Annotated in this window: 100 protein-coding genes, 1 tRNA gene and 1 pseudogene (2 of these 102 running past the window's edge); 71 read left to right on the top strand and 31 right to left on the bottom strand. The window is 73.2% G+C overall.

Annotated elements, in window-relative coordinates; all coding sequences use genetic code 11:
• On the bottom strand, positions 1-253 hold the 5' portion of the coding sequence (locus ACVUH9_RS02290; protein ID WP_475753532.1) for a hypothetical protein. Its footprint begins 1,862 nt before the window's first position; only the first 253 of its 2,115 coding nucleotides appear in the window; its start codon is at positions 251-253; the stop codon falls past the left edge of the window.
• 77 nt (positions 254-330) lie between these two features.
• Between ACVUH9_RS02290 and hisIE the strand changes: the two genes are divergently transcribed.
• The 11 genes from hisIE to ACVUH9_RS02235 all read left to right on the top strand — a co-directional run bounded on the left by hisIE (position 331) and on the right by ACVUH9_RS02235 (position 11,299).
• Positions 331-987 carry a bifunctional phosphoribosyl-AMP cyclohydrolase/phosphoribosyl-ATP diphosphatase HisIE gene (hisIE, locus tag ACVUH9_RS02285; protein ID WP_475753984.1) on the top strand — a complete coding sequence of 219 codons (657 nt, stop codon included), beginning with the start codon at positions 331-333 and terminating at the stop codon, positions 985-987.
• The gene (gene trpE / locus ACVUH9_RS02280; RefSeq protein WP_475753530.1) at positions 971-2,512 is read left to right on the top strand and encodes an anthranilate synthase component I; all 1,542 of its coding nucleotides are present in this window, start codon (positions 971-973) and stop codon (positions 2,510-2,512) included. The genes hisIE and trpE overlap by 17 nt, the downstream gene beginning before the upstream one ends.
• Positions 2,513-2,546: 34 nt before the next feature.
• Positions 2,547-3,125: an anthranilate synthase component II gene (locus ACVUH9_RS02275; protein WP_475753528.1), complete on the top strand. Its 579-nt coding sequence runs from the start codon at positions 2,547-2,549 to the stop codon at positions 3,123-3,125.
• Between the two features lie 193 nt (positions 3,126-3,318).
• Complete coding sequence (gene trpD, locus ACVUH9_RS02270) at positions 3,319-4,374, top strand: anthranilate phosphoribosyltransferase (protein ID WP_475753526.1); 1,056 nt, start codon at positions 3,319-3,321, stop codon at positions 4,372-4,374.
• Complete coding sequence (gene trpC / locus ACVUH9_RS02265; protein ID WP_475753524.1) at positions 4,371-5,159, top strand: indole-3-glycerol phosphate synthase TrpC; 789 nt, start codon at positions 4,371-4,373, stop codon at positions 5,157-5,159. The genes trpD and trpC overlap by 4 nt, the downstream gene beginning before the upstream one ends.
• A gap of 143 nt (positions 5,160-5,302) precedes the next feature.
• Positions 5,303-6,544 carry a S1C family serine protease gene (locus ACVUH9_RS02260; RefSeq protein WP_475753522.1) on the top strand — a complete coding sequence of 414 codons (1,242 nt, stop codon included), beginning with the start codon at positions 5,303-5,305 and terminating at the stop codon, positions 6,542-6,544.
• A gap of 175 nt (positions 6,545-6,719) precedes the next feature.
• Complete coding sequence (locus ACVUH9_RS02255) at positions 6,720-7,703, top strand: phosphoribosylanthranilate isomerase (protein WP_475753520.1); 984 nt, start codon at positions 6,720-6,722, stop codon at positions 7,701-7,703.
• Entirely contained in the window at positions 7,700-9,016 is a 1,317-nt protein-coding gene (gene trpB, locus ACVUH9_RS02250) for a tryptophan synthase subunit beta (RefSeq protein ID WP_475753518.1), read from the top strand. The genes ACVUH9_RS02255 and trpB overlap by 4 nt, the downstream gene beginning before the upstream one ends.
• The gene (trpA, locus tag ACVUH9_RS02245) at positions 9,013-9,864 is read left to right on the top strand and encodes a tryptophan synthase subunit alpha (RefSeq protein ID WP_475753516.1); all 852 of its coding nucleotides are present in this window, start codon (positions 9,013-9,015) and stop codon (positions 9,862-9,864) included. Before trpB ends, trpA begins: the two co-directional genes overlap by 4 nt.
• Before the next feature lie 71 nt (positions 9,865-9,935).
• A complete protein-coding gene (locus tag ACVUH9_RS02240) occupies positions 9,936-10,112 on the top strand; it encodes a hypothetical protein (protein WP_475753514.1) in 177 nt (58 codons plus the stop codon).
• Between the two features lie 5 nt (positions 10,113-10,117).
• Positions 10,118-11,299 carry a hypothetical protein gene (locus ACVUH9_RS02235; RefSeq protein ID WP_475753512.1) on the top strand — a complete coding sequence of 394 codons (1,182 nt, stop codon included), beginning with the start codon at positions 10,118-10,120 and terminating at the stop codon, positions 11,297-11,299.
• A gap of 111 nt (positions 11,300-11,410) precedes the next feature.
• Here the strand turns inward: ACVUH9_RS02235 and ACVUH9_RS02230 are convergent, their stop codons facing one another.
• Positions 11,411-12,316 carry a TIGR01777 family oxidoreductase gene (locus tag ACVUH9_RS02230; RefSeq protein WP_475753510.1) on the bottom strand — a complete coding sequence of 302 codons (906 nt, stop codon included), beginning with the start codon at positions 12,314-12,316 and terminating at the stop codon, positions 11,411-11,413.
• 203 nt (positions 12,317-12,519) lie between these two features.
• Positions 12,520-13,932 (bottom strand): NAD-dependent malic enzyme, encoded by a 1,413-nt coding sequence (locus tag ACVUH9_RS02225; RefSeq protein ID WP_475753508.1) that lies wholly within the window; start codon positions 13,930-13,932, stop codon positions 12,520-12,522.
• A gap of 383 nt (positions 13,933-14,315) precedes the next feature.
• Here ACVUH9_RS02225 and polA point away from each other — a divergent pair, with 383 nt between their 5' ends.
• The 8 genes from polA (at position 14,316) to ACVUH9_RS02185 (ending at position 29,137) form a co-directional block, all read left to right on the top strand.
• The gene (gene polA, locus ACVUH9_RS02220) at positions 14,316-17,129 is read left to right on the top strand and encodes a DNA polymerase I (RefSeq protein WP_475753506.1); all 2,814 of its coding nucleotides are present in this window, start codon (positions 14,316-14,318) and stop codon (positions 17,127-17,129) included.
• A gap of 1,210 nt (positions 17,130-18,339) precedes the next feature.
• Positions 18,340-22,398 (top strand): FG-GAP-like repeat-containing protein, encoded by a 4,059-nt coding sequence (locus ACVUH9_RS02215; RefSeq protein WP_475753505.1) that lies wholly within the window; start codon positions 18,340-18,342, stop codon positions 22,396-22,398.
• Complete coding sequence (locus tag ACVUH9_RS02210) at positions 22,395-23,666, top strand: hypothetical protein (RefSeq protein WP_475753503.1); 1,272 nt, start codon at positions 22,395-22,397, stop codon at positions 23,664-23,666. Before ACVUH9_RS02215 ends, ACVUH9_RS02210 begins: the two co-directional genes overlap by 4 nt.
• Positions 23,667-23,828: 162 nt before the next feature.
• Entirely contained in the window at positions 23,829-24,641 is an 813-nt protein-coding gene (locus ACVUH9_RS02205; RefSeq protein WP_475753501.1) for a siderophore-interacting protein, read from the top strand.
• Between the two features lie 211 nt (positions 24,642-24,852).
• Positions 24,853-25,977: a FecCD family ABC transporter permease gene (locus tag ACVUH9_RS02200; RefSeq protein ID WP_475753500.1), complete on the top strand. Its 1,125-nt coding sequence runs from the start codon at positions 24,853-24,855 to the stop codon at positions 25,975-25,977.
• Positions 25,974-27,065, top strand: coding sequence for a FecCD family ABC transporter permease (locus ACVUH9_RS02195; protein ID WP_475753498.1), 1,092 nt, complete (start codon positions 25,974-25,976; stop codon positions 27,063-27,065). The genes ACVUH9_RS02200 and ACVUH9_RS02195 overlap by 4 nt, the downstream gene beginning before the upstream one ends.
• Positions 27,062-27,910 (top strand): ABC transporter ATP-binding protein, encoded by an 849-nt coding sequence (locus tag ACVUH9_RS02190; RefSeq protein ID WP_475753496.1) that lies wholly within the window; start codon positions 27,062-27,064, stop codon positions 27,908-27,910. The genes ACVUH9_RS02195 and ACVUH9_RS02190 overlap by 4 nt, the downstream gene beginning before the upstream one ends.
• A gap of 177 nt (positions 27,911-28,087) precedes the next feature.
• A complete protein-coding gene (locus ACVUH9_RS02185) occupies positions 28,088-29,137 on the top strand; it encodes an iron-siderophore ABC transporter substrate-binding protein (RefSeq protein WP_475753494.1) in 1,050 nt (349 codons plus the stop codon).
• A gap of 33 nt (positions 29,138-29,170) precedes the next feature.
• Here the strand turns inward: ACVUH9_RS02185 and ACVUH9_RS02180 are convergent, their stop codons facing one another.
• The gene (locus tag ACVUH9_RS02180) at positions 29,171-30,361 is read right to left on the bottom strand and encodes a coiled-coil domain-containing protein (RefSeq protein WP_475753493.1); all 1,191 of its coding nucleotides are present in this window, start codon (positions 30,359-30,361) and stop codon (positions 29,171-29,173) included.
• Between the two features lie 187 nt (positions 30,362-30,548).
• Here ACVUH9_RS02180 and purT point away from each other — a divergent pair, with 187 nt between their 5' ends.
• Positions 30,549-31,805 (top strand): formate-dependent phosphoribosylglycinamide formyltransferase, encoded by a 1,257-nt coding sequence (purT, locus tag ACVUH9_RS02175; protein WP_475753491.1) that lies wholly within the window; start codon positions 30,549-30,551, stop codon positions 31,803-31,805.
• Positions 31,806-31,956: 151 nt separating this feature from the next.
• A complete protein-coding gene (locus ACVUH9_RS02170) occupies positions 31,957-32,154 on the top strand; it encodes a hypothetical protein (RefSeq protein ID WP_475753489.1) in 198 nt (65 codons plus the stop codon).
• Positions 32,155-32,243: 89 nt separating this feature from the next.
• On the opposite strand, the gene ACVUH9_RS02165 is transcribed toward ACVUH9_RS02170, so the two are convergent.
• The 4 genes from ACVUH9_RS02165 to ACVUH9_RS02150 are packed head-to-tail and all read right to left on the bottom strand — an operon-like array spanning position 32,244 to position 34,976.
• Positions 32,244-32,471 (bottom strand): (4Fe-4S)-binding protein, encoded by a 228-nt coding sequence (locus ACVUH9_RS02165; protein ID WP_475753487.1) that lies wholly within the window; start codon positions 32,469-32,471, stop codon positions 32,244-32,246.
• A complete protein-coding gene (locus ACVUH9_RS02160) occupies positions 32,468-32,773 on the bottom strand; it encodes a GNAT family N-acetyltransferase (RefSeq protein WP_475753485.1) in 306 nt (101 codons plus the stop codon). Before ACVUH9_RS02160 ends, ACVUH9_RS02165 begins: the two co-directional genes overlap by 4 nt.
• Before the next feature lie 45 nt (positions 32,774-32,818).
• Positions 32,819-34,069: an NAD(P)/FAD-dependent oxidoreductase gene (locus tag ACVUH9_RS02155; protein WP_475753483.1), complete on the bottom strand. Its 1,251-nt coding sequence runs from the start codon at positions 34,067-34,069 to the stop codon at positions 32,819-32,821.
• 25 nt (positions 34,070-34,094) lie between these two features.
• Positions 34,095-34,976, bottom strand: a complete 882-nt coding sequence (locus tag ACVUH9_RS02150) for an ATP-grasp domain-containing protein (RefSeq protein WP_475753481.1) — start codon at positions 34,974-34,976, stop codon at positions 34,095-34,097.
• Between the two features lie 146 nt (positions 34,977-35,122).
• Here ACVUH9_RS02150 and rpsA point away from each other — a divergent pair, with 146 nt between their 5' ends.
• The 4 genes from rpsA to ACVUH9_RS02130 all read left to right on the top strand — a co-directional run bounded on the left by rpsA (position 35,123) and on the right by ACVUH9_RS02130 (position 38,879).
• Entirely contained in the window at positions 35,123-36,631 is a 1,509-nt protein-coding gene (gene rpsA, locus ACVUH9_RS02145) for a 30S ribosomal protein S1 (RefSeq protein ID WP_475753479.1), read from the top strand.
• Positions 36,632-36,814: 183 nt separating this feature from the next.
• Positions 36,815-37,414, top strand: coding sequence for a dephospho-CoA kinase (gene coaE, locus ACVUH9_RS02140; protein WP_475753477.1), 600 nt, complete (start codon positions 36,815-36,817; stop codon positions 37,412-37,414).
• Positions 37,411-38,136 (top strand): lytic transglycosylase domain-containing protein, encoded by a 726-nt coding sequence (locus ACVUH9_RS02135; protein ID WP_475753475.1) that lies wholly within the window; start codon positions 37,411-37,413, stop codon positions 38,134-38,136. Before coaE ends, ACVUH9_RS02135 begins: the two co-directional genes overlap by 4 nt.
• Positions 38,133-38,879: a GNAT family N-acetyltransferase gene (locus ACVUH9_RS02130; protein ID WP_475753473.1), complete on the top strand. Its 747-nt coding sequence runs from the start codon at positions 38,133-38,135 to the stop codon at positions 38,877-38,879. The genes ACVUH9_RS02135 and ACVUH9_RS02130 overlap by 4 nt, the downstream gene beginning before the upstream one ends.
• Positions 38,880-38,892: 13 nt before the next feature.
• On the opposite strand, the gene ACVUH9_RS02125 is transcribed toward ACVUH9_RS02130, so the two are convergent.
• The 7 genes from ACVUH9_RS02125 to ACVUH9_RS02095 all read right to left on the bottom strand — a co-directional run bounded on the left by ACVUH9_RS02125 (position 38,893) and on the right by ACVUH9_RS02095 (position 45,783).
• Positions 38,893-39,543 (bottom strand): response regulator, encoded by a 651-nt coding sequence (locus tag ACVUH9_RS02125; protein WP_475753471.1) that lies wholly within the window; start codon positions 39,541-39,543, stop codon positions 38,893-38,895.
• Positions 39,540-40,880 (bottom strand): sensor histidine kinase, encoded by a 1,341-nt coding sequence (locus tag ACVUH9_RS02120; protein WP_475753469.1) that lies wholly within the window; start codon positions 40,878-40,880, stop codon positions 39,540-39,542. Before ACVUH9_RS02120 ends, ACVUH9_RS02125 begins: the two co-directional genes overlap by 4 nt.
• Before the next feature lie 14 nt (positions 40,881-40,894).
• Positions 40,895-41,683: an ABC transporter permease gene (locus ACVUH9_RS02115; protein ID WP_475753467.1), complete on the bottom strand. Its 789-nt coding sequence runs from the start codon at positions 41,681-41,683 to the stop codon at positions 40,895-40,897.
• A 62-nt stretch (positions 41,684-41,745) separates the two neighbouring features.
• Complete coding sequence (locus tag ACVUH9_RS02110; protein ID WP_475753465.1) at positions 41,746-42,687, bottom strand: ABC transporter ATP-binding protein; 942 nt, start codon at positions 42,685-42,687, stop codon at positions 41,746-41,748.
• Between the two features lie 279 nt (positions 42,688-42,966).
• Positions 42,967-43,410: a DUF7144 family membrane protein gene (locus ACVUH9_RS02105; protein ID WP_475753463.1), complete on the bottom strand. Its 444-nt coding sequence runs from the start codon at positions 43,408-43,410 to the stop codon at positions 42,967-42,969.
• Positions 43,411-43,555: 145 nt separating this feature from the next.
• The gene (locus ACVUH9_RS02100; protein ID WP_475753462.1) at positions 43,556-44,305 is read right to left on the bottom strand and encodes a class I SAM-dependent methyltransferase; all 750 of its coding nucleotides are present in this window, start codon (positions 44,303-44,305) and stop codon (positions 43,556-43,558) included.
• 47 nt (positions 44,306-44,352) lie between these two features.
• Positions 44,353-45,783, bottom strand: coding sequence for a choice-of-anchor Q domain-containing protein (locus ACVUH9_RS02095; protein ID WP_475753460.1), 1,431 nt, complete (start codon positions 45,781-45,783; stop codon positions 44,353-44,355).
• Between the two features lie 155 nt (positions 45,784-45,938).
• Between ACVUH9_RS02095 and ACVUH9_RS02090 the strand changes: the two genes are divergently transcribed.
• The 10 genes from ACVUH9_RS02090 (at position 45,939) to ACVUH9_RS02045 (ending at position 58,404) form a co-directional block, all read left to right on the top strand.
• Positions 45,939-48,857, top strand: a complete 2,919-nt coding sequence (locus ACVUH9_RS02090; RefSeq protein ID WP_475753458.1) for an ATP-binding protein — start codon at positions 45,939-45,941, stop codon at positions 48,855-48,857.
• Between the two features lie 82 nt (positions 48,858-48,939).
• Complete coding sequence (gene uvrB / locus ACVUH9_RS02085) at positions 48,940-50,946, top strand: excinuclease ABC subunit UvrB (protein WP_475753456.1); 2,007 nt, start codon at positions 48,940-48,942, stop codon at positions 50,944-50,946.
• 105 nt (positions 50,947-51,051) lie between these two features.
• On the top strand, positions 51,052-51,291 hold the full coding sequence (locus ACVUH9_RS02080; RefSeq protein WP_475753454.1) for a hypothetical protein: 240 nt from the start codon (positions 51,052-51,054) through the stop codon (positions 51,289-51,291).
• Between the two features lie 155 nt (positions 51,292-51,446).
• Complete coding sequence (locus ACVUH9_RS02075) at positions 51,447-52,139, top strand: type 1 glutamine amidotransferase domain-containing protein (protein WP_475753453.1); 693 nt, start codon at positions 51,447-51,449, stop codon at positions 52,137-52,139.
• Between the two features lie 76 nt (positions 52,140-52,215).
• Complete coding sequence (locus tag ACVUH9_RS02070; protein ID WP_475753451.1) at positions 52,216-53,409, top strand: pyridoxal phosphate-dependent aminotransferase; 1,194 nt, start codon at positions 52,216-52,218, stop codon at positions 53,407-53,409.
• Positions 53,410-53,518: 109 nt separating this feature from the next.
• Entirely contained in the window at positions 53,519-54,919 is a 1,401-nt protein-coding gene (locus tag ACVUH9_RS02065) for a hypothetical protein (protein ID WP_475753449.1), read from the top strand.
• A gap of 42 nt (positions 54,920-54,961) precedes the next feature.
• A complete protein-coding gene (locus ACVUH9_RS02060) occupies positions 54,962-55,828 on the top strand; it encodes an HhH-GPD family protein (protein WP_475753447.1) in 867 nt (288 codons plus the stop codon).
• A gap of 159 nt (positions 55,829-55,987) precedes the next feature.
• A complete protein-coding gene (locus ACVUH9_RS02055; protein ID WP_475753445.1) occupies positions 55,988-56,920 on the top strand; it encodes a DivIVA domain-containing protein in 933 nt (310 codons plus the stop codon).
• A gap of 51 nt (positions 56,921-56,971) precedes the next feature.
• Positions 56,972-57,460 carry a nuclear transport factor 2 family protein gene (locus ACVUH9_RS02050; RefSeq protein ID WP_475753444.1) on the top strand — a complete coding sequence of 163 codons (489 nt, stop codon included), beginning with the start codon at positions 56,972-56,974 and terminating at the stop codon, positions 57,458-57,460.
• 71 nt (positions 57,461-57,531) lie between these two features.
• A complete protein-coding gene (locus tag ACVUH9_RS02045) occupies positions 57,532-58,404 on the top strand; it encodes a COG4705 family protein (RefSeq protein ID WP_475753442.1) in 873 nt (290 codons plus the stop codon).
• A gap of 348 nt (positions 58,405-58,752) precedes the next feature.
• On the opposite strand, the gene ACVUH9_RS02040 is transcribed toward ACVUH9_RS02045, so the two are convergent.
• On the bottom strand, positions 58,753-59,055 hold the full coding sequence (locus tag ACVUH9_RS02040) for a hypothetical protein (RefSeq protein ID WP_475753440.1): 303 nt from the start codon (positions 59,053-59,055) through the stop codon (positions 58,753-58,755).
• Positions 59,056-59,188: 133 nt separating this feature from the next.
• Between ACVUH9_RS02040 and ACVUH9_RS02035 the strand changes: the two genes are divergently transcribed.
• The 3 genes from ACVUH9_RS02035 to ACVUH9_RS02025 all read left to right on the top strand — a co-directional run bounded on the left by ACVUH9_RS02035 (position 59,189) and on the right by ACVUH9_RS02025 (position 60,889).
• The gene (locus tag ACVUH9_RS02035) at positions 59,189-59,593 is read left to right on the top strand and encodes a DUF4259 domain-containing protein (protein WP_475753439.1); all 405 of its coding nucleotides are present in this window, start codon (positions 59,189-59,191) and stop codon (positions 59,591-59,593) included.
• A 34-nt stretch (positions 59,594-59,627) separates the two neighbouring features.
• Entirely contained in the window at positions 59,628-60,008 is a 381-nt protein-coding gene (locus ACVUH9_RS02030; RefSeq protein ID WP_475753437.1) for an FKBP-type peptidyl-prolyl cis-trans isomerase, read from the top strand.
• 422 nt (positions 60,009-60,430) lie between these two features.
• Positions 60,431-60,889 (top strand): PucR family transcriptional regulator, encoded by a 459-nt coding sequence (locus tag ACVUH9_RS02025; protein WP_475753435.1) that lies wholly within the window; start codon positions 60,431-60,433, stop codon positions 60,887-60,889.
• Between the two features lie 121 nt (positions 60,890-61,010).
• Here the strand turns inward: ACVUH9_RS02025 and ACVUH9_RS02020 are convergent, their stop codons facing one another.
• Positions 61,011-62,774 carry a choice-of-anchor P family protein gene (locus tag ACVUH9_RS02020; protein ID WP_475753433.1) on the bottom strand — a complete coding sequence of 588 codons (1,764 nt, stop codon included), beginning with the start codon at positions 62,772-62,774 and terminating at the stop codon, positions 61,011-61,013.
• Positions 62,775-63,033: 259 nt separating this feature from the next.
• On the opposite strand from ACVUH9_RS02020, the gene uvrA reads away from it, so the two are divergent.
• From uvrA to ACVUH9_RS01990, 6 genes are all read left to right on the top strand, one after another.
• Positions 63,034-66,075, top strand: a complete 3,042-nt coding sequence (gene uvrA / locus ACVUH9_RS02015; RefSeq protein WP_475753432.1) for an excinuclease ABC subunit UvrA — start codon at positions 63,034-63,036, stop codon at positions 66,073-66,075.
• A gap of 10 nt (positions 66,076-66,085) precedes the next feature.
• Complete coding sequence (locus ACVUH9_RS02010) at positions 66,086-66,901, top strand: DUF6597 domain-containing transcriptional factor (protein WP_475753430.1); 816 nt, start codon at positions 66,086-66,088, stop codon at positions 66,899-66,901.
• Entirely contained in the window at positions 66,898-67,815 is a 918-nt protein-coding gene (locus tag ACVUH9_RS02005; RefSeq protein ID WP_475753428.1) for a hypothetical protein, read from the top strand. Before ACVUH9_RS02010 ends, ACVUH9_RS02005 begins: the two co-directional genes overlap by 4 nt.
• A gap of 23 nt (positions 67,816-67,838) precedes the next feature.
• The gene (locus ACVUH9_RS02000; RefSeq protein WP_475753427.1) at positions 67,839-68,999 is read left to right on the top strand and encodes a magnesium and cobalt transport protein CorA; all 1,161 of its coding nucleotides are present in this window, start codon (positions 67,839-67,841) and stop codon (positions 68,997-68,999) included.
• A gap of 98 nt (positions 69,000-69,097) precedes the next feature.
• Positions 69,098-69,577, top strand: coding sequence for an SRPBCC family protein (locus ACVUH9_RS01995; RefSeq protein WP_475753425.1), 480 nt, complete (start codon positions 69,098-69,100; stop codon positions 69,575-69,577).
• A 24-nt stretch (positions 69,578-69,601) separates the two neighbouring features.
• Entirely contained in the window at positions 69,602-70,237 is a 636-nt protein-coding gene (locus ACVUH9_RS01990; RefSeq protein ID WP_475753423.1) for an acyltransferase, read from the top strand.
• 51 nt (positions 70,238-70,288) lie between these two features.
• On the opposite strand, the gene ACVUH9_RS01985 is transcribed toward ACVUH9_RS01990, so the two are convergent.
• A complete protein-coding gene (locus ACVUH9_RS01985; protein WP_475753421.1) occupies positions 70,289-70,951 on the bottom strand; it encodes a response regulator transcription factor in 663 nt (220 codons plus the stop codon).
• Positions 70,952-71,157: 206 nt separating this feature from the next.
• Here ACVUH9_RS01985 and ACVUH9_RS01980 point away from each other — a divergent pair, with 206 nt between their 5' ends.
• Both ACVUH9_RS01980 and ACVUH9_RS01975 read left to right on the top strand, forming a co-directional pair.
• Positions 71,158-71,856: a universal stress protein gene (locus ACVUH9_RS01980; RefSeq protein WP_475753419.1), complete on the top strand. Its 699-nt coding sequence runs from the start codon at positions 71,158-71,160 to the stop codon at positions 71,854-71,856.
• 94 nt (positions 71,857-71,950) lie between these two features.
• Positions 71,951-73,681, top strand: coding sequence for a sensor histidine kinase (locus ACVUH9_RS01975; protein ID WP_475753417.1), 1,731 nt, complete (start codon positions 71,951-71,953; stop codon positions 73,679-73,681).
• Here ACVUH9_RS01975 and ACVUH9_RS01970 read toward each other — a convergent pair.
• Together ACVUH9_RS01970 and ACVUH9_RS01965 are read right to left on the bottom strand one after the other, a co-directional pair.
• The gene (locus tag ACVUH9_RS01970) at positions 73,648-74,769 is read right to left on the bottom strand and encodes an FAD-dependent oxidoreductase (RefSeq protein ID WP_475753415.1); all 1,122 of its coding nucleotides are present in this window, start codon (positions 74,767-74,769) and stop codon (positions 73,648-73,650) included. The two genes, ACVUH9_RS01975 and ACVUH9_RS01970, sit on opposite strands and share 34 nt — an antisense overlap.
• On the bottom strand, positions 74,766-75,998 hold the full coding sequence (locus tag ACVUH9_RS01965) for an FAD-dependent oxidoreductase (RefSeq protein WP_475753413.1): 1,233 nt from the start codon (positions 75,996-75,998) through the stop codon (positions 74,766-74,768). Before ACVUH9_RS01965 ends, ACVUH9_RS01970 begins: the two co-directional genes overlap by 4 nt.
• A 173-nt stretch (positions 75,999-76,171) precedes the next feature.
• On the opposite strand from ACVUH9_RS01965, the gene ACVUH9_RS01960 reads away from it, so the two are divergent.
• Positions 76,172-77,086: a universal stress protein gene (locus tag ACVUH9_RS01960; RefSeq protein ID WP_475753411.1), complete on the top strand. Its 915-nt coding sequence runs from the start codon at positions 76,172-76,174 to the stop codon at positions 77,084-77,086.
• A 60-nt stretch (positions 77,087-77,146) separates the two neighbouring features.
• On the opposite strand, the gene ACVUH9_RS01955 is transcribed toward ACVUH9_RS01960, so the two are convergent.
• The gene (locus ACVUH9_RS01955; protein ID WP_475753409.1) at positions 77,147-78,160 is read right to left on the bottom strand and encodes a LysM peptidoglycan-binding domain-containing protein; all 1,014 of its coding nucleotides are present in this window, start codon (positions 78,158-78,160) and stop codon (positions 77,147-77,149) included.
• Positions 78,161-78,358: 198 nt separating this feature from the next.
• Between ACVUH9_RS01955 and ACVUH9_RS01950 the strand changes: the two genes are divergently transcribed.
• Complete coding sequence (locus ACVUH9_RS01950; protein ID WP_475753407.1) at positions 78,359-79,435, top strand: AI-2E family transporter; 1,077 nt, start codon at positions 78,359-78,361, stop codon at positions 79,433-79,435.
• Between the two features lie 106 nt (positions 79,436-79,541).
• Here the strand turns inward: ACVUH9_RS01950 and panB are convergent, their stop codons facing one another.
• The 4 genes from panB to ACVUH9_RS01930 are packed head-to-tail and all read right to left on the bottom strand — an operon-like array spanning position 79,542 to position 82,654.
• The gene (panB, locus tag ACVUH9_RS01945; RefSeq protein WP_475753405.1) at positions 79,542-80,450 is read right to left on the bottom strand and encodes a 3-methyl-2-oxobutanoate hydroxymethyltransferase; all 909 of its coding nucleotides are present in this window, start codon (positions 80,448-80,450) and stop codon (positions 79,542-79,544) included.
• Between the two features lie 46 nt (positions 80,451-80,496).
• Positions 80,497-80,937 carry an aspartate 1-decarboxylase gene (gene panD / locus ACVUH9_RS01940; protein WP_475753403.1) on the bottom strand — a complete coding sequence of 147 codons (441 nt, stop codon included), beginning with the start codon at positions 80,935-80,937 and terminating at the stop codon, positions 80,497-80,499.
• Between the two features lie 5 nt (positions 80,938-80,942).
• On the bottom strand, positions 80,943-81,860 hold the full coding sequence (panC, locus tag ACVUH9_RS01935) for a pantoate--beta-alanine ligase (protein ID WP_475753402.1): 918 nt from the start codon (positions 81,858-81,860) through the stop codon (positions 80,943-80,945).
• Complete coding sequence (locus ACVUH9_RS01930) at positions 81,857-82,654, bottom strand: DUF2520 domain-containing protein (RefSeq protein WP_475753400.1); 798 nt, start codon at positions 82,652-82,654, stop codon at positions 81,857-81,859. Before ACVUH9_RS01930 ends, panC begins: the two co-directional genes overlap by 4 nt.
• Before the next feature lie 199 nt (positions 82,655-82,853).
• On the opposite strand from ACVUH9_RS01930, the gene ACVUH9_RS01925 reads away from it, so the two are divergent.
• Together ACVUH9_RS01925 and ACVUH9_RS01920 are read left to right on the top strand one after the other, a co-directional pair.
• Positions 82,854-83,612 (top strand): uracil-DNA glycosylase, encoded by a 759-nt coding sequence (locus tag ACVUH9_RS01925; protein ID WP_475753398.1) that lies wholly within the window; start codon positions 82,854-82,856, stop codon positions 83,610-83,612.
• Positions 83,613-83,627: 15 nt separating this feature from the next.
• Entirely contained in the window at positions 83,628-84,539 is a 912-nt protein-coding gene (locus ACVUH9_RS01920; protein WP_475753396.1) for a hypothetical protein, read from the top strand.
• Here ACVUH9_RS01920 and ACVUH9_RS01915 read toward each other — a convergent pair.
• Positions 84,517-85,914, bottom strand: a complete 1,398-nt coding sequence (locus ACVUH9_RS01915; protein WP_475753394.1) for a lipopolysaccharide biosynthesis protein — start codon at positions 85,912-85,914, stop codon at positions 84,517-84,519. The genes ACVUH9_RS01920 and ACVUH9_RS01915 overlap by 23 nt on opposite strands.
• Before the next feature lie 36 nt (positions 85,915-85,950).
• On the opposite strand from ACVUH9_RS01915, the gene tsaE reads away from it, so the two are divergent.
• From tsaE to ACVUH9_RS01840, 15 genes are all read left to right on the top strand, one after another.
• Complete coding sequence (gene tsaE / locus ACVUH9_RS01910; RefSeq protein ID WP_475753393.1) at positions 85,951-86,427, top strand: tRNA (adenosine(37)-N6)-threonylcarbamoyltransferase complex ATPase subunit type 1 TsaE; 477 nt, start codon at positions 85,951-85,953, stop codon at positions 86,425-86,427.
• Positions 86,424-87,173 (top strand): tRNA (adenosine(37)-N6)-threonylcarbamoyltransferase complex dimerization subunit type 1 TsaB, encoded by a 750-nt coding sequence (gene tsaB, locus ACVUH9_RS01905; protein WP_475753391.1) that lies wholly within the window; start codon positions 86,424-86,426, stop codon positions 87,171-87,173. The genes tsaE and tsaB overlap by 4 nt, the downstream gene beginning before the upstream one ends.
• Positions 87,170-87,880: a ribosomal protein S18-alanine N-acetyltransferase gene (rimI, locus tag ACVUH9_RS01900; protein WP_475753389.1), complete on the top strand. Its 711-nt coding sequence runs from the start codon at positions 87,170-87,172 to the stop codon at positions 87,878-87,880. The genes tsaB and rimI overlap by 4 nt, the downstream gene beginning before the upstream one ends.
• Positions 87,877-88,878 (top strand): tRNA (adenosine(37)-N6)-threonylcarbamoyltransferase complex transferase subunit TsaD, encoded by a 1,002-nt coding sequence (gene tsaD, locus ACVUH9_RS01895; protein ID WP_475753387.1) that lies wholly within the window; start codon positions 87,877-87,879, stop codon positions 88,876-88,878. The genes rimI and tsaD overlap by 4 nt, the downstream gene beginning before the upstream one ends.
• Before the next feature lie 180 nt (positions 88,879-89,058).
• On the top strand, positions 89,059-90,105 hold the full coding sequence (locus ACVUH9_RS01890) for a redox-sensing transcriptional repressor Rex (protein ID WP_475753385.1): 1,047 nt from the start codon (positions 89,059-89,061) through the stop codon (positions 90,103-90,105).
• A gap of 38 nt (positions 90,106-90,143) precedes the next feature.
• On the top strand, positions 90,144-91,331 hold the full coding sequence (locus ACVUH9_RS01885; protein ID WP_475753383.1) for a carboxylate-amine ligase: 1,188 nt from the start codon (positions 90,144-90,146) through the stop codon (positions 91,329-91,331).
• Complete coding sequence (locus ACVUH9_RS01880; protein WP_475753382.1) at positions 91,328-91,792, top strand: hypothetical protein; 465 nt, start codon at positions 91,328-91,330, stop codon at positions 91,790-91,792. The genes ACVUH9_RS01885 and ACVUH9_RS01880 overlap by 4 nt, the downstream gene beginning before the upstream one ends.
• 146 nt (positions 91,793-91,938) lie before the next feature.
• Entirely contained in the window at positions 91,939-93,861 is a 1,923-nt protein-coding gene (locus ACVUH9_RS01875; protein WP_475753380.1) for an APC family permease, read from the top strand.
• Positions 93,858-94,094 carry a hypothetical protein gene (locus ACVUH9_RS01870; RefSeq protein WP_475753378.1) on the top strand — a complete coding sequence of 79 codons (237 nt, stop codon included), beginning with the start codon at positions 93,858-93,860 and terminating at the stop codon, positions 94,092-94,094. Before ACVUH9_RS01875 ends, ACVUH9_RS01870 begins: the two co-directional genes overlap by 4 nt.
• Complete coding sequence (locus ACVUH9_RS01865) at positions 94,087-96,150, top strand: APC family permease (RefSeq protein WP_475753377.1); 2,064 nt, start codon at positions 94,087-94,089, stop codon at positions 96,148-96,150. Before ACVUH9_RS01870 ends, ACVUH9_RS01865 begins: the two co-directional genes overlap by 8 nt.
• A 40-nt stretch (positions 96,151-96,190) precedes the next feature.
• Positions 96,191-96,970, top strand: coding sequence for a class I SAM-dependent methyltransferase (locus tag ACVUH9_RS01860; RefSeq protein WP_475753375.1), 780 nt, complete (start codon positions 96,191-96,193; stop codon positions 96,968-96,970).
• 97 nt (positions 96,971-97,067) lie between these two features.
• The gene (locus ACVUH9_RS01855; protein WP_475753373.1) at positions 97,068-97,493 is read left to right on the top strand and encodes an NAD-binding protein; all 426 of its coding nucleotides are present in this window, start codon (positions 97,068-97,070) and stop codon (positions 97,491-97,493) included.
• Positions 97,493-98,155: a potassium channel family protein gene (locus ACVUH9_RS01850; RefSeq protein WP_475753371.1), complete on the top strand. Its 663-nt coding sequence runs from the start codon at positions 97,493-97,495 to the stop codon at positions 98,153-98,155. The genes ACVUH9_RS01855 and ACVUH9_RS01850 overlap by 1 nt, the downstream gene beginning before the upstream one ends.
• A gap of 120 nt (positions 98,156-98,275) precedes the next feature.
• Positions 98,276-98,347 (top strand) — tRNA-Gln (locus ACVUH9_RS01845).
• A gap of 156 nt (positions 98,348-98,503) precedes the next feature.
• Complete coding sequence (locus tag ACVUH9_RS01840) at positions 98,504-99,964, top strand: NAD(P)/FAD-dependent oxidoreductase (RefSeq protein ID WP_475753369.1); 1,461 nt, start codon at positions 98,504-98,506, stop codon at positions 99,962-99,964.
• Positions 99,965-100,001: 37 nt separating this feature from the next.
• Here the strand turns inward: ACVUH9_RS01840 and ACVUH9_RS01835 are convergent, their stop codons facing one another.
• From ACVUH9_RS01835 to ACVUH9_RS01825, 3 genes are all read right to left on the bottom strand, one after another.
• Complete coding sequence (locus tag ACVUH9_RS01835; protein WP_475753367.1) at positions 100,002-101,036, bottom strand: glucosaminidase domain-containing protein; 1,035 nt, start codon at positions 101,034-101,036, stop codon at positions 100,002-100,004.
• Between the two features lie 130 nt (positions 101,037-101,166).
• Positions 101,167-103,017 (bottom strand): ABC transporter ATP-binding protein, encoded by a 1,851-nt coding sequence (locus tag ACVUH9_RS01830; RefSeq protein ID WP_475753365.1) that lies wholly within the window; start codon positions 103,015-103,017, stop codon positions 101,167-101,169.
• Entirely contained in the window at positions 103,014-104,870 is a 1,857-nt protein-coding gene (locus tag ACVUH9_RS01825) for an ABC transporter ATP-binding protein (RefSeq protein WP_475753363.1), read from the bottom strand. Before ACVUH9_RS01825 ends, ACVUH9_RS01830 begins: the two co-directional genes overlap by 4 nt.
• Before the next feature lie 451 nt (positions 104,871-105,321).
• On the opposite strand from ACVUH9_RS01825, the gene ACVUH9_RS01820 reads away from it, so the two are divergent.
• The 3 genes from ACVUH9_RS01820 (at position 105,322) to ACVUH9_RS01810 (ending at position 108,519) form a co-directional block, all read left to right on the top strand.
• Entirely contained in the window at positions 105,322-105,519 is a 198-nt protein-coding gene (locus ACVUH9_RS01820) for a hypothetical protein (protein WP_475753361.1), read from the top strand.
• Positions 105,520-105,680: 161 nt separating this feature from the next.
• Entirely contained in the window at positions 105,681-107,348 is a 1,668-nt protein-coding gene (locus tag ACVUH9_RS01815; protein ID WP_475753359.1) for an MFS transporter, read from the top strand.
• 187 nt (positions 107,349-107,535) lie between these two features.
• A complete protein-coding gene (locus ACVUH9_RS01810; RefSeq protein ID WP_475753358.1) occupies positions 107,536-108,519 on the top strand; it encodes a glutathione S-transferase family protein in 984 nt (327 codons plus the stop codon).
• A 113-nt stretch (positions 108,520-108,632) separates the two neighbouring features.
• On the opposite strand, the gene ACVUH9_RS01805 is transcribed toward ACVUH9_RS01810, so the two are convergent.
• Complete coding sequence (locus ACVUH9_RS01805; protein WP_475753356.1) at positions 108,633-109,445, bottom strand: class I SAM-dependent DNA methyltransferase; 813 nt, start codon at positions 109,443-109,445, stop codon at positions 108,633-108,635.
• A gap of 553 nt (positions 109,446-109,998) precedes the next feature.
• Here ACVUH9_RS01805 and ACVUH9_RS01800 point away from each other — a divergent pair.
• From ACVUH9_RS01800 to ACVUH9_RS01790, 3 genes are read left to right on the top strand one after another with little or no spacing between them, the layout of a single operon-like run.
• Entirely contained in the window at positions 109,999-112,260 is a 2,262-nt protein-coding gene (locus tag ACVUH9_RS01800; protein ID WP_475753354.1) for an MMPL family transporter, read from the top strand.
• Positions 112,250-113,443, top strand: a complete 1,194-nt coding sequence (locus ACVUH9_RS01795; protein ID WP_475753352.1) for a sensor histidine kinase — start codon at positions 112,250-112,252, stop codon at positions 113,441-113,443. Before ACVUH9_RS01800 ends, ACVUH9_RS01795 begins: the two co-directional genes overlap by 11 nt.
• Positions 113,431-114,087: a response regulator transcription factor gene (locus tag ACVUH9_RS01790; RefSeq protein WP_475753350.1), complete on the top strand. Its 657-nt coding sequence runs from the start codon at positions 113,431-113,433 to the stop codon at positions 114,085-114,087. Before ACVUH9_RS01795 ends, ACVUH9_RS01790 begins: the two co-directional genes overlap by 13 nt.
• A 94-nt stretch (positions 114,088-114,181) precedes the next feature.
• Here ACVUH9_RS01790 and ACVUH9_RS01785 read toward each other — a convergent pair.
• A pseudogene (locus ACVUH9_RS01785) lies at positions 114,182-114,620 on the bottom strand (SDR family NAD(P)-dependent oxidoreductase); it runs 325 nt beyond the window's last position.

Raw genomic sequence — 114,620 nt, 5'->3', positions numbered from 1 at the left:
CGGCGTCCGGCACCGCCCAGGCGCTGTCGGCCGGGGTCCGGGCGAGCACGCGATCGCCGGAGCGTCCGGCGGCCTCGAAGCGGGGGTCGCGGGGGACGGCGTCGGGATCGCCGGTCGGATCGCCGTCCTCTGGTGCCGACGAGATGGTCACGGCCGGGGTTCGGTCCGCGTCCGAGCTGGTGCCGCAGCCGGTCAGGAGCAGCGCGGCGAGCGCCAGGACGGCCGCCCGCCGCCAAGCGTTCGGGGCGACCATTTCACTCATGCTAGGTGGCGGATCGCCCTCCGCGCGTCGCCACTGTCAGAATCGCCCCCGTGCACACGCTGCCGGACCTGACTGACACCGTGCGCTTCGACGACGCCGGCCTCGTGCCGGTCGTGATCCAGGACTGGAGCACCGGCGAGGTGCTGACCCTGGCCTACGCCAACGACGAGGCGCTGCGACGGACCCGAGAGACCGGCGAGCTGCATCTGTGGTCGCGCTCCCGCGACGAGTTGTGGCACAAGGGGGCGACCTCGGGCAACGTCCAGCGGGTCCGTGCGCTGCGGATCGACTGCGACCAGGACGCCGTGCTGGCGCTGGTCGAGCCGGCCGGTCCCGCCTGCCACACCGGCGCCCGCAGCTGCTTCCACGCGCCCGGCGCGCCGGAGGGGCCGGCGGCCGACGAGTGGGTCGCCGACGAGGTGGCCGGCTTCGCCGCCCAGCTGGCGCCGCACGAGGTCCTGCCCGACCTCGACCGGGTGCTGGCCGCCCGCCGCGCCGACGCGCCCGAGGGCTCCTACACCGCGCAGCTGCTGAACGACCGCGCGTTCGCCGGGGCCAAGGTCGAGGAGGAGGCGGAGGAGGTCTTCCGCGCCGCCCGCGAGGAGACCGACGACCGGGTCGACAACGAGGCCGCCGATGTCCTCTACCACCTGCTCGCCCTGCTCCGGGGCCGCGACAGGACCGTCTTCGACGTGCTCGAGGTGCTCCGTGCCCGCCGCCGCTGATCCAGCCACCGCAGTCGCGCGGGCGGCTGCCCTCGGCCTGCGGATCACGCCGACCCTCGACGAGGTCCGGGCGCTCGCGGCCGACCACGACGTGGTGCCGGTCACCGCCCGCACGCTCGACGACTGCGAGACGCCGGTCTCGGCCTACCTCAAGCTGCGGGCCGCGCACCCGGGCGAGTCCTCGTTCCTGCTCGAGAGCGCCGACCAGGGCCGGGTCGGGCGCTACTCGTTCCTCGGGGTCCGTCCGCGCCGGACGATCGTCTGGCGGCTCGGGGACGCCGGCGACCCGTACGCGATCGCGCGCGACGCGATCGGCCGGCAGCGGGTCGCCCAGGTCGGCGACCTGCCGCCGTTCGTCGGCGGCGCCGTCGGGGTCTTCGCCTACGACCTGGTGCGAACCGTCGAGCCGCTGGCCGAGCCGAACCCGGACGTGCTCGGGACGCCGGAGCTCGCGCTTCAGGTGACCGACGCGATGGTCGTCTTCGACCACCTCCAGCACACGGTCACGCTGCTGAGCCCGGTCCACGCGCGCCCGCTCGGGGCCGGGGCCGAGGTCGTGCCCGACCCGGAGGCGCTCGAGGCCGGCTACGCCGAGGCGGTCCTGCGGATCGTCGAGCTGCGCGAGGCGCTCCAGGCGCCGCTGCCGCCCGGCCGCTCCGCCGAGGCCGGTGAGCGTCCGCCGGCGGAGTGGCAGTCGAACCACACCCGCGCCGAGTTCGAGGCGACGGTCGCCCGGATCATCGAGTACGTGCGGGCCGGCGACGCCTTCCAGGTCGTGCCGTCGCAGCGGTGGACCGCCGAGCTCGACGTCGATCCGTTCAGCGTCTACCGCGGGCTGCGGGTCGTCAACCCGTCGCCGTACATGTACTACCTGGACTTCGGCGACTGGCAGGTCGTGGGCGCCAGCCCCGAGCCGCTGGTCACCGTCCGCGGCGACCAGATCTCGATGCGCCCGATCGCCGGGACCCGCCCGCGCGGCGCGAGCCCGGCCGAGGACGCCGAGCTGGCCGAGTCGATGCTGGCCGACGAGAAGGAGCGGGCCGAGCACGTGATGCTCGTCGACCTCTCGCGCAACGACCTCGGTCGGGTCTGCGAGTACGGGACCGTCAGCGTCGACGAGCTGATGGTGGTGGAGACGTACTCCCACGTGCTCCACATCGTCAGTGCCGTCTCCGGCACGCTGCGGCCCGAGGTCGCGGCGACCGACGCGCTGCGCTCGGTGCTGCCGGCAGGCACGCTCTCCGGGGCCCCGAAGGTCCGCGCGATGCAGATCATCGACGAGCTGGAGCCGGTCAAGCGCGGCGGCTACGGCGGCGCGGTCGGCTACCTGTCGTGGTCCGGTGACCTCGACAGCTGCATCCACATCCGGACCGCCGTCTTCAAGGACGGCAAGGCCCACGTGCAGGCCGGCGGTGGGACCGTCGCCGACGCCCTGCCGGCGTACGAGTACGAGGAGTCGGTCAACAAGTCGCGCGCGATTCGACGCGCGGTCGAGGTCGCGCTCGAGCAGCAGGAGTGGGCATGAGCACTGACCGTCCCGCCGCCACCGGAGCCCGCGCATGACCGCCGTCCTCGTCATCGACAACTACGACTCGTTCACCTACAACCTCGTCCAGGAGCTGGGCGAGCTGGGGGCGACGGTCGAGGTCGTCCGCCACGACCACGCGACCGTCGACGAGCTGCTGGCAACCCGTCCCGACCGGGTCGTGGTCTCGCCGGGGCCCTGCACCCCGGACGACGCCGGGATCTCGCTGGAGGCGGTCCGTCGCTTCCCGGAGGCCGGGATCCCGCTGCTCGGGGTCTGCCTCGGCCACCAGGCGCTCGGGCAGGCGTTCGGGGCGAAGGTCGTCCGCCACGAGCCGGTCCACGGCAAGACCTGCGACATCACCCACGACGGTCGCTCGATCTACCGCGGGCTCGAGGACGAGGTCCTGGTCGGCCGCTACCACTCGCTGGTGGTCGACGAGGCGAGTCTGCCCGACTGCTTCGCGGTGACCGCCCGGGGCGGCGGCGTGATCCAGGGGATCCGCCACCGCGAGCTGCCCGCCGAGGGCGTCCAGTTCCACCCCGAGTCGGTCCTGACGCCGAAGGGGATGGCGATGCTCGACCGGTTCCTCCAGCAGGGCGTTGCCCGATAGGTCGGGAGCGATGCTCGACCAGCTCCTCCAGCAAAGCGCTGCCCGATAGCCCGTGAGTGATGGATCGTGGATGCCCAGGGCCGTCGGCCGGGCCGACGCAGTACTGGTCTACGCGTCGGCCCGGCCGGCGGACCTGGGCGCCGCGAGGCGCGCTCACGGGCTATCGGGCGATCCTCTAACCTAGTCCGACTGTATGCCGCACCCGGTGCTCACGCCCGCGATCGAACGGGTCGCGTCCGGAGGCGACCTCGATCTCGAGGAAGCCCAACGGGTCCTCGACGAGATCATGGCCGGCAACGCCTCGCACGTCGAGATCGCTGGCTTCCTGATCGCGCTCCGCACGAAGGGCGAGACCGCCGACGAGATCGCCGGTCTGGCCGCGGCGATGCGCTCCCACGCGACGAAGGTCACGACCGCCCGCGAGGGGCTCGTCGACATCGTCGGGACCGGGGGCGGAGCGCTGACGTTCAACGTCTCGACGACCGCCGCCTTCGTGATCGCGGGCGCGGGCTGCGCGATCGCCAAGCACGGCAACCGCTCGGCGACCTCGAAGTCCGGCGCCGCCGATCTGCTGGAGGCGCTTGGCGCCGCGATCGAGTTGCGGCCGGAGTCGGTCGGGACGGTGATCGACGAGCTCGGCTTCGGGTTCCTGTTCGCCCCGCGTCACCACGCCGCGACCCGCTTCGTGATCCCGGTCCGCAAGGAGCTGGCCGTGCGGACGGTCTTCAACATCCTCGGGCCGCTGACCAGCCCCGCCGGTGCCCCGCGCCAGGTGATCGGGGTCGGCTACCCCGACGTGATCGACCGGATGGCCGACGCGGTCCACCGGCTCGGCACCGAGCGCGCGCTGCTGGTCCGCAGCGACGACGGCCTCGACGAGATCTCGATCGCCGCACCGACGACGGTCTACGACGTGACCGCCGACGGCGTCCGCTCCTACAAGGTCACGCCCGAGGAGCTGGGCGTCCGCTCCTACCCGCTCGACGCCGTCACGGGCTCGAGCCCGGCCGACAACGCCGCGGTCACCCGTGGGGTGCTCGCCGGCGACGAGAGCAGCGAGCGCGCCCGCGCCGCGCTCGAGCTGGTGGTGGCCAACGCGGGCGCCGGGATCCTCGTCGGCGGCGCCGCCGAGACGCTGGCCGAGGGGGTCGAACGCGCCCGTGAGGCGATCGCCTCCGGTGCCGCGAGCGACGTGCTGGACCGATTCGTGATGCGCACCAACGAGCTGGCCGGGGCGACACCGGCATGAGCGTCCTCGACGACATCGTCGACCGCACCCGCGAGGAGGTGCGCCGCCGCCGCCGGGATCTCCCGGAGGATCAGCTGCGGGCGCGCCTGCCTGCACGCGGGCAGGATCGACCGTTCGCCGAGGCCCTGGCCTCGCGGCCCGGCGTCTCGGTGATCGCCGAGCACAAGCGCCGGGGGCCGGCGACGCCGGCCCTGCTGCGCGAGGGGGCGGAAGTGGCCGACGTGGTCAGCGCCTACGAGCGCGCGGGGGCGACCGCCCTGAGCGTGCTGACGGACGGCCCGTTCTTCGGTGGCGACCTCGGCGATCTCGCTGCGGCCCGCGCCGCGAGCGCGCTGCCGATCCTGCGCAAGGACTTCATCGTCCACCCGTACCAGGTGGTCGAGACCGCCGTCTCGGGGGCCGACGCGATGCTGTTGATCGTGGCCGTACTCGAGGACGACGAGTTGGCACGGCTCTACCGCGACGCCCACGAGCTCGACCTCGACGTGCTGGTCGAGGTCCACGACGAGGACGAGCTGGAGCGCGCGCTCGAGGTCGTCGACGCCGACGTGATCGGGATCAACAACCGCAACCTGCGCGACCTCTCGATCGACCTCGACACGACCTTCGAGCTGCTGAGCCAGGTCCCGGCCGGCAAGATCGTGGTCTCCGAGTCGGGGATCTCGCAGCGCGCCCAGCTGGAGGAGTTCGAGCGGGTCGGCGTCGACGCCGTGCTCGTCGGCTCGCACCTGATGCGCCAGCCGGACATCGAGAGCGCCTGCCGGGAGCTGACCGGCGGCGTCTAGGCCGCCGCGGCGGTAGCCGGCGGCCCGTGGGGGACCGGCGCGGTCGCGCGGACAGCGCGACCGCGGCGACCGTCGGCTGAAGCCTGAAGAGGCTCGTACCGGTGCTTGACCTGCCCTTAGGGGTGGGCCTGCATACTCGCCGAATGAGCAAGCTCGCTACGCCCGCGGTCGTTGGAGTGTCGGCCGTCCTGGGTGCCGGACTGGCCCTCGGGGTCGGGGCCCTCGGCGTCGGAGGAGGCGGTGGCACGACGACCACCGTCCTTCGCCAGGCGCCGCTGGCGACCGCCGCCACCGAGCAGGGGACGACGAACGCACCGACCGCCCGCGAGATCTACGAACGCGACGCGCCGGGCGTGGTCCTGGTGCAGGCCCAGGTCAACCAGTCCAACTCCTCCGCCAGCCCGTTCGGGATGCCCCAGCAGCAGCAGGGTGAGTCGACGGGCTCCGGCTTCGTGATCGACGACGACGGCACGATCCTCACCAACGAGCACGTCGTCGACGGCGCGACCAAGGTCCGCGTCTCGTTCAGCAACAACAAGACGGCCGACGCCAAGATCGTCGGCCAGGACAAGAACACCGACGTGGCGGTCCTCAAGGTCGATCCGAAGGACCTGAACCTGCGGCCGCTCGAGCTGGGGTCCGCGAAGGACCTCCAGGTCGGCGACCCGGTCCTGGCGATCGGCAACCCGTACGGGCTCGACCGCACGCTCACGACCGGCGTGGTCTCGGCCAAGCAGCGCAAGCTGACGGCCCCCAACGGCTGGACGATCGACAACGTGATCCAGACCGACGCGTCGATCAACCCCGGCAACTCCGGCGGGCCGCTGCTCGACGGGGCCGGGCGGGTCGTCGGCATCAACAGCCAGATCGCGACCTCCGGCAGCGGCTCGACGGGCAGCGTCGGGATCGGCTTCGCCGTCCCGATCGACACCGTCAAGCAGATCCTCCCCGACCTGAAGAAGAACGGCCGGGCCAGCTTCGCCTACCTCGGGGTCTCCTCGATCGACGTCCCCGAGGCGGGGCAGCTGCCGGCTGAGCTGAAGGCGCCGAGCGAGGAGGGCGCCTGGGTCCAGACGGTCACGCCCGGTTCGCCGGCCGAGAAGGCCGGGATCGTCGGCGGGCGGGTCACGCTCAACTCGGCGGACGGGCCGATCCGGATCGGTGGCGACCTGATCACCAAGGTCGACGGGCAGGCCGTCACCAGCGCCGCCGACGTCAGCGCCCAGATCGCCAAGCACAAGGCCGGCGACAAGATCAAGGTCGAGGTGCTCCGCGGCAAGGACCGCAAGACCCTCGAGGTCACGCTCGGCAACCGCCCGGACAGCGCCCAGGCGGCCGACGGCCAGAGCGACCAGCAGCAGAGCGACCCCTTCCAGGCGCCGTAGGTCGGCGTCGCACCGAGGCCGGGCGACGGGAGGTCGCCCGCGCCCCGGTGCACGGGAGACGGCCCCGCGCGACCGCGGGCACCGACCGCGGTCCCGGGACCGCGCCGGACCGGCGAGCGGACCCGGACCCCGGCCCGCCCTGCGTCCTTCGGCGACGGGGCCTAGGATGGAGGACGTGGACGACCAGCAGGCCAGCCCCGATCTGACCGCCGACGAGCTGGTCACGGCGCCCGTCACGGCGGCCGCCGACGAGCCCGCGGGAGCACCCTCCGAGGAGACGCCGCCGGCCGCGGTCACGCCGCCGGATCGGCCCCGTCCGGTCGCCCAGGGCCGCCCGATCCGGGTGCCCACCGCGCCCGCGCCGGCCCCGCGCACCCGGGTCAAGATCTGCGGGATCACCAAGCTGCAGGACGCCGAGCAGGCCGCCGACGAGGGTGCCTGGGCGATCGGCCTGATCTTCTGGCGCGGCAGCAAGCGTCGTTGCCGCTACGAGCAGGCCCAGGCGATCGGCGCGACGCTCAAGCGCCGGGTCGAGATCTGCGGCGTGTTCGTCAACGCGACCCTCGACGAGATCGATCGGACGGTCGACGCCTGCGGGCTGACGATGGTCCAGCTGCACGGCGACGAGGGCCCGTCCTACTGCGCCGAGGTCAGCCGGCGGACCGGCGCGAAGGTGATCAAGGCGGCCCGGGTCCGGACGGCCCCGGACGTGATCGCGCTGCGTCCGTACCACACCGACTTCCACCTGCTCGACACCTTCGTCGAGGGCACCCCCGGTGGGACCGGGGCGACCTTCGACTGGTCGCTGGCGCGGGTCAAGCGCTCGGCCCCGGGCGACCGTCCGCCGCCGCTGATCCTGTCCGGCGGCCTCGACCCCGACAACGTCGCCGACGCGATCCTCGCGACCCGCCCGTGGGCCGTCGACGTGGCCAGCGGAACCGAGGCCTCCCCGGGGATCAAGGACCCGAAGCTGGTCTCGGCGTTCATCAAGAACGCCCACAAGGCCGAGCGCTACGTCGACAGCAACCCGGTCGTCCCGACGCCCGCGCCGGACGCCGCTCCGGCCCCGGACGGGCCGGCCGCCGACGGGTCGACGCCCGACGCCGACCCCCCGTCCTCCTCGTCCGACTCCACCCCGACACCCTCCAACCGCCCATGACGCCCACGCCCTCTCCCGAGGTCGGCCTCGAGCACCGCTACGGCCCCTACGGCGGCCGCTACGTGCCCGAGACGCTGATCCCCGCCCTCGATGAGCTCGAGGCGGCGTGGACGTTCCTGCGCACCGACCCGGCCTTCCAGGCGGAGCTCCAGCAGCTGTCGGCGGACTACTCCGGCCGACCGACGCCGCTCTACCTGGCCCGCCGGATCAGCGAGCAGGTCGGGCGCCAGGTCTACCTCAAGCGCGAGGACCTGCTGCACTCGGGCGCACACAAGATCAACAACGCGCTCGGCCAGTGCCTGATCGCCCGCTACATGGGCAAGAAGCGCGTGATCGCCGAGACCGGCGCCGGTCAGCACGGCGTCGCGACCGCGACCGCCGCGGCCCTGCTCAACCTCGACTGCACCGTCTACATGGGCACCGAGGACATGCGCCGCCAGCGGCCCAACGTCCAGCGGATGCGGCTGCTGGGCGCGACCGTCTCCCCGGTCGAGTCCGGCCGCCGGACGCTCAAGGAGGCGACCTCCGAGGCGATCCGCGCGTGGGTCGCCGAGGTCGGCGACACCCACTACGTGCTCGGCACGGCGGGCGGCCCGGCGCCGTACCCGGCGCTCGTTCGCGACCTCCAGCGGGTGATCGGCGACGAGGCCCGCCAGCAGATCCTCTCCGTGGCCGGGCGCCTGCCCGACCGCGCGGTCGCCTGCGTCGGCGGCGGCAGCAACGCGATCGGGCTCTTCGCCGGCTTCCTCGACGATCCGTCGGTGGCGCTGCTCGGGGTCGAGGCCGGGGGCCACGGGCTCGACAGCGGCCAGCACGGCGCGGTCCTGACCACCGGTCTGCCCGGCGGGATCCTGCACGGCGCGATGTCGCCGGTGATGCAGGACGAGAACGGCCAGATCCTCGAGGCGCACTCGGTCTCGGCCGGCCTCGACTATCCCGGCGTCGGTCCGCAGCACGCGTGGCTGCGGGACAGCGGCCGGGCGACCTACGTCGCGGTCGAGGACGACGACGCGGTCCGTGCCTTCCGCGAGCTCTCGCGGCTGGAGGGGATCATCCCCGCGCTGGAGAGCAGCCACGCGCTCCATCACGTGCTCCATGTCCCGGCGCCCGAGATCGAGATCGAGGTCGTCTGCCTCTCCGGCCGCGGCGACAAGGACCTGGCCCACGCGCTCGAGCAGCTCGAGCGGCTCGACGGCGACCAGGCCCTCGCCGTGACCCCGCGGCACCCGCGGGGCGGCGAGTCGCCGACGGCAGGACGTGAGACGGCTCCCGGCGCCGGAGTCGCCGCCGCGGACAAGCAGGAGGACCGATGAGCACCGAGTCGACGACGGAGAGCGGCGCCGCGCACCCGCTGCGCGGTGGCGTGGGGGAGGCACGGATCGCCAAGGCGTTCGCCGCACGAGCCGAGAACCCCGACCACCCCACCGCGCTGATGCCGTACCTGATGGGCGGCTACCCGAACGTCGAGACCTCGCTGCGGCTCGCGCAGGCCTACGTCGACGGCGGTGCCGATCTCGTCGAGCTGGGCGTCCCGTACAGCGACCCGCTCGCCGACGGCAACGTGATCCATGCGGCGGGCACCGCGGCGCTCGACGTCGGCGTGACCGTCGACGACGTGCTGCGGATCGGGGAGCGGCTGGCCGCCGACGTGCCGGTCGTGCTGATGGTCTACGCCAACCTCGTCCTGCGCCCGGGCTACGCGACCTTCGTCGGTCGCCTGCGCGACGCCGGGATCAGCGGCCTGATCGTCCCCGACCTCCCGATCGGCGAGGAGTCGGCCGAGGTCGTCGAGGCCTGCGACGCGGCCGGGGTCGCGTTCGTGCCGCTGATCGCGCCGACCACCTCCGACGCGCGCGCGGCCGAGGTCGCGGCCGAGGCCCGCGGCTTCCTCTACGCGGTCTCGGTCACCGGCACCACCGGCGAGCGGGCGACGCTGGCCGACAAGTTCTCCGAGGTCGTGACCCGGGCCAAGGCCCACGCGACGGTCCCGGTCGGGCTCGGGTTCGGGATCGCGACCGGCGAGCACGCGGCCCAGGCGGCCGCAGCCGGAGCCGACGGCGTGATCGTCGGCAGCCGCCTGGTGCGGGCCGCGGGCGAGCCGGATCCGGTCGCCGCGGTCGCCGCGGTGATGGCCGATCTGTCCGCCGGGCTGGGGCGTTAGGACCCCAGCCGGACCGGCCCGCGGTGTCGCGACCGCGGGCCGCCGACGTTCGCGGTAGATTTCCAGGCCGTATGGGCCTCATCTACTCGATCACCTTTGCCGTGCTGGTCTGGCTGGCGCTCTGGGCGCTGGGCTGGAAGTCGATCGACGCCACTCTCGTCGCCGCTGGCATCGTCCTCGTTGCCACGGCGATCACGCGCGTCCTGTCCTACCTGCCCGGTCGCGGCGGGCCCGGCTCCGCCTCCTGACCTTCGTGCCGCGTGCGGCCCGCCGCGTCGCCTGTGGCCTCGCGCTGACCGCGGTCGCCGCCGGGGCCGCCGGCTGCGGCGGTGACGCGACCGGCGAGCAGTCGTACGACACCAAGGTCGCCGTCTACCTCGGCGTGCCGTTGCGTGGCCCGTGGGGCCCGCGAGGGATCGCGATCGGTCGCGGGGCCGAGCTCGGCCTGGCCGACTCCGGGGGTGGCGCGGGCACGTTCAGCGTGCGCCTGACCGAGCGTGACGTCACCGACGACGACGGGGACGGCGTCAGCGCCAAGGGCGCAGCACGTGAGGCGGGCACCGCCCTCCGCGATCTCGGCACGATCGGCGTGATCGGCGGGCTCGATCCGACCAGCTCGCGCGAGCTGCTGCTGCTGGCCAACCAGACCGGGGCCGGCTACGTCTCCGCCAGCGGCGACCAGATCGACGCCTCGGCGGCCGATCTCGCCCCGCGCGGGCGGCGGATGTCGGTCGACCTGGCCGCACCGGACTCGGCGATCGCCGGGGCCCTGGCCGGCCGCGCCCGCGCCGCCGGCTGCCGCCGGACCGTGCTGGTCGACGTGCCCGACGCGGGTGTCGGGGCGCCGCACGACAGCACCGGCCTACGCCCGGCGAAGACGCTGCGTGCCGCGAGCTACGACAGCACCAAGCTCCAGCAGGACTTCGCTCGCGCGCTGGGCGACGGAACCGACTGCGTCGTGATCGAGGGCAATCCGTCCGGCGGCGACCCGGTCACGCTGCTGGGTCCGGTCGTCGACCGCCTGAAGGGCAAGACGCTGCTGCTGACCCGCGGCGCCGCCTCCCAGGCCGCGGCCGACCTGGCCCTGGCCCACGGCCTCCGCGCCGAGGCGATCGTGGACGACCCGGTTCCGGGCGCGTCCGCCGAGGGGCGTCGGATCGACGCCCTCTACCGCAAGGTCTACGGCACCCCGGCACCGATCGGAGCGATCCCCGGCTGGCGCGCGATCAAGCTCCAGGTGCGGGCGGTGGCGGACGCCGGAGCGGCCGGCAGTCGCCGCGATGCGGTCTCCAAGGCGCTGGTCGCGGCCCCGGTCCCCGGGCCGCCCGGCGTCGGCCGTCAGCGTCCCAACGGCTCGGTCACCAACACCTCGGTCAGCCTCGCGCGGCCCCAGGCCTACGGCTGGCGCGCCGTCCGGGCGCTCGACGGCCGCTGAGGCCACCCGACGCGGCCGAGGGGCCGTCGTCGTCCGACCACGCAGCCGGCACGTCGGCGGTGGTCGCTCGGGCGCGGGCTCCGGCCCACGGGTCGGGACCGCAGCGGGCGCTCAGCCGAGCAGGTCGGTGAGCGCGCCGTCCAGCTCGGGATGGGCGAACCCGTAGCCGAGCTGCTCGGCGCGGGCCGGGAGCATCCGTGAGCTGTCGAGGACGACCGCGGCCCGCTCGCCGAGCAGCAGCCGCAGCGCGAAGGCGGGGGCGGGCGCCAGCACCGGGCGGTGGATCGCGCGGCCGACCGCCTTCGAGAACTGCTTGTTCGTGACCGGGTTCGGGGCGGAGGCGTTGATCGGTCCGGCGTAGGCCGGGTCGTCGAGCGCGGCGAGCATCAGGCCGACCTCGTCGTCGACGTGGATCCAGGGGACGTACTGGCGGCCGTTGCCGAGCCAGCCGCCGAGTCCCAACCGGAACGGTCGCAGCATCACGGGCAGCGCACCGCCGTCGGCCGCGAGGACCATCCCGGTGCGGATCGTCGTCACCCGCAGGCCGTGCTTCTCGGCGGCGTGGGCCGCCGTCTCCCACCGTTGCGAGAGCGTGCCGAGGAAGTCGTCGGCCGGGGCCTGGTCCTCGGTGACCGGGCGATCGTCGGTGTCCCCGTAGTAGCCGGAGGCCGAGCCGCTGACCAGGGTCGAGGGCCGGTCGGTGGTCGACGCGAGTCCCCGGACGAGGTGGGCGGTGGTGTGGACCCGCGAGTCCTCGATCCGCTGCTTCGACGACGTCGTCCAGCGCTGGAAGACCGGCGACCCGGCCAGGTTGACGACGGCGTCGCGGCCGTCGAGCGCCGCGACCGGCGGCGGCCCGGAGGCGGGATCCCAGGCGAAGGCCTCGACCTCGCCGAGCTGCGCGCGGGCGTGCTCGGCGTTCCGCGAGAGCACGGTGACGCGGTCGCCTCGCTGCTGCAGGCGCTGGACCAGCCGCGATCCGACCAACCCGGTCGCTCCGGTGACGGTGACGTGCATCGACGGTCTCCTCCTGCTCGGGTACGGGACTGGGGCCAGCCTACGCCCCGACCCGGGCGACCGATCAGCGGGTTGGACCGTGGCCCGGCGAGCGGGGACGGTCGTGCTGCGTCTCCGTGCCCGTTCCCCGCCCGCGGTGGCGCGGGCGGGGAACGGGCAGCGGCCCTCGATGATCGATTCCGCGACGGCGCGGAATCGATCATCTAGGCCGAGGCGTCCGCCAGGGCGACGGCGGCGACCGCTGCGGCGACCGCGGGGGCGACGTCGCGGTCGAAGACCGACGGGATGATGTGGTCCTCGCGCAGGTCCTCGTCGGCGACGAGGTCGGCGATCGCGTGGGCCGCGGCGATCTTCATGCCCTCGGTGATCTGCTTGGCGCGGGCGTCGAAGGCGCCGCGGAAGATCCCCGGGAAGGCCAGCACGTTGTTGATCTGGTTCGGGTAGTCCGAACGGCCCGTGGCGATGATCCGTGCGTACGGGGCGGCCTCCTCGGGGGAGACCTCCGGGTTCGGGTTGGCCATCGCGAAGACCATCGCGTCCTTGTTCATCGCCGCCAGCTTCTCGGCGGGGAAGATCCGCGCGCCGGAGAGGCCGATGAAGAGGTCGCGACCGGCGAGGTGGTCGCCGGGGTGACCCGTCAGGTGCTCGGGGTTGGACATCTCGGCGTACCAGCGCTTGACGCTGTTCATCGAGCCGTCGACGTAGTCCGGCCGCTTGGTCGAGACGACGCCCTTCGAGTCGGCGCCGATCACGTTGGTGACGCCCGCCGACAGCAGGATCTTGGTGACCGCGATGCCGGCGGCGCCGAGGCCGGTGACCATCACCGACACGTCCTCGAGCTTGCGGCCCGTGATCTTGCAGGCGTTGATCAGCGCGGCGAGCGTGACGATCGCGGTGCCGTGCTGGTCGTCGTGGAAGACGGGGATGTCGAGCTCGGCCTTCAGTCGGTCCTCGATCTCGAAGCAGCGCGGCGCGGAGATGTCCTCGAGGTTGATCCCGCCGAAGGTCGGCGCGATCGCCTTGCAGATCGCGACGATCTCGTCGGGGTCCTTGGTGTTGAGCGCGATCGGGAAGGCGTCGACGTCGGCGAACTCCTTGAAGAGCACCGCCTTGCCCTCCATCACCGGCATCGAGGCCTCGGGCCCGATGTCCCCGAGCCCGAGCACGGCCGTGCCGTCGGTGACGACCGCGACGGTGTTCTTGCGGATCGTCAGGTCGTGCGAGAGCGAGACGTCCTCGGCGATCGCCTCGCAGACGCGGGCGACGCCCGGCGTGTAGGCCATCGCGAGGTCGTCGCGGGTCTTCAGCGGGTGCTTGGGGGTGACCTCGATCTTGCCGCCCTCGTGGACCTGGAAGGTCCGGTCGGTGACGGCGAGGACCTTGGCCCCGGCCCGCTGCGCGATCGCGGTCGTGATCGTGTCCCACACGTCCTGGTTGCCCGCAGAGACGGTGATGTCGCGCACGAGCGTGTCGCCCGATACCGATACCAGCGCTACGTCCCCGATCACGCCGCCGGCGTGGCCGATGGCCGAGGCGACCTCGCCGAGCGCGCCCGGCTTGTGGTCGATCTCGACGCGAATGACGATCGAGTACTGCGCTGACGGTGTGCCGTTCACGAGGCGGAACCGTACTACCACAACCCCTGCTCGAACGGCGCGACCTTGTATGCAAGTAGACAATCAATGAGGGGCTGGAGTTGGCGGTGGACAGCCATTGACTCCGAACGCGCCAAGCGCCGCGCGGATGGCGTCGAGGCGCGCGCCCCGGAGGCCGCGATCGCCGTTTGGAAACGGCTTTGACGGGTCGTCGTGGGTGCTGCCGGTCGCTCGCTCGCCCAAACGACCGGCAGGGCGACGACGGTCGCGGGACGGCCGGCGGCCGGCGCTCCCGGACCGCTCGCTCGGCGTCCGTCGGCCACCGAGCGGGACCACGCGGCCGGCGATTCCCGGCGCGGCCGGCCGGCGAGGGCCGACGCCGGCCGGCGGGCTATCGTGGCCTCGTGGCCGACCGTGCTCCCGACCTCCTCCTGATCGACGGCAACTCGCTGGCGTACCGCGCCTTCTTCGCGCTGCCGGAGTCGATCGCGACCTCGACCGGGGAGCCGACCAACGCGATCTTCGGCTTCGCTTCGATGCTCGTGAAGCTGGTCGAGACCCTCGGGCACGTGCCGACCGCCGTCGCCTGGGACGCCGGGCTCTCCGGTCGCGGCGAGCTGTACCCGGCCTACAAGGCCCAGCGGGAGAAGAAGCCCGACCTGTTGCGCGCCCAGTGGCCGCAGCTCGCCCCGATCACGGCCAGCTTCGGCTACGCCAACGTCTCGGTGCCCGGCTGCGAGGCCGACGACGTGATCGGCACGCTCGCCCGCAAGGCCCGCGAGAAGGGCCTGCGAACGGTGATCGTGACCGGCGACCGCGACATCTTCCAGCTGATCGATCCGGAGGGCCTGGTCGGCGTGATGGCGACCGGTCGCGGGATCACCGAGACCAAGACCTACGACTACCAGGCGGTCGTCGACCGCTACGGCCTGCCGCCGGAGCTGATCCCCGACTTCTACGGGCTCAAGGGCGACACCTCGGACAACATCCCCGGCGTCCCCGGGATCGGCGACAAGACCGGCGCCCAGCTGCTCCAGCAGTTCGGCGACCTCGAAGGCGTCCTGTCCTCGATCGACCAGGTCTCCGGCGCCAAGCGCAAGGAGAACCTGACCAACCACGCGGAGAACGCCCGGATCTCGCGCGAGCTGGCGCGGATCCAGACCGACCTCGACATCGAGCTCGACCTCGACGCGCTGCTCGCCACCAAGCCGGACCCGCAGGCGCTGCGCGAGTCGTTCATGCGCTTCGAGCTGCGGGACCCGTGGCGGCGGCTGGAGCCGCTGCTGGAGACCGACGGCCGCGCGACGGCCGAGTCGGTCGGCAACGGCAGCGCGCCGGTCGAGGTCCCGGTGCGGGAGGTCGGCCTCGGTGAGCTGGCCGCGGCGCTCGCTGCCGCCGACGGCGAGGGCGTCGACGCCAGTCCCGAGCCGGCCGCCGCCTCGATCGAGGACGCGATCTCGGCCGAGCAGGGGACGGCCTCCGACGCCGACTCGCGGCTCCCGGTCGCGCTCGCGGTCGTCGAGCCGGCCGAGCTGGTCCAGCAGGAGTCGGGGCAGCTGTTCGATCCCGACGCCGAGGCGAGCGAGGGCGGCGACGCGGACGGGGCGGACGCCGTCGAGCGGCCGCCGCTGCGGTTCGCCGTCGCCCGGCTCGACGCCGAGTCGCAGCCGATCGAGGTGCTGGTCGGGGGTTGCGACAGCTCGAGCGAGGTGCTCGTCGCGCTCGGCGGCCGGCCGTTGGTCAGCCACGACGTCAAGGCGCTCGCGACCGGCGGCGCCCCGCCGACCCGGCTGCGGCCCGACGTGCCGCTGCGCCCACTCCACGACACGCTGCTGGCCGCCTACCTGCTCGAGCCGCAGCGTCGGGCCTACCCACTCGACGAGCTGACCGACGAGGCCGGGATCACGGTCACGGTCGAGGATCCCGCCGGGGCGGTCGCGGCCCGGATCGCGCTGCTCGCCGTCCACCAGCGCGGCGTGCTGGAGGGCGCGGGGCTGACCGACCTGCTGCAGGAGGTCGAGCTGCCGCTGGTCGACGTCCTGCGCGAGATGGAGCGCGAGGGCGTGCGGCTCTCGGTGCCGCGCCTGAACGAGGTCGGCGGCGAGGTCCGCTCCGAGATCGCGACCCTCGAGCAGGAGATCCACGCCGACGCCGGGCGCGCGTTCACGATCGGCTCGCCGAAGCAGCTGGGGGAGGTCCTCTTCGAGGAGCTCGGCCTGACCAAGAAGCGCAAGGGCAAGACCGGCTACTCGACCGACGCCCGGGTCCTCCAGCAGATCCGCGACGAGCACCCGATCGTGCCGCGGATCGAGCGTTGGCGCGAGCTCTCGACGCTGACCAAGACCTACCTCGACGTGCTCCCGAAGCTGGCCGAGAAGGACCCCGAGAGCCGGATCCACACGACCTTCCAGCAGACCGTCGCCCAGACCGGGCGGCTCTCGTCGACCGATCCGAACCTCCAGAACGTGCCGGTCCGGACCCCGCTCGGACGCCGGATCCGCGGCTGCTTCGAGGCCGCCGACGAGCTCGTCCTGCTCTCCTGCGACTACAGCCAGGTCGAGCTGCGGATCCTCGCCTACTACGCGGAGGAGGAGACCCTCCGCAAGGCCTTCCGCGAGGACCGCGACGTCCACACCGCGACGGCGATGTCGGTCTTCGGGGTCGGTGAGGACGAGCTCGATCCCGGGCAGCGCTCGAAGGCCAAGATGGTCAACTACGGGATCGCCTACGGCCTGACCGACTACGGCCTCGCCGAGCGGCTCGACATCCCGCGCGAGGAGGCGAAGGAGATGATCGAGGCCTACTTCGCCGAGTTCACCGGGGTCAAGGCGTTCATCGACCGCACGATCGAGGAGGCCAAGGAGGCCGGCCAGGTCCGCACGATGTTCGGCCGCCGCCGCCTGATCCCCGAGCTGAAGGCCCGCAACCCGCAGATGCGCGCGCTCGGCGAGCGCTACGCGGTCAACACGATCATCCAGGGCACGGCCGCCGACATCATGAAGCTGGCGATGATCGGCGTCCGCAAGGCGCTCGACGAGGCCGGAGTCCGTTCCCGCGCCGTGCTCACGATCCACGATGAACTGCTGATCGAGGGCCCGGAGTCGGAGATGGCCACGGTCAAGCCGATGGTCGAGCAGGCGATGGTCGCCCCGTGGGTCCACGACCCGCCGCTGCGGGTCGAGGGCGGCATCGGCCGGACCTGGATCGACGCGAAGTAGGGGGAGGGGGACGGGCAGTCCGTCCCCCGCTCGATGGGTCGATCGGCGGAGGCGACGCACGGCGGTCGCTCCGGCACGACGGCACGTAGCAGGTAGGGACCGCCGCCGCTCGTCAAACGTTCGTCTGGGTTTTGGACGGGTGTTCAGCGAAGTGCACGCGTACCGACTAGGTTCGGCGGGCGTCGGGCGTGCGGCGCGCGCTGTGTCCCGTGTGTCGTGTGTGGAGGAAGCGCCTGTGCGTCGTACCCCTGTCCTGGCTGTCTCGATGGCTGCTGCCGTCATATCGGTCGGAAGCGTCGTCGCCACGGCGGCCGGACCGTCGCCCGAGTCGGCGGCGAGCCTGAGCCCGTCCGCCCTGTCGTTGCCTTCGCTGCTCGGCCCGAACGGCGACCGACCAACGAGGAGCTCGGAACGGGTCCTGCGGGCGTCGGCACGCGCCCACGGCGGACGTCGATCGGTCGCCGAGGTCCGGCGCCTGGTGCGGGGCCTCGCCCCCTCGCTGGCCGGCGTCGGCTCGATCGTGCCGGAGCCGTCGACGGTGGAACGCATCCTCGGGCCGACCGCGGTGCAGCTGAAGCAGGTCGACGGGAAGCCCGGCGGGGCGCTGGTCTCCAGCATGCCGATCGCGGTAGAGGTCCCGGCCGTCGACGGTGCCGAAGGCGCGGGAGCGCCGACGCCGGCGGCCGACGCGAACGGGACGGCACCACGCACGTGGGAGCTGGCTGACCTGGGATTGCGAGCGTCGGACGGGCGGTTGGCGGTCGAGCGCGCTCCGGTCGAGATCTCGCTGCCGGAGACGGCGGCCGGATCGATCCGGGTCGGCGACCTGCGGATGCGGTTGGCGCCGGCGGGGAGCACGGCCGCCGGAACGGTCGTTGGCGAGTCGGTGACCTACCCGGGAGTCGCGGCCGATACGGATCTGGTGGTCCGGTCGCTGCCGATCGGGGTCGACGTCGGCTGGCTGCTGCGAAGCCCGGTGGCGTCGAAGACGTTGCGGGTGCCGTTGGACCTGGCCGGGGGCCGTTCGGCGGTGACCGTCGACGAGACCGGTGCGGCAACGGTCCGCGACGGGGCTGGGAGCACGGTCGCAACCGTCTCGGCGACGAAGGCGATCGACGCCGGCGGTCAGCCGGTGCCGGTGAAGGTGACCGCTGACGCCGACGGGCTGGTGATCGCGGTCGACCACCAGGCGGGCGTGACCCAGTACCCGGTGATCGTCGATCCGGTCTTCGCAACCGATTGGGACCAGGCTTCGACCGACTTCGCGGGCTGGCGGGAGGCGAAGAGCGCGGTAGCGGCTCCGTTCTCGTTCCAGAAGCTGCCGACGCCGGGCCCGACGTTGTTCTCGGGCATCACCGTCTTCGCCGACCGGCAGGTCTCGCCGGCCGGGACCTGGGGTGCCTGGGCGCGTCCTGCGCCCGGAGACCAGAGCGTCGGGACGCTGGCGGCTTCCGGGCGCCGGGTCTCGTCGGAGCATGCGTACTGGACCAGCATGTCGGTGACGGGGGCGGACTACTTCTCCAGCCACGTGCTGAACCAGACGCCGCCGACGGGCCGGTTCGCGTTCGCGTCTCCGCAGGGCTGGGGCGACTGGTCGAGCCTCCCGCAGGAGTACGACCGGGTCGTGAAGCCGAGCGGTCCGGTCGAGAACGCCAAGCCGGGCCCGTGGACGTTCACCAGCGAGCAGATCGGCACCAGCGGCACGCTGCGGGCCAAGACCAACGTGCCGGGCAACGTCTTCGTCTCGGGGTTGCTGTCGAGCGGTGACGCCGCGCCGGCGACGAAGCCGGCGAGCGATCCGACGACGACCGTCTCGTCGTTGAACATCGGGGCGATCCAGCTGACGGCGATGGACAGCACCTATCCGACCATTGAGGTCCCGACGCCCGCCGACGAAGAGTGGGTGAACGAGAACGACGCCGTGCAGGCGCGGGTGACCGACCGCGGGACCGGGGTGGCGTCGATTCAGCTGCGCGACACCAACGGCACGCAACTGTACCCGGGCGAAGGAGCGGGTGAGGGCGCCTTGGCGGGGCCGTCGTGCCCGGCGTCCGGCGACGTGCTGTGCCGGTTCGAGGCGGGGCAGATGTTCCCCGTGAGCAGCCTCAGCGAGGGGCGCCGGATGTACACGGTGCTGGCCCAGGACGGCGGCGGGCGCACGGCGTCGAAGGCGCTGGTCTTCGGGATCGACATGTCGGACCCGGAGGTCCTGCTGTCGGGTGACCTCTACGACCAGCGCACCAGCGAGATCCCGGCGGGCACGCTCCGGTCGCTGACCGTCGACGCGACCGACGGCGATCCCGAGAACACCCGGATGGTGAACCGCCGCTCCGGCGTCGGGCGGATCGAGATCTACGTCGATGACGAGCTGGTCAAGGAGGAGGAGCAGACCGACTCCTTCGCCAACGCGCCGCTGTCGACGACCTGGACCCCGGACGCCGACACCTTCGCCGCGGGCGACTACACGGTGCGCGTGGTGACGGCCGACCGTGCCGGGCACGAGGACGAGCAGCAGTTCGTGGTGCACGCGCCCTGCTGCACCGTCCCGCTCGGAGAAGCCACCGTCGTCGACGGCGGTCGCCTCTACCGGCTTGGCGACGTCGATGGTGATCAGAAGAGCGATGTGGTGCTGGTGGCCCCGGCGTCCGGGGCGATTGGGGTACGTACGGGCAAGGGCGACGGGACGTTCGATCCCGAGGTCCCGTGGGGTACCTTCGGCGCGGCGGTCGGGCAGATCGCGGTGGGCGACCTCGACGGTGATCGTCGCGATGATGTCGTCGCGCAGACCACGGCCGGTGGGCTGCTCACGCGCCTCTCGACCGACACGGGGTCGGTCGCGCCGCCGGAGGCCGGGTCAGGCGCCCTCGAGACCTCCTGGCCGCTGGGGCGTTCACTCGAGGTCGCGAACGTCAACGGGGACGAGTCCGACGACGTCTGGGGTGTCGACGCTTCCGGCGGCCAGCTGTGGTTGGCCTCCGGCACGGACGTTGGCCCGTTGCCGGCCGAGGCGCAGATCGCGATCCCGACGACCCGAAAGGTGTCGATGGCCGATCTCGACGGCGACGGCGCGGACGACTTGGTGACCTACGAGCCGAGTGACGGCACCGTGCGGTTCCGGACCTATGAGACGGACGGATTCAGCGCGACCTCGACGTGGGGAACGGGACCGACCGGTGGCGACGTGACGGCCGGTGACGTCAACGCGGACGGGCTCGACGACGTGCTGTTCCGGCTCCCGGGAGGTACGGTGCCGGACGGCATCGTCGTCCGTCAAAGTTCTGCTTCTGGAGGGTTCATCGCTGGCCAGCGGGCGCTCGGCACCCTCGCTTCGTCGTACGACCTGGCCGCCCGCGACATCAACGCTGACGGACGTGCGGACGTTGTCGGCACGCGCCTTGACCCTGCCGGGCTGGTGATTCGCTCGGTCGGTTCGGTCATCCCGGATCCGGAGGAGGCCGACCCGCGTCCGATCGATCCTGACGGGACGGCCGGAGCGCTGGAGCGGCGGCTGCCGTCGAAGCCGGTCGCGATGGCTCAGGCTGACACCGAGTTGTTGTGGCGTCAGAACATCGGGTTCAGCGACGGGGAAGCCCGCTCCTCGTTCGACAATCCAGCGCTGGCCGCTGCGGCGCGGACGCGTGTCCGTCAGCAGCTCGACCAGCTCCGGTACCTCGGCATCACGCGTCTGCGGGTGTTCGTCTGGTGGGGCATGGTCGATCGGTTGGCTCCAGGAACGACCCCGGCCGTCGTGCCCGACGAGCCGCACTTCGGGCAGGTCGCAGGGATGGACGGGCTCGCCCCGTACACCTCGGACGATGCGTTCGCGGACGTATCGCTGGCGACGCCGCTGCGCGTCAAGAACCGTTGGGCGTGGTACGTCTGGGACGAGCTGATCAAGCAGGCATCGGATGCGGGCTTGAAGGTCCACCTGACGCTGTCCGGGGGAAACCGGGCAACGACGACGGAGTGCTCGCGTTACATGCCCGACGCGATGTTCAACCTGAGTCCCCGCGGTTGTCGTGGATCGGGCGTGGCCCCTCCGGGCCTGCCGGTGCCGGCACCTGACGCGGACGTCTACCGGCCGACCGGGCGCGACCCGAATCCGACCGCCTTCGGGCATTTCGTTGCCGAAGCCGTGAAGCACTTCCGCTCGATCCCGGGTGGCGAGAGCGTCGAGTCGATCGGCCTGTGGAACGAGCCGAACCTCCAGCCGGGGAAGGGAATATCGCCGGGTGGGTTCCTGACCGTTGCCAACGACAGCGGCTTGCGGATCAAGCCGACCAAGGACAAGGAGTACTACACCGATTCCGCCGGGAAGGCCATGCCGAACCAGAACCGCAGTACTGCGGCGCTGTACGGCAAGCTCTACGCCGCCGGCTACCAGGGACTTCGGCAGGCGGGCGCGGCGAGCGTGGTCACGGCGGCGTTCGGGGAACTCTCGTCGGGACGGTCGTATTACCACAGGGTGGCGGGCGACGGCACCGGCAAGGAAGGTCAGATCACGCCGTCGACGTGGACGGACAAGGCGCTGGCGTCCGCCAAGACGGAGTGGGCGGTGCGCGACCTGCCAGGCAAGGTGCCGATCGTTCCCCGGTTCGCAGTGCACCCCTACCAGCACAGCCACGAGCCGTGGGTGAAGGACAGCAAGTACACGTTCGGCGTCGCCGGCCTTTCCCGTTCGGTCAACTCGTCGACGGGGCGAGGCGTCAAGCGGACGTTGAACGACGCGGCAAGCGCGGGCAGCATCTCGACCACCAGTCGCGAGAGCGGGGGTAGTGTTCCCCAGATCTGGGCGACTGAGTTCGGGTACTGGAACGCGGCCCCATCGCCGAAGCAGGATGGGAGGGCGCACACGGAGAACGAGCGCCGGAAATGGTTGCGCTACACGGGCAGCGGCAAACCCGGTGAAGGGGGCGCATTGCAGAGGCTCTACAAGGACGGGGGGGTCGGTCGGGTGAACTTCTACGGTGCGTTCGAGCAGGTCCCGAAGGCGCTCAACGCGCCGACCGAGGACTACGGGTACATCGGCAGCGCGCCGCAGGAGGCGTTCCCGCCGCGCGACTTCGTGTATCCGCTGAGCGAGCTGGGCAATCTGCAAGGCAGCCGGCCATACCAGAAGCAGGGCAGCAAGATCACGGCTGCTCCGGCGCGGCGCCAGGTCGCGTGTCTGCTCCGTGGATTCTTCGCGAGCGAGGGCGTAGCGATGCCCAAGTCGCAGTACGAGCCGGTGACGGCCCCCGATCCCAACAGGGTGAAGCGCTGCTCGTGATGCGGCTCGAACGGCAGGTGGGGGCGCTGGTGGCGGCGCTGCTCCTCGGGGCAGTGCTAGCGGCCAGCGCGACGGCATCGTCCGCTGTCCGGGGAACGGCACTCGCGATGCCGCCTTCGCAGGCCGTGCCGCCGGTCGTCTCCGGCGGCCGGATCTGGTGGGCGGAGCAGCCGAGTTCTCCGGATCTGCAGCTGGTTCTACATTCGCGCCCGCTGCGTTCCAGCGGCCCCGACGCGTCGGTGTCGCTCGCGGTGCCGCCGATCGTGTCGCCCTCGATCGAAGGCGGCCCGTCGGTGACTTCGCTGGCCGTCGCGGGTCGAATGGCGTTCGTCGTCGTGAATCAGCGGGTCGACGATGCCCAGGGGTATCGGATGGTGAGCCAGCTCTTCACCTTCGAGGTGGCTACCGGGCGGATGCTCCGCGCCGGTCCGCTGGACGACAGCGAAGACGTCCGTCGGCTCAACCCGGGTGCCTTGCTCGTCACCTACGTTCGCTCTCCGGGGAGTCGGTTCGTCATGGGCCGTCTCACTGACCCGCTGACCGGAGCATCCTTCCCGGGGACCTATCGGACCAGTCCCGGCCTGGCCCAGTTCGCCGGCCCGTACACGGTCTCCACGGAGTACGACGAGCGAACGTCCGAGCTCATCCGGGCGACCGTCACCGACTACCGGACCGGGTCGATCCGGTACCGCGTCTCAGGGACCCGTCTGCGGCAGTTGGCCGGTGGCAACGCGGTCGCCGTACGCGTGGGGACGTTGCAGCCGGATGGCTCGCTGGGCATCATCGCCGAACGTGCCGACGGGGCCGGGCCGCTGCAGAACGGCGCGTCTGCGGTCTACGTTGATGCGCGCGGGCGGGTGCATCGCGCGTCTCGGCGGTTGCAGTCAGCACAGACGGTCGTGACGCTGCCGGCTGGGGATCGGGTCGTGGTCGCCAGTGATGGCGGGGCCATCGGCCGCGGGGCGACCCGTCGCAGGCTGTGCATGGGGACTTGGATCGTCAACAGCGACGGCTCGCGCGGAACGTCGTTGGCGACCGAACGCGGCGCGGGACGGCTGCGGGTGGCCGGCGCCGCTTCGTTCTGGGACGGGCGGACCGGGATCTGGCTGTACAAGACGCACGGCCGTGACGCGGAGCGGCGCTACGTGGTGCGGCAACTCGGCGGGGTTGCCTTGGGACGAGCCGGCCGGCCCTCGTGTGAACGGGGCCTGCGGGATCCGGTACGTGCCGCGCCGTTCTCGCTCGCCGAGCTGGAGCCAGGCCTGTAGCGGTGCGGGCGGGCCGGACCGCACGACCTCGACTTCGGGCAACCTAATACCGTCCCGGGTGGGCTCGTTGCCGCGGTGATCGAGATCGCCTCCGCCGACGAGCCGCTGCCGGCGGCCGCCGACAGGCCGCCGGCCCGCCCTCCGATCCCCCAGGAGACCCCGATGCCCCCGACGCTCAGTCCCGCCGCCATCCGCGCCCGTGACCGCCCGGCCCCGTTGGTGGTCGGGGTCGGCGAGGTGGTCGAGGTCGAGGACCTGACCCCGGGCATGGTCCGGATCGTCCTCGCGGGGCCGGCGCTCGCCGACTTCCCCGACGAGGAGCCGGGGGAGATCATCACCCTGATCCTGCCCGACGAGGCGAGCGGCGAGGTCCTCCTGCCCGTCGACGGCTGGCGGTTCGGGCCCGACGTGGAGGCACCGCACTGGCGGAACTACACCGTCCGAGTGTTCGATCGCTCCGGCCCGACGATGACCGTCGACCTGGTCCGCCACGGTGACCACGGGCGCTTCTCGGCCTGGGCCGAGCGGGTCGAGGTCGGCCAGCGGCTCGGCTTCGCCGGGCCGCGGATCCACTTCTTCTCCGAGCCCGACGCCGACTGGACGCTGCTGGCGGGCGACGAGACCGCGCTGCCGTCGATCGCGGCGACCCTCGAGCAGCTGCCGTCCGGCCACCCGACGTTCGTCTTCGTCGAGATCGCCGACGCCGCCGAGCAGCAGGAGCTCCGGACCGAGGCCGACGTGCTGATCCAGTGGGTCCACCGCGACGGCGACCCGGCCGGACGCAGCCGCCGGCTCGAGGACGCGGTGCGGGCCGCGGCGCTGCCCGGCGGGCGGGGCAAGGTCTGGGTCGCGGGGGAGTCGCTGGCCGTCCGCGGCATCCGCGAGCACCTCCGCGACGAGCGCGGCCTGGAGATCGGCCGTCAGCAGGCGATCGGCTACTGGAAGCACCGCGAGACCCCGGCGGACGTCGACTGAGGGGCGCTCCGGGGGCGAGGGCTCGGCGGGGTGGTGGTGTCCGTCGGGGGTCGCGGCCTGGCCCATGGCGGCGAGAGCCGGAGGCTGGTGCGGGTGCCGACGACCCGCTGAAGCCCGAGTCCCGCAGTCGGTGTTAGGGTGCCCAATGTCGCGGGGTCGGGTATTCGCCCGGCCGCCGCGTTCTCCGTTCGACGTCGTCCCCCGACTCCCCGTGCGAGCTCCGTTCTCCAACGCCCGGCCCTCCGTCGCGACCGTCGTCGCGGGGTCGGCGACGACCGTCCCAGCCGCGTCTCACCTGGCCGAGGGCGACGCCGCCGCCGGGCCACCGGTCCGGGTGCGCTCGACCTCGCTGCGGGCGCTCGGGCTGCTCGGGGCGCTGGCGGTGCTGGCGCTGGTCGTCCTGCTCAGCATCAGCGTCGGCGCGAAGCCGATCCCGCTCGACCGGGTCTGGGACCTGGTCCTGCACCCGGACGGCTCCGACGACGCGATCGTCGTCCACGACCTGCGGATCCCGCGGACGCTGCTCGGGTTGCTCGTCGGGGCCGCGCTCGGGATGGGCGGGGCGCTGATGCAGGCGCTGACCCGCAACCCGCTCGCCGACCCGGGGCTGCTCGGCGTCAACGCCGGGGCCGCGGCGGCGATCGTGATCGCGATGGCGGTGCTGAAGACGACCAGCCTGATGACCTACGTCTGGTTCGCGTTCCTGGGGGCCGGGCTGGCCGCGGTCGTCGTCTACGGGCTCGGCTCACGCGGGCGCAGCGGCGCGACGCCGGTGCGGATGGCGCTGGCGGGAACCGCGGTCAGCTTCGCGCTGTACGCCTTCGTCCGCGGGATGACGCTGCTCAACCCGCAGATCTTCGACCAGTACCGGTACTGGTCGGTCGGCGCGCTCGCCGGCCACGACAACGCCCTGACCGCGCAGATCGCGCCATTCATCCTCGTCGGGCTGGTGCTGGCGCTGCTGCTGGCCCGACCGCTCAACGCGCTCGCGCTCGGCGAGGAGGCCGGGCGGGCGTTGGGGGCGAACCTCGGCCGCACCCGCATCGCGGGAGCGGTCGCGGTGACGCTGCTCTGCGGCGCGGCGACCGCCGCGATCGGCCCGATCGCCTTCGTCGGCCTGACGGTGCCGCACGTCGCCCGCGCGATCACCGGTCCCGACCAGCGCTGGGTCCTGCCGTACTCGATGGTGCTGGCGCCGATCCTGCTGCTCGGTGCCGACGTGATCGGCCGCGTGGTCAACCGTCCGGGCGAGATCGAGGTCGGGATCGTGACCGCGCTGATCGGCGCGCCCGTCTTCATCGCCCTCGTCCGCCGTCGCCGGATCGCCCAGCTGTGAGCGTCGTGCTCGAGTCCCCGCCGGTCGTCGGCGGTCCGCCGCCCGGCCTCGGGCGGGTCGTCCGGATCCCGCTGATCGGCGCCTCGCTGCGGGTCGAGTCGCGCACGATCGGGGTCTCGGTCGTCCTGCTCGTGCTGGCGTTCGTGCTGCTGGTGCTCGCGGTCGGGACCGGCGAGTACTCGATCCCTCCGGGGCAGGTGCTCTCGACGCTGCTCGGCGGGGGAGACCAAGGCACGACGTTCGTGATCGAGACGCTGCGGCTGCCGCGGGCGGTCACCGGCCTGCTGGTCGGGGCCGCGCTCGGGGCGGCCGGGGCGATCTTCCAGAGCATCACCCGCAACCCGCTCGGCAGCCCCGACATCATCGGCTTCACCTCCGGGGCCTCGGCCGGCGCCGTGTTCCAGATCCTGGTCCTCGGGGGCGGGGCGTTCGCGACCGCCGCCGGCTCGGTCGTCGGCGGGCTCGTGACCGCGATCGCCGTCTACCTGCTGGCGTTCCGCGGGGGACAGGGCGTCCAGGGCTACCGGCTGGTGCTGATCGGGATCGGGCTCAGCGCGATGCTCGTCGCCCTGACCGACTACCTGATGACCCGCGCCCGGCTGGAGGAGGCGGTGACGGCGACGGTCTGGATCACCGGCAGCCTCAACGGCCGCGGCTGGGAGCACGTGCGGCCGATGCTGGTCGCGCTGATCGTGCTGCTGCCGCTGGTCGCGCTGCTCGGCCGGCAGCTGCGGATGATGGAGATGGGCGACGACGCGGCCAAGGCGCTCGGCGTCGGGGTCGAGCGCTCGCGGCTGGCGCTGCTGGTCGTCGGCGTCGGCCTGACCGCCGTGGCGACCGCGTCGGCCGGACCGGTGACGTTCGTCGCCCTGGCCGCGCCGCAGGTCGCCCGCCGGCTGACCCGGGCGACCGGCCCCGGGGTCGGGGCGGCGGCGCTGATGGGCAGCGTGCTGCTGCTCGCCAGCGACCTGGCCGCCCAACGGCTGTTCCCCGGCAGTCAGCTGCCCGTCGGTGTGATGACCGGCGTGGTCGGCGGCGTGTACCTGATCTGGCTCCTGTACCACGAGTGGCGAAGCGGACGGACATGACGAGCAACGACGCACGCCTGCACGGCGACGGCCTGACCCTCTCCTACGACGAGCGGACGGTCTCCGAGGGACTCGACGTGCGGATCCCGGACGGGTCGTTCACCGTGATCGTCGGGCCGAACGCCTGCGGCAAGTCGACGCTGCTGCGGGCGCTCGCGCGGATGCTGAAGCCGAAGCAGGGCTCGGTCCTGCTCGACGGCGAGGAGATCACCTCGCTGCCCTCCAAGCAGGTCGCCCGCCGGCTCGGCCTGCTGCCGCAGAGCTCGATCGCACCCGACGCGATCACCGTCGCCGACCTGGTCGCGCGGGGCCGCTACCCGCACCAGGGGCTGCTGCGACAGTGGTCGCGGACCGACGAGCTGGTCGTGACCGCGGCGATGACGTCGACCGGGGTCCTCGACCTCGCCGGGCGGGCGGTCGACGAGCTCTCGGGCGGGCAGCGGCAGCGGGTCTGGCTGGCGATGGCGCTGGCCCAGGAGACGCCGATCCTGCTGCTCGACGAGCCGACGACGTTCCTCGACATCGCCCACCAGGTCGAGGTCCTCGACCTCTGCGCCGACCTGCACGAGCAGCGGGGCAGCACGCTGGTGGCGGTCCTCCACGACCTCAACCACGCCTGCCGCTACGCGACCCACCTGATCGCGATGCGCGACGGCGCGATCGTCGCCGAGGGCGATCCGAGCGCGATCGTCGACGCGGCGATGGTCGAGCGGGTCTTCGGGCTGCGCTGCCGGGTGATCCCCGATCCGGAGACCGGCACCCCGTTGGTCGTGCCGGCGGCGAGCCAGCGGAGGGGGCGGTCGGCCGCCCCGGCGACGACCGCCGCCTCGCTGACCGTGGGCTGAGCGGGGCTGACCGCCCACCGGCCGCGGGAGCTGGCCCGTCCGAGGTGGGAGTCCGGGCCGTCGGGAGCGGGACGCGGCCGCCGGCGATCTTGTTAGGGTGGCCGAACGTCGGTGTGTGCCGGGTCTCCGCGACCCCTCCCGCCGGTTCCCCCCGTACTTCCCCCAAGGAGTCTCCTCGTGGTCGCCCTCCCCCCACGCCTCGTTCGCGTGCTCGTCAGCCTGATCGCCCTGGCCGGCGTCAGCCTCGTGCTCTCCGCCTGCGGCTCGAGCGACGACGGTGGCACGACCACCGACGCCGCCACGCCCACGGCCGAGGCGGGCGCCTTCCCGGTCGAGATGACCGGCGCGTTCGGCACGGCGACGATCGAGGCTGCCCCGAAGCGGGTGGTCACGCTCGGGTGGAGCGACCAGGACGTCACGCTCGCGCTCGGGGTCAAGCCGGTCGGCGTCTACGACATCGGCAAGGACTTCCCGCAGGGCGTCGGGCCGTGGGGCGCGCAGCAGATCGGTGACAGCACGCCGGTCAAGCTGAGCCTCGCAGACGGGATCCCGTTCGAGAAGATCGCCGCGCTGCGGCCGGACGCGATCATCGCGGTCCAGTCCGGGGTGACCCAGGCCGACTACGACAAGCTCAGCAGGATCGCGCCGACCGTGACCTTCCTGAAGGGGCGCGGCATCTACGTGACGCCGTGGCCGGAGCAGACCGAGCTGATCGGGAAGGCACTGGGGCAGGAGGCGCAGGCGAAGCAGCTGGTCGAGCAGACCAAGGCGGCGCTGGCGCAGGCGAAGGCCGACCACCCCGAGCTGCAGGGCAAGACGTTCTCCTACACCGCGCGCCAGGACGGCGGGACCGTCGGCGTCTACCTGCCGAGCGACCTCCGCCTGAAGTTCCTCGAGGACGTCGGGATGAAGCTCTCCGACGGGCAGATCGCGGCGACCAGGAAGGTCAACAACGGGGTCTACGCGAGCATCAGCTACGAGCGGCTGTCGCTGCTCGACGCCGACGTGCTCGTCTCCTGGTTCAACAGCCCGGCCGACCGCGAGACGTTCACCAGCCGGGCCGGCTTCCGCGACCTCGACGTCGTCCAGCGCGGAGGCTTCGTGCCGCTCGACCTGATCCAGGCCCAGGCCCAGGGCGCACCGACCGTCCTGAGCATCCCGTGGGCGATCGAGAAGGTCCTGCCGCTGGTGCAGGACGGCGTCGCCGGCAAGGGCCCCAAGCAGTAGGCCTGAGTAGCCGACACGCCGCGGGCCGCCCGCCTAGAAGCCGGCGGGGTGGCGGGCGACGAAGCCCGCGCTGCTGCGGGACTCGCTGCTCCAGCGGGTGCCGCCGCCGCGGAGCGCGGAGGTGTCGTAGCGCCGGCCGTCGACGACCATGTAGGCGTGGCCGGCGTTGGCGTAGACGGTGATCCGCTTGCCCGGACCCGCCTCGCCCCAGCTCATGAACCCGCCCGAGGTGAGCGAGCCCGAGACGAGCCCGGCGGCGGCCAGCGCGTAGCTGATCGAGCCGGAGCAGTCGTAGCCGCCGGACGAGCCGCCGTGGCCGCCGCCGTAGACGTACGGGGTCGAGGCGATCTCGTTGGCCGCCGACACGACCTTCGCGATCGCCGCGTCGGACGCGCCGCCGCCGCCCGATGACGACGGAGCGGGGGAGGACGAGCCACCGCCGCTGGCGACGGTCCGCGGCGCGGCCTGGGCGGCCGTGGCGGCCGAGCGCGCGGCGCGGGCGGCGGCGGCCTGCTGCCGCTCGATCCGGGCGATCCGCGAGCGGACCTGGCTGAGCTGGGCGCTGGTCCCGGCCCGCTTGCGCAGCTGCGCCTCGCGCTTGCGCAGGATCGCGTTGCGGACGACGTCGGCCTTGTCGCGGTCGGAGGCGGCCTGCGAGGCCAGCGTCCGGTACCGCTTCCGGGCCTGCTCGAGGTCGGTCGTCTGGGTCGCGACGTCCCGCCGGGCGTCGCGGGTCGCGTCGAGGATCCTGCCGTTGTGGTGGCTGATCCGCTTGTAGAAGTCGACCCGCTCCAGCAGGTCGTTGAACCCGCGCGAGGTGAGGACGACGGAGACGATGTCGGGCTTTCCGGCCTCGTAGGCGTTGACCAGGTTCTCGGAGAGGACGTCGTTGGCGACCTCGGCCCGCTTCTCCAGCTTGGCCAGCCGGACGCGCGAGCGAACGAGGTCGTTCTGGGTCGTCGTCAGCTGCTGCTGCCGGGTCCGGGCCCGCTCGTCGAGGTCGGTGAGCCGCTGCGAGGCCTGGGCGAGCCCGGCGTTGGTGGAGGCGATCAGGGCCGACTCGGCGGCGACCTTCTGGCGCAGCGACTGGGCGGCGGCTCGATCGGCGGCGACGTCGGCGGTGCCCTGCGCCGGCGCACCGGCTCCGACGGCGATCGCGGCGACACCGGTGCTGGTGACCGCAAGGGCGCGCAGGGTAGGACGTCGGCGGGAGATCGGCGGCATGGAACCTCGTGTCGGGGTGCGCGAACGGCGCGGCTCGGACCGGGCGGCAGGTCGGCGGCGAGCATGGCCACTCGACCGGAACGGACGAGAGGACGCGGCCGACGCTAGCGCCGGTTCGGGCCCGGATCCAGCTTGGAGGGGGTGCTGCAAGCGGTCTTGCAGCGAGCGCTGGCATCATCCGGCCGCGATGCACGAGCTCACGTCCGGCCTCCCGCTCACGTTCGGCACCCCGGGGGCGCCGAACGCCGTCCGCCTGGTCCTGCTGGGCAGCGGCGAGCTCGGCCGCGAGGTCGCGATCGAGGCGATCCGCCTCGGCTGCGAGGTCGTCGCCGTCGACCGCTACGACGGCGCCCCGGCGATGCAGGTCGCCCACCGCCGCCACGTCGTGACGATGACCGACCCCGAGGCGCTGCGGGCGGTCCTCCAGGCGGAGCGGGAGCGTCCCCACGCCCGGCTGCTGGTGGTGCCGGAGATCGAGGCGATCGCGACCGCCGTGCTCGAGGAGCTGGAGGCGGACGGGCTGCACGTCGTGCCGACCGCCCGCGCGGCGCGCCTGACGATGGACCGCGAGGGCATCCGCCGGCTGGCGGCCGAGCAGCTCGGCCTGCCGACCTCGCCCTACCGGTTCTGCGCCAGCGCGGAGGAGCTGCGGGCGGCGGTCGACGCCCTCGGTCCCCAGGCCGACGGCTCGTTCGTGCCCTGCGTGGTCAAGCCGGTGATGTCGTCCAGCGGCAAGGGCCAGTCGGTGGTGCGCTCGCCGGAGGACGCCGATCGGGCCTGGGCCTACGCCCAGGAGTCCGGGCGGACGGGGGCCTCCGACGTGATCTGCGAGGGCTTCGTCGCCTTCGACTACGAGATCACGCTGCTGACGGTCCGGCACGCGGGCGGGACCTCGTTCTGCGCGCCGATCGGGCACACCCAGGAGGACGGCGACTACCGCGAGTCGTGGCAGCCGCAGCCGATGAGCGACCTGGCGGCGGAGCGAGCCGAGGCGATCGCCCGGACGCTGACCGACAGCCTCGGCGGCTACGGGCTGTTCGGCGTCGAGCTGTTCGTGCGCGGCGACGACGTCCTCTTCAGCGAGGTCTCGCCGCGTCCGCACGACACCGGGATGGTCACGATGGCGAGCCAGACCCTCAGCGAGTTCGCGCTGCACGTGCGGGCGATCCTTGGCCTGCCCGTCCCGTCGGAGGACGGCCGGGTGCCGCTGGCGTCGCCGGCGGCGAGCGCGGTGGTGCTGGGGGAGAGCGAGCGCGATGCCCCGGTCTTCACCGGGCTGGCGGCAGCGCTGGCCGTCGATCCGTCGGTCGAGCTGCGGCTGTTCGGGAAGCCGGACGAGCGGCCGGGGCGTCGGCTCGGGGTGGCCCTGGCGCGCGGCGCCGACGTCGACGAGGCCCGTCGGCGGGCGCTGGCCGCGGCGTCCGCGGTGACCGTCGGCGGCTGAGCACCCGCCGCGGCGTGCGGGACCCGGGACTCCGCGGCCGAGCGGGCACCCGGGGACCCCTGGTTCACCGGATGGTGTTGCCAACGCGGGGTGCGGCTGGTAGAAGCCGGGTAGAGGGATCCACCACCCTGCACATGGAGGCATCATCCGGATGGCCAACCACCTGACGCCCGAAGAGCTCGCCGACGAACTCGGGGTCGAGCGCACCGAGGTCCTCGTCAACTGCGTCCGCTACGGGGTGCCCGTATACCACGGGCGCGTCGACCGTTCGCTCTACGATGTCGCGGTCGAGGACCAGCGCCGGCGCCAGCCGCCGGCCCCGCCGAGTCCCAGGGAACGGCTGCACTGAACGACGAGCCGGGCCGGAAGCGGCAGGCCGGCGACCGCTCGCCGGCCGGCCGGCCGGTCGGTCGTCGGAGCGGGCCCGGGAAACGAGGCTCAGGCGGGCGGCGAGGACGTCCGCTCGAACCCGAGCGCACCGCTCGGGCAGCGGGCGATCGTCGCCTCGAGCTCGTCGATCGAGGCGTTCTCCGGCTGGATCCACGGGCGACGGCTGGTGTCGAAGACGGCCGGCAGGCCGCGCACGCAGTTCCCGGAGTGCGCGCAGATCGCGGCGTCGAAGCTGACCGCGGCGCCGTCGCGCACGTAGCGCTTGGCCGGACTCACGCGAACGCCCCGCGGATCCGCTCGTCGAGCTGCGGGACGTACTCCGGGTGGCGGTGGACGTAGGCGGCCACGAACGGGCAGATCGGCACGATCCACAGGTTCCGCTCGCGGGCGTCGTCGAGCGCGTAGGCGACCAGCTGCTTGCCGATGCCCTGGCCCTCGAAGGCGGGGTCGATCTCGGTGTGGGTGAAGATGATCCGGTCGCCGCGGACGAGCTGGTACTCGGCGAAGCCCGCGAGCTGGTCGTCGCTGCGGACTTCGTAGCGGGTTGCTTCCGGATGGTCACGTACGTCGATCGCCATGCCTGCTCCTGATCGTGCCCGCCCACGCGGTCGGGCGGGATCGGCTCATGCTTGCAGACGCTCGCCGGGGGCCGGCGCGGCCGGGGGATCGGTGGCCGGCGGCGTGCCGCCGTCGTCCGGGGACGACGCGTCGGCCGACGGCAACGCGCGCGCCGCGGTTGGATCGGGCGCCGGCGCGGTGAAGACGCGGAGGTAGCTGTCCCAGGCGCGCCGGCTGACCGACCACGGGGTGACGGCCGCGAGCGCCGCGGTCAGGCTCCGACGGTGGGGGACGAGCCGGCCCGCGAGCCGCTGGAGCCGCAGCAGCCAGCGGTAGGCGGACGACTTCTGGGCCGACGTCGCGGCGTAGCGACGGAGCGCCTGGTCACGCGTCTGGCGGCGCTCGTGGACGAACCGCAGCTCGCGTCCGAGCACGGTCCCGAAGTGGAAGGCGGGCCGGATCCCCTCCGCGGTCAACGGCAGGCAGTGCCCGGCGCTGTCGCCGACGAAGAAGATCCCGTCCCCGGTCGCCGGCCGCAGCTTGTGGGGGATCCAGTTGCCCTGGAAGCGGACCGGATCCCAGTCGAGGTCGGCCGCCAGCCGCAGGGTCGGATCCTTGACGTGGTGCTTGGGGTCGAACGAGCCGACGCCGACGCGGACCTCGCCGTCGGCGGGGAAGACCCACGAGTAGCCGTCGGGCACGTAGCGCGGGTTCAGGAACAGCTCGAGCTCGTCGGAGCTGCCCTCGGGATGGATCTCGAGCCCGCGCGAGAGGTACGCCTCGGGCGGCTGGATCGTCTGCTCCGTGGTCGGCCCGAGCACCCGCCGCCAGCCGAGCGCGTCGACGACCAGGGGCGCGCGGACCTCGCCGCGGTCGGTCCGGATCCGGATGATCCCGTCGGCGTCGCGGTCATCCGGCAGCCGGCGCTCGACGGTCGCCGTCTCGAACCGGAAGTCGCCCTGCTCGGCGAGGATCCGGCAGAGCATCCGGTAGTCGAAGGTGCAGAACGGCTGCGGCAGCGCGAACGAGTGCCGGCCGGTCGCGGTCCGCACGATGATCCGACGGAAGCGCTGGCGAACCGCGGCCTCGAGCCCGAGCGCCTCGATCCACGGCAGCGGTGCGGCGCAGGCCGAGGTCGCACGCTCGCCGATCTCGTAGCGGTCGATCACGACGACGTCGGGGCGCTGCCCGGCGGGGGCACGGGCCAGCTCGCGGGCGACGGTCAGCCCGGCGAAGCTCGCGCCGCAGATCAGGACGTCGCAGTCGATGTCGATCGGGGTCCGGTCGGGACCGCGCTTGGTGGCTCGAACGGGCATCCAGCGAGCGATCGTAGCGAGACGCTCAGCGGGCGCCCGCGCGTGCGCGGATCGCGTCGACGAACGTTCGGGTGGCCGTCTCGGCATGGTCGAGGAAGAGGTACGGCTCGGTCAGCTCCAGTTCGAGCAGCAGCGGGCGGCCGTCGTCACCACCGACCAGGTCGACCCGCGCGTAGAGCGGCACGGAGCCGAATCGCTCGGCGACGAAGGCGATCGCGCGCTCGGCAATCGCCCGCTCGTCGGGGCTCGGCAGGTAGGGGCGGATCTCCGGCAGGTGGGCGTTGTCGATGATCGGCGCGGCGCCGGGCTCGAGGATCCGACCCTTCTCGATCGCGTGCGAGAAGCGGCCGTCGAAGAGCAGCAGCGCGCTCTCGCCGCGCTGGTCGACGGAGGCCACGAACGGCTGGACCATCGCGGTCCGGCCGGAGCCGTGGATCCGCGCCAGCAGGGCGTCGCGTCGCTCGTCCTCGCCGGGGGCGAAGCGCGACGTGTCGCGAGCGCCGGCGGAGACGGTCGGCTTGACCACCAGCTCACCGGCCCGCAGCGGATCGTCGGCGGCGAGTGCCTCGCCCGGAGCCAGCAACCGTGTCTCGACCGTCGGCAGCCCGGCGGTCGCGAGCTCGTCGAGGTAGCGCTTGTCGGCGTTCCACGCGAGCACGTCGGCCGGGTTGGCGAGGCGGGGGACCGTTCCGGCCCAGGCGAGGAACTCGTCGAGGCGCTCGGAGTAGTCCCAGACCGAGCGCGCGACCACCAGGTCGAACGCGTCCCAGTCGACGGCCGGGTCGTCCCAGACGGCCCACGAGGCACCGAGCTCGGCGGCGAGCCGGTGCTCGTCCATGCCCTCCGGGAACGCGGCGGAGGTGGCCAGCGCGATGCGCGTGGGGCGAGCGTCGGAGGGGGCGTTCATGGGACGATCACGGCGGTCGACAGCACGTCTTCGATCGTAGTCGGGGACGAACGGCTCGGCCGAGCGGTCGCGACGCTCGCCCGACTCCGGAACGGACGGGCAGGAACGCGTCGCGTGCGGGTGAATCGCGCTACTCTTCACGGTTCATGTCAACCACCGAGATCCCCGCGGCAACCGTGGTTGAAGGCTCTGACGGCCTTCTCCTCGAAGTCGACGGGAACATTGTCCCCAACTACGACGCTACCTTCCCTGGTTTTGGGGAAGGCGACGTCATCACCGGACGTGTCGTCCGTATCGATCCCGACGAGGTCTGGGTCGATGTCGGATACAAGTCTGAAGGCGTGATTCCGCAGCAAGAGCTGTCGATTCGCAGGAACGCAGACCCGTTCGACGAAGTCGAACTCGGCGAGGACGTTGAAGTCCTCGTCATGATCAAGGAAGACGACGAAGGTCGTCTGAAGGTTTCGCGCAAGCAGGCTCGCTACGAGCGGGCGTGGAAGCGCATCGAGGCAGCACAGGAGACCGGCGAGCCGGTCGAGGGCACGGTCATCGAGGTCGTCAAGGGCGGCCTCATCATCGACCTCGGCGTTCGTGGCTTCCTGCCGGCGTCGCTCGTCGACATCCGTCGCGTGCCGAACCTCGACGAGTACCTGCACACGATCATCGAGTGCAAGGTCATCGAGCTCAACCGCCAGCGGAACAACGTGGTGCTGTCGCGCCGCGCGGTCCTGGAGGAAGAGCGCAAGGAGCAGCGCCAGGCGATCCTGGACGTCCTGCAGCCCGGCGTGGTCGTCGAGGGTCAGATCTCGAACATCGTCGACTTCGGCGCGTTCGTGGACCTCAACGGCATCGACGGCCTCATCCACATCAGCGAGCTGTCGTGGACGCACGTCAACCACCCGACCGAGGTCGTCTCGATCGGCGACACCGTGCAGGTGAAGGTCCTCGACATCGACCGCGATCGTCAGCGGATCTCGCTGGGTCTCAAGCAGACCCAGGAAGACCCGTGGCAGCGCGTCGTCGACACGTACAACGTCGGCGATGAGCTCGAAGGCACCGTCACGAAGGTCGTCACCTTCGGTGCGTTCGTCGAGATCATGGAGGGCGTCGAGGGTCTGGTCCACATCTCCGAGCTCGCGGCGCACCACGTCGAGAGCCCGCGCGAGGTCGTGCACCCGGGCGACGACGTCAAGGTCAAGATCCTCGAGATCGACGACGACCGCCGCCGGCTGTCGCTCTCGGTCAAGCGGGTCGAGGGTCAGGTCCTGCCGCGTCGCGAGGCGTCGGCGGACAGCGAGGACGAGCTCGCCCACACGTCGGGCGGGAACGACGACGAGCTGGCGGGCAGCTACGGCGGCGAGGAGCTGCCGGCCGAGTCCGACGAGGCCCCGGCTGACGAGGCTCCGGCTGAGGATGCTGCGTCCGACGAGGCTGCGTCCGACGAGGCTCCGGCCGAGGATGCTGCGTCCGACGAGGCCCCGGCTGCCGAGGCGGATGCCGCCCCGGCCGACGAGGCTCCGGTCGCCGAGGAGGCCCCCGCGGCCGACGAGGCCCCGGCTGCTGACGAGGCCCCGGCTGCTGACGAGGCCCCCGCGGCGGACGAGGCTGCGGCCGAGCCCGCCGCCGAGGAGTCCGCTCCGGAGGACCAGGCCTAGCCTGGACCGGTACCCGGTGGTGCGCGCCGATCGGCGCGCACCACCCCGGCGCTTCGAGCGTCGTCCTGCGACCCGCCTCTGGCGGGTCGCAGTCGTTCCGGGGCGCCGTCCAACCGGACGGGTGTTCGGCCGGTGGCCGGCGGTGAAGCGTGTCGACGGCCGCCACCGCTACCTTCTAAGAAGATGGTCGTCCCCTTCGTCGGGCTGACCGGTGGACTCGCTGCGGGCAAGTCGACCGCGTTGGCCGCTCTCTCGCGCCTCGGCGCCAGCACCCTCTCGACCGACGCGGTCGTGCACGAGCTGTACACCGGGGACGAGCTGCGCGACCTGGTCGTCGAGCGCTGGGGCAGCGAGGTCGCGCCCGACGGCGTCGTCGACCGCGCCGCGATCGCCCGGCACGCCTTCGCCGATCCCGCCGAGCGGGCCTGGCTCGAGTCGCAGGTCTGGCCGCGCGTCGGAGCTGCGGTCTACGCCTTCCGGCAGGCGGCCGACGCCGCCGATCCGCCGCCGCCGGCCGCGGTGGTCGAGACGCCGCTGCTGTTCGAGGCCGGGATGGAGGCGGGCTACGACGCGACGATCGCGGTGATCGCCCCCGAGTCGCTGCGCCAGGAGCGGGCGGAGGCCCGCGGGCACCACGGCGTCGACCAGCGCAACTCGCGCCACCTGACGCAGGAAGAGAAGTCCGCACGGGCGACCTACACCGTGGTCAACGACGGTTCGCTCGACGAGCTCGAGCAGCGCCTGGCCGAGATCCTCGCCGAGCTGGCCCGCGCCTCGTCGTGAGCAGCAACCGCCCCCGCGCTCCGCGGCCGTCCTCCGGTCGCACGACCACCGCTCGCCGCCCGGCGCCGAGCCGGCGGCCCGCGCCCGCGCCCGCCGGTCGTTCCGCCGCGCCGCCGCGCCGCGCCCGTGCGCGCCGCTCGGGCGGCCGCTGGCTGCTGGCGCTGGTCGTGCTGCTGGGGATCGCCGCGCTGATCGCGAGCGCGATCGAGCCGCGCGTCAAGGACGCCGTCGACGAGATCCGGCTGCCACTGCGGCACGAGGACGTGATTCGGCAGCAGGCGAAGGAGAAGGGCCTCGACCCGGCGCTGGTCGCTGCGGTGATCTACGCCGAGTCGCACTTCCGGGACAACCAGGAGTCGTCGGCCGGTGCGCTCGGGCTGATGCAACTGACGCCGGGGACCGCGAGCGACATCGCGAAGGAGTCGGGCGCGAGCGCCTTCAACCTCGGCGATCTCCACACCGCCGACGTCAACATCCGCTACGGCAGCTGGCGGCTGCGCGACATGCTGCGGCGGTTCGACGGCAACACCGCGCTGGCGATGGCGGGCTACAACGCGGGGCCGGAGAACGCCAAGAAGTGGAAGGCGGAGGCGGACGCCGAGGGGCGGCCGTTCAGCGTCGAGCGGATCCCGTTCCCCGAGACCCGCCACTACGTCGAGAAGGTCCTCGGCGCGCAACGCGACTACCGCCGTACCTACCGCAAGGAACTGGGAATCGGGTGAGCACCTCGTCCTCCGACGCCGCGCCGACGCCTGACGCCGCGCCGACGCCTGACGCCGCGCCGACGCCTGACGCCGCGCCGACGACGTCCGGCGGTCGCATCGGGCCGGATCCGGTCGCGTCCGCCGGTGCCGTCGCGGCGGCCACGCCGGGAAGCTCCGGCGGGGCGGTCCGTCCCGCCTTCGGCAGTGCGCGCGTGGAGCGGATCGGCCGGGTCGACCACGACCTCTACGAGCGGCTGCTCCAGATCTGGACCGACGTCAGCAACGCGGGCGGCTGGGTCGGCTTCGTCCCGCCGGTCGATCGCCACGACATCGCGCCGGCCCTCGACGCGGCGCTGCGCCGGGTCCACGACGAGGTCGACTGGCTGGTCGTCGTCCGGGTCGGGGCGGCGGCCGACGGTGGGCCCGCGCCGGAGGCTCCGGCCGACGTCGCCGGCTTCGCGATCGTCGCCGCCAACGACCGCCTGCTCTCCGAGCACTGGCGCTGGGTCCTGCGGGTCCAGGTCCACCCGGACCTCCAGGGCGCGCGGCTCGGTGCGGTCCTGCTCGACGGAATCGCCGACATGGCGCTCGACGCGGGGCTCGAGATGCTCCACCTGACCGTCCGCGGGGGCGAAGGGTTGGAGACCTTCTACGCCCGCGCCGGCTACCACGAGGTCGCCCGGATCCCCGGGACGATCCGGGTCGCGCCCGGCGACGACCGCGATCAGGTCGTGCTCGTCCGGTACCTGCGCGAGGGTTGAAGGGCCTGGCGGCCTAACGGCTGGCCCGCGGGGTCAGCAGGCCGCGGTGGAAGCCCTCCGCGACCGCGGCCGCCCGGTCGTTGACGCCGAGCTTGGCGTAGACGTGCAGCAGGTGGGTCTTGACCGTGGCCTCGCTGACGAACAGCCGGGCAGCGACCTCGCGGTTGGTGGTGCCGGCGGCGACCATCTCCAGGACCTCCAGCTCGCGCGGGCTGAGCGGTGCCTCAGCCGGGCGGCGGACCTGCCCGATCAGACGGGTCGCGACCGACGGAGCCAGAACCGCCTCGCCCCGCGCCGCAGCCCGGACGGCCCGCAGCAGCTCGTCCCGGGGAGCGTCCTTGAGCACGTAGCCGGTCGCCCCGGCCTCGATCGCCGGCAGCACGTCGCTCTCGGTGTCGAAGGTCGTCAGGACCAGCACCCGCGCGGCGACCTGGCGGTCCGCCAGCTGGGTGATCGCGCTGACGCCGTCGGTCCCGGGCATCCGCAAGTCCATCAGGACCACGTCGGGCTTCAACGCGATGGTCCGGCGCACGGCCTCGGCACCGTCGGCGGCCTCGCCGAGGACCTCGAACCCCGGCTCGCCGCGGAACATCCCGCTGAGCCCGTCGCGGACGACCGGATGATCGTCGACGATCAGCAGCCGGACGGGGACCGGGCCGCTCACGCCGGCTCCCGGGGCCCGGCGACGTCGAGCGCCGGCAGGTTGGCGGAGATCGCGGTCCCGCCGCCCGGCTCGGACTCGATCTCGAGCGTGCCCGAGAGCCCGGTGACGCGCTGGCGCATCGCGGTCAGCCCGAAGCCACCGCCGGTCGTGGATACGGCGTCGGCCGCCCGGCCGGGCACGAAGCCGACCCCGTCGTCCCGCACGTCGAGCGTCACCAGGTCCTCCATGTAGCTGATCGTGAGGCCCACGCGGCTGGCGCAGGCATGCTTGGCGACGTTGGCGAGCGCCTCCTGGGCGGTTCGCAGCAGCGTGACCTCGACCTCCGGGTGCATCGGCCGCGGTTCGCCGGTCGTGATGACCTGGACGGGCACGCCGTGGAGCGACGACCAGCGGGCGACCACGTCGGAGAGCGCCTCGGGCAGCCGCGCCGACTCGAGCGACTCCGGCCGCAGGGCCTGGACCGAGCGGCGCGCCTCGCTGAGGCTCTCGCGGGCGAGCGTGGTCGCCGCGGTGGCGTGGCGCTGCCAGGCGGGATCGTCACGGTCGGTGCGCTCGGCGGCTTGCAGCTGGGTGATGATCCCGGCCAGGCCCTGGGCGAGCGTGTCGTGGATCTCGCGGGCCATCCGCTGCCGCTCGTCCTGGACGCCGGCCTGACGCGCCTGGGCGACGAGCCGGGCGTGGAGGTCGGCGTTCTCGCGCAGCGACGCCTCGAGCCGGTCGTTGGCCCCGGTCAGCTCGTCGATCGTGCGCCGGTGCTGCTCGGCGCGCTGCTCTCCGAGCTCGGTCAGCCAGTTCATCAGCCCGGCGACGACGAGGTTGATCGTGATCAGGGCCAGCCAGACGCCGACCGATCCCGCGCCGTCGCCGGGCAGGCCCCCGTTCTGACTGGTGCCGAGGATCGCGGCGACGACGCTGGTGCCGGCCAGCCGCCAGGGGTGCGGCACGATCCGGAAGACGAACAGGAATCCCGACCAGGCGAAGAACCCGTAGAACGGCTGGCGGATCACCAGCGCCGCCATCAGCGCGAACAGGCCGAGGAAGAAGACCGCCATCGGCCGCGGGCGCCCGACCCAGGTGGGGTGCAGCGTCACCATCCACAGGATCCAGAGCCCGGCGAGCGCCGACAGGGTCAGGTCGACCGCGAGCGCCCCGCTCGGGCCCCGCACGATCACGCTGATCAGCATGCAGACCGCGAGCAGGCCGTAGGGCAGCAGCTCGAGCATCGGCGCCTCGCGCCGGGTCCAGTCCTCCAGGCGGGCCTCGTCGGTCGCGCGCGGCTTCGATCGCAGCAGCGCGACGCCGAGCGGAACACGCGGGTGGCGGGTGGCGCGGGCCATCGGTCGAGGCAACGCTACTCCCAGCGAAACGCGCGGGTGGCGACGACGCCGAGCACGATCGCCCAGACCGCCATCACGCCCAGGTGCAGGGGAGCGGGCCAGTCGCCGCCGGTGCTGTCCTGCAGGGCCTGGACGGCCGCGCCGAGTGGGGTCGCGTCGCTGACGTGGAGCAGCGCCGCGGGCATCGAGTCGCGCGGAAGCCAGAGGCCGGCGAAGAACATCATCGGGAAGAACAGCAGCATCCCGACGCCGTTCGCGATCCTCGTGGTCGCGGCGACCGCGGCGACGACCAGGCCGATCGCGAGCACCGAGGCGATCGCCAGCGCGAGCGCGACGACGAATCCGACCGGCTGCTGCGGCAGGGCGACACCGAAGGCGAGACGCCCGACGGCCACCAGCAGTGCGATCGCGGCGACGGCGACCGCGGCGTGGATCAGCAGCTGCGCGGCCAGCAGGCGCGAGGGCGGGAGCGGCGTCGTGGAGAGCCGGCGCAGGATGCCCTTCTCGCGGTACCCGGCCAGCAGCGGCGGCAGCGCGTTGATCGCGAGCATCGCGAGGACGAAGGCGAACATCACCGGCAGGTACACGTCGACGAACCGCAGGCCGCCGAAGTCCGGGTCGGGGCGGCGCGACGAGCGGAGCGACCCGAGCACGACCAGCAGGACGACGGGGAACGCGATCCCCCAGAAGAGCGTGACGGGCTCGCGGAGGAAGAGCCGGAGCTCGGTCCGCAGGAGGACCCGTCCGGCGCGGCGCGAGCTGGAGTCGGGGGCGGTGGACGGGGCGCGGGAGGAGCTGGCCATGAGGGGGTCCCGGGTGGTGGGCGCAGAGGTTGGGCCGGCGACGGCGCGGTCGGGCGTGCCGGTCATCGGACGGCCGCGTTGCGGTCGGCGACGCGGGTGCCGCCGTGCCCGGTGAGCGCGACGAAGGCGTCCTCGAGGCTGGTCTGCTGGACCCGCAACCGCTCGGCGACGATCCCCTCACGGGCGAGGGCGGTGGCGACGGCGGCGAGGACCTGGTCGTCGCCGGTGATCTGGAGCTCGTCGCCGTCGTGGTCGACGGAGCCGACCTCCGGCAGCGCGAGCAGGAGCTGGTCGTCGAACGGCCGCGAGGGCCGGAACCGCAGCCGCTGGCCGGCGCGGCCGCTGACGCCCGCTGCCAGTCCGCTCGGACTGTCGATGGCCACGACGCGCCCGCCGTCGATCAGCGCCAGCCGGTCGCAGAGCCGCTCGGCCTCCTCCATGAAGTGGGTGACGAGGACGATCGTGACCCCCTCGGCCCGGATCGCCTCGATCAGGCCCCAGGTGTCGCGGCGGGCCTGCGGGTCGAGCCCGGTCGTCAGCTCGTCGAGGATCGCGATCCGCGGCCGGCCGATCAGGGCGAGCGCGATCGACAGCCGCTGCTGCTGGCCACCCGAGAGCTGGGCGAAGCGGGTCGCGCGGACCTCGTCGAGGCCGAGCGCGGCGAGCAGCCGGTCGCCGTCGGCGGGGGCGGCGTAGAACGAGGCGTAGAGGGCGACGGCCTCGTCGACGCGGAGCTTGTCCGGCAGCCGGCTCTGCTGGAGCTGGACGCCGAGCACCCGCCGGAGGGCGTCGCGGTCGCGGACCGGCGACAGTCCGAGCACGTCGATCCGGCCGGCGTCGGGGCGACGGAGACCGGCGATGCACTCGACCGTGGTCGTCTTGCCCGCGCCGTTGGGGCCGAGGACCCCGAAGATCTCGCCCTCCTCGATCGAGAACGAGACGTCGTCGACGGCGACGGTGGTGCCGTAGTGCTTCTGCAGGTGCTCGACCTCGATGACGTTCATCGCGCTCCGTGGGGTCCGGTGGGTCGTCCCGTCCGGCCCTCAGGGCAGGACGACGGGACGTTCACCAGGATCGCGGCGCGAGGCCGTTCGCACATCGCCTGGATGGCCAGGATCGGGCGGCGGGAGGGGGGAGCCGGGCCATCGACCGAACGGTGGACGCGGGCATCCACCGTTCGCTGCTCCGGTCGTCTGACTGCGCCCGGTCGCCCGTCGAGATCGGGCGCCGTGGCCGGCTGCCGCGGACGGCGGCCGGGTGTCGGCTTCGAGCGCGGGGTCCGCTCAGCGGAGCGGGACCTCCCACCGAACCAGCAGCTGGTAGATCACGATCACGTCGAGGGCGATGATCAGGATCGCCCAGAGCGGGAAGGCGGTGACGAGCGCGAACTGGGCGAGGGCGTTGAGCGCGGCGAAGCCGATCGCGAGCCAGCGGGCGCCGTCGCGGCCGGTGACCAGCCCGATCGAGGTGGCGATCATCAGGGCCCCGATGATCAGGGTGATCCAACCCCAGGCGGTCAGGTCCCAGATCACGACGCCCTCGCCGCCTCCGACGGTGATGACGTCCTCGTTGAGGATCGCCGTCAGGCCGTAGAGGACGCCGAAGCAGCCGCTGAGGAAGAGGACGATCGCCGCGAAGGCGAGCCAGCCGTTGAGGCCGGCTCCCTTGACGGTGGCTGGACGGGCGGGGACGTCGGGCTCGGGGGACGCAGCAGGCGGGGTCGACACGGTGGTGTCCTTCTGGTGGGTTGGGGGCGGGATGCCCCGGCCAGTATCCCCGGAGCTCGTGCCGCGCGGGGAACGGCCGCGTCACCGACCGTGCGTTCGCGGCCGCTGGCCGCTTCGGCGCCGATGCGGCTGGTTGAGCCCGCGGCTACGCGGCGTCGGCGGCGCGGGTCGCCGTGATCAGCCGGTGCGGCGGCATCAGGATCCACCAGCGGGGGCCACGCTCGACGTCGGTGAATCCGGCCTCCCGCAGCTGGGCCGCCAGCTGGCCGGTGCCGGACGGCTCCAGCAGCGCGACCCGGCCGCCGGGACGGACGACGCGGGCGAGCTCGTGGACGGCCTCGATCCGGGCCGTCCCGCGGGGCAGCATCGAGAGCGCGTCGCGCGAGACGGCGAGGTCGATGCTCGTGTCGCTGACCGGCAGCTCGCGGATCGTGCCGGTTCGCAGCTGGACGCCCTTGACGCCGGCCAGCTGGAGCGTCTTCTTGGCCAGCGGCTTGCCGGTCGGCAGCAGCTGGTTCTCGACCCACGAGTCGACGCCGATCACGTTGCCCCTCGGCAGCCGGACGGCGAGCCCGGCGCAGAGCAGCCCCGATCCGCAGCCGAGGTCGAGCGCCCGTTCGTCGCCGACCAGGTCGAGCCCGTTCAGCATCCGGTCCGCGGCCTGGATCTTGGTCGTGCGGGAGGTCCGGAAGAGCCCGGCGCTGATCACGAGCACGATCACGAACGCGATCAGCAGCGCCAGGATGATCAGGCCGTTGGGGCCACCCAGCTCGCCGAGCACGAACGCCAGCACCAGGGCCAGCACGCCGAGGGCCATTCCGGCGGTCAGCGTGCCCCGGGCCTGGCGCGGCCGGTCGAGGCCGTAGGGGAAGTTCGGGTCGAGGTCGTCGGCCATCGTCGCGACCAAGGGTACGGCGCCGACGGCGGGGAACCTCTGCTCGTCTACCGGCGGCGGAGCACGACCGCGACCGTCGTGCGCGCCGACGAGAGCCGGACCGTCGTCCGCAGGCCGCGGCGGCCGGCACGACGCACGCGCGCCTCCTGGGCCTTCGAGAGCCGCAGCCGGAGCGTCTTCCGCTTGCCTGCCGCGAGCCGGTAGTCGACGGCGACCGACGGGCGTCCGGCGAGACCGACGACGAGGCGCCCGGCGCATCCGTTGCGGGCCGACGCCGGGCAGCTCAGGCCGACGACCGCGCGGTGGCTGCGGACCTTCAGCTTGCGGGAGGTCAGGCGGGCGGGCACCGCGGGACCGGGCGCGTCCGCCTTCGGGACGAACGGCGGCGGGACGGGTGCGCCACTGTCGGTGGGCGGAGCAGCGGGGGGCGCGGTCGGGTCGGTGCCCGGGTCCGTGCCCGGGGTGACGCCGGGGTCGGCGGGCGGAACGACGACCGGGGCCGGCTGCTCGTAGGCACCGATGTCGGTCGTCCCGGTCTGCCGCGGGTTGCCGTCGAGGTCGAGCGGGCCGTTGGCCGGGTCGTTGCGGCCGGCGCCGATCGTCGGCGAGCCGGGAAGCTGACGGAGGTTGCCGGCGGCGATGTCGACCAGCTGGACCGGCGTCTGGATCTGGTTGCCGCCGAGGTCGGCGAGCGTCGCACCGGTGCCCTCGGTCGACGTGTCGATGTTGCTGTGATCGAGGTTGACGTGGGCGGCGGCGGTGCCGCCACCGGTGCTCGACGCGATTCCGACGCCCTGGGTCGAGCGCACGATCGCGTTGGTCAGGTTCGCGGTCGTGGTGCCGACGCTGCCGGACGCGGCCACGTAGTACCCGGTGCCACCGGCACCGCTGGCGATGATCGTGACGTTGCGCAGCGTGGCGGTCACGATCGAGCCGTTGGGGCGGGTCTGGACCGCTCGGGCGTTGGCGGTGGTCGACCGGACCACCGAGTTGCTGAGCGTGCCGCCGTAGAGCTCGAGCCCTCCGCCAGCGCTGTTGCTGCCGCTGGCCTCGATCCGCAGCCGGTCTCCGGTGCCGCCGCTGTCGAGCTTCAGCGCGGGGGAGAACGAGGTCGACTCGATGTCGAGGTCGGAGATCCGGTTCGTCCCGAAGACCTGCAGTTGCCCGCCTCCGCCGATGTGGAGCACGGCCCGCGCCTGCCGCGACGCCCCGTGGAGCTCGACGCCGCTCTTCGGGACGACCGTCTGGCCCGCCAGGGTCGGGTAGTCGCCGGCCGCCAGGACGACCTCGTCGCCGGTCGAGAGATCCGGGCCGATCGCGGTCACGAACGAGCAGGGAACCGCGGACGAGCAGGTCGTTCCGGCCCCGCTCGGCGCGGCGTGGCGAACAGCGGCGGAGGCGGGGGCGGCGACCAGCAGGGCCGAGCCGGCGAGGAACAGGAGGCCGGTGGTCCGGCGTGGAAGGAGATCGGCGCGCACCAGTCCATCGTCCATTCCCGTCGGCGCCGCCACAACCCCGAGAACCCGGATCCGTACCCGGAACCGAAGCCGGGCGGGATGGCCCAACGCTTGTGGTGACGCCCCCGGCCGGGCAGACTGCCGGACCCGTCATGGCTTCTGCCCCCAGGTCCAGCGTGTCGTCGTTCGTCGGCCGGGAGCGTGAGCTCGCGACGGTCGACGACGCGCTCCGGGCGCTCGACGGCCGCTGCGCCGCCGCCCTCGAGATCGTCGGCGAGCCGGGGATCGGGAAGACGACGTTGCTGGAGCGGCTCGCGGCGGGAGCCGCGGAGCGGGGCTCGCTGGTCCTGGCCGGGCGGGCGTCGGAGTACGAGCGCGAGGTCCCCTTCGGGCTGCTCGTCGACGCGCTCGACCGCCATCTGGAGGCGGTGCCCGCCGACCGGCTGCGGCGCCTCGGGCCCGACCACCTGGCGGAGCTTGCCCGGGTCTTCCCGGCCCTGAGGCCGTTCGGCGACGAGTTCCCGGCCCCACCGGAGCGTGAGCGCTACCGGCTGCACCGAGCGGTTCGCTCGTTGCTCGAGCGGCTGGCCGTCGGCGCCGGCCTGACGTTGGTGCTCGACGACCTGCACTGGGCCGACGCGGCCTCGGCCGAGGTGGTCGCCTCGCTCGTCCGGCGGCCGGCCGACGCGACCGTGGTGCTCGCCGTCGCGTACCGCACGGGCCGTCTGCCGTCGTCGCTCGGCCCGGCGCTCGCGCAGGCGGCGCTGACCGACGGCCTGCAGCGGGTCGCGCTCGGCCCGCTGAGCCGCGACGAGGTCGAGCGGCTGTTGCCGGCGGCGCTCACTCCGGCCCGTCGCGCGGCGCTCTACGCGGAGAGCGGCGGCAACCCGTTCTACGCCGAGCAGCTCGGGCGTCACGCCGTCCGTACCCGCGCGGACGCGCCCGCTGAGGAGCGGGCGCAGGGGCTCGGGGACGACGGCGTCCCGGCGGCCGTGGCGGTGGCGCTGGCCGAGGAGCTGGCCCCGCTCTCGCCCGGAGCACGCCTCCTGCTCCAAGGCGCGGCGGTCACGGGAGACCCGTTCGAGGCGGGGTTGGCGGCGACGGTGGCCGGGCTCGCCGAGTCCGACGGCCTCGAGCTGCTCGACGAGCTGCTCGCGGCGCGCCTCGTGCGCCAGGACGCGACGCCGCGGAGCTTCCGCTTCCGTCACCCGCTCCTGCGCCACGCCGTCTACGCGGCGACGCCGACCGGCTGGCGGCTGGCCGCGCACGCGCGGGCGGCGCGGGGCCTGGCGGCGATCGGCGCGGGCGCGGCGGCGCAGGCGCATCACGTCGAGCAGGCGGCGTCGCCCGGTGACGCCGTCGCGGTCGAGCTGCTCGCACGGGCGGCTGGCGAGGTCGGCGCCCGTGCTCCGGCGGCGTCCGCCCGATGGCTGGAGGCCGCGGTCCGGCTGGCTCCGCAGCACGGTCCGGGGAGCGGGAGCCGCCGCGAGCTGCTGCCCCGGCTGAGCCTGGCGCTGGTGGCCGCGGGCCGCTTCGAGCCGGCGCGGACCGTCCTGGCCGAGGCGATCGAGGGCACCGCGGTCGAGGCTCCCGAGCGGGTCCTGCTGCTCGCGGGCGCGGCGGCGGTCGACCGCCTGCTCGGACGCTTCGGTGTCGCCCGCGCTGATCTGCTGGCGGCGCTGGACGGCCTGCCGGACGCGAGCACGGACGGGTCCCTGAGGGCAGCGGTCGCCCTCCGGCTGGAGCTGACCGCCGACGCCTCGCTCGGGGCCGACTTCGACCTGATGCGCGAATCGGCGGACGCCGCGCTCGACGGCGCGCGCGAGCTCGACGATCGTCCGGCGGCTGCGGCCGCCGCCTCGGCGCTGGCGTTCGCGGAGTACTCGGTCGGCCGCTTCGCCGAGGCGGACCGCCGCTGCCTCGAGGCGACCGCGCTGGTCGACGCGCTCGACGACGACGCGCTGGCGGCGCGGCTCGAGACGTTCCTCTACCTCGGCTGGGCCGAATGGTTCATGGGTCGCTTCGAGCGGGCCGGAGCCCACTTCGCGCGCGGCTTGGCGATCACCCGCGAGAGCGGTCGGGCGATGCTCGTGATCGAGCTGCTGGTGGGCCGGACGCTGGCGCTCAGCGGCTGCGGTCGCGTGACGGAGGCCCTCGACGTCGCCGATGCGGCGGTCGAGGAGGCCCGCCTGATGGGCAACGAGCACACCCTCGTCTGGGCGCTGTTCGCGCAGTGCACCGCGCTCGAGCCGGCGGGCGACCCGAGCCGGGCGGTGCGGGTCGGGGAGGAGGCCGTGGCGGCGGCCCAGGCGGTTGCGGGCTCGACGATCGCCGCCGGCTGCAGCTGGGCGCTCGCTGCGGCACTGGTCGCGGCGGGAGCGGGGGAGCGGGCGGTCTCGGTGCTGCTCGAGGGGCAGGGAGGGGAGGATCTGCCGTGGTTCTTCCCCGCGCATCGGGCCGCCTGCTACGAGGTCCTGACCCGTGCCGAGCTGGTCGCCGGCCGACCCGCGGCGGCGGCCGGCTGGGCGCAGCGGGCCCGGGTGGTCAGCGAAGCGGGAGACCTGCCGTTCGCGCGGGCGATGGCCGACCGGGCCGAGGCCGAGGTGCGGCTGGCCGCGGGCGACGCCGTGGCCGCGGCCGGACTCGCACGCCGCTCGGCGGAGTTGGCCGAGGCGCTCGGGGCACGCGTCGACGCCGGTCGGGCGCGGACCGTCGCGGGCCGGGCGCTGGTCGCGGAGGGCGACCGCGAGCAGGCCGCCGTCGAGCTGCGGGCGGCGGAGGTCACGCTGCTGGCGTGCGGTGCCGAGGGCCTGCGGAGCGACGCCGTCCGTGAGCTGCGCCGGATCGGCCGCCGCGTCAGCCGCCGGGGGCGGGGCGGCCGGGCCGACGCCGGGGGCGTCGCCGCGCTCAGCGTCCGCGAGCGCGAGGTCGCCGACCGGGCCGCGGCCGGGGAGACGAACCGGGTGATCGCGGCCACGCTGTTCCTCAGCGAGAAGACGGTCGAGAGCCACCTGGCGAGCGTCTTCGTGAAGGTCGGGATCTCGGCCCGGAGCGGGCTGGCCGCGGCCCTCGCCGGGGCCCCCGCCGAGACCTGAGGGCGGTCGCGCGGCGACGCTCCCGGCGGTGGCGAACGTCTGTTCGCTTGGCCGACCGCGGCGCCCGGTAACCTCGACGAGGATGCCGCCGTTCAAGCTCGCCTCGGGGTGGACCCCGAAGGCCGACCAGCCGAAGGCGATCGATCAGATCGTCGCCAGCGTCGACTCAGGCGCCCCGTTCACCACCCTCCTCGGGGCGACGGGCACCGGCAAGACGATGACGATGGCCTCGACGATCGAGCGCCTCCAGCGTCCCGCGCTGGTGATGGCCCACAACAAGACGCTGGCCGCCCAGCTCTGCAACGAGTTCCGGACGTTCTTCCCGCAGAACGCGGTCGAGTACTTCGTCAGCTACTACGACTACTACCAGCCCGAGGCGTACGTCCCGTCGAAGGACCTCTACATCGAGAAGGACTCGGCGATCAACGAGGAGATCGACCGCCTCCGCCACGCCGCCACGGCGGCCCTGTTCGCCCGCCGCGACGTGGTGATCGTCGCCTCCGTCTCCGCGATCTACGGCCTCGGCTCGCCGGACACCTACGACCGCAACCTGATCGTGCTGAAGCAGGGGGACACGGTCAACCGCGACGAGCTGCTCTCCAAGCTCGTCCACATCCAGTACCAGCGCAACGACACCGCGCTCTCGCGAGGGACCTTCCGCGCCCGCGGCGAGACGATCGAGATCTTCCCCGCGTACGCCGAGACGGCCTACCGGGTGACCCTCTTCGGGGACGAGGTCGAGCGGCTTCAGCACCTCGACACCCTGACCGGCGAGCTGCTGGAGGACGACCTCGAGCACGTCGCGATCTGGCCCGCGTCGCACTACACGACGCCCGAGGGCCAGATGGAGCGGGTCGTCGACGAGATCGGCAGCGAGCTCGAGGAACGGATCAAGCAGCTGGAGGACGAGGGCAAGCAGCTCGAGAGCCACCGGCTCCAGCAGCGGACCCGCTACGACATGGAGATGTTGCGGGAGATGGGCTTCTGCAACGGGATCGAGAACTACTCGCAGATCACCGACGGACGCAAGCCGGGCGAGCGGCCGTACTGCCTGCTCGACTACTTCCCCGAGGACTTCGTCTGCTTCCTCGACGAGTCGCACCAGACCGTCCCGCAGATCGGCGGGATGTACGAGGGCGACCGCTCGCGCAAGCAGACGCTGGTCGACTACGGCTTCCGGCTCCCGAGCGCGCTCGGCAACCGCCCGCAGACCTTCGACGAGTTCCTCTCGATCACGCCGCAGATGGTCTTCGTCTCGGCGACGCCGGGCAAGTTCGAGCAGGCCCGGTCCGGGGCCGTCGTCGAGCAGATCGTGCGGCCGACCGGGATCGTCGACCCCGAGATCGACGTCCGGCCGACCAAGGGCCAGGCCGACGACCTGATGAACGAGATCCGCCAGCGGGTCGACCGCAACGAGCGGACGCTGGTCACCACGCTGACCAAGAAGATGGCGGAGGACCTGACCACCTACCTGCTGGAGAACGGGTTCAAGGTCCGCTACCTGCACAGCGACGTCGACACGCTGGAGCGGATCCAGATCATCCGCGAGCTGCGGCTGGGGGAGTTCGACGCGCTGGTCGGGGTCAACCTGCTGCGTGAGGGCCTCGACCTGCCGGAGGTGACCCTGGTGGCGATCCTCGACGCCGACAAGGAGGGCTTCCTCCGCGGGGGGACCGCCCTGATCCAGACGATCGGTCGTGCCGCCCGCAACGTCGAGGGTCGGGTGGTGATGTACGCCGACAAGCGCTCCGACGCGATGGAGTTCGCGATCAGCGAGACCCAGCGTCGCCGGAAGATCCAGCTTGCCTACAACGAGGAGCACGGGATCACGCCGACGACGATCGCCAAGGGCGTCAGCGACATCGGCGAGTTCCTCCAGTCGGAGTCGAAGCTGCCCAAGGGCAAGCGCCGACGGAAGGCCGCGGAGGAGACCGACAAGCTCACGATCGAGCAGCTCAACGAGCGCTTCATCAACCTCGAGGAGGAGATGCTCGCCGCGGCCGAGGAGCTGCGCTTCGAGCACGCGGCGGCGCTCCGCGACGACCTCCGCGAGCTGCGGCAGACGATCGAACGGCGCGAGGCGGCGTAGGCGGTCCGGCCGTCCTTCTCACGTTTCCGTGCGGAGATCTTTCGGCGATCGTGAGCAAGCAACCAGCTTGCCGAGAGCGGTTGGCGGCATCGTCGTAGGCGGTCGATGCTCACCCCCGCCGCGAAGGACCAGATCGTGCCGAACGCCCCCCGCTACAACCCCGATGCCCCCAAGCTCGAGATCATCAGCGGCTCCGACCGGACGAGCCGCGCCGAGCTGATCGCGCTGCCGGCCTCCCGCCACCGCGACCGCCGTCGCCAGCTGATCCTCCACCAGCTGCTGGCCGAGGCCCCGCACCCCGAGCGCACCGCCCGGCCCGAGCCGCCGCTTCCGCCCGCTGCCTAACGGGTAGACGGCGGGAGACGCATCGGCCGCCCGAGCAGCCGGGCCCGGCCGGTGCGCGACGGACTCCTGAAGGTCCGGTGCCCGGCAGCCCGACGGATCCTCCCGCCGCGGCGGTCGCCGCGCCGGGCCGTCACGATCGACGCGAGGAGCGCCCCGTGCCCACCAACAAGATCCTGATCATCGTCACCAACGTCGGCGAGTACGAGAAGGTCGGCTACCGCACCGGCCTCTGGCTCGGAGAGCTGACGCACTTCTGGGACGTCGCCGAAGAGGCCGGCTTCGCGCTGGAGATCGCCAGTCCCGACGGCGGACTGATCCCGATCGACCCCGAGAGCCTGGCCCACGACGTGCTGGCCGAGCTCGGGACCGACCGCCGCTACGCCGACCGCGCCTTCATGGACCTGCTGGAGGACACCAAGCCGATCGCGGCGGTCGACGTCGCGGACTACGACGGCGTCTTCTTCACCGGCGGCCACGGCGTGATGTTCGACTTCCGGCGCGACGACCTCGGCGCGCTGACGGCGCGGTTCTTCACGTCCGGCCGGATCGTCGCCGCCGTCTGCCACGGCCCCTGCGGCCTGCTCAACGTCCCGCTGGAGGACGGCACGCCGCTGGTCGCCGGTCGCAGGCTGACCGGGTTCTCCTGGCACGAGGAGGAGCTCGCCCAACGGGACGACGCCGTGCCGTACAGCCTGGAGGACGAGCTGCGCAAGCTCGGTGCCGACTACAGCGTCGCCGAGCAGCCGTTCGCGACCCACGTGGTCCGCGACGGTCGGCTGATCACCGGGCAGAACCCGGGCAGCGCGCGGGCGGTGGGCGAGGCGGTCATCGCCGAGCTGCGGGGCTAGGCGCGTCGCCAGCGCCGAGACGATCGATTCCACGACCTCCACGAGTCCGCGGAATCGACCATCTACCCTGCACGGCATGCCGCACGCGACTGCCCGGCGCCTCCAGGGCTTCGGCACGACGGTCTTCGCCGAGATGACCGCCCTGGCCCATCGGACCGGGGCGATCAACCTCGGGCAGGGCTTCCCCGACGCCGACGGGCCGCCCGCGATCGTCGAGGTCGCCGCCGCGGCGCTGCGCGCCGGCCCCAACCAGTACACGCCGGCCCGCGGCGTGCCCGAGCTGCGTCGGGCGATCGCCACCCACCAGCGGCGCTTCTACGGGATCGAGCTGGATCCCGACCGTCAGGTCCAGGTCACGGTCGGGGCGACCGAGGGGATCGCCGCCGCGCTGCTCGGACTCTGCGATCCGGGCGACGCCGTGGTCACGTTCGAGCCCTACTACGACTCCTACGCAGCGGGGATCGCGATGGCCGGGGCCCACCGCCGCGTGGTGACGCTGCGTCCGCCGGAGTTCGGCCTCGACGTCGACGCGCTGCGGGCCGCGGTGGTCGGCGGGGGAGACCAGGGCGGGCGGGCGCGGATCCTGCTGCTCAACTCGCCGCACAACCCGACCGGCAAGGTCTTCAGCCGAGCGGAGCTCGAGGCGATCGCCGCGATCTGCCGCGAGCACGACCTGATCGCCCTCTGCGACGAGGTCTACGAGCACCTCGCCTTCGACGGCGAGCACGTCCCGCTGGCGACGCTCGAGGGGATGGCGGAGCGGACGCTGACCGTCTCCTCGGCCGGCAAGACGTTCGCGCTGACGGGCTGGAAGGTCGGCTGGGTGACCGGCCCGCCGGCGCTGGTCGACGCCGTCGCGGCGGCCAAGCAGTTCCTGACCTTCTCCGGCCACGGGCCGCTCCAGCTGGCGGTCGCCGACGCGCTGGCGCTCGACGACGGCTACTTCCGGGACGCCCGCGCGGCCCTCCGCGGCAAGCGCGATCGGCTCTGCGCCGGTCTCGAGGCGGCCGGGCTCGAGGTCCTGCACCCGGCGGGGACCTACTTCGCGACCGTCGACATCCGCTCGATCGGGGAGCAGGACGGCGAGGCGTTCTGCCGCGCGCTGCCCGAGCGGGCGGGCGTGGTGGCGATCCCGACGGTCGCCTTCTACGACGACGTCGAGATCGGTCGGCCGCTGGTCCGGTTCGCGTTCTGCAAGCGCGACGAGGTGATCGACGAAGCGGCCGGGCGACTCTCCACCCTGGGCGGGAGATTTCGTACCCGTCTTTAGATTCAGTGGACACATAGACTAGGCGCCGCTGTGTGTCCCCGGAGGGCTCTTCCCCGGCCGGTGGCACCCATTTCCCCCTCCGCTCTCCGCACGAAAAAGGACAGGCCTCGTGCCCCGTAGTCCCCTGTTGCGCGCCGCTCTCGCGGCCGCGTTCTCGCTCGCCGTCATCGCCCCCGCCGGGGCCTCTGCCGCCGACGGCACCTACACCGTGTACGCCTGCAAGGGCCCAGCCGGCGCGCCGGCGCCGGCCACCGGCTGGAACACGGCGGCGACGCCCCAGGCGTCGGTCGCCAACGCCTGCACCAGCGGCGGCCCGTTCACCCTCGGCCTGGGCGCCAACGCCGGCGGCGGGCAGGGCGCCCAGTGGGCGTTCGCCGCTCCGGCCGGGACCCGGATCTCGGGCTTGAACATGCTGCGCCTGACCCAGGGCTTCGCCGGCATGGCGAACACCTCGACGATCTACTCGGTGGTCGCCAGCGGCAGCGCCCCCGACGGCAACAACAAGGACCTCGAGCGCTGCGTCAAGGACGGCGACGCCTGCCAGGCCGACCTCAACACGCCGGTCAGCAAGCCCGGCCTCGACGCCAGCGCGCTGACGATCAACCTGACCTGCGGCCTCGTCGGCTTCGCCTCCTGCACCAACCCGGCCGCCAGCGTCGCGATCAACCAGGCGGTCGTCACGCTCAAGGATCCGCAGAAGCCGGTCGTCTACAACAACGGGATCATCGACGCCGGTGACACCAGCGGTGTCCTGAAGGTCAAGTTCGACGCGACCGATCAGGGCGGCGGCCTCTACCGGGTCAACACGCTCGTCGACGGCGCGCCGTTCTCCAGCATCGCGCTCGGCGCCGACCCCTGCACCGACGCCAACCCGGCCGACGCCGACGGCCACCAGTTCCTGGCCCCGCAGCCGTGCCCGCTCGGCGTCGCCGGCGGTCAGGTCGCGGTCGACTACACGAAGCTCTCGCCCGGTCCGCACACCGTCCAGACCGAGGTCGAGGACGCCGCGGGCAACACGGCGGCGGTCAGCGTCACGCAGTTCCCGCGGATCAACATCGACGGTCCCGACGGCAGCGGCACCGGCATCGGCGGGCCCGGCGACTACGACCGGCTGCGTCAGGCGAAGGTCCGGGCGTGGTTCCCGCAGGGCAAGAAGCACCCGCGCAGCGCAGAGGTCCCGTACGGCGAGCGGACCGTCATCCGCGGCCAGGTCGTCGACCGGGCCGGCAAGGGGATCGTCGGCGCGCGCGTCGACGTCTACCACGTGACCCGCGGCGGCAAGCGCAAGCTGGTCAAGACCGGCCTCAAGACGCGGACCCAGGGGCGGCTGACGTACATCGTCTCCAAGCGCCTCGACACCCGCAAGATCGAGCTGACGTTCCGGGCGCTGCGTCCGGGCCCGGTCACCAGCAAGGAGCGGCTCTCGGTCCGGGTCGTCCGCAAGGGCGAGACGTTCTACCTCAAGGAGAACCGCCCGGCCGCCAAGAAGGCGACCGCGGCGAAGAAGTAGCGACGCTCCGCGCGGGCCGCCGCCCCGGCTAGCCTGGGGCCGGTGAGTCCGCGCGTGACCAGCGAGCACCGGATGCTCCCGGACGAGCCGATCGCGGCCGTCCGTGCGGCGGTCCTGGGCTGGTACGCGACGGTCGCGCGCGACCTGCCCTGGCGGAGGACGCGTGACCCCTACGCGATCCTCGTCAGCGAGGTGATGCTCCAGCAGACCCAGGTCTCGCGGGTCGTTCCGCGCTACGAGGCCTGGCTGGAGCGGTGGCCGACGGTGGCCACGCTCGCCGCCGCCGACCGCCGCGACGTGCTCGGGGCGTGGGTCGGCCTCGGCTACAACTCGCGGGCGGTCCGGTTGCAGGCGGCCTGCGCGGTCGTCGCCCGCGAGGGCTGGCCGGAGGACGCCGCCGGGCTGCGGGCGCTGCCCGGGATCGGTCCCTACACCGCCGCGGCGGTGGCGTCGTTCGCCTTCGACGAGCGGGTCGCGGCCGTCGACACCAACGCCGTTCGGATCGCCGAGCGGATCGGTCTCGGGAGCCCGCACGAGCTGCTGCCCGACGACGAGCGGGCCGCGACCTGGAACCAGGCGGCGATGGAGCTCGGGGCAACCGTCTGCCGAGCCCGCGACGCCCGCTGCGACCGCTGCCCGGCGAGCTCGTGGTGCGCGTCCTCCGGACGGGTCGTGATCCCGGCCCGCGCGGCCTCGGGCACCCGGGTGCGGTTCGAGGACACGGACCGCTTCGTGCGCGGTCGGATCGTCGCCGCTCTGGCCGGGGGCGAGCGGGTTCCCGACGACTTGCCCTCGGGGATCGCGCCGGAGCGGATCGAGCGGGCGCTGGACGCGCTGGTCAAGGACGGCCTGGTGGCGCGGACCGCGAGCGGGCCGATCCTGGCGGAGGCAGCGCCGGAGCCGGCATAGCGCCCGTGCGCCCGATCCGGAGCCGTCGCCGTCCAGCGGCCGGGGCGATCGGGTTAAGGATCTGTGCAGGAACGGAGTTTCGATCCTCCGGTCGGTTAGATTGCGACTCGGTTCGGGGCCGATGCTCCGTCCTCCCGTTGTTGGAAAGGACCCCTCCGAGTGTCACTCGACCGCCAGACCATCGAGAAGCGCGACTTCCCCATCTCCCGTCGGGGGTACGAGACGGCTGCCGTCGACGAGCACCTCGCGCGGATCGCGCAGGAGATCGAGGAGCGCGCGGCCGGGGCCGAGGCGCCAGCGGCCACGCCGCCGGCCCCCTCGCTGGCGAGCAACGCGTCCGAGCAGGTCCGCGCGATCGTCGAGGCGGCCGAGTCGACCGCCGCGACGATCGAACGCCAGGCGAAGGACGACGCCGAGCAGGTCCGCACGGCTGCCGCCGACGACGCGCGGACGACCCGCGCGACCGCGGCGGACCAGGCGCAGGCCCACGTCGGCGCGGTCCAGGAGGCGACCGAGCTGATGCTGAAGCGGGTCGAGGCGCTGGAGGCCGAGGTCGTCGGCCTGCTCGACCAGCTGCGGACGACCGCCAAGAGCGTCCAGGCCGATCTGACGACGCTGCACGGTCAGGTCGCCGAGGTCGGTGGCCTCGACCAGACGGTCTCGGCCGTCGCGTCCCCGGTCGAGGTCCCGGCCCCGCCCGCCGCCCCGGTCGTTCCCGGTGCGCCGACGGCGGACGCCTCCGCGACGACCGAGGCCGCGAGCACGGCGCCCGAGCCGACGTCCGCGGCGCCCGAGCCGGCGGCAGGTGCCCCGGTCGCCCCGGCGGCGACTCCGGCGCCCGAGGAGCCTGCCGCGGCGCCCGCGCCCGCGGCTCCCGCCCCGGCGGCGTCCGATCCGGTCGCGCCCGAGCTGCCGCTCGAGGGCACCCCGGCCGCGAACCGCAGCACCGACGAGGCGGGCGCGCGGATGGTCGCGCTGACGATGATCTTCGACGGCATCCCGCGCGACCGGATCGGCCAGCACCTGGCCGACAACTACGACCTTGACGATCCCGCGGCCCTGCTCGACGACCTCTACGCCCGCCAGGGCTGACTCCCGCAAACCGCTCCCGGTCGCCGGCCGCGATCGGGCAGTATGCACGGTATGCCCGATCCGATCACCGAAGCCGCCCTGCTCAAGGGCTTCTACGCCGCGTTCGACCGCAAGGACGGGGACGCGATGGCGGCGGCCTACGCCCCGGACGCGACCTTCGAGGACCCGGCCTTCGGGGAGCTGCACGGCGAGGACGTCGGGGCGATGTGGCGGATGCTGTGCCGCAGCGCGACGGATCTCGAGGTCGGCGTCCGCGACATCGTGGTCGACGGGGACCGGGGGAGTGCGGACTGGGTCGCGACGTACACCTTCTCGTCGACCGGCCGCAAGGTCGTCAACCGGGTCCACGCCGAGTTCCAGTTCGCCGACGGGCTGATCGCCGACCACCGCGACTCGTTCTCCTTCTGGGACTGGTCGCGGCAGGCACTCGGTCCGGTCGCCTACCTGATCGGCTGGAACCCGATCGGTCCGTCGGTCGTGCGCAAGAAGGCGCTCGGCCAGCTCGCGGCCTCGCGCCGCGCCGCCTCGCCCGCGGCCTAGCGCGGCCGGCGAGGCCGGGCGCGGCCCGGCACTCAGGCGACGTTCAGGCGTCGGTTGCGACAGTCGCGGCCATGACGACCAGCGTGCGGCACGACGACGGGGCACCCCGGGTTCGGCAGATGCTGAACAAGGTTCCGGAGGTCACCCTCTACTTCTGGATCATCAAGATCCTCGCGACGACGGTGGGGGAGACCGCCGCCGACAACCTGAACACGAACCTCGGGCTCGGCCTGACCGGGACGACCTACGTGATGGGGGCGCTGCTGCTCGGCGCGCTGCTCGTCCAGTTCCGGACCAGGCGATACGTCCCGACCGTCTACTGGTTCGCCGTGGTCCTGATCAGCGTCGTCGGCACGCTGATCACCGACAACCTGACCGACGGCTTCGGGGTCTCGCTGGTGACCAGCACGATCGTCTTCGCGCTCGCGTTGGCCGTGACCTTCGCGGTCTGGTTCTGGCGGGAGGGGACGCTGTCGATCCACTCGATCGTGACGAGCCGCCGCGAGGGCTTCTACTGGCTGGCGATCCTCTTCACGTTCGCGCTCGGGACGGCGGCGGGGGATCTCGCTGCGGAGCAGGTCAACCTCGGGTACCTCGTCTCGGCGCTGATCTTCTTCGGCCTGATCGCGATCGTGACCGTCGCGCACTTCCGCCTCGGGTTGAACGCCGTCCTGGCCTTCTGGGCCGCGTACATCCTGACCCGGCCGCTCGGGGCGTCGCTCGGTGACTTCCTCTCCCAACCGCGCCAGGACGGCGGCCAGGGCCTGGGCACGACCGGGACCAGCGTGCTGTTCCTGGCCGCGATCCTCGGGCTGGTGGCCTATCTGACGGTCACCCGCCGGGACGTGATCCCCGTGGGGGAGCCGATCTCGGGCCACGAGAGCCGGCTCCGGCCGGGGGAGGCTGCGGGGCGCGACGGTGGGCCGGTGACCGAAGCGGCCTGAGCGCGAGCCAGTCGACGGACGGCGTTCGTGGCGATCGCCGTTCGTTGCGTCCCGCGTTCGTCACGATCGGTGCTCGCGGCGAACGTCCTTCGGGTCCAGCGTGCGAGCGAGATCGCGTTCGCAGCGCGGTGGCGGCCGACCAGGAGGGCGCGGAATCGGCCCGGATCGCGAGACCGGAGGACCACGTCAGACGGTAGCCGTCTCGACGGGCGGCCGTCTCCACCCGATCGGCGAGGACACGTGCGCCGGTTGGAGCGGCCGAGCCGCTCCGACCGTGAGCTTCGACCCGCCCGCGACCAGATCCTCCCCGACGAGACCGGGAAGGCCGACCGGAGCCTCGGCGAGCGATCAGCGGCGGTAGATCCACGCGGAGCGGCGGCGCGGGACCAGCCGGACCACGACCCGCGCCGGACGCGAAGGCGCGGCGAGCGTGAGGAAGTCCCGGGCCGGAGCCGCGTGGCTGCAGATCGGGCAGGCGACCGCGTCGGTCGGGACCATCGGCCGGGGGCCGGGCGCGATCGGTGCGTCGCAGCGCGGGCAGGCGAGCGTGCCGATGCCCATGACCCCGACGTGGGAGTCACGGCGCAGGTCTTCGGCGCGGGCACGGCGGCCGGCCGGCTCGGAGTTGGAGAAGGCCCGGTCGATGCCCATCGCCGGAGTCTAGGTGGTTTCGGTACCGCCCCTGGCTCTATCTGGGGATTCGGGCTTCGGCGCGTCGAAACGGGGTCGTCGGCCGGGGTCCAGACCGCGGTCTCCGCGCCCACCGGCCCGATAGCCTGGAGCGATGGGTGCCTGGGGAGTCCGGAGTCTGGAGAACGACGCGGCACTCGACTGGATCAGCGGGCTCGAGGCGGACCCGGACGGGGCCGCGGTGGTCGAGGCGCTGACGGCCGTCCTCAACGACGGGAACTTCGTCGGGGAACCTCACGGAGAGATCGCGGTCGCGGCGGCGGAGCTGGTCGCCGCCGGGGTCGGGCGCCCGGTCTCGGGGACGGACGGCGCCCGGATCTCGGCGCTCGCGGCCCGGATCGCGGGGCTCGCACGCGAGATCGACCTGGCCCGCCGGGCGCTGGCGTCCGTCGCCGATCCGGCCCGCAGCGAGCTCTACGAACAGCGTCACCGGGGCGAGGACGGCCCCGCCTGGGACGCGAGGATCGCCGATCTCGGCGAGCGGTTGGCCCCGCGCTAGGACGATCGCCCGTCGGACCACTACGGTTCTGTCCATGAGCGCCACCGAGAAGCCCACGGTCGAGATCCCGGCCGACACGCCGCCGTCCTACCAGCTGGAGCTGGAGGACCTGGTCGTCGGTGACGGCGACGAGGCGGTCGCCGGCAAGATCGTCGACGTCCACTACGTCGGCGTCTCCTGGTCGACCGGCAAGCAGTTCGACGCCTCCTGGGATCGCGGCGATACCTTCAAGTTCGGCCTCGGTCAGGGTCAGGTCATCCAGGGCTGGGACCAGGGCGTGGCCGGGATGAAGGTCGGCGGCCGCCGCCGGATCACGATCCCGCCGATGCTCGGCTACGGCAAGCGCGGGGCCGGCGGAGTGATCGCTCCCGACGAGACGCTCGTCTTCGTCGTCGATCTGCTCGGCGTCCGCTAGCGCCTCCTCCCGGATCGGCGGCCGACGCCGCCGGTCCGCGCCTGCTCCACCTGCACCAGACGACCCGCTCGGGATTGGCCCGACGGCGCATGGGCGCGGCGGTCGTCCGCGCCTAGGCTTGGGGCACGTGTCGAGCGCCGCTTCCCCCGCGCCTTCGGGTACGCCGCCCGACCCAGCCGCCGGCTCGATGATCGATCCGGCGTGGTCCTACGTGGTGGTCAACCTCGAGCCCCTGCCGCGGCGCCGTCGCTGGCGCGGCGCGGACGGTCGCGCGGCTCCAGCTGCTCTCGCCGGCGGCACGCTGCGACGCGGGGGCCGAGCGGGTTCGGGCGGTCCTGCCGGTCGAGCTCGGTGCCGACGAGCGTCGGAGCCTGGCGAGGCTGGACGTCGCGCTCGATCGGATCGCCCGCGGCGGATCGCTGGTGGCGGGGCGCAGCGGCGTCCGGCGGGACCCGGCCGGCGACCGCGCGGCCGAGGCCGAGGCGGTCGCGGCGACGCGGATCGTCCGTGCGCTGCTGCCGGGCGGCGGCGCACGGGCGTGGGAGGCGCTCGGCGCCTACCGCTACCTGGTGGAGGTCGACGCCGAGATCGAGCCGGACCCGCGGTACGCGGCGGCGATCGGACGGCTGCGGACGTACGACGAGCAGCGGGGCAGCGACCTGGTCGGGACCCTCGAGCGCTACCTGGCGGAACGCAGCGTCGTCCCGACGGCCCGCGCGCTGGAGATCCACCCGAACACCCTCCGTCAGCGTCTGGAGCGGATCGAGCGACTGACCGGTGTGGTCGTCGCCGACGAGGATCTGCTCTCGCTGGAGCTGGCGATCAAGCGCCACCGGCTGCGGCGGCCCGGCGACGTGCCCGGTCGCGGGGGTTCCGGATAGCCCGGCGCGGGCCGGCCGCCGACTGCCTTGGTGTGGCGTGGCGGCACGGCCCGCGGGGGCAGACCGCGAGCGGCTGGAGGACGGGGCGTCCGGCCGCTCGCGGTCCTGCGCGGAGGGGGGTCTACAGACCCGCCACCCGCGGCAGCGTGAACGTGCCGATCTGCTTCTTCGAGCGGGCCGTACGCGGGACCTGCGTCTGGGCGCGGTAGACCGCGGCGTCGCCGGCGGCCGGCAGCTTGAACGTCGCGCTGAACCGGCCCTTGGCGTCCGGCGTGACCGTCGTCAGCGTCTTGTACGTGTTGCAGCCGATCCGCTGCTTGATGACGATCGCGCTCTGGTTCGTGCGGCGCGGCGCGGTCGTGTTGCCGCGCATGGTGACCTCGCCGTTGGCCGTGGTCAGACGCGAGACCGTCATCCGCCGCGAGAACTTCAGCGCCTGCGTCTTCTTGCCGTCGATCACGGCGTAGTAGCGCGCCTTGTTCGTCTGGCGGATCCGGGCCGGCGGCAGCGCCACCTTGGTGCTGAAGAAGCCCTCGTCGTCGACCTTGGCCGACCCGACCTTCTTCTTGCCGTCTGCCAGGTAGATCGTCGCCTCCTTGCCGACGAACTCGCTGCGGGCGACGCCGTAGATGAACGTCTGGCTACCGGCCCGGCCGACGTCGATCAGGGTCAGCGGCGCCTTGGTGCACTGGAGCAGCGCCTGCGCGGCGGGCGACGTGCCCTTCGCCTTCGGCGGGTCGCTCGGCGGGTTCGTGGGCGGCACGCAACCGGGGGCGCCGGCGCCGACCTGAGCCTGGGCGATCGTGCCGTCGAGGATCGGCTGCTGGAGCAGGCTGACCGACAGCGACAGGGCGTTCTGACTCAGGTGGCCGCCCGCGACGACCTGGCCGTTCGGGGTGACCCGCGCGTTGAGCAGGTTCGGCGGGAGGCTGATCGTGACGCTGTTGAGCAGGCCCTGCACCGGCGTGGTGAGGGTGCTGGTGATCGCCGAGACGCTGCCGAGGCCGAGCGGGTTGAGCACCACGCCGAGCGGGGCGAGCAGCAGGTCGACCGCCCCGACCACGCCGGAATCGGCGTGCACCAGGTCGTAGAGGGTCGTGATGCCCTGGCCGCCGAGGATCGCGACGACAGGTGCGATGAGACCCGTGTTGCCGAGCTTGATCCCCTTCAACAGACCGTCGATGTTCAGGACGTCGCCGAGCTTGAGGTTCGACGTGTCGAGGTTCAGGAGCTGGTTCGCGGCGCCGTTGGCGTCGATCTCGGTGCCGAGGACCCGGAGACCGGCGATCCGCGAGCTGCCGCTGAGCTGGGGGTTGCCGGCGACGCACCGCGCCTGCGCGGTCGCCTCGATCACGTCCGCCTCGACGATGTCCGGCAGGGTCGCGGCCAGGGTGCTGCCGATGGTCGTGATCAGGTCGTTGGTGACTGCGGTGAGCCCAAGCGGTCCGAGCACGGGGTTCAGCTGCGTGAGCAGCTGCTGGACGATGCTGGCATCGCCGCTGAGCAGCGCGGCGGTCAGCTGGTTGGTCAGCACCTCGGTGCCGACCGAGAGGCCGGCGACCTTGGCGCTGGATGCCGCCGCGCTGTTGGAGATGTTGCGCGTCTTGGCTTCGACGGCTTGGACGCCGACGAGGCCGAGCAGCGACGGAAGGTTGATCAGCGTCCCGTCGGCGTCGACGCACGGCGACGCGTTGGGGTTGGCGTGGATCGGGTCGAGCGCGGCGTTGCCGAGCAGCGAGAGCCGCAGGGCGCTGGCGTCACAGCTGTTTGGGCCGTGCGTGTCGGCACTCGCGGTCGCGGGAAGCACCGCGAGGGCACTGAGGCCGGCGACGGCCGTCAGGAGCGCGACGCGAGAACCGCGTCGAGCGGGGAGTTGGGACAACAACGTATGTGCCTCTTTCTCAGGCTCGGGGACCGGGGACGTCCGCCGAGCAGGGGTTCAAACGGCGACTAGCGTATCCCTTTCTCCTCCGCCGAGCCGTCTATTTGTTTAGAACAGTCGTCTACTCATGGTAGAAACAGGATGTATCTGCTATGGACTTCTCGGCATCGCCTCACTACGGCGTAGCTGCTCGCCGGCGGTGCATCGCTCGCGGGGGTCGCCGCGGATCGAACGTCCGTTCGCTTGCGTAGACTTCCCGGGAATGGCTGGAAGCGGTCGGATCGTCATCAACGGTGCTCGCGAGCACAACCTCAAGGACGTCTCGCTCGAGCTCCCCCGGGACTCGCTCGTGGTGCTCACCGGTCTCTCCGGATCGGGCAAGTCGTCGTTGGCGTTCGACACGATCTACGCCGAGGGTCAACGGCGTTACGTCGAGTCGCTGTCGGCGTACGCGCGTCAGTTCCTCGGGCAGATGGACAAGCCCGACGTCGACTCGATCGACGGACTCTCGCCAGCGATCTCGATCGACCAGAAGACGACGTCCCGCAACCCGCGGTCGACGGTCGGCACGGTCACCGAGGTCCACGACTACCTGCGTCTGCTGTGGGCGCGGATCGGTCACCCGCACTGCCCGAACGGCCACGGGCCGATCGCCGGTCAGTCCGCGGAGCAGATCATCGACCGGGTGATGGCGCTGCCCGAGGGCACGCGCTTCATGGTCCTGGCGCCGCTGGTGCGCGGCCGCAAGGGCGAGTTCCGGGACGTGCTCGACCACCTCAAGGCCGAGGGCTTCCAGCGGGTGCGGGTCGACGGCGAGCTGCGGATGCTCGACGAGGAGATCGTCCTCGAGAAGACCTACAAGCACGACCTGGCCGTGGTCGTCGACCGGTTGGTCATGCGCGGCGACCTGCGCAAGCGGCTCGCGGACGCGATCGAGGCGGCGGTCGGGCTGGCCGACGGCCTGGTCGAGATCACGCTCGTCCTGCGCGACGGGGAGCAGGCGCCGGACGGCGTCGAGGAGTCGCACACCTACAGCGAGAACTTCGCCTGCCTCGAGTGCGGGTTCTCGATGCCGGAGGTCGAGCCGCGGACCTTCTCGTTCAACGCACCGCACGGGGCCTGCCCGCGCTGCACCGGGCTCGGCGCGCAGATGATCGTCGACCCCGACCTGGTGATCCCGGATCCGTCACGTCCGCTCGACGGCGGCGCGGTCAAGCCGTGGTCGTCGTCGCCGAACCCGTTCTACCGCAAGCTGCTCGAGGGGCTGGCCGAGCAGTTCGAGGTGCCGATGGACCTGCCGTGGGGCGAGCTCGCGCTCGATCAGCAGGAGGGGATCCTCTTCGGCGACCCCGACGGCGAGCGCGTGCCGATGCGGTTCAAGAGCCGCTCGGGCCGCAGCCGGACCTACAAGATGCGCGCCGAGGGCGTGATCACCAACCTCGAGCGGCGGTACCGCGAGTCCGACTCCGAGGCGGTCAAGGAGAAGATCGAGGAGTACATGTCGATGGTCCCGTGCCCGGACTGCGAGGGATCGCGGCTGAAGCCGGGTCCGCGCAACGTCCTGGTCGGCGGGATCGGCATCCACCAGTTCTCGGCGCTGTCCGTCCACCAGGCGCTGACCTGGATCGACGACGTCGAGCTGAGCACGACCGAACGCAAGATCGCCAACCTGATCGTGCGCGAGATCAAGGAGCGGCTGTCGTTCCTGGTCGACGTCGGGATCGGCTACCTGACGATGGACCGGGGCGCGGCGACGCTGTCCGGCGGCGAAGCCCAGCGGATCCGCCTGGCGACCCAGATCGGCTCGGCGCTGGTCGGGGTGCTGTACGTGCTCGACGAGCCGTCGATCGGGCTCCACCAGCGCGACAACGAGCGGCTGATCGCGACCCTCGAGCGGCTGCGCGATCTCGGCAACAGCGTGCTGGTCGTCGAGCACGACGAGCAGACGATGCGGCGCGCCGACATCCTGGTCGACATGGGGCCGGGAGCCGGCGAGCACGGGGGCGAGGTCGTCGCCAACGGGACCCCGGCCGAGGTCGAGGCCAACCCCGACTCGCTGACCGGGCAGTTCCTCTCCGGCGCGCGGGCGATCGCGGTGCCCGACGTCCGCCGCGAGCGGACCGGCGAGCTGGTGATCCGCGGGGCCCGCGAGCACAACCTCAAGGGCCTCGACGTCACGATCCCGCTCGGGATCCTGTGCACGATCACCGGGGTCAGCGGCTCGGGCAAGTCGACGCTGATCAACGAGATCCTCCACAAGTCGGCGGCCGCGCAGCTGAACCGCGCCCGGGTCCGCCCCGGGGCCCACGATCGGATCGACGGCATGGAGCAGCTGGACAAGGTGATCCAGGTCAACCAGTCGCCGATCGGCCGGACCCCGCGCTCGAACCCGGCGACCTACACCGGGATCTTCGACCACATCCGGACGCTGTTCTCGCAGACGCCGGAGGCCCGTGCCCGCGGCTACAAGCCCGGTCGCTTCTCGTTCAACGTCAAGGGCGGGCGCTGCGAGGTCTGCAAGGGCGACGGCCAGATCAAGATCGAGATGCACTTCCTGCCGGACGTCTACGTCCCGTGCGAGCAGTGCGACGGCAAGCGCTACAACCGCGAGACGCTCGAGGTCCACTTCAAGGGCAAGTCGATCGCCGACGTCCTCAACATGCCGGTCTCGGAGGCGATCGACTACTTCGAGAACGTCCCCAAGATCCGGCGTCGGCTGGAGACGATCCGCGACGTCGGCCTCGGCTACGTGCGGCTCGGGCAGCCGGCGACGACCCTCTCGGGCGGTGAGGCGCAGCGCGTCAAGCTCGCCCACGAGCTGGCCCGGCAGGCGACCGGTCGGACCCTCTACATCCTCGACGAGCCCACGACCGGCCTGCACTTCGCGGACGTCGAGCGGCTGCTCGAGGTGCTCCAGCGGCTGGTCGGGACCGGCAACTCGGTGATCGTGATCGAGCACGACATGGACGTGATCAAGACCGCCGATCACCTGATCGACCTCGGTCCCGAGGGCGGCGACGGCGGCGGAACGCTGGTCGCCGAAGGCACGCCCGAGCAGGTGGCCGCGGTCGCGGAGTCGCACACCGGACGGTTCCTGCGCGAGCTGGTGACGCCCGACAGCAGCGCGGTCGCGTCGGGCGGGATGCCGGTCCGGACGGACGCCACCGGGCCGCGGCCGGAGAAGAAGTCGAAGGCCCAGAAGGAGGCCGAGGCGAAGGCCGCGGCGGCGGTCCGGGCGGCGGCGAAGAAGCGTCCGGCGACGCGGGCGAAGAAGCGGACGCCCGCGACCACCGCCGGCGACTGAGGGCCGAGGCGTGGGCGCCGCGAGCTACCGGGAGCTGCCGCCGCCGTCGGCCCTGGGGACGCGGGTGGCCTGCCTCTGGAGGCTGGACCCGGGAGCCGGTCCGGCCTGGGAGGGCGACGGGCACGCGGTGCTGCCGGACGGCTGCGTCGACCTCGTCTGGCACGGTGGGACGCTCGCCGTCGCCGGACCGGACACCGGGCCGGTGCGGGCCACGCCGACGCTGGAGGTCACGCTCGGGGTGCGCTTCCGCCCCGGTGCGGCCGCCGACGTGCTCGGAGAGTCGGCCGGCGCCCTGCGGGACCAGCGGGTCCCGGTCGAGCAGCTCTGGGGAGCGGCGGGGCGGGAGCTGAGCGAGCGCGTCGCCGCGGCCGGCGGCGAACGCGAGCGCCTGGCGCTGCTGCTGGGCGCGGTCAGCGCACGACCGGAGGCGGGGGAGCCCGTCGACCCGGCGGTGGCGGAGGCGGTCGCGCTGCTCACGACCGGTGGGGTCGCCGTCTCCCGGCTGGCGCAGACCGTCGCCCTCAGCGAACGCCAGTTGCGGCGGCGGTTCGTGGACCACGTCGGCTACGGCCCCAAGACCCTCGACCGGGTCCTGCGGCTCCAGCGCTTCCTGCTGGCCGCGGCGGCTGGTGACGCAGGGTTGGCGGAGCTGGCGCTGACCGCCGGCTACGCGGACCAGGCGCACCTCGGCCGGGAGGCGCGGGCGCTGGCCGGGGCCAGCCCGCTCGAGCTGCGCCGACGGTGGGCGACGCCCGTGCCGGGGGACGGGACGACGTCCGGGATCGACAAGACCGGGGTACGCCGATCCGTCACGATCGGCGTATGACCCCCAGCGCTTCGACCGTCGACACGGTGGCAGCCGAGCGGTACCTGCGCGAGAACGCGCGGCTGCTCGACGTCGTCCGCTTCGAGCGGGCGTTCCAGGGTGGCTCGGACGAGCGGGTAGTCCGAGCCCTGCTCGCCTACCGCAACGACGACGGCGGCTTCGCCGGGCTGCTCGAACCCGACCTCCGGACGACCCTCAGCCAACCGCAGTCGGCGGAGCTGGCGCTGCGGGTGCTCGACGAGCTGGGCACGATCGATCCCGAGGTCGCCGAACCGCTCTGCGACTGGCTGCAGACGGTCACCACCGCGGAGGGCGGGGTGCCGTTCACGATCGGCTCGGCGCGCGTCCACCCCGCCGCGCCGCACTGGCACGACGCCGGGGCCGAGCGCGCGTCGCTGAATCCGACCGCGGCGCTCGTCGGCCTCCTGCACCGCCACGGGATCACGCACCCCTGGCTCGACACGGCGACCGCCTTCTGCTGGCGGCGGTTGGCTGACCCCGCGCTCGAGCTGGCGATGTACGACGTGCGGGCCGCGCTCTGGCTGCTCGACGAGCACGTCCCGGCGCGGCCGGAGACGGAGGCGGCGAAGCGGCGGCTGGCCGAGGCAGTGGTCGAGCACATCGCGCTCGACCCGGCGATGGTCGCTCCGGGAGCGCCCGGGCACCACATCGGTCCGCTAGAGGTCGCGCCCTTCCCGGCCGACCCGGGGCGCGCGCTGCTCCCGGCGGACGCGGTCGAGGCGCAGCTCGCCGCGCTCGCCGCGCGTCAGCAGCCCGACGGCGGCTGGGCGGTCAACTTCGAGCCGATCTCGCCGGCAGCACTGGCCGAGTGGCGCGGGTGGGCGACGCTCCAGGCGCTGCTGGTGCTGCGGGCCGCGGGATGGCCCGCCCCGTCGGTCCTGCGGCGAGCGTAGGCTGACCCGGCACCGTCCGCGCGGTGCCGCAAATCCGCATGCGCCAACCGTCGAACCACCGTCCTCCGGCCTCGGGCCACCACGGCCACGACGTGGGAACCGCCGATGCCGATGCCGATCCGGCCGGCGTCGGAGCCTCTGATGTCGATGCCGCCGGCGTCGGAGCGGCCGATGCTGATCCCGACGCCGGGGTGGCCGACGTCGACGCGGCGCTGACCGACTGCGCGGTCTACGTCGGTGGCCGCCGGCAGGGCGGGCTGGTCCCGCTGGCCGAGGCGCGGCAACGGGCGGCGGCCAGCGAGGACGGATTCGTCTGGGTCGGGCTCCACGATCCGAAGCCGGCGGCGGTCGAGGCGATCGGACGGGAGTTCGGCTTCCACCGGCTGATCGTCGAGGACGCGATCCACGCGCACGAGCGGCCGAAGCTGGAGCAGCACGACGACCTCGTCCTGCTCGTGCTCAAGACCGCCGAGTACGTCGAGGCCGACGAGCGCGTCGCGATCGGCGAGCTGCTGCTGCTCGTCGGTCCCCGTTTCGTGGTCTCGATCCGACACGGCAGCGCGGTCCCGCTGGCCGCCGTCCGCCGTGAGCTCGAAGGCGACGAGCGGCGCCTGGCGCGCGGGGCCGGCAGCGTCTTCCACGCGATCCTGGACCGGGTCGTCGACGCCTACGCCGACGTGCTCGACGGCCTCTCCAACGACGTCGACGAGGTCGAGGCGATGGTCTTCTCCGGCGGGCGCGAGGACCCGACCGAGCGGATCTACCGGCTCAAGAGCGAAGTCATCGCCGCAAAGCGCGCGATGGCGCCGCTGATCATCCCCGTCACGCGACTGGTCGAGGACGAGGAGCTGCCGATCCCGGCGACCGTCCGTCCGTACCTGCGCGACGCGCTCGACCACCTCGTCCGCGACGTCGAGGCGATCGCCTCGCTCGACGACCTGCTCCGGGGCGTGCTCGACGCCAACCTCGCGCAGATCTCGGTCCGCCAGGCGAACGACGCGCGCAAGATCTCCGCGTGGGCGGCGATCGCGGTCGTGCCGACGATGATCTTCGGGCTCTACGGGATGAACTTCCGGCACATGCCCGAGCTGGGCCTGGACTTCGGCTATCCCGCCGTCCTGCTGGTGACCCTCGGCATCTGCGGGTTCCTCTACCGGCGGCTGCGCCGGGCGGGCTGGCTCTGACCGCCGATCGGGGACCGAAGCCGGCGCACCGTGTGTCCCGCAGGCCGAACCTACTCATGCGTAGGAAGAATCGCCCGGGAGGGGTAGACTCCGCCCGCATGCCGCCCTACGAGCTCCGTCCCGTCGACGACCGACTGCTGGAGGACGCGCCACTCGTGATCCGCAGCACGGTCGACCTGAAGGCCCCGCCGTCGCAGGTCTGGGAGGCGCTCGGCAGCGACGAGATGTGGTCGTGGATGCCGATCATCGACCAGGTCGCGTGGCAGACCCCGCGGCCGTTCTCGGCCGGCGCCGTCCGCCGGCTCCGGCTCGGCAAGTTCCTGACCGTCGACGAGGAGTTCTACCGCTGGGACGTCGACCGCCGGGCGACCTTCCGCGTGACCCACCAGAGCCGTCAGGTGCTCGACGCGCTGGTCGAGGACTTCCTGCTCGACCCGACGCCCGAGGGCACCCGGCTGACCTGGACGATGGCGGTCTCGCCGCTGCGGGGGCGGGGGCTCCCGCTCGGCCTCCTGGCGCCGGTCATGCGCCCGGGCAACACGGTCGCGATCGGCGGCATCCGCAAGCTGCTCAAGTAGCTCGCCGGCGCTAGGCTCGTTCGGGTGACGCTCGACGACCCTGGCTCCTCCCGCGGCACGGCGCGGGTCCCGCCGCTGACCCGCGCGCAGGCGGTCCAGTGGCTGCACAAGTGGCGCTGGTACACCCGCTCGCAACGGCCCTGGAACCGGGTCCGGCTGCACGTCGAGCTGGCCCGGCGGGAGGCGTTCGCGCGGGGGCGGATCAACGGGGACCTGCTGCCGATGCTCGCCGACGGCCGGCTCGAGATCGGGCCCCAGGTCTTCCTCGAGCCGGGGGTCTGGCTGACCGCCGGCGACCACGGCCGGATCCGGATCGGCGGTGGGACCTTCCTCAACCTCGGGGTGATGGTCGCCGCCCACGAGCTGGTCGAGATCGGCGAGCACTGCATGGCCGCCAACGGCTGCCTGATCACCGACGGCAACCACCGCTTCGACGACCCGGACAAGCCGGTCCCGTGGCAGGGCTTCAGCAGCAAGGGGCCGACGGTGATCGGCGACAACGTCTGGCTCGGCGCGAACGTCGTCGTCACCAGCGGCGTGACGATCGGACGCCGCAGCGTGATCGGCGCGAACTCGGTGGTGACCCAGGACATCCCGCCGTTCTCGATCGCGGCCGGCGCGCCCGCGAAGGTCCTGCGGACGATCAGCTACGACGACTGAGCCGCGGGCTCGCCCGGCCGGGGCGAGCGACCGTCCCGGACGGCGGGGCGCTCAGGTCGACCGGCGGTCGTGGTCGAGCAGGCCGTGGTCGAGCGCGTAGCGGACCAGCTCGGCCCGGCTCGACCGCCGGATCTTGTGCTGGATGTGGGCACGGTGCGACTCGACGGTCCGGACGCTGAGGAACAGCTGGCCGCCGATCTCGGTGTTGGTGTGGCCGAGCGCGATCAGTCGCAGCACCTCGACCTCGCGCGGGGTCAGGTCGTCGGGCGGACCGGCGGGTGGCGGCTCGGCCGCGATCCGCGCCCCGAGCGACGGGTGGAGGTAGGTGCTGCCGTCACGGGCCATCGCGACGGCCTGGACCAGCTGGTCGTCGGCCGCTTCCTTGAGCACGTAGCCGAGCGCGCCCGCTCGCAGCGCCTCCCGCGCGAACGCCGGGTCCTGCTGCATCGTCAGGACCACGATCGCCGTCCGCGGCGAGAGCTCGCGCAGACGGGGGATCGCGGGCAGGCTCGGCTCCCCGGGCATGTTGAGGTCGAGGACCAGCACGTCGGGCTTGTGCACCGCGACCGCCTGCAGCGCCTCGGGGACGTCTCCGGCCTCGGCGACGACCGTGAAGCCCGGTTCCGCCTCGAGCACCAGCCGCAGGCCGCTACGGACGATCGCGTGGTCGTCGGCGAGAGCGATCCGGGTCGCGGCGTCGTCGGGCGCGGGCATCACCGCGACGCTACTCGGCGGCTCCCGTGCCGGTGAGGGGAGGGAACCGCGGATCGGAACCGTAGGAACTACGGGCCCCGCACGGTCCGTGGCCGCTACGGAGGGGGGTGCGTGTCCGGTCCGATGGCAACGACCGGGGTGCGACGTAGGCTGAGGTCCCGGCAGCGCGCGTCCAGGAGGCAACGACCATCTTCGCCCGGATCCTCGTGGGGTTCGACGGCTCGCCCGAGTCGCGGGGAGCGTTGCGGCTCGCCGAGCGGCTGGGGGACGCGAGCGCGACGATGCTGCTCGCCCCGATCGTCGACGAGCTGGCGGGGCGCGCCCGCGGGGCGGCCTGCGACCTGATCGTGCTCGGCGATCGCCGACGGCGCGGCGGCGGTCGTGCCGTGCTCGGCGGGACGGCCACGCGGACGCTGCGCACGGCCGGTTGCGCGGTGGCGATCACGCCGCCCGAGCCGGTCGCTCCGCTGCGGGCGGTGGGGGCCGCGTTCGACGGCACGCCCGCCGGTCGCCGGGCGCTGGTGGTCGCGGCGCGCGTCGCCGCGGAGAGCGACGCCCGCCTGATCGTGCTCTCGGTCGTCGATCCTCGCAACGCCTACGCAGCCGCAAGCACGAACGGCGACTACGGCGACGTCCACAGCGTGGCGCGGACGGCGTTGATCGAAGCGGTCGCGGAGCTCGGCGGGGCCGGCGACGTCCTGCGTCAGCTGCACGAGGGCGATCCCGTCCACGAGCTGCTCGCGCTCGGTCGCGACGTCGACCTGCTGGTGCTCGGGGGCACGGTCCGGCGGGGCGTCGGGCTCGGCGACGTCGGGGCGGCCGTCGTCCGGCGCACCCGGCATCCGGTCCTGGTCGTGCCGGAACCCAGCGGGGGTCCCGCGGTGACCGCGGGCTGGGTCGCCTGAGGCGGGTCCGGCGGTGGGTCCGCGCGGGCCGCGACACCGATGGCTGCCGGTCCGGCGGGGAGAATCGGCCCCGGCACCCGAGGACCGACCGACGATGGCCAGCGAACCGCTCGACGAACCCCGACTGCGACGGCTGATCGCGGTCGGGCGCGCGTTCGTCGAGGAGCTGGACCCGGAGGCGTTGCTCGACGAGATCCTCGCCGCCGCCCAGGACCTGACCGGTGCCCGCTTCGCGGCGCTCGGGACGCTCGACGGCAACGGCCAGCGGTTGGCGGGGTTCCGGACCCGCGGGCGCGACGGCCGGACCCGCCGCTCGTTCGGGAACGCGCCCTACGATCGCGGGATCCTCGGCCTGCTGCTCGGCGAGCCGGAGCCGCTGCGGCTGCCGGACGTGCGGCGGCATCCCCAGTCGTTCGGCTTCCCCGCCGGTCACCCGCCGATGACGTCGTTCCTGGGCGTCCCGATCGTGGTCCGGGGCGAGCCGTGGGGCACGATCTACCTGACCGAGAAGGAGGGTGGGCCGTTCGACGACGCGGACGAGGAGGCGCTGGTGATCCTCGCCGACTGGGCCGCGATCGCGGTCGACAGCGGACGCCTCCACAACCGGCTGCGAGCACGCAACGCCGAGCTGCGACGGGTCAACCAGAGCCTCGCCGCGACGACCGCGATCGCGCGGGCGATCGGCGCGGAGACGGCCCTCGACCGGGTGCTGGAGCTGATCGTGACCCGTGGGCGGGCGCTGGTCGACGCCCGCGCGATGCTGATCCTGCTGGCCGACGGCGACGCCTGGCTCCAGGTCGGGGCGGCCGCGGGCGAGACGAGCCACGTCGAGACCGGCACCCGGATCACGATCGCGGGCTCGACGCCGGGCGACGTCCTCCGCAGCGGGCGTCCGTTGCGGGCCGACGTCGACGATCTCCGCTTCGCGCCGGAGCCGATGGGCGTCCCCGACGCGACGTCGGCGTTGCTGGTCCCGCTCGTCTTCCGCAGCGGCAGCCTCGGGGTGCTGATCGCGTTCGACCGTCACCGCACCGCCGAGCGCTTCACCGCCGACGACGAGGAGCTGCTGCTGGCCTTCGCCGCCAGCGCCGCGACCGCGGTCGCGACCGCCCAGACCGTCGGCGAGCAGCGGCTGCGCGACGCCCTCGCCAGCAGCGAGCAGGAACGACGTCGGTGGGCCCGCGAACTGCACGACGAGACCCTCCAGGGCCTCGCGAGCCTGCAGGTGCGGCTGTCGTCGGCGCTGCGGGCCAGGGCCGACGACGGGCTCGAGCAGGCCGTCCGGGATGTCCTCGACCACGTCGGCGTCGAGATCCAGAAGCTGCGGACGCTGATCACCGAGCTCCGCCCGGCGGCACTCGACGAGCTCGGCCTGGCTCCCGCGGTCGAGAGCCTGGCGCGAGCGGTCGGCGCGGCCGCCGGACTCGACGTGGCCGTCACGATCGACCTCGGGCGGCTCGAGGAGCAGGTGGGAGCCGACGGCCGGCTCGACACGGAGCTGGAGACTGCCGTCTACCGGATCGTCCAGGAGGCCCTGGCCAACGTCGCCAAGCACGCCTGCGCGGACCACGCGACGGTCCGGGTCGTCCTCGCGGGCGACGAGCTGCTGGTCGGGGTCGCCGACGACGGCGACGGGATCGACCTGGCGGTGGTCGCCGAGCGACGGGGGTTCGGGGTGACGGGGATGCGCGAACGGGTCCGGCTGGCGGGTGGGACGCTGCGGATCGCGCCGGGCGAGGCGGGTGGCACGGCGCTCGTCGCGCTGCTGCCGGTCGCCCGCGGCCGCAACGGTCACGGGCAGGGCGCCGCCAACGGGTCGAGGTAGGCCCCGACGAGGCCCCCGGTGACCGTCGGCGGGGCGTCCCAGAGCGGCTGGCGGGAGCAGCGTGTGTGCCAGCCCGTGGGCGTCGCCTCGGCAACGAGGTAGAGGGTTCCCTCGCCGTCGAGCAGGGTCGCCCGGATCAGCGGTGGGGACGGGGGATCCGGCGGAGCGGCGACGCCGAGCCGGTGGGCGACGTCGTGCGCGACGACGGTCGCCTGCTGGATCGCGAGCCCGTCCTGCTCGAGCGAGCTGCGGACGCCGCTGCCCGCCGCCCAGACCCGATCGACGCCGATCACCCGCCCGTGCTCGTCGGTCCGCAGGAAGCCGTCCTCGTCGTGGGGCAGGCCGGCGAGCGGACGTCCGCGCGGGCGGGGCAGGGCGATCACCGCATCGACGGGGACGGCGCCGGCCCGCGGTACCCAGAGCCGGCCGTCCTCGACCTCGGCCGGTGCGCTGCCGGTGATCACGACGATCCCACGGTCCTCCAGCAGGCCGGTCAGCGTGCCCGCGAGCTCCGGGCCGAAGGCGGCCATCGGGCCGCTCTCGGCCGTCACGACGGTGATCTGGCCGTTGCCGGCCGGGGCGGCGTGCTGGAGCAGCAGCGCCAGCTCGTAGGCCGGCAGGCTCCAACGGACGCCGTCGGGGACGACCACCGCGATCCGGGTCGGATCGCCGACGCGCACGCGGGCGACGATCCGGGCGAGCCGGCGACGGTCGGCGGGGCTGCCGAGCGTGATCGCACCGGGCAGCGCCGAGTGACCCGCCGAGCCGACCGCGACCACCAGTGCGTCGTAGCCGACCAGCCCGCCGTGGGCGGTGCGGACCTCCGCCAGCGCCGGCGCGACCGCGGCGGCCCGGTCGCCGATCAGGCCGGCGCCGTGCTCGCCGACGAAGGTCGACAGCGAGACGACCGGACCGGTGTCCGCGAGCAGCCCGGGGTAGACGTTCGACGGCGGAGGGTGGAAGCGGTCCTCCGGGGCGAGCAGGGTCGTGTGGAGCGCTTCGGGGGCGATCTGGTGCAGGCGCAGCAGGACCTCGAGCGCGGTCAAGCCACCGCCCGCGATCACCGCGTGGGGTACGCGGAGCCTCATCCGTCCCGCCCACCCAGCAGCTCGATGCCGTCGTCCCCCGGGGCGTCGAGGACGACCGGTCCGGCCGGCGGGGAATCACGGTCGAGCACGGCGACGGCGGCGGCCAGGCCCCGCTCGTCGACGTTGGTGAGGAAGGGGGCGAGGTGGGCGGCGGCGACCTTCTCGGGCGGCCACCACGGGCAGCGGCGGCTGACCTGCGAGCTGGCCGAGGCCCCGCCGATCAGCTGGGCCGAGAGGTAGAGCGGGTTGGCGCCGGTCAGCAGCATCGCCCGCAGCCGGCCCTCGTAGGGATGGGGCGGGGTGTCGACCCCGGCCCGGCGGGCGATGTTGGCGGCGACCGTGTCGGCCTGCTGGGCGGCGAGCCCACCCTGCTTGACGGGATAGGCGGCGGCATCCCCGACCGCGTGGACGCCGTCGAGGCCGGGGACGGCGAACTCGCCGTCGACCTGGACGAACCCGCGGCCGTCGAGCGGCACGCCGTGGAGCCCGGGCCCGTGGAGCGCGGGGAGGACCAGCACGCGGTCGGCTGGGAGCACGTGACCGCCGGGAAAGAGCCGAACGCTCTGCTCGTCGAGTCGCGCCAGCGCCCGCTGGGGGAGGACGCGGACCCCGGCGTCGTTGAGCTCGCGGGCGACGGCCTCGCTGCCGGCCCCGTAGAAGACCTCGAGCGGGGCGCCCTCGTGGGTGACGACGGTGATCCGCGGGCTGTCGGTGCCGCCGTGCCGGACCCGCCGGGCGCTCTGCAGCGCCAGCTCGTAGACCGGCAGCGTCCAGCCGCAGTGGGCCGGGGCGTCGAGCATGAGATCGCCGATGCTGCCGTCCTCGAGCCCGTGGACGATCTCGGCCAGGGCACCGGTCGCGGAGGCGCGGAGGGTGGTCGCGTGGGCGACCGGCACGCCCTGGCGGGCCCCGGCGGCGATCACCAGCTCGTCGTAGCGCAGCTCGCGGTCCTCATCGAGGTGGGCGATCCGCTTCGCGCTGTCGATGCTGTGGAGCTGGCCGAGGACGAGCCGGAACCCGAGCGCGTCGGCCAGCGCGTCGAGCGCGTAGGTCCGGATCGGGGTCGGCGAGAACGGCTCGGACAACAGCTCCTGCCGGCGACGGAGGAGGGGATCGGCGGTGACGACGGTCAGGTGGGTCGCGCGGGCGGCGTGGGCGCGCAGCGCGAGCACCGCCTCGAGCCCGGCAACGCCACCACCGGCGACGACGACCTCGCGCAGGGTGCCCATGGGACCACGCTACGACCGGGTGCCCGACCCGGCATCCGGCCCGGCTACGGTCGGCCCTCCGTGGGAACCACGGACACGCCTGCGGTCGTCCCGGGAGCGGCTCCGGAGCGTCCCCGGTGGCGGAGGCGGCGGGCCAGGTCGGCCGAACGCCCCGGCTGCCATAGGCTGGGGCGGTGACCCGCACCACGACCGAGGAGCAGTCCGTGTCGCCCCAGATCATTGCCGGAGTCGACGGAGCCGATGGTGGCCGCGATGCCGTGGCCCTGGCCACCGCGCTCGCCGACGGCACCGACGGCGCCGAGCTGACCGTCGCCGTCGTCTACCTTGCGGGGCCGGCCGGCGGACGTGGCCTGCCCGAGGGCTACGACGCGCTCCTGCGCGAGGAGGCCGACAAGCAGCTGGAGCTGGCGCGGAAGGCCTGTGGGGATCGTCCGAACACCTCGTTCGTGGTCGTCCGCGGCACCTCCCCGACCGACGGGCTCCACCGCCTGGCGCAGGAGCGTCGGGCCGACTGCATCGTCGTCGGCAGCAGCCATCTCGGGCGGCTCGGGCGGATGGTCGCCGGCAGCGTGACCGAGCAGACGCTCCACGGGGCGCCCTGCGCCGTCGCGGTGGCCCCGGCCGGCTACGCCGACGCGCCCAAGCCGATCGCCACGATCGGCGTCGCCTACGACACCTCCCAGCAGGCCCAGCACGCGCTCGAGTCGGCGGCCGAGCTGGCCCGTCGCCACGGCGCGAAGCTGCGGCTGGTGCGGGTCCTCGACGAGCAGATCATCTGGTACGGCGGCTACGCGGGGGCCGAGGCGCTCGCCGACATCCGGCGCTTCGCCGAGCAGGAGCTGCGCGACGCGGCGGCCAAGGTCGAGGGCGTCGCGGACGTCGAGGGGATCCTGCTCGAGGGTCGGGTCTCGCTCGAGCTGGCCCGGACCGGCGAGCACCTCGACCTGCTGGTCGTCGGCTCGCGCGGACACGGCCCGTTGAAGCGGGTGCTGCTGGGCAGCGTCAGCTCGCAGATCGTGCGCGACGCCCGCTGCCCGCTGCTGGTGGTGCCGCACACGGCCGAGGAAGAGCGGCCCGCGGCCGAGTAGCGCCGCGATCGGGACGAGCGGTCGCGCCCGGCGCGCCGATCGTCCCCCCGAGGTCGGCGTTCAGCCGCCGAAGCGACTCCGCAGGGCCTCGACGTTGCGCACGTAGCGCTCGGTGTCGTCGTAGCGCCCGCGGCTGCGGACGGAGCCGAGGCCCTGGTAGTAGCCGGCCGCGGCCTGGGCCGCGTCGCCGCCGGTCTGCCGGAGCAGGTGACCGAGGTAGAGGGTTCCCGCCTCGACGTTGTCGGTCGCCGAGGTCGGGTCGAGCGTCCGCCCGGCGAGGTTGCTGCCGATCCAGCTCCAGGTCCCGGGCATCACCTGCATCACCCCGCGGGCGCCGACGCTCGAGACGGCGGAGTTGTCGAAGCCGCTCTCCTGCCACGCGATCGCCTGGGCGAGCGAGGTCGGCACGCCGTTGCGGGCGGCGATCGCCGCGATCTGGGCGCCGCTCACACGGCCCGGGGTCGCGACCGGGCCACTCGCCGGAGCCGGGGCGGTGGGGGCGGTCGGGGTGGTCGTGGACGCGGGCGCCGCGGCGGCGGTGGTCGCCGTGCCGCTCGCCCCAATGCTGCCACCGGCCGGCAGCGAGAGCGCCCGTCCGGCCGGCAGGATCGCGCCGATCGTGAGGCCGTTGCTCGCCGCCAGCTGGGCGACCGAGACCCCCTGGCGGGCGGCGATCGCGCTCAGCGTGTCGCCCGACCGGACGACGTAGCCGCCGGCCGCCGGTCCTGGGGCGGTGGCGGCGGTGGAGGCGGTGGCGGCGGGGGCCGCGGCCGGGGCGGTTGCTGCGGGCGTCGTGCCCGTGGCGGTGCCGGCGGCCGGCGCGGTCGGCGCGACCGCGGCGCCGCGGGGCGGGATCGAGAGCACCTGGCCGGCGCGGACGCCGGAATCGGCCGAGAGCCCGTTGGCGGCGGCGAGCGCCGCTGGCGACATGCCGTTGGCGGCGGCGACCTGCCAGAGAGACTCGCCGGTCGCGACCTCGTGGATCGGCTGGGCGTGGACGGTGGGGGCGGCTGCGGCCGCCAGCGCGAGAGCGCTGGCGCACGACAGGAACGCCCGACGGTGGAGCGCGTGCATGACGCGGACCTCCTTCGACTGGGGGTGACGGGGGCTCGTCCGTTGTCCCGCATGCGGACCGTCGACCGCAACCCGTGGACCCCATACGCAAGCGATGTTGCGTGCCGATCCGGCCGCGCGGGCCGCTAGCGTCGGCGACGACGACCGAAGCCGAGGACCTGCGTGCGCCCAGAACAGAACATCCCCAGGACGGTCCTCGTGACGACGCTCACCGTGGTCTCGGTGATCGCGTCGATCGGGCTGCTGTACCTGCTTCGCGGCCCGATCTCGTGGCTGATCATCGCCGCCTTCCTCGCGGTCGCGGTCGCCGGGCCGATCAAGTGGTGCGAGCGCTGGATGTCGCGGCGGAAGGCGATCCTGCTCGTCTATGTCGTGCTGCTGCTGATCCCGACGCTGCTCGCCCTGATCATGCTGCCGCCGATCGTGCGGGCGGCGTCGAACCTGGTCGACCAGGCGCCCGACTACGCGGGGCAGCTGCAGAAGGCGGTCACCGACAACGAGACCCTGAACAAGCTCGACGACGACTTCCACATCGTCCAGCAGATCCAGAAGAGCGCCGACAAGCTGCCGGAGCAGCTGGGCAACGCCGCGTCGTGGCTGGGCGACCTCGGGCTCGGGATCGTCAACTCGGCCTTCGCCGCGGTGACGATCCTGATCTTCAGCGTGTTCCTCGTCGCCAACGGCCGCAGCTGGGTCGAGGCACTGCTCGCGTACGGGCCCGGCGAGCGACGCGACCGTCTGCGGGCGGTCCTCGACCGGATGGCCGACGCGGTCGGCTCCTACATCGCCGGGGCGCTGTTCCAGGCCGTGGTCGCCGGTCTCCTGACCTGGGTCGTGCTGCTGATCCTGGGGGTGCCGTTCGCGGCGCCGCTGGCCGTGCTGGTGGCCGTCTTCGACCTGATCCCGATGGTCGGCGCGACGATCGCGGCGGTCGTGGTCGGAATCGTGACCCTGTTCCACGACTTCCCGACGGTCACGATCATCTGGGTGGTCTGGTCGATCGTCTACCAGCAGGTCGAGAACACCGTGATCCAGCCGCGGATCCAGAACCGCGCGGTGGGCATCCACCCGTTCGCGGTGATGGTCGCCGTGCTCTTCGGCGGGACCCTCTTCGGCGTCGCGGGGGCGCTGCTGGCGGTGCCGTTCGCCGCGGCGGTCCAGATCGGCCTAGCGGAGTGGTGGCGGTGGCGGGCGGAGCGCCAGGCGTCGCTGGACGAGGGCTCCGAGCCGTCGCCGCGCGACGAGCCGCCGGCCGGCCAGCCGACGACGGCCTGAGCGGGGCTCCACCGGCCGTCCGGCCAGCGGCGGTCCGGGGGAGCCCGCGCGGCGGACGCCCCCGGAGCGGGACACGGCCCGTCGGCGGAGCGGCGTCCGCCGACGGTCAGGAGTCGTGGTGCCCGTGCAGCTGGGCCAGCGAGCCCTGGAAGCGCTGCAGCTCCTCGGGCGGGATCGCGTAGGTGTGCTCGCGGGCCGGGAACGCGCCGTGCTTGACGTCGCTGGCGAACTCGCGGACGGCCGCGATCATCTCCTCGCGCAGGTTCGCGTACTGCTTGACGAACTTGGCGGTGTGGCCGTCGAGCAGCCCGAGCAGGTCGTGCCAGACGAGCACCTGGCCGTCGGTCGAGGCGCCGGCGCCGATCCCGATCACGGGGATGTCGAGCAGCGGCATCAGCTCCTCGGCGACCGCGGCCGGGATCGCCTCGAGCACGATCGCGCAACAGCCGGCGTCCTGGAGCGCCAGCGCGTCGACGACCATCTGCGACGCCTGGTTGGCCTTGCGGCTCTGGGCGCGGAGGCCCCCGAGCGCGTTGGCGGTCTGGGGAGTCAGGCCGAGGTGACCGACGACCGGGATCCCGGCGCGGACGATCGCGTGGGCGCGGTCGACCATCATCCCGCCGCCCTCGAGCTTGACCGCCTGGGCGCCGGCCTCCTTGACGAACCGCTGGGCGGTCTTGATCGCGTCGTAGTCGGAGGCCTCGTACGAGCCGAACGGCAGGTCGGAGACCATGAAGCTGGCGTGGAGGCCGCGGCGGACGGCACGGTTGAGCATCAGCAGCTCGTCGACGGTCGCGGGGACGGTCGAGTCGAGGCCGAGCACCGTCGTCGCCGCGCTGTCGCCGACGAGCACCATCTCGACCCCGGCGGCCTCGGCCACCAGCGCGGAGGGGTAGTCGTAGGCGGTCACCATCACGAGCTTCTCGCCCTGGTGCTTCTGCTCGAGCAGCGAGGTCACGGTGACCGGGCTGCGGTCGGGGGTCTGACGGTCGAGGGTGCGGGGGCTGGCGGACATGAGCGGTTCTCCGGGAGTGGAGGGGTGGGGCGGGAGGCGCGGAGCCTCAGACGGCGTGACCGGCGGGCTGCGGATGGGTAGACGTCGCCGGGTCGGTGGCGGTGCCGGTCAGGAGCGTGGCGACGGCGTCGTCGACGTCGATGATCCGGTTGCTGCCCTGCTCGACGTGGACGACGACCGGTTCGTAGGTCGCCAGGTCCTCGCGGCTGTACTGGGCGTAGCTGATGACGATGATCGTGTCGCCACGGTGCACGAGCCGGGCGGCGGCGCCGTTGACCTTGACCTCGCCCGAGCCGCGCTCGCCGACGATCGTGTAGGTCTCGAACCGCTGGCCGTTGTCGACGTTGACGACGGCGACCTGCTCGTGGACGAGGATGTCGGCGGCCTCCAGCAGGTCCGGATCGATCGTGATCGAGCCGACGTAGTGCAGGTCGCTGTCGGTCACCGTCGCGCGGTGGATCTTGGACTTGAGCATCGTGCGCTGCATCGGGGTCACCCCTGGTGGCTGATCGAACGGGACGGGACGGTCGCGTCGCGGTCGAGCGGATCGACCAGCTCGGCGACCGGTGTGAGCAGGACGTTGTCGATCAGTCGCACGGGACCGACCGGAACGGCGACGGCGAGCAGCGAGGAGGCGTCGATCCGCTCGCGCTCGCCGAGCGTCTCGGGATCGACGATCGCCAGGTACTCGGGGGTCAGGCCGGCCTCGGCGAGGACCCCGACGGCGAGCGCGGTGACGGTCGCGGCGTCGTGCTCGCCCCCGGCGACGGCGGCGACGGCGGCCTCGAGCGCCCGCGGGATCGCGATGGCCTGGCGGCGGTCGGCGGGGGAGAGGCGGACGTTGCGGCTCGACAGCGCCAACCCGTCCGGCTCGCGCACCGTGTCGCCGACGACGATCTCGATCGGCAGGTTGAGGTCGCGCACCAGCCGCTTGACGACCAGCACCTGCTGGGCGTCCTTGGCCCCGAACAGGACCACGTCCGGCTGGACCATGTTCAGCAGCTTGGTGACGACGGTGGTCACGCCGTGGAAGTGCTCGGGGCCGCGGTGTGCGCCCTCGAGCCGCTCCGTGAGCCCGCCCGAGACCCGGATCTCGGTGCTGAAGCCGTCGGGGTAGACCTCGTCGACCGACGGCACGAACAGCACCTGGGCGCCGGCGTCGGCGGCAGTCGCGGCGTCGTCGGCCTCGGTCCGCGGGTAGGCGGCGAGGTCGCCGGCGTCGCCGAACTGGCGCGGGTTGACGAACAGCGAGACGATCGTCTCGTCGTTGCGGGCGTGGGCGGCGCGGATCAGGGAGACGTGCCCCTCGTGGAGGGCGCCCATCGTCGGGACGAGGCCGATGCTGCGCCCGGCGGCACGGGCCTGGCGGACGTAGGCGCGGAGGTCGCGGACGCTGTGGATGGTCCTCATGCGGGGGTTCCGATCGGGGTCGTGGTCGTCGTGCCCGTCCCGCCGCGGCGGGAGGCGAGGCGCTCGGTCGCGCCGGTCAGGAGGGCGAACAGCTCGAGGTCGGCCGGAGCGAGGCGCTCGGCGACCGCGGCCCGCTGGCGGGCGACGGTCGCGTCGTCGCCGCGCGCGACCGGTCCGGTCAGGGCGGAGGCGGCCCCGTCGGTCTGCCAGCCGTCGACGGCGGCACGGACCAGCGGTCCGAGCAAGCTGCGGTCGACGCCGGCGGTGGCGGCCAGGCGGGTGGCGAGGTCCTCGACGGCGTGGAGGTAGTTGGCGGCGATCGAGGCCGCGGCGTGGTAGGCGGCGCGGTTCTCGTCGGCGACCCGGACCGACCGCATCCCCAGCGTCGAGGCCAGGGCCTCGGCCGCGGCGAGCGCGCGGGGCGAGCCTCCGGCGACCGCGCAGGGGGCGCCGGCCAGGACGCTCTCGGCCCCGGTCACCGTCATCAGCGGGTGGAGCGAGAAGCGCTCGTGGGGGGCGAGCACGGCGAGCGTGGTGGCGCCGGAGCAGTGGCCGACGAGCGGGCCGTCCTCGCGCCGCTCGATCGCGACGGCGGCGTCGGCGATCGCCGCGTCCGGAACGGCGAGCAGGACCAGGTCGTCGCCGTGGCCGGCGTAGCCGCGACCGTGGGGGCCGCTGACGGAGACGCCCGCCTCCCGCAGCGCGCGCGTCAGCGCGGCACCGAGCCGTCCTCGTCCGACGACGGAACAGCGGGGGTTCTGCGCACGGTCAGATGCGCTCGGACGGAAGTCCATCTCGTCTCCGGTCCAGCTCCACGAGGGATGCCGGTCGCGTGAAAGGGAAGTGATCAGGGTGCTGCGGGTGAGGGTCTGTCCCGTGACCGAAGTCGTGGTGACGGCCCTAACGGAGTTCTAGCACGCCGTTCGAGAAGTACAACCCTGTAAAAGCGGGTATGAAATCCAGTGTTTTGGCGCTCCCGCTAGCCTCGATGAGGTGACCGCGCCCGCAACAGCCACGACCGCGCGCCGCGCCCGGCTGGCGGAGCTGCGGGAACAGGCCCGGGGCTGCGAGCGCTGCCCGCAGCTGGCGGCGAACCGGACGACCGTCGTCTTCGGCTCGGGCGACCCCGACGCCGACCTGCTGCTCGTCGGAGAGGCGCCGGGCCAGAACGAGGACCGTCAGGGGCAGCCGATGGTCGGGGCCCCGGGGCGGCTGCTGGTCGAGCTGCTCGGCGAGATCGGGATCCGGCGCGACGAGGTCTACGTGGCCAACATCCTCAAGTGCCGGCCGCCTCACAACCGCGATCCGCTGATCGAGGAGATCGAGCACTGCCGCTCGTACCTCGAGCAGCAGCTGCTGTTGATCCAGCCGAAGGTCGTCTGCGCGCTGGGCAACTTCGCGACCAAGCTGCTGCGCGACGACCCGAGCGGGATCCGGGCCGTCCACGGCCAGGTCGAGGTCCGCCTGATCGGGCAGCGCGCGGTCTGGCTGCTGCCGCTCTTCCATCCTGCCGCCGCGCTCTACCAGCGCAGCAACCTCGACCTGCTGCGGGAGGACCTGGCGCGGGTGCCGCCGTTGCTCGACCTGCCGGCGCCGCCGCAACCGGAGCAGCGGCCGGAGCCGCGCCCCGACGAGGAGGCCGCGGAGGACGACCCCGCGAGCTCTGAGGGGCGGCCGGAGGCGGAGCCGGCTGCGCCCGGTGCCGATGACGCCGACGACGCCGACGAGTCCCCGCAGCTCGGGCTCTTCTAGGCGCGACCGACCCCCGTGGACCTCTTCGGCTTCCTCCCGTACTCCGGGCAGAACGTGGCCCTGGTCGGCGCCCAGGCGGCGCTGGTCGCGCTGCCGGCCGCGGGCCTGCCGGTCTTCGCGCGGCGGTTCGCCGGGCGCGCCTGGTCGCTGGTGCTGCCGCTCTCGATCGCGATCGTCGTCGCCGTCCTGGCCGTGCTGCCGGGTGCCGCCAGCGGGCTGACCTGGCTGTCGCTGGTGGCGGTCCCGCTGCTGGCCGCGGCGGCCCTCGGCTGGGCGATGCGCGGGGCGCGGCCGTGGCTGGCGGTGCTGGCGCTGCCGGCCCTCGTGCTGGCCGTCGTCGCCGAGGGCGAGCGGGTCGGCCAGGTCGCGGCGCTGCTGCTGACGGCGCTCAGCTGCGTGACCCTCGGCCGGCTGCTGGCCGGGGTCGTGGGGGAGGCGCCGACCACCGGTTCCGGGCGGCTCGCGGACCTGCTCCACCGCCACCCGATGGCGCCGATCCGGATCGCGCTGGTCGCGATGGCCGTGATCGACGCGATCCTGGTCTTCTCCGGGCAGCTCGAGGTGCCGAACAACGCGCTCAACGCGGCCGCGCCGAGCGCCGAGCTGCCGCGGTTGCAGTTCCTCCACCTGAACGGCGCCTCGATGGGCTACGGCGACGTCTTCGTGGCCGGCGTGCTCGGCGCGGTCCTGGCCTTCGAGGGCGCGAGCCGGCGGCTCCAGCTGGCGGCGGCCGGGGTGACGCTCGTGCTCTCGCTGCTGTTCGACCTGCTGTTCGCGCTCGACAGCATCCGGACCCTGCCCGCGACCGTCCCGGTGGCCACGGCGACGCTGCTGTTCGGCGGCTTCCTCGGGGGCCGCCGCAGGGCCGGGGAATCCGCCGTCGCGGTCCCCGGTCCGCGGCCGCTCAGCCGACCGCAGGGTCGCTGATCACCGGGGCGGTGCCGGGGACCGGCTCGCCCTCGGCGACGGTCCGGACGCCCGGGGCCGGCGGGGTCCACCAGGCGAGGCCGAGCGTGACCGCCGCCGCCGCGGCCTGGGCGATCAGGACGATCGTGGCGAACTCGGTCGCGGTCCAGCCGCTGCGGGCGAGGAAGGCGATCTCGCCGACGGCCAGCACGAGCAGCGGGACCAGGTGCCGGTGGCGCCCGATCGCCGACAGGTACTGGACCGACATCAGCGTGATCGAGAGCAGCAGCATCGCGATCCCCAGCAGCGGCAGCGCCCCGGCGGCGGTGTCGAAGCCCTCGCCGAAGGCGGTCCGCAGCAGCCACTCGGGGATCGCCACGAAGATCGCGATCGCCGGCAGGCCGATCAGGAAGAGGAAGACCAGCGCTCGCCGCAGGACCGGGTGGGGGTTCTCCCCGGCGACCGCCCGCCGGGTCGCCTCGGGAAGCAGCTGGAGCGCCACGCCGACGGCGACCCAGACGACGGCCTTCGCCGCCACCGCCGCCGCCGCGTAGGAGCCGGCGACCGAGTCGTCGAGCTCGCGCTTGGCGAGGATCGTGTCGACGTTCTGCATGATCGCCACGAGCAGCAGCGAGAAGATCACCGTTCGCTCCCACTTGGCGAGCTGCCAGAGCGGGGTCGGCCGCTCGTGGCTGCGGACGGAGCCGCCACCGACGTGCTTCTGGCGGAGCCGGTGGTCCATCCCGACCGCCAGCAGGGCGAAGGCGATCGGCGCGGCCGCGAACGCACCGGTGACCTCCATCCCGATCGAGACGAGGATGATCGCCGCGCCCAGGCGCAGGACCGCCTCCATCACGATCGAGCCGGCGACGGCGTCGAAGTCGCGGAGGCCCTGGAGCGCCCCGCGCTGGAGGCAGACGAGCAGGTAGAGCACGCCCGAGACGGGGAGCACCGCCGCCGCCCAGGCGTGGCTGTCGACCCCGATCAGCTGCGCCAGCGGCTCGCGGAAGACGATCCCGAGCACGGCCGCGACAGCCGAGATCAGCAGCGCCTGGCGGGTCCACTGGGCGACCTCGCGGTACGGCTCGTCGTGGCCCTGCTCGGTCCAGCGGACGATCGCGCGGGCGGCCGCCGCCTGCATCGCCTGGCCGGAGACCTGGAGGATCAGGAACGCGGCGACCAGGGCGGCGAGCGAGGCGTACCCCGTCTTGCCGAGCAGACGCGTCAGCAGGACGGTGAAGACCAGCTGGATCGCGTTGTTGAGCATCGACGCGGCGGCGAGCTCCGCCGTCCGGCCCGTATCGGTGCTGCGCAGCCGCTTGAGGCGCGCGAGCATGCCGGTGGTCGGGCGTTCCGATGGATCCTGCCCCGTCGGCGCGGGAGCGTCGGACGACACGATCGGGGAAGCGTAGATGACTTACACTCGACGGAGATGCGTCCTGCGCGCCGTGCCTCGGATCGGGACCTCGCCCGCGCCACCGCCCCCGACCTCCGGCGCACCACGTCGCCCGTCGAGACGGAGCGGCTCGGCGGCGAGGTCGCCGGACGACTCGAGGCCGGCGACGTCGTGCTGCTCCGCGGCGAGCTGGGGGCCGGCAAGACCACGTTCGTGCGCGGGGCCGCGGCGGCGATCGGCGCGGCCGGCCGGGTCACCTCGCCGACCTTCGCACTGGCCAACCGCTACGACGGGCCGTCGTTGCGGATCGCCCACCTCGACCTGTACCGCCTGGCCGGGCTCGGCGAGGACGACGAGGACCTGATCGAGGAGGAGCTGTCCGGTGCCGTGATCGCGTTCGTCGAATGGCCCGACCCGGTCGCGGCGCTGGTCGCCGACCGGACCGCGCTCGAGGTCGAGCTGCGCCACGCCGGCGACGACGCCCGCGAGATCGAGCTGCGGTGGGCACGATGACCGGCGACGGAGGCGATCACGTGCGGTTCCGCCCGAGCGCGTCGGGCCTGGTGCTCGGGCTCGACACCGCGACCCCGGCGACGGTCGCCGCGGTGCTGCGCGGTGACGGCCACGGCGTCGCGCGGACCGAGTCCCCCGAGCCGGGCGAGCGGCCCGCGCACACCCGTCGCCTGCTGGCGATGGCCGGAGAGCTGCTCGACGAGGTCGGGGGCCGCTGGACCGACGTCGAGCGGGTCGTGATCGGGCTCGGGCCCGGCACCTTCACCGGGATCCGGATCGGCGTCGCGACCGCCCGCGCGGTCGCGCTGGCCGCGAGCGTGCCGGCCGTCGGGATCCCGACCCCCGCCGCGCTGGCGCTCGCCGCGAGCGAGGACGTCCCGGACGGGCCGGTGCTGGTCGTCCAGGACGCGCGCCGCAAGGAGCTCTTCCTGACCCTGGTCGCCCCCGGGACGCTGCCCGACGGCGCTCGCGGCCTGCATCCGTGGACGGTGCCGCACGAGGAGCTGGCGACCGCGGTCGCCGCGCTCCACCCGCTGCCGCTGGTGGCGGTCGGCGACGGGGCCGCGCAGCACCGCGAGACCCTGATCGCGCTCGGGATCGCCGTCCCCGAGGACCCGCGCCGGCACGCTGTCGACGGGCTCCAGCTGATCGCGGCGGCCGCGACGACGGCGCCCACGGGGGCCGACGACCTACGGCCGGTGTACGTTCGGGACGCAGACGCCATTCCGACCGCGCTCCGCCGGTGATCCCTCCCGTACCCGACTCGACCCCCGACTCCGTCGCCCCCGAGGCCGTCCGCAGCGGCACGGCCTGCGGCGTCGCGATCCAGCGGCTGACCTTCGCCGACATGCCGCAGGTGCTGGCGATCGAGCGGCGCAGCTACCGGGCGCCGTGGTCGCTGGCGATGTTCGTGCTCGAGACCGCCAAGTCCGGCGGGCTCTGCGTGGTCGCGCGAGCGTTCAACCGCGGCGAGGGTGCCGCCGCACCGGCGCCGATCGTCGGCTACGCGATCGTCAGCCGCTACGACGACGCCTTCCACGTGATGAACATCTGCGTCGAGCCGAACCGGCGTCGCGAGGGCATCGCCCGCGCGCTGCTGGAGCACGTGATCGAACGAGCCGGCGGCGGCGACGCCCGGCTGACGCTGGAGGTCCGCCCGTCGAACGTCGGCGCGCGGACGCTCTACGACGACCTCGGCTTCCTGTCGGTCGGGACCCGCCGTCGCTACTACCGCGACGACGGCGAGGACGCCCTGATCATGTGGAGGACCGCCGCGACGCTGCGGGGCGAGATCGACGACATCCCCGGTGCCGAGCCGCCGAAGAAGGGCCGGACCGGCCTCTCCGGCCTCGGCGGCGGCAACGGCTCCGGCGGATTTCCCGGTTCCGGCGGGCCGGTCCCGCCCGACGTTCCGGGCACCACCATCCCCAAGCACTCGGGACGTCCCTCATGATCCTCGCGATCGAGACCAGCTGTGACGACACCTGCGCCGCGGTGGTCGACGACGACGGGACGATCCGCTCCAACGTGATCTCCAGCCAGGGGATCCACGACGACTACGGCGGGGTCGTCCCCGAGCTGGCGGCCCGCGCGCACGCCGAGCGCTGCGACCTGGTCGTGGCCGACGCGCTGCGGACCGCCGGGGTCACGCTCGACGCGATCGACCGGATCGCCGTGACCCGGGGGCCCGGGCTCGTCGGCGCGCTGCTGGTCGGCCTGCAGACCGCGAAGGCGCTGGCCGTCGTCCGCGGTCTGCCGCTGATCCCCGTCGACCACCTCGACGGTCACCTGCTGGCCTGCACGCTCCAGCCGATCGGCTTCGCGCCGCCGTTCATCGCCTTGGTCGCCTCCGGCGGGCACACCTTCATCGCCCGGGTCGACGGCCCGGACCAGGTCGAGGAGCTCGGCAGCACGCTCGACGACGCCGCCGGCGAGGCGGTCGACAAGGGCGCGCGGATGCTCGGGCTGCCGTACCCCGGCGGACCCCATCTGGAGCGTCTGGCGGCGACCGGCGACCCGACCGCGTTCGCGTTCCCGACCGCCAAGGGCGTCAAGGGCCTCGACTTCTCGTTCGCGGGACTGAAGACCTCGCTGCTCTACAAGATCCGCGATCTAGGGGAGGAGGAGGTCGCCGCTCGCCGGGCTGACCTCGCCGCCTCCTACCAGCACGCGGTCGTCGAGACGCTGGCGATCCGGGTCGAGCGGGCCCTGCGCGAGACCGGGATCCGGCGGCTGGCGGTCGGCGGCGGGGTCGCGGCGAACGGGCCGCTGCGGGCGCGGCTCGAGGCGCTCGACGCCGAGGTCGCGATCCCCGACCGCTCGCTCTGCACGGACAACGCGGCGATGATCGCGGCGGTCGCGATGCACCGTCCGGCGCTGCCGGTCGAGGAGGTCGCCGGGCTCGAGCCGTACGCGACCGGGCAGCGCCCGCCGCTGGTCGCCGCCTCCTGAGGGGCGCGTCCGACCCGCGGGGACGGGCGCGGCGCGGTCACGCGGACGGCGCCGACACGACGGGTGGGGGACCGCCGCGGACGAAGCTACCGCCGGTCGGTGACGGTCCGGCCGGTACGAGAGTCTGCTGTTCGGTCGATCACCAGCCGCCCGGACCACGCGGTCTGCGAGGATCTGGAGGTGTCCGCTGCCCCCGAGGTCGTCGTCTTCTTGCGCGCTGGCTGTCATCTGTGCGGTGACGCGCTAGCCGATCTAGAGGTGCTTCGCGAGCAGGAGCCGTTCGTGGTCCGCACCGTCGACATCGAGCGCGACGACCGCCTGCACGCCCGCTACCTCGAGCGGATCCCGGTGATCGCCGTGGCCGGCGAGGAGCTCTGCGACTTCGCGGTCGACGGCGAGCGGGTGCTGGCTGCCGTCCGCGACCTGCGCGATCGCCGTGCCGCGGTCGGTGGACCGGAGGCCCCCCGGGTCCCGACCCCGCCCGCCGCCCGCCGGATCGTGACCACGCCGCTGGTGGCGGCCAAGCCGGTCGCGACGGTCGAGGCGCCTGCGCCCAGCGACGTCGTCGTCGCCGGGACCGAGGTCGATCCGGAGGCCCCGGCCGTGCCCGAGGTCCGCCTCGGGGTCGGCCAGGCCGAGCGGCTCTCCCGGTACCTCCAGGTGCTGACTCAGGCGCGCAAGATGGGGCGCGCGACGATGAGTTCGCAGGAGCTGTCGGACCACACCCACGTCAACAGCACCCAGATCCGCCGCGACCTCTCCGGCTTCGGCCGCTTCGGCAAGCGCGGCGTCGGCTACGACGTCGAGGAGCTGGTGGTCAAGATCCGCGGGATCCTGCACACCAGCACCCACGTCGGGATCCTGCTGCTCGGTGCCGGCTACCTCGGCCGCGCGATCGCCGGCAGCGACGTCTTCGCCGACCACGGCTTCGAGATCGTCGCCGTGCTCGACAACGACCCGGCGAAGATCGGGACCCCGATCGGGGACCTCGCGATCGGTGACGTTCGTCACCTCGGCGACGTCGTCCGCGAGAACAAGATCGTCGTCGGCGTGATCGCCTCGCCGGCCAAGGCGGCCCAGAGCCTGGCTGACGAGCTGGTCGAAGCCGGCGTCCAGATCATCTTCAACTACAGCGGCACGCTGCTGCGCACGCCCGCCGGAGTGACGGTCCATACGTCAAGCCCCGCCGTGGATCTGTTGCACGCCCTGTACTACTACCTGGCCTAGATGGTGACTTCCGCGACCAATCCGAAGGGCAGCGCCTGATGGGCGCCGATGCCGAGATCAACCTCGTCGCCGCGGAGGCGGCGTACGCGGCCGGGACCGACGGGACGGTCGGGATCGAGGAGGAGTTCATGCTCCTCGATCCCGGGACCCTCGACCTGGTGACCCGCTTCGAGGAGCTGCAGGCGCCGTGCCTCGAGGACCCCGTCCTCGCGGCCTCGGTCGCCGGGGAGCTGATCCGGACCGAGATCGAGATCCGGTCCGGGAAGGGCAACGACCTGGCCGACGCGCTCGACCGCCAGCGCGATCACCGCACGCGCCTGTTCGCGCAGGCCGAGCGGCTCGGGATCGCGCTCGGGGCGACCGGCACGCACCCGTGGGACGACTACCGCCAGCAGACGTTCATCGACACCGAGCACTACCGCCGGGTCGTCGACGGGCTGCGCTGGGTGGCCCGTCGCAACGCGACCTTCTCGCTCCACGTCCACATCGGGATCCGCGACGCCGACCGGGCGATCGCCGTCTGCGACCGGCTGCGTCCGATCCTGCCGATGCTGCTGGCACTTTCGGCGAACTCGCCGTTCGTCGACGGGCTCGACACCGGCCTGCACTCGATGCGGACGCAGACCTTCACCAAGTCGTTCCCGCGCTGCGGCGTGCCGGACCACTTCGGCTCGTGGCGTGCGTTCAGCGAGTACCTGGAGCTGCTGGTGGCGACCCGCTCGGTCGTCGAGTACACCCAGGTCTGGTGGTCGGTGCGGCCGCACATCGCCTTCGGCACGGTCGAGGTCCGGATCTGCGACGCGCAGAGCACCGCCGCCGAGTCCGAGGCCCTGACCGGCCTGATCGTGGCCTGCGCGCTGCAGGCCGCCCGCGATCACGACGAGGGCCGGCCGTTCGAGCCGCCGACCGGTCGCTTGATCGAGGAGAACATGTGGCGGGCGATCCGCGACGGTCGCTCCGGCCTGCTGGTCGACTGGGAGACCGTCTCGGAGTACCCTGCGACCGACGTCGCCGACCGCCTGCTGGCGTGGACGGCCCCGGTCCGCCAGGAGCTCGGGATCGAGCCGTACTTCCCCGGTGAGAACGGCGCCCAGCGCCAGAACCGCCGGGTCGTCGAGGGCGCCTCGCCGGCGGAGGCGTTCGCCGCCGCCGTCGCCGAGACCCAGGCCAGCTACCCGTCGTCGTCGCGAGTCCCCGTAGAACCCACCGAGGAGCGCATCCCGTGAGCACGCAGGACCCGAACCCCCAGGATCCGAACGCCGGCCGCCAGCCCAGCGAGGAGGAGCTGATGGCGGCCTACGAGGAGCAGATGCGCAACGTGCGCGTCGAGGAGGTCCTCGTCCAGTCGCTGGCCAGCATGATCGAGCTCGGCGGCCGCCGAGCGGGTCTCGCTCCGGGTGCCGACGGCAAGCCCGATCCGGCCGACCCGGAGCAGCTGCGGGTGGCGATCGAGGCGATCAAGGCGCTCCAGCCCGTGGCGGCCCCGCTGCTCGGGCCGAACGCCGGCCAGGTCGACCAGGCGCTCGCCCAGCTGCAGGTCGCCTACGCCAAGCTGACCGGTGGACCGGCCGACGGCGGCGGCACCCCCGGCGGTGCGGCTCCGGCCGACGGGAGCGGACAGCCCGGCGGCGGCCAGCAGCCGCCGAACCAGCCCGGCGGCGGCCGGCTCTGGGTTCCGGGCCAGTAGCAGCGGCCCGCTAGGACGGCGGTCGGCCCGGGTTCTCGGGTCCGCCGCTGCCCACCCGCCGGGGCCGCGACCGAGCGGTCTCCGGGGGCGGATGACGGCCCCTTGACGGCACCGGCCGCGGTGGAGCGTAGACTGCCGCCTCGGCCATGGCCGAACGTCGCCTCCACGGACTCCAGCGCGTCCTCGGGACCAACGCGCTCTTCTCGACCGCCTACGGCAACGTCGGCTCGTCGATCTACTACGCCCTCGGGCTGGTGGCCGGCTTCGCGCTTGGCCTGACGCCGGTCGTCTTCGTCATCACCGGCGTCATCTTCTATCTGACGGCCGCCACCTACGCCGAGGCGACCTCGATGTACCCCGAGGCGGGCGGGTCGTCGAGCTTCGCGCGCCGCGCCTTCAACGAGTTCTGGTCGTTCTTCGCGGCGTGGGGCCAGATGCTCAACTACACGATCACGATCGCGATCAGCTCGTACTTCGTGCCCCACTACCTCGGGGGACTGTTCGAGCCGTTGAGCTTCCTGCGCCACGCGCCGGGAGACGTCGTCTTCGCGATGGTCGTGATCGCGATCCTGGCCGCGATCAACATCATCGGCGCCAGGGAGTCGGCCGGGGTCAACATCGCGCTGGCCGTCACCGACTTCCTGACCCAGGTGCTGCTGGTCGGGCTCGGGATGTTCCTCGTCTTCAGCCCCGAGGTCCTGATCGACAACGTCCACCTCGGCTTCGCGCCGCAGTGGAAGGACTTCCTGATCGCGATCCCGATCGGGATGGTCGCCTACACCGGGATCGAGACGATCTCGAACATGGCCGAGGAGGCCAAGGACGCGGGCACCACGGTCCCGGCGGCGATCAAGCGGGTGGTGATCGCGGTCTTCGCGATCTACGCCTTCCTGCCGATGGTCGCGCTCTCCGCGCTGCCGGTCACGCAGGACTCGAAGACCGGCGAGTACTCGACCTTGCTGGGCCTGCCGGAGAGCGACGGCGGATTCGCCGGCGACCCGATCCTCGGCGTGGTCAAGAACATGGACCTGGGCTTCCTCCAGCAGCCGGTCCAGATCTACGTCGGCCTGCTCGCGGCGACGATCCTGTTCCTCGCCACCAACGCCGGCGTGATCGGCGTCTCGCGGCTGGTCTACTCGATGGGCATCCACCGCCAGATGCCCGATCGGCTGCGGACCCTGCACCCGAAGTTCGGCACGCCGTGGGTCGGGATCCTGCTGTTCGGGCTGCTCGCCGCGCTCGCCGTGATCCCGGGCAAGGCCGACTTCCTCAGCAACATGTACGCGTTCGGCGCGATGCTGTCGTTCACGATCGCGCACCTGGCGGTGATCCGCCTGCGCACGGTCGAGGCCGACTTCGACCGGCCCTACCGCGGGCCGGGCAACATCCGGATCCGCGGCGTCTCGTGGCCGATCTTCGCGATCGTCGGCGGCCTCGGCACCGGGATCGCCTTCATCGTCGTGATCGCGCTGCATCCCGCGGTCGCCGCCGCGGGCGTCGGCTGGATGGTCGTGGGCCTGGTCGTCTATCCGCTCTACCGCCGCAGCCAGGGGCTCGACCTCACGTCGACCCACAAGATCGCGACCCCCGAGGCGGTGGTCGACCACGAGGCCGAGTACGAGTCGGTGATCGTCGCGCTGCTCGGTCTGCGCTACTCCGAGGGCGCGATCGCGACCGCCGCGACGGTCGCCGCCAAGCGCCGCCGCGGCATCTACCTGCTGGTGCCGATCGTGGTCCCGCAGTCGTCCCCGATCGGGGCCCGGCTGCCGGAGCAGGAGCGGGCGGCGGAGGCCCTGATCGAGGAGGCCCGGCTGCAGGTCGGCAGCCGCCTCCAGGGACGCTGGGTCAAGGTCCGGGCCGGGCAGTTCGGCCGCGTCGTCGTCGAGCACGCGCGCACGACCAAGGCCCGCGCGATCGTGATGTCGATCCCGCCGAAGGTCTCCGGCGGGGGCATCAACCGCAGCATCGACACCGTGATGGCCGAGCGGCCGTGCCGGGTGATCCTCCAGGCGGACCCCGAGGCGCGGACCGTCGCCCAGCTCTCCGAGGCCCAGGAGGTCAACGTATGAGCCGTGGTCTGTACGGGGCGGCGACGATCGTGCTGTCCTCGCTGGTCGCCGTGATCGGGGTCGTGATGATCGTGATCGCGCTGGTCGGCGGCGGGGGACCGCTCGCCCGCGGCGTGCTGGTCGGGGCGCTGTTCGTGCTCGCCGGCGCCGGCCGCGCCTGGATGGCCTGGAAGGGCCCGGGGCACGTCGCCGCGCAAGACGCCGAGGACCGCCGAGAGGGCGACGATGGCTGAGTCGGCCCCGCCCGCACCGCCCGCCCGCCCGCGCGGGTTGGCCGACCGGACGCTCGGCTCGCCGACGCTGTTCGCGATCACCTACGCCGCCGTCGCCGGCGGCCTCTACCTGCTGCTCGGGCCGATCGCCGGTGCCGCTCTCGGGGCGACGCCGCTGGTGATGCTGGCCGCCGCGCTGCTCTTCGGCCTCGCGGTGATGAGCTACGTCGAGGGGGCCTCGCTGCACCCCGAGCGCGGCGGCTCGCCGACCTTCGCCCGCCACGCCTTCGATGAGGCGTGGAGCTTCGTCGCGGCCTGGTCGCTGCTGCTCGACTCGATCCTGCTGACCGCCGCCGCGACGCTCGCGGCGACCAACTACCTGGCGGCGATCTGGGCCGAGACGGCCCGCGGCTGGGTCGAGCTGGCGATCGCCGCCCTGATCCTGCTGCTGATCACGCGCCGGGCGATCCGCGGCGGCGTCGGCGGGCTCTCGTTCCAGGCCGGCCGGCTCAGCGCGGTCGTGGCCATCGACCTCGCGCTGCAGGCGCTGGTCGTCGTGCTCGGGATCGTCCTGGTGTCCGACCCGGGCTCGCTGGTGGAGGGACTGCAGCACGGCTCGGCTCCCGACCTCCAGGGGGTGCTCTTCGGGCTGGGGGCGGCGATGGTCGTCGTCACCGGCCTCGAGTCGGCGTCCGGGCTCGCGGGGGAGATCCGGATCGGGCGGGCCGGGCTGCGGCGGCTGGTCGTGACCCTGCCGCTGGTCATGTGCCTGCTCTACGCCGGGGTCGCGACGATCGGCCTGATGGCGTTGCCGGTCGAGGACGGCGCGACGGCGCTGGGGGAGCGCTGGGTCGACGCCCCGATCCTGGGGATCGTCGACGCGCTCGGCAGCTCGATCGTGGTCGACGTGCTGAAGGTGGTCGTCGGTCTCGCCGCCGCCGGGACCCTGGTCGGGATGGCGCTGGGCTCGCTCGGCAGCGCCGGACGGATCACCGCCCAGATGGCCCGCCACCGCCAGATGCCGACACGGCTCGGGCGGTTGCACCGGACCTACGGGACCCCGTGGCTGGTGATCGGCACGACCGCACTGGCCGCGGCGGTGCTCGTGGGCTTCCGCGACATGAACGCGCTGGTCGGGATGATGGCGTTCGGGGTGATGCTCGCGACGACGATCGCGCACGTCTCGGTGATCCGCCTGCGCTTCACCGAGCCCGACCTGCCACGGCCGTACCGGATCCCGCTCAACGTGCCGTTCCGCGGCCGGTCGCTGCCGATTCCGGCGGTCCTCGGCGCGGTCCTCAGCGCGCTCGTCTGGGTGTCGATCGTGGTCTCGCACCCGGCGGCGCGTGCGGTCGGCCTGACCTGGCTGGTGGTCGGCTTCGTCGGCTACGTCGTCTACCGCCGGACCCGCGGCCTGCCCGTCCGCGGGCGCGTGTCGGTGCCCGAGCGGGCGCTGCGGGGGATGGAGGAGAGCCGCCCGGTCTACGGGTCGATCCTGGTCCCGGTGCTCGGCACCGCGCTCGACGACGACCTGATCCAGACCGCCGGGCGGCTGGCCGGGGGCGAGGACGAGACCGACGCAGAGGCCAAGGCGGCGGTGATCGAGGCGGTCTGGATCCACGTGCTGCCGATGTCGCTGCCGATCGACGGTCCGCTGCCGGACGGCCGCCGGGCGGAGGCCAAGGCCGCGCTCGCCCGGGCTCGCGCGGTCGGCGAGGAGTACGAGGGCGTGCGGGTGGCGACCTCGGCGATCCGCGCCCGCGCGCTCGGCAAGGCGATCGTCGACGAGGCGGCCCGGCGCGGCTGCCAGGCGATCGTGATGGTCGCCCCGCCGCCGGCCGGGCGTTCGCGCAGCGGTCGCGCCGGGGCCGCGCTCGGGGCCCGTGGCGGTCGCGGGGACACCCTCAGCGGGGCGGCCCGCTACGTGGTCGACAAGGCCCCCTGCCAGGTGATCCTGACCGCTCCGGCGCTGGACGAGACCGAGGCCGCGATGCGCAAGCGCCGCGAGGAGACCGCCGGCCCCGACGACGACGGTGGCCTGACCGACGACGACGCCCGCTGGCTCGAGCAGCTCTGACCGGCCCTCCTCGAGCGGGTGAGGCCCTAGGATCCGGTCGATGATCGACTGGAGCCTCGGCAGCTACGAGCGGACGGCGGCGCAGCTCGCCCCGGCCGCGGGGCACGTCGTCGAGGTCGCGGAGATCGCGCCCGGCGAGCGGGTCCTCGACGTCGGTTGCGGGACCGGCAACGCCGCCCTGCTGGCCGCGATGCGCGGCGCGCAGGTGACCGGGGTCGATCCGGCCGAGCGCCTGCTCGGGGTCGCCGCCCGCCGTGCGGCGACCGCGGGGATCGAGGCCGAGTGGGTCCAGGGCGACGCGCTGGCGCTGCCGTTCGCCGACGACGGCTTCGACGTGACGCTCTCGGTCTTCGGCGTGATCTTCGCCCGTCCGGCCGAGGAGGCCGTCGCGGAGCTGGTGCGGGTGACCGCGCCCGGCGGCCGGATCGTGCTCACGACCTGGACCAACGACGGGGCGCTCGCCGCCGGTGGGGCGGTCCTGCGGCAGGCGCTGGCGGAACGGCAGCCGGGCTCGACGGCCGGTCCGGCCCCGCGCGACTGGGGCAACCCGGACCACCTGCGGGCGCTGTTCGCCCCGCACGGGCTGGTCCCGGAGGTCGACGCCCAGCCGCACGCGTTCACCGCCGACTCGCCGGAGTCGTTCGCCGCCGAGTGGATGGACCTGCACCCGATGTGGCTCGCCGCCCGGCCGGTGCTCGGGGACGAGGCCTACCTCGCGCTGCGCGAGCCGCTGGTCGCCGCGCTCGCCGACGGCAACGAGGATCCGCAGGCGTTCCGGGCCACCAGCAGCGCGCTGCTGGTACGGGTCGACCTGCCGTAGGACCCTGGCTCCACGCCCGCCGAGACGACCGTCTCAGCCGCCGTCCCACGGCGGGGTGGTGGGGGTGGGGCCGGCATCGCGCTACAGTGCCGCGCGTATGTTCGTGCTGATCGTTGGAGCCGGCCGAGTCGGCGCAGCTGTCGCGCAATCGATGCTCGCGCAGGGGCATGAGGTGTCGGTCCTGGACGAGGACCCCCTCAGTCACGAGCGGCTCGATGCGGGACTCTCGACCTCGTGGGAGGAGGCCGGTGGCCGCTTCACGGTGGGGCAGGGGATCGAGATCGAAGCCCTGCGTGAGGCGGGGATCGGCGACGCCGACTTCTTCATCGCCTCGACCGACGGGGACAACACCAACCTGGTGATCGCCCAGGTCGCGCAGAAGCGGTTCGGGATCACCACGGTGATCGCCCGGGTGATGGATCCGGCCCGCGCCACCTGGTACGCCGAGCAGGGCGTGCGGACGATCTGTCCGACGCTCCAGGCGATCAGCATGTTCGAGTCGGCGATCGCCGAGGTCTCCTGATGTACGTCGTGATCGCCGGTGGCGGCAAGGTCGGCTGGAACCTCGCCCGGGAGCTGATCGACAAGGGCCACGAGGTGACCCTGATCGAGCAGACGCGACGGCGCTACCTCACGATCGAGGAGGAGCTGGAGCACGCCGTGCAGTACGGCGACGCGACCGAGATGTGGGTCCTCGAGCGGGCGGGCATCCAGCGCGCCGAGCTGGTCGTGGCGGTCACGGGCGACGACGAGGACAACATCCTCATCTGCCAGATGGCGCGCGAGAAGTACGACATCCAGCGGACGATCGCCCGGGTCAACAACCCGCGCAACCGCGAGCTGTTCGACCTGCTCGGGGTCGCGCCGGTGGTCTCGGCCACCGACCTGATCCTGCGCCTGATCGAGCACGAGGTCCCGAGCTTCGGCCTGGTCCACCTGCTCGACCTCCACGCCGAGCGGCTGGAGATCGTCGAGGTCGAGGTCTCGGAGGGCGCAGCCGTCGCTGGTCGCCGGGTCTCCGAGATCGCGATGCCGGAGGGGTCGCTGATCATCTCGGTGCTGCGCGCCGGGGCCGGCTTCGTGCCGAAGGCCGAGACGGTGATCGAGGCCGGCGACGAGGTCCTGGTCGTGCTCGATCCAGGCCTCGAGGAGCGGATCACCGGGCTCTTCGACAGCCCGGTCTGACGCTCGGCGGTGGCGGACGGCGCCGTCCGAGCCGTCTACCCGGTAAGCGGGGGGCACGCCGCGCGATTCGGCCGCTCACGCTAGTATTCCCGTTCGCGAAACGCCTCGTCGCGAACGCCTTGCGGGATGGTGTAATTGGCAACACACCGGTTTCTGGTACCGGCATTCAAGGTTCGAGTCCTTGTCCCGCAGTTCGAGAGCGTCGCCCTTCTGGGCGGCGCTCTTTTTTGTTGGTCGAGAACGGCCCGGGGGACCCCTTCGTGCGGTTGGGTGCAAGCCGCTCGTGCGCTTGGGCGCAACCGGCTCGTGCCGTTGGTCTCTACCGCATTCGTGCCCTAGGCTCGACGTATGGCTTGGAACATCGTGATCGCCGGGGGCGGGTTCGGCGGACTGCAGACCGCCCGCACCCTCGAACGGCTGCTGCCGCACCACAGCGCGCAGCTGACGCTCGTCTCCGACCAGAACTTCATGCTCTACACCCCGCTGCTGCCGGGGGCCGCGGCGGGCACGCTCGAACCACGCCACACGGTCGTGCCGCTGCGCGAGCAGCTGAAGAGCACCAACCTGCGGCTGGCCTCGGTGACCGGGGCGGACCCGGCCCGCAAGGTCCTGAAGATCACGACGGCCGACGGGCGCGCCCAGGAGCTGCCCTACGACCAGCTGATCGTGTCGGTGGGCTCGGTCTCCCGCACGCTGCCGATCCCGGGGCTCGCCGAGCACGCGGTCGGGATGAAGACGCTGCCCGAGGCGATCGCGCTCCGCAATCGCCTGCTCCAGAGCCTCGAGGTCGCCGAGGGGATCGACGATCCCGCCGAGCGTGTGTCGTGGCTGACCTACGTCTTCGTCGGCGCCGGCTACGCCGGGCTCGAGGGCCTGGCCGAGCTGCAGGACTTCGCGACCGACATGCTCGACCGCTACCCCCGCTGCCGGCTCCAGGGCGTCCGCTTCATCCTCGTCGAGGCCCAGGACCGGGTCATGCCCGAGGTGCCCGAGTCGCTGGCCAACTTCGTGATCTCCGAGCTCAAGGCGCGCGGGATCGAGGTCCGTACCGGGACCACGATCGACGCGATGACGGCCGACACGGCGACCCTCGCCGGCGGCGAGGTCGTGCCGACCCACACCGTCGTCTGGACCGCGGGCGTCAAGCCGAGCCCGGTCGTCAAGCGGCTCGGGCTGCCGCTCGACGAGAAGAGCGGCCGGATCGTCGTCGACCGGACGCTCCGCGTGCCCGGCGTCGACGGGGTCTGGGCGATCGGCGACGCCGCCCACGTCCCCGACCCGCGCGACCTGACGCGGCCGGCCCCGCCGACCGCGCAGCACGCGATCCGTCAGGGCCGCAAGGTCGCCAAGAACGTCGCCGGCTCGCTGTCCGGGAAGCGCCCGACCAACTTCCGCTACAAGACGCTCGGGGTCTTCGTCGACCTCGGGCGGGGCGAGGCGGTCGCGTCGACGATGGGGATCCGCTGGCGCGGCGTGCCGGCCTGGTTCCTGGCCCGCACGTACCACCTGGCCTCGATGCCGGGGATGACCCGCAAGATCCGGCTGGTCGCCGACTGGACCGTCGGCCTGTTCTTCGGCCGCGACGGCTCCGAGCTCGGGCGGCTGGGCCATCCCGGGCGGCTCGACACTCCCGACCTGATCGCGACCGAGCGGAGCGCGGCGGACGTGCAGGAGACGCTGGCCGCGAAGGCCGCCGACGAGCCGACGGCGGCCGAGGCGGCCCCGACCGCGGGCGAGGACGCGGCGACGGCTGCCGACGCCCCGGAGGACCCGACGACGCCGTCGACGACGGCCACTCCGAAGGACTAGCGGCCGGCGGCACCCCGAGGGGCGCCCGCCGGTCCGCTCAGCGGTCGTACTGCTTGAGCTTCTCGTTGTCCATCAGCCTGATCAGGGCCGAGCTGTAGGACGGGTCGGTCGCGTAGCCGGCCTTGTGGATCGCCTGGGCGAAGCGGTCCGGGTCGTCGGTGAAGGCGAACGCGGGGGCGTAGCGGCTGTTCTGGACCAGGAACTGGCCGTGGTCGTCGAACGACTCCTGCATTCCCGGGTACATCCGGAACTGGCCGATCTGGCGGACGAGGCCGCCGGATTCGCTCTCGTAGGTCGGCTTGTGGACGCAGCCGACCGCCAGCGTCGACCAGCGGAAGATGCCGGGGCTGCCGGTGACCGACTGGGCCTTGATCCCGAAGTAGTTGTTGGCGCCGGCGGTCGACACGCCCGACCCGGACTCCTGGATGCCCTGGGCGAGGGTCACCGAGGCGGGCACGCGGGTCGCGGCGGCCGAGGCCTGCGCGATCGGCGCGGCGGCGGCGATGAACGCCTTGCGGTCGGCGGGAGCGGGAACGAGCGGGACCGTCGCGACCGACGAACAGCGACCCTGACCCGGGTTCGCCTCGGCCGGCGAGCCGGGATCGGGGAAGCCGCAGAAGCCCGCGACGAGCGCGTTCTTCTCGTTCTCGACCGACGAGTCGGGGATGTAGCCGATGCGGCCGTTGGGCAGCTTGATCCGGTCCCAGATCCGCGACGCGCCGTACTTGCCGGTCATCGGGACCGCGTTCATCTGGCAGGAGACCCGGATCCGGGTGTCCCGGCGGACCGACCCGACCGACCCCGTCCGCTCCGGGGTCTTGCGGACCTTCAGGCGGGTCCCGGACCGCAGCCGGACGTACCCCCAGGAGGTCGGACGCCGGTTGACGGTACGGGTCGTCGATGGCTGCGACGCGGCCGTGGTCGTCGCGGCCGAGCCGCTGCCGGAGGCCCCGGACGAGGAGGCTGAGGTGCCGCCGGAGCTGGCGGCGGAGGCCACCGCCGGCGTGGTCGCGGCCGCCGCGGTCAGGAGGGCCGTCGCGAACAGGGGCGTGATGGCGTGGCGTAGGGGCATCGTTCTCTGGAACCGGTGAGGGACGGAAGGGTTGCGGTCGGGCGCGGAACGTTCCGCTGCCGGAGTCGACCGAGAGGCCTGTCTCATGGTCATCGGCCGCAGCCCGCGGCCTCTGGAACGAGACAGGTTCTCAGGCCGTCGACGGCGTGGCGTCCTCGGTCCCGTACTGCCAGTCACGGTGCAGCTTGGCGTACGCGCCGTCGCGAACCAGCAACTCCTCGTGCGTGCCCGCCTCGAGGACCTGGCCGTGGTCGACCACGACGATCAGGTCGGCCGAGCGGATCGTCGAGAGTCGGTGGGCGATCACCAGCGCCGTGCGGCCGGCGAGCAGGGTCCCCAGCGCCTCCTCGATCCGGCGCTCGGTGCGCAGGTCGACGTTCGCGGTCGCCTCGTCGAGGACCAGGATCGCCGGTCCGACCAGGGCGCCGTCAGCGTCCCGCTCGCCGGCGATCAGGGCCCGGGTGAAGGCGACCAGCTGGCGCTGCCCGGCCGACAGCGACGCGCCGCGCTCGCCGACCTCGGTGTCGAGGCCGTGCGGGAGCGCCTCGATCGTCTCGCGGGCTCCTATCCGGTCGACCGCCGCCTCGACCTCCTCGCGGGTCGCGTCGGCCCGCCCGAAGGCGATGTTCTCGGCGACCGTCCCGCTGAACAGGAAGCCCTCCTGCGGGACGATCCCCATCCGCGCCCGCAGCTCGCGCTGGCGGAGGTCGCGGAGGTCGACGCCGTCGAGCAGGACCCGGCCCTCGACCGGGTCGATGAAGCGCGTCGCGAGCTTGGCGATCGTCGACTTGCCGGCGCCGGTGGTGCCGACCAGCGCGACCGTCGCCCCGGCGGGCACCGTCAGGTCGATGTCGTGGAGGACGACCTGGCCCGGAGAGCCGTCGGGTCGCGGACCGTAGTCGAAGCTGACGTGGTCGAACCGCAGCTCGCCGCGCAGCGGGTCGGGCATCGGCTGGGGGTGCTCGGGATCGTTGAGCGTCGACTCCTGCTCCAGCAGGTTGCCGATCTTGTCGAGTGCGGCCATCCCCGACTGGAAGGTCGTGTAGACGTTGGAGAGGTCGGTGATCGGCCCGAAGAAGTTGTCCAACGCGGTCACGAAGCCGATCAGCACGCCGATCGTGACGGCGCCGTCGATCGCCTCGCCGCCGCCGACCAGCAGCACGATCACGATCGCGGCGGTCGACAGGTACTCGACGGCCGGGAAGTAGGCGGCGTTGAGGTAGACCGTCTTCATGTTCGCCGCGCGGTTGTCGTCGCCGAGCGCGGTGAACCGCCGCACGTGCCCGTGCTCGCGGCCGTAGGAGCGGATCACCCGGACCCCGGAGAGGGTCTCCTGGAGGTGGGCCGTGATCGCACCGATCGTCTCGCGGGTGCGGGCGAAGGCGTCGACCGAGGCGAGCCGGAAGGCGAGCGAGCCCGCGAGCAGGATCGGGATCGTGGTGAACGTGATCAGCGCGAGCTTGAGGTCGAGCGAGATCAGGATCACGATCGAGCCGACCAGCAGCAGCAGCGACTGGACGAGCGTCACCAGGCTCGACGAGATCATCTGCTGGAGCGCGTCGACGTCGTTGGTCAGGCGCGAGACGAGGACCCCGGCGCGCTGGCGCTCGTGGTACCCGACGGGCATCGAGATCAGGTGGCGGAAGATCCGCTCGCGGAGGTCGCTCAGCAGCCGGGCCCCGAGCCAGCCGACCAGCCGGGCGAGCGCCACGCTCGCGCCGAGGCCGACCAGCGAGATCAGGATGAAGGCGACGACCAGCACCGTCAGCGTGTCGAGATCGCCCTTGGCGAGCCCGTCGTCGACCGCCCGCGCGACGAGCGGGGCGGGGGCCAGCATCGCCCCGGTCGACAGCAGCAGCGCGATCCCGAGCAGGAGCACCCGGACGCGGTACGGCCGCAGCATCGAGAGCAGGTCGCGGATCCGTCGGGTGCGGCCCTGGGTCGCGCGGTGGCGCCGGCCCATGTCAGCGAGGAAGCTCATGCGTCGAGGACTTCGGTCGGGCGCTCGTCGCGGGAGAGGAAGACCTGGTCGGCCATCCCGTAGGTGACGATCTCGCCGTAGAGCGGTGACCGCGCGACCAGCTCCTCGTGCCGGCCGACGTCGACGATCCGGCCCTGGTCGAGCACGATCACGCGGTCGGCGAGCAGCACGGTCGAGAGTCGGTGGGCGATCACCAGCGTGGTGCGGCCCGCCATCACCTCGCGCAGCCCGGCGGTGATCTGCTGCTCGGTCGAGGCGTCGACGTTGCTGGTCGCGTCGTCGAGCACCAGGATCCTGGGCCCGCGCGCTCGGAGCTGGCCGTCGGCCTGTTGCGGGCCGGCGAGCAGGGCACGGGCGATCGCGAGCCGCTGCCGCTGACCGCCCGAGAGCGTCAGGCCGCGCTCGCCGACGACCGTGTCGTAGCCGTCGGGCAGCTCGCTGATGAAGAGGTCGGCGCGGGCGCGGCGGGCGGCCTGCTCGACCTCCTCCCGGGTGGCTCCGGCGGCGGCGTAGGCGATGTTCTCGGCGATCGTGGCCGTGAACAGGAACGGGTCGTCGTCGATGATCGCGATCTCGTGGCGGAGCGCGGTCGGGTCGAGCTCGCGGATGTCGATCCCGTCGATCAGGACCCGGCCGGAGGCGGGGTCGTAGAGCCGCGGCAGCATCTGGACCAGGGCGGTCTTGCCGGAGCCGGTCTCGCCGACGATCGCGACCCGCTCCCCGGCCTCGATCCGGACCGACACGTCGTGCAGCGCGGGGGAGTCCTGGCCGGGGTAGACGAGGGTCACGTCGTCGAACTCGATCGCGCCGATCGCGCCACGGCCTTCGCCGTCGCTACCAACACCGCCGGGACCCGGGGGCTCGGGGAGCACGCGGAGGCGCTCGGGCGGCGGCCCGCTGATCGCCGGATCGCGGTCGAGGACCTCGAACAGCCGCATGCCGGAGGCCGTCGCCCGCTGGCCGAGCCCGAGCATCATCCCGAACGAGCGCAGCGGCTGGACGAGCATCATCACGTAGACGAAGAAGGCGGTGAACTGGCCGACGGTGATCGTGCCGTCGACGACCATCCGGCCGCCGACGAGCAGCACGATCGCCAGGCTGACCTGCGGCAGGAACTGCATGAACGGCTGGAACGCGGCGTCGATCCGGACCGCCCGCAGCTGCTTGCCGAAGGCGTGGTCGACGGCGTTGCTGAAGGCGGTCTGGCGCCGCTCCTCGGCGGCGAAGGCCTTCACGACGCGGATCCCCGAGATCGACTCCTCGGCGGCGGCGGTGACCTCGGCGACGGCCTGCTGGGCCTCCTGCTGGGCGGGCCGCCCGCGGATGCCGTAGGCGTGACCGACGAACACGATCAGCGGTGCCGGCAACAGGCAGAGCAGGGTCAGCAGCGGCTGCTGGATCGCCATCGCGATCGCGGCGAGCACGATCGTCAGCAGCGCCTGGACGATGAAGACCAGGCCGTAGCCGAGGAAGAACCGGACGGCGCTGAGGTCGACCGTGGCGCGGGACATCAGCTGGCCCGTCTGCCAGCGGTCGAAGAAGCCGAGGTCGAGCAGCTGGAGGTGCCCGTAGAGGCGGTCGCGGAGGTCCTGCTCGACGCCGAGCGAGACCCGGCCGGCGACCAGCCGCCGGCCGATCGTCAGCAGCATCCGGCCGAGCCCGAGCAGGGCGATCGCGATCGCGAACTCGACCAGGCCGCCGTGGTCGTGGGCGCGGATCCGGTCGATGCCGCGACCGATCAGCCATGGGCTGAGGACGGTGACGCCCATCGCGAGCAGCGCGAGCACGAAGCTGATGGCCCAGAGACGGCGGTACGGCCGAAGGAATCCGAGCAGGCGACGAAATGTGCCCATCCCACGGAGTGTACGAATCCGCTCCGGCCGGCCCGTGTGGTCGGGGATCGCGGGCCTCGAGCGGTTCGGGCGGGTGGTCCGGACGGGGGCGGGGGGGGTGACGGGGGCGGTGGGGGCGATGGGGCCGATGGGGGCGATGGGGACGGCGGGGCCCATGGGGTCGGTGGGGCCGGTGGGGGCCATGGGGTCGGTGGGGCCGGTGGGGCCGGCGTCTGCGGGGATGCGCGGGCCGAGGTCGGCGGGGCCGGCGTCCGCGGCCGCGTCGGCAGGGCCGGCGCGGACCACGTCCCCGGGCGCCGCCCAAGCTGGGGCAGGGCGGTCGCGACGGGCGACGGAGTCCGGGGCGGGGAGCGGTCTCGGGCGCGGCACCACTGGCACGCTACGAGTTCAAGCGTGGTTGAAGTCAAGCGTGGGCAGGCTGCCGCGGTCGCTGACAGAATGGCCGCTACCCGTGTCCGCCTTCGGCCTCTGTGATCACTGCCAGCACCAGCGGCTCGTCGGCAACACCCGCGGCTCCTCGTTCTCGCTCTGCCGGCGGGCGAAGGTCGACGACCGCTTCCCGCGGTATCCGCGGATGCCGGTGCTCGCCTGTGCCGGCTTCGAGCGGCGGCCGCTGGAAGCGGACGACGATCGCCAGGCCGCGGATTGACGCGGCGGGCGGCCGCCGCGCGCTTCGCGATGTCTTGTCCACCGAGGCGGTGGTGAACGCATCGCGCTTCGGTCGACGGCTCTCGCCCGCCGCCCACTGTCGTCTCCCCGCGGTCGGCTGCCGGTACGGCGGTCGCCGATCGATCGGCGATGCTGGACCCGATGTCCGGTCCCGGATCGCCGCCACCGCCGAAGGTCATCGTCGACGAACGCACCAAGCGCCTGACCCTGCTCGCCTGCGTGCTCGGGTCGACGATCGTGATGATCGACGGCTCGGCGGTCGGGGTCGCCCTGCCCCAGATCCGGAACGACCTCGGGGGCGGGCTCGCCGGGCAGCAGTGGGCGACGAACGCCTACCTCCTCACGCTCGGCTCGCTGCTGCTGGTCGCGGGGTCGCTCGGCGACGTCTACGGGGAGCGGCGGATCTTCCTGCTCGGGGTCGCGGGCTTCGGCGTCACCTCGGTGCTCTGCGCGTTCGCGCCGTCGATCGAGATCCTGGTCCTCGGTCGTGCGCTGCAGGGGGCGTCCGGGGCGATGCTGACCCCGGCCGCCCTCGCCGTGATCGTGGCGGTCTTCGACCAGGACGAGCGCAACCGCGCGATCGGGACCTGGACCGCCTGGAGCGGGATCGGAGCGGCGGTTGGCCCCGTCCTCGGCGGCTGGCTCGTCGACACCGCCTCGTGGCGGTGGGTCTTCCTGCTCAACGTCCCGCTGGTGCTCGGGACGCTGCTCCTGATCGCCCAGGTGATCCCGGCCTCGCGGGGCGACAGCGGACGGCGGGTCGACCTGATCGGCGCGGCGCTCTGCGTGGTCGGTCTGGGCGGGATCACCTTCGCCTTGATCCAGCAGCCGCTGTCCGGCTGGGGGTCGTCGACGGTGCTCGTTCCGCTGATCGGTGGCGCGGTGGTGTTCGTCGCGTTCGTCGCCTACGAGTGGCGGGCGCCCGAGCCGATGCTGCCGCTGGCGCTGTTCAGGCGACGCAACTTCGTCGTCGGCAACATCGAGACGTTCGTGATGTACGGCGGGCTCTCGCTGCTCACCTTCTACCTCGTGATCTACCTCCAGCAGGTCGCCGGCTACGACGCGCTGGCGGCCGGGACGACCCTGCTGCCGATCACGATCGTGATGCTGTTCCTGGCCGGGCGGTTCGGGGCGCTGGCCGACCGCTACGGGCCGCGGTTCTTCATGGGGGTGGGGCCGCTGATCTCGGGTTGCGGGCTGCTGTTGCTGCTGCGGCTGGACCAGGACGTGTCGTACGTGACCGAGCTGCTGCCGGCGATCATCGTGTTCGCGCTCGGGCTCTCGATGACGGTCGCACCGTTGACCGCGACGGTCCTGGCCGACGCCGAGCAGCGCAACGCCGGCGCCGCCTCGGGGGTCAACAACGCGATCGCCCGGATCGCGGGACTGGTGGCGATTGCCGGAGTCGGGGTCGTGGTCGCCTCGAGCTTCGCCTCCGGGATCGACGACCAGTTGCGGGGGGTGATGCTGGGGCCGGAGGCACGGGCCGCCGCCGCCTCCGCCCGCGACAGCCCGCTCACGCAGCCGGACCTGCGCGGGGTGCCGCTGCTCGACGCCCGGGCCGTGGCGGACGCGGTCGACGACGCGTCCGTCCAGAGCTTCCGGATCGGGATGGGCGTCGCGGCGGGGCTGGTCCTGCTCGGCGGCGTGCTCGGGGCGGCGGGGATCCGCAACCCCCGGCGGGTCGTGCTGGCGAGCGAGTGTCCCGGCGGGCAGCTCGCGGGGCAGCCGTGCGACGCGGGGCATCCCGAGGGGCTCGAGCCGGTGCCGGTGGTGGCGGCGGTCGGCGGCCGCGAGCCGGACGGCTGAGCGCGGCGGTCGGCGAAGCCGGCCGGCTGCGCGCAGCGGCCGACAGCTGCCCTGCGGGGTGCGAAGGGGGCGCCGCGGGTGGACGCTGCGACGCCGGCCGGGTGGATGGGGGCGTTCAGCCTGGTTCGGCTGCGTGCCCATGCGGTAGGATGGTAATTGCACGGACAACGAACTTGGAGCGCGGACGATGAGCAGCGAGGCCCCCGACAGCGGCAACAGCGGGACGAAGGACGCCGGCGGCTGGTCGCGCGAGATCGCCCGTTCGGGCGAGTTCCAGCGCCAGACCAGCGTCTTCCGCGACTGGGTCACCGCCGACGGCTCCAGCGGCTACCCGGCCGAGGCCGGCCGCTACCACCTGTACGTCTCGCTCGCCTGTCCGTGGGCGTCGCGCGCGGTCCTCGTCCGCGAGCTCAAGGGACTCGAGGACGCGATCGGGATGACGATCGTCGACCCGGTGCGCGACGAGCGCGGCTGGGCGTTCCGGAAGGGCACCGTCGACCCGCCCGGCGAGGCCGATCCGCTCCACGGCTGGGCGTACCTGTCGGAGGCCTACTTCGCCTCCGATCCGGGGTTCGACGGCCGGGTCACCGTGCCGGTGCTGTGGGACACCAAGACGGGCCGGATCGTCAACAACGAGTCGTCCGAGGTGATCCGGATGCTCAACAGCGCGTTCGACGCCGTCGCGACGAACCCGGACCTCGACCTCTACCCCGAGTCGCTGCGGCCGGAGATCGATGCGCTCAACGAGCAGATCTACGAGACGGTCAACAACGGCGTCTACCGGGCCGGCTTCGCCGTCAGCCAGGAGGCCTACGAGAACGCGGTCACGACCCTGTTCGCGTCACTCGACTGGCTGGAGGAGCTGCTCTCCGGCAAGCGCTTCCTGACCGGCGACCAGATCACCGAGGCCGACTGGCGGCTGTTCATGACGCTGGTCCGGTTCGACCCGGTCTACGTCGGGCACTTCAAGTGCAACCTCCGGCGGATCGCCGACTACCCGAACCTCTGGGGCTACAGCCGCGAGCTGTACCAGCAGCCGGGGGTCCGGGACACGGTCAGCTTCGACCACATCAAGACGCACTACTACGCGACCCACCCGACGATCAACCCGACGCGGATCGTCCCGCTCGGCCCGATCATCGACTGGGACGAGCCGCACGGTCGCGGCTGATCGGAGTGGCCGCGCGCTCCGGGGCGCGTGACTTCGTGAACTGATGCGGATTTCGGGCCTATACGACCGACAATCCGCATCAGTCCCGCCGCTCGCCGCTCGCTACCGCGGCCTCAGCTCGCCGCGCCCTCGAGCTCGTCGAGCCAGGCGGTCGGAACCTGGCCGCGCTTGCGGGCGACGTAGGCGTGGTAGGTCAGCGGCTCGCCGCTGACGGCCAGGCGATGGCGGTACGGGTGGACGGTGGTGATCTCGAGCACGCCCTCGTCGTTCATCCGCTTGATCAGGCGGCTGAAGCCGGACGGATCCTCGTCAGTAACGAAGTCGTCCTTGATCGTCATCGCGACCCAGCCGCCGTCGGCCAGGTAGTCGAACGCCTGGGCGAAGGCCCGCGGCGGGATGTCCCCGAAGCCGAGCGCGGCGACGGTCGTCAGGCAGCTCGGGGCGAGCTTGCGGAGGGCTTCGTCGACCGCGGGAAGCGGGGCCGTCAGGTCGGACACGTGGTAGGCGTCGTAGACGTCGGGCCGGTCCCGCTCGGCGGCCATCGCGGCCTCGGGCAGGATGTCGACGCCGACGATCGAGGCCGCGCCCATCTCGCGCAGCTCCTCCGCGACCATCCCGTTGCCGGCCCCGAGGTCGAGGATCTTCAGGCTCGCGACGTCGGTGCCCTCGGCACCGAGCTGGTGCTCGAGGAGGCCGCGCACGACCGTTGGCGAGCAGCACTCGAGCTCCTGGTAGAAGAGCCGCTCGTAGAGCCCGGGGACGCGGAAGATCCGGTCGTAGTCGTGGAACCGCATCCGCTGGGTCCCGCCCGGCAGCTCGACCTCGCACCACTCCTGGTCCTGGTCGAGCCCAGCCGCCAGCGCTTCGGCCTGAGGGAGGCGGACCTCCAGCTCGTTGGCGTGGGTGTCGATTGCGGGCGTGCTCATGTCACTCCTGGTGTCGAGGTGCAGGGCCGCGCCGTCGACCGTGGTCGGCTGGCGCGCGAACGCCGCCGGCCGTAGCCATGGCGGTATTCCGCTACGCAGGCTACCGGGCCGATGCGCATCACAGCACCGGGGGTTGCCAGATTCACAACAAGATCACCGGAAAAGGCAACGGTAGGCGTGGATCTCGCGAACTTCGACCGTCCGGGATTGCGGTTCTGGGCCCCGCGCGGAGCCGATCGCGCGACCCGGTCCGACGACGCCGTCCGACGCCGGGGTCCGACGACGCCGGGCGACCTCGGGGTCCGACGACGTCGTCCGACGCCGGGGTCCGACGACGCCGTCCGACGCCGGGCGACCTGCCGCGGTGCGGGGGATAGCCCCCGGGTGACGCGGGGGAACGCCGTCGGCGGCTCGGGGGTCCACCGGCGGCAGGACTCCGCCTCGCCCCAGCGACTTCGCGACCGAATCGCGAGAGCGTGACGACATGCACGAGAACCGCAGGTCCCCGCAACCGCAACCGACCGTCGGGAGGGACGATCCGATCCCAGTCGGGATGCTCGGACGGTTCGTCCGGGCGGTCGCCCGCTTCTCCACCCACCGCCCCAAGCTGACGGTCCTGCTCTGGATCGTCCTGATCATCGGCTGCACCGTCGCGGGGGCCGCCACCGGCACCAAGTCGCTGGCGGGCTCCGACGGCGGGGTCGGCGAATCGGCCCGCGCCGAACGCCTGATCGAGCAGGCCCAGCTCCGCGGCCAGGCGACCGAGACGATCCTCGTCCGCACCAAGACCGCCGCGGCCACCGACGACGCCGTCCGGAGCCTGCACGCGCGGGTCGACGGCTTGAAGCCGGTCGCTGGCGTCCAGTCTCCGGCCTCCGGTGGCCCGGACGCCGACGCCCTCCGCGCTGACGGCGGTCGTTCGGCCCTGGTCGTCGTCAGCCTGCGCGGGGATCCGGACGACGCCGGCGACAACGTCGCGCCGGTGACCGCCGCCGTCGACCGCTTCAGCGACGCGCATCCCGGCGTGACGGTCGCCCAGGCCGGCTCCGGCAGCATCGACAACGCGATCGGCGACATGGTCGCGCAGGACCTCCAGCGGGCCGAGCTGATCTCGATCCCGATCACGCTGCTGATCCTGATCGTCGCCTTCGGGGCGCTGGTCGCCGCCTCCGTGCCGCTGCTGCTCGGCGTGACCGCGGTGGCGGGCGCGATGGGCGCGCTCGGCGTGGTCTCGCAGCTCGCGCCGAGCGGTGAGTCGACCGGCTCGCTGGTGGTCCTGATCGGCCTCGCCGTCGGCGTCGACTACTCGCTCTTCTACATCCGCCGCGAGCGTGAGGAGCGCCGCCGGGGTCGCGGGGCCGAGGCGGCCCTCGACGCGGCCGCGGCCTCGGTCGGTCGCGCGATCCTCGTCTCCGGCGTGACCGTGATCGTCGCCCTCGCCGGCCTGCTGCTGACCGGCGTCCCCGACTTCACCTCGATGGCGCTCGGCACGATCGTCGTCGTCGCGATCGCCCTGCTCGGCTCGCTGACCGTGCTGCCGGCGGTGCTCGCGCTGCTCGGCGACCGGATCGACCGCGGCCGGGTGCCGTTCCTCGGCCGCCGCCACCGGCGGGTCGAGGCGGACGGCCGCGGCGGGACCCGTCGCCGCCCGGCCCGGCGTGGGGTCTGGGGCACGATCGCGACCGTCGTCACCCGCCGTCCCGCCGTTGCCCTGACCAGCGCCGTCTGCCTGCTGGGCGCGCTCGCCGTGCCCGCGCTCGGCATGCACCTCGCCGACCCCGGCGTCAGCTCGCTGCCGGCCGGGATCCCCGAGGTCCAGGCGACGAAGGCCGTCGAGCGGGCGTTCCCCGGCGCGCCGGACAGCGCCCAGCTCGTCGTCGAGGGCCGCGACCTCCGCGGTGCGGAGGCCCGCGCCGGGCTCGAGGCGCTCGGCCGCCGCGGCGCCGAAGTCACGGAGGGCCGGGGTCCGGTCGACGTCCGGATCGCCAGCGACGGCCGCACGGCGGTCATCGACGTGCCGATGCCCGACCACGGGCTCGACGCCGCGAAGAGCACCGTCGAGCGGCTGCGGAGCGACGTCGCCCCGACGGCGACCGAGGTCGCTCCCGGCACCGAGCCGGCGCTGGTCACGGGGGAGGCGGCCGGCTCGCTCGACTTCACCGAGAACCTGACGGCGAAGCTGCCGTTGGTGCTCGGCTTCGTGCTCGGGCTCGCCTTCCTGCTGCTGGTCGCCGTGTTCCGCTCGCTGCGGCTGGCGGCGACGGTGATCGCGCTCAACCTGCTGTCGATCGGGGCGACCTACGGGATCCTCGTCGCGGTCTTCCAGCACAGCTGGGCCGAGGACCTCCTGAACTTCACGTCGAGCGGCAGCATCACCTCGTGGATCCCGCTGCTGGCCTTCGTGATCCTGTTCGGCCTCTCGATGGACTACAGCATCCTCGTCCTCGAGCGGATCCGCGAGGGGCGGATCAACGGCCTCTCCCCGCGGGACGCGGCCGCCCAGGGCGTCGCCGCGACCGGTGGCTCGGTGACCAGCGCGGCGGTGGTGATGGTCGCCGTCTTCGCGGTCTTCGCGACCCTCCGGCTGCTGGAGATGAAGCAGCTGGGCGTCGGGCTCGCCTCGGCGATCCTGCTCGACGCCACGATCGTCCGTGCGGTCGCGCTGCCGGCGGCGGTCACGCTGCTGGGGGAGAAGGCCTTCCGGCTGCCGACCCCGCGGACGCGCCGTGTCGCGGCCCGTGACCGCCGGACGGAGGAGGATCATCTGGGTCTCGTGACCCCGATGACCACCGCTCCCGACTCCCATGTCCGCTGACGACGACCGCCACGATCACACCGCCGCTGGGGCCCCCGATCCGTCGGGGGCCTCGGCCGCGCGCCGGCCGGGCGAGGAGGCCGGACGCCGCGGGCCGGCGGCGGAGGTGCCGGCCGGCTACGACATCCGGAACCTGTTCCAGATCGACCTCGAGCCGACGCCGGACGGGAGCTCGCCGCTCGCTCTCCAGATCGCGCTGTCGGCGGTGCTGGTCTTCCTCGCGACCGCGATCTGGGGCGCGGCCGGCGGCGGGAGCCCGTTCTGGCCGATGTGGGCGTGGCTCGGCCTGGCCGTGCTGCTGGCGCTCCACGCGATCGCGCGCCACGCGCTGCGGTACCCGCACGATCCCGCGGCGGGCTTCGAGAGCGGAATCGCCGGGCTCATCGCCCTCGGCGTGCTGGTGCTGCTGATCTGGGCGATGAGCGGACGCGGGCAGTTCTGGCCGATCTGGCCGCTGCTGGGGTTCGCGGCCCTGGCCGGTGCCGGCACCAGCGTGCACTACCGCCACCGCCTGCCGTGGCGGCGTTCTCACCACCTCTCGGCGCGGGTCGACGAGCTGACCCGGACCCGCAGCGGCGCGCTCGACGTCCAGGCGGCGGAGCTGCGCCGGATCGAGCGGGACCTCCACGACGGCGCCCAGGCCCGTCTGGTCGCGTTGAGCATGCAGCTGGGCCGGGCCGAGCAACGGTTGGCGGCCGGCGGCGACGAGGCCACCCACGCGCTGGTCCGCGGCGCCCAGGAGGAGGCGACCGCGGCGATCGCCGAGCTGCGCGACCTCTCCCGCGGGATCGCGCCGCCGGTCCTCGCGGACCGTGGGTTGGCGGCCGCGGCGGAGGCGCTCGGTCGACGGTCGCCGTTGGAGGTCGAGGTCGAGGCGCGGCTGGACGAGCGGCTGCTGCCGGTGGTCGAGTCGGCGGCCTACTTCGTGATCGCCGAGGCCCTGACCAACGCGACCAAGCACGCGGGCGGGGCGACGGTCCGGATCACGTTGCGACGGGCCGGCGACTGGCTGGTCGTCGAGATCGTCGACGACGGCCCGGGCGGGGCGGACCCGGACGGGAGCGGCCTGACCGGTCTTCGGCACCGGGCGGAGGCGCTCGACGGTACCTTGGTCGTCGAGGACGGCGACCCGGCGACGGGTCGCGGAACGGTCGTTCGAGCGGAGTTGCCATGCGGGTCGTGATCGTCGAGGACCACGCGCTGCTGCGTGAGGGAATCGTCGCGTTGCTGCGGGACCAGGGGATCGAGGTCGTCGCCCAGGCGGAGGACGGGGAGGGGCTGCTGCGGATCGTGGGCGGTCACAAGCCCGACCTGGCGATCGTTGACGTGCGGCTCCCGCCGACGTTCACCGACGAGGGGCTGCGGGCGGCGATCGACGCTCGTGAGCAGTACCCGGGGCTGGCGGTGCTGGTGCTGTCGCAGTACGTCGAGCCGGTCTACACCGCCGAGCTGCTCGAGTCCGGGGCCGGCGGCGTCGGCTACCTGCTGAAGGAGCGGGTCGGCGACGTCCGCGGCTTCGTCGACGCGGTCCACCGGGTCGCGGGCGGCGGAACTGCGCTCGACCGCGAGGTCGTCGCCGAGCTGGTGCGCGGACGCGACGCCAGCGGCGACGAGGCGCTCGGCGATCTGACCCCGCGCGAGCAGGAGGTGCTGGCGCTGATGGCGGAGGGCCGCACCAACGCGGCGATCGCCGAGGCGATGGTCGTGACCAGCGGCGCGGTCGAGAAGCACGTGACCAACATCTTCAACAAGCTCGACCTGCCCGTCTCCGACGGCGACCACCGGCGGGTGCTGGCGGTCCTCGCCTACCTGCGGGCGGCGGGCTAGTCGCGAGCGGTCCGGACGGTCGGCGGTCGACCGGATCGCCGCCGTGAGGGAGGCCGCCCGGCCGTTCGCGGCAGGGCTGGCGGGCCGGCTGGTCCTACCCCTGCTGCTCGGTCGGGCGGATCAGGAGCTCGTTGATCGCGACGTGGCGGGCCCGGGTGACGACGTAGCCGATCGCGTCGGCGATGTCCTCGGCCTGCAGCCGCTCAACGCCCTCGAAGCGGCTGCGCATCGCTTCCTGGATCTCCGGTCGGTTGTGTCCGGCGAGCTCGGTCGCGACTGCGCCGGGCTCGACCAGGGAGACCCGTACGTGACGCTCGGTGACCTCCTGCCGCAGGCCCTCGCTGAAGGCCCCGACGGCGTGCTTGGTGGCGTTGTAGACGGCGCTCCCGCTGCGGGCGACACGACCGGCGACGGAGCTGAGTTGACGAGGTCGGCGACCCGCCGCGGGCCGCTCTCGGCCGCGGACAGCAGGTGGGGGAGCGAGGCGTGGGCGACGTACATCAGCCCCTGGACGTTGAGGGCGAGCATCCGCT

Source organism: Patulibacter ginsengiterrae (assembly GCF_056269115.1).
Note: the sequence above shows the minus strand (reverse complement) of the source record. Positions and strands in the feature narration are given on the sequence as shown.

Excerpts from the sequence above, each read along its gene's own strand:
- ACVUH9_RS02170 (WP_475753489.1), top strand. The coding sequence starts at position 31,957 with ATGGCCAACCACCTGACGCCCGAAGAGCTCGCCGACGAACTCGGGGTC.
- ACVUH9_RS01965 (WP_475753413.1), bottom strand. The coding sequence starts at position 75,998 with ATGGGCACCCTGCGCGAGGTCGTCGTCGCCGGTGGTGGCGTTGCCGGG.
- ACVUH9_RS02260 (WP_475753522.1), top strand. The coding sequence starts at position 5,303 with ATGAGCAAGCTCGCTACGCCCGCGGTCGTTGGAGTGTCGGCCGTCCTG.
- ACVUH9_RS01815 (WP_475753359.1), top strand. The coding sequence starts at position 105,681 with ATGTCCGGTCCCGGATCGCCGCCACCGCCGAAGGTCATCGTCGACGAA.
- trpC (WP_475753524.1), top strand. The coding sequence starts at position 4,371 with ATGAGCGTCCTCGACGACATCGTCGACCGCACCCGCGAGGAGGTGCGC.
- tsaB (WP_475753391.1), top strand. The coding sequence starts at position 86,424 with ATGACCGGCGACGGAGGCGATCACGTGCGGTTCCGCCCGAGCGCGTCG.
- ACVUH9_RS01805 (WP_475753356.1), bottom strand. The coding sequence starts at position 109,445 with ATGAGCACGCCCGCAATCGACACCCACGCCAACGAGCTGGAGGTCCGC.
- coaE (WP_475753477.1), top strand. The coding sequence starts at position 36,815 with ATGGTCGTCCCCTTCGTCGGGCTGACCGGTGGACTCGCTGCGGGCAAG.
- ACVUH9_RS02115 (WP_475753467.1), bottom strand. The coding sequence starts at position 41,683 with ATGGCCAGCTCCTCCCGCGCCCCGTCCACCGCCCCCGACTCCAGCTCG.
- ACVUH9_RS01830 (WP_475753365.1), bottom strand. The coding sequence starts at position 103,017 with ATGAGCTTCCTCGCTGACATGGGCCGGCGCCACCGCGCGACCCAGGGC.
- ACVUH9_RS02110 (WP_475753465.1), bottom strand. The coding sequence starts at position 42,687 with ATGAACGTCATCGAGGTCGAGCACCTGCAGAAGCACTACGGCACCACC.
- tsaE (WP_475753393.1), top strand. The coding sequence starts at position 85,951 with ATGCGTCCTGCGCGCCGTGCCTCGGATCGGGACCTCGCCCGCGCCACC.
- ACVUH9_RS01825 (WP_475753363.1), bottom strand. The coding sequence starts at position 104,870 with ATGGGCACATTTCGTCGCCTGCTCGGATTCCTTCGGCCGTACCGCCGT.
- ACVUH9_RS02180 (WP_475753493.1), bottom strand. The coding sequence starts at position 30,361 with ATGCCGCCGATCTCCCGCCGACGTCCTACCCTGCGCGCCCTTGCGGTC.
- ACVUH9_RS02230 (WP_475753510.1), bottom strand. The coding sequence starts at position 12,316 with ATGCACGTCACCGTCACCGGAGCGACCGGGTTGGTCGGATCGCGGCTG.
- ACVUH9_RS01790 (WP_475753350.1), top strand. The coding sequence starts at position 113,431 with ATGCGGGTCGTGATCGTCGAGGACCACGCGCTGCTGCGTGAGGGAATC.
- ACVUH9_RS02040 (WP_475753440.1), bottom strand. The coding sequence starts at position 59,055 with ATGGGCATCGACCGGGCCTTCTCCAACTCCGAGCCGGCCGGCCGCCGT.
- ACVUH9_RS02150 (WP_475753481.1), bottom strand. The coding sequence starts at position 34,976 with ATGAACGCCCCCTCCGACGCTCGCCCCACGCGCATCGCGCTGGCCACC.
- ACVUH9_RS01855 (WP_475753373.1), top strand. The coding sequence starts at position 97,068 with ATGTTCGTGCTGATCGTTGGAGCCGGCCGAGTCGGCGCAGCTGTCGCG.
- ACVUH9_RS01860 (WP_475753375.1), top strand. The coding sequence starts at position 96,191 with ATGATCGACTGGAGCCTCGGCAGCTACGAGCGGACGGCGGCGCAGCTC.
- trpA (WP_475753516.1), top strand. The coding sequence starts at position 9,013 with ATGAGCACCGAGTCGACGACGGAGAGCGGCGCCGCGCACCCGCTGCGC.
- ACVUH9_RS01875 (WP_475753380.1), top strand. The coding sequence starts at position 91,939 with ATGGCCGAACGTCGCCTCCACGGACTCCAGCGCGTCCTCGGGACCAAC.
- ACVUH9_RS02205 (WP_475753501.1), top strand. The coding sequence starts at position 23,829 with ATGCCCCCGACGCTCAGTCCCGCCGCCATCCGCGCCCGTGACCGCCCG.
- ACVUH9_RS01970 (WP_475753415.1), bottom strand. The coding sequence starts at position 74,769 with ATGAGGCTCCGCGTACCCCACGCGGTGATCGCGGGCGGTGGCTTGACC.
- ACVUH9_RS01835 (WP_475753367.1), bottom strand. The coding sequence starts at position 101,036 with ATGCCCCTACGCCACGCCATCACGCCCCTGTTCGCGACGGCCCTCCTG.
- ACVUH9_RS02155 (WP_475753483.1), bottom strand. The coding sequence starts at position 34,069 with ATGCCCGTTCGAGCCACCAAGCGCGGTCCCGACCGGACCCCGATCGAC.
- ACVUH9_RS02120 (WP_475753469.1), bottom strand. The coding sequence starts at position 40,880 with ATGGCCCGCGCCACCCGCCACCCGCGTGTTCCGCTCGGCGTCGCGCTG.
- ACVUH9_RS02275 (WP_475753528.1), top strand. The coding sequence starts at position 2,547 with ATGACCGCCGTCCTCGTCATCGACAACTACGACTCGTTCACCTACAAC.
- panD (WP_475753403.1), bottom strand. The coding sequence starts at position 80,937 with ATGCAGCGCACGATGCTCAAGTCCAAGATCCACCGCGCGACGGTGACC.
- panB (WP_475753405.1), bottom strand. The coding sequence starts at position 80,450 with ATGTCCGCCAGCCCCCGCACCCTCGACCGTCAGACCCCCGACCGCAGC.
- ACVUH9_RS01870 (WP_475753378.1), top strand. The coding sequence starts at position 93,858 with ATGAGCCGTGGTCTGTACGGGGCGGCGACGATCGTGCTGTCCTCGCTG.
- ACVUH9_RS01995 (WP_475753425.1), top strand. The coding sequence starts at position 69,098 with ATGCCGCCCTACGAGCTCCGTCCCGTCGACGACCGACTGCTGGAGGAC.
- ACVUH9_RS01885 (WP_475753383.1), top strand. The coding sequence starts at position 90,144 with ATGGGCGCCGATGCCGAGATCAACCTCGTCGCCGCGGAGGCGGCGTAC.
- ACVUH9_RS01850 (WP_475753371.1), top strand. The coding sequence starts at position 97,493 with ATGTACGTCGTGATCGCCGGTGGCGGCAAGGTCGGCTGGAACCTCGCC.
- ACVUH9_RS02080 (WP_475753454.1), top strand. The coding sequence starts at position 51,052 with ATGCTCACCCCCGCCGCGAAGGACCAGATCGTGCCGAACGCCCCCCGC.
- ACVUH9_RS01955 (WP_475753409.1), bottom strand. The coding sequence starts at position 78,160 with ATGCACGCGCTCCACCGTCGGGCGTTCCTGTCGTGCGCCAGCGCTCTC.
- ACVUH9_RS02160 (WP_475753485.1), bottom strand. The coding sequence starts at position 32,773 with ATGGCGATCGACGTACGTGACCATCCGGAAGCAACCCGCTACGAAGTC.
- ACVUH9_RS02190 (WP_475753496.1), top strand. The coding sequence starts at position 27,062 with ATGACGAGCAACGACGCACGCCTGCACGGCGACGGCCTGACCCTCTCC.
- uvrB (WP_475753456.1), top strand. The coding sequence starts at position 48,940 with ATGCCGCCGTTCAAGCTCGCCTCGGGGTGGACCCCGAAGGCCGACCAG.
- ACVUH9_RS01865 (WP_475753377.1), top strand. The coding sequence starts at position 94,087 with ATGGCTGAGTCGGCCCCGCCCGCACCGCCCGCCCGCCCGCGCGGGTTG.
- ACVUH9_RS02240 (WP_475753514.1), top strand. The coding sequence starts at position 9,936 with ATGGGCCTCATCTACTCGATCACCTTTGCCGTGCTGGTCTGGCTGGCG.
- uvrA (WP_475753432.1), top strand. The coding sequence starts at position 63,034 with ATGGCTGGAAGCGGTCGGATCGTCATCAACGGTGCTCGCGAGCACAAC.
- tsaD (WP_475753387.1), top strand. The coding sequence starts at position 87,877 with ATGATCCTCGCGATCGAGACCAGCTGTGACGACACCTGCGCCGCGGTG.
- ACVUH9_RS02050 (WP_475753444.1), top strand. The coding sequence starts at position 56,972 with ATGCCCGATCCGATCACCGAAGCCGCCCTGCTCAAGGGCTTCTACGCC.
- ACVUH9_RS02070 (WP_475753451.1), top strand. The coding sequence starts at position 52,216 with ATGCCGCACGCGACTGCCCGGCGCCTCCAGGGCTTCGGCACGACGGTC.
- ACVUH9_RS02030 (WP_475753437.1), top strand. The coding sequence starts at position 59,628 with ATGAGCGCCACCGAGAAGCCCACGGTCGAGATCCCGGCCGACACGCCG.
- ACVUH9_RS01800 (WP_475753354.1), top strand. The coding sequence starts at position 109,999 with ATGCTCGGACGGTTCGTCCGGGCGGTCGCCCGCTTCTCCACCCACCGC.
- purT (WP_475753491.1), top strand. The coding sequence starts at position 30,549 with ATGCACGAGCTCACGTCCGGCCTCCCGCTCACGTTCGGCACCCCGGGG.
- ACVUH9_RS02035 (WP_475753439.1), top strand. The coding sequence starts at position 59,189 with ATGGGTGCCTGGGGAGTCCGGAGTCTGGAGAACGACGCGGCACTCGAC.
- ACVUH9_RS02100 (WP_475753462.1), bottom strand. The coding sequence starts at position 44,305 with ATGGCCGACGACCTCGACCCGAACTTCCCCTACGGCCTCGACCGGCCG.
- ACVUH9_RS02005 (WP_475753428.1), top strand. The coding sequence starts at position 66,898 with ATGACCCCCAGCGCTTCGACCGTCGACACGGTGGCAGCCGAGCGGTAC.
- trpD (WP_475753526.1), top strand. The coding sequence starts at position 3,319 with ATGCCGCACCCGGTGCTCACGCCCGCGATCGAACGGGTCGCGTCCGGA.
- panC (WP_475753402.1), bottom strand. The coding sequence starts at position 81,860 with ATGAGGACCATCCACAGCGTCCGCGACCTCCGCGCCTACGTCCGCCAG.
- rpsA (WP_475753479.1), top strand. The coding sequence starts at position 35,123 with ATGTCAACCACCGAGATCCCCGCGGCAACCGTGGTTGAAGGCTCTGAC.
- ACVUH9_RS01795 (WP_475753352.1), top strand. The coding sequence starts at position 112,250 with ATGTCCGCTGACGACGACCGCCACGATCACACCGCCGCTGGGGCCCCC.
- ACVUH9_RS01985 (WP_475753421.1), bottom strand. The coding sequence starts at position 70,951 with ATGCCCGCGCCCGACGACGCCGCGACCCGGATCGCTCTCGCCGACGAC.
- ACVUH9_RS01840 (WP_475753369.1), top strand. The coding sequence starts at position 98,504 with ATGGCTTGGAACATCGTGATCGCCGGGGGCGGGTTCGGCGGACTGCAG.
- ACVUH9_RS01975 (WP_475753417.1), top strand. The coding sequence starts at position 71,951 with ATGGCCAGCGAACCGCTCGACGAACCCCGACTGCGACGGCTGATCGCG.
- ACVUH9_RS01930 (WP_475753400.1), bottom strand. The coding sequence starts at position 82,654 with ATGGACTTCCGTCCGAGCGCATCTGACCGTGCGCAGAACCCCCGCTGT.
- trpB (WP_475753518.1), top strand. The coding sequence starts at position 7,700 with ATGACGCCCACGCCCTCTCCCGAGGTCGGCCTCGAGCACCGCTACGGC.
- ACVUH9_RS01810 (WP_475753358.1), top strand. The coding sequence starts at position 107,536 with ATGAGCAGCGAGGCCCCCGACAGCGGCAACAGCGGGACGAAGGACGCC.
- ACVUH9_RS02045 (WP_475753442.1), top strand. The coding sequence starts at position 57,532 with ATGACGACCAGCGTGCGGCACGACGACGGGGCACCCCGGGTTCGGCAG.